Source organism: Paenibacillus sp. FSL P2-0089, from assembly GCF_038595095.1.
Classification (GTDB): domain Bacteria; phylum Bacillota; class Bacilli; order Paenibacillales; family Paenibacillaceae; genus Paenibacillus_AQ; species Paenibacillus_AQ silagei.
Map to the genome: position 1 here is coordinate 1,498,181 of NZ_CP152006.1, position 115,343 is coordinate 1,613,523.

At 54.0% G+C, this 115,343-nt stretch carries 91 protein-coding genes, 1 pseudogene and 1 riboswitch (2 of these 93 running past the window's edge); of the genes and pseudogenes, 70 read left to right on the forward strand and 22 right to left on the reverse strand.

What is annotated here, in order from left to right:
- Together NST69_RS06075 and NST69_RS06080 are read left to right on the forward strand one after the other, a co-directional pair.
- Positions 1-445: the 3' end of an ATP-binding protein gene (locus NST69_RS06075; RefSeq protein WP_339254611.1), read on the forward strand. It extends 785 nt beyond the left edge of the window; the window shows 445 of its 1,230 coding nt (coding positions 786-1,230); the start codon falls outside the window, past its left edge; the stop codon is at positions 443-445.
- Between the two features lie 4 nt (positions 446-449).
- Positions 450-6,158, forward strand: coding sequence for a HAMP domain-containing protein (locus NST69_RS06080; protein WP_342548756.1), 5,709 nt, complete (start codon positions 450-452; stop codon positions 6,156-6,158).
- Positions 6,159-6,286: 128 nt separating this feature from the next.
- Here NST69_RS06080 and NST69_RS06085 read toward each other — a convergent pair whose 3' ends face one another.
- Positions 6,287-7,324 carry a LacI family DNA-binding transcriptional regulator gene (locus NST69_RS06085; RefSeq protein ID WP_342550089.1) on the reverse strand — a complete coding sequence of 346 codons (1,038 nt, stop codon included), beginning with the start codon at positions 7,322-7,324 and terminating at the stop codon, positions 6,287-6,289.
- Between the two features lie 317 nt (positions 7,325-7,641).
- On the opposite strand from NST69_RS06085, the gene NST69_RS06090 reads away from it, so the two are divergent.
- The 4 genes from NST69_RS06090 (at position 7,642) to NST69_RS06105 (ending at position 12,730) form a co-directional block, all read left to right on the forward strand.
- The gene (locus NST69_RS06090) at positions 7,642-9,174 is read left to right on the forward strand and encodes a DUF5605 domain-containing protein (protein ID WP_342548757.1); all 1,533 of its coding nucleotides are present in this window, start codon (positions 7,642-7,644) and stop codon (positions 9,172-9,174) included.
- A 1-nt stretch (position 9,175) separates the two neighbouring features.
- Complete coding sequence (locus NST69_RS06095; RefSeq protein ID WP_342548759.1) at positions 9,176-10,213, forward strand: Gfo/Idh/MocA family oxidoreductase; 1,038 nt, start codon at positions 9,176-9,178, stop codon at positions 10,211-10,213.
- Positions 10,214-10,393: 180 nt separating this feature from the next.
- The gene (locus NST69_RS06100; protein ID WP_342548760.1) at positions 10,394-11,059 is read left to right on the forward strand and encodes a serine/threonine protein kinase; all 666 of its coding nucleotides are present in this window, start codon (positions 10,394-10,396) and stop codon (positions 11,057-11,059) included.
- Between the two features lie 147 nt (positions 11,060-11,206).
- Positions 11,207-12,730 (forward strand): glycoside hydrolase family 43 protein, encoded by a 1,524-nt coding sequence (locus tag NST69_RS06105; RefSeq protein WP_342548761.1) that lies wholly within the window; start codon positions 11,207-11,209, stop codon positions 12,728-12,730.
- A 75-nt stretch (positions 12,731-12,805) separates the two neighbouring features.
- Here NST69_RS06105 and NST69_RS06110 read toward each other — a convergent pair whose 3' ends face one another.
- Entirely contained in the window at positions 12,806-13,666 is an 861-nt protein-coding gene (locus NST69_RS06110; protein WP_209875047.1) for a helix-turn-helix domain-containing protein, read from the reverse strand.
- A 129-nt stretch (positions 13,667-13,795) separates the two neighbouring features.
- Here NST69_RS06110 and NST69_RS06115 point away from each other — a divergent pair, with 129 nt between their 5' ends.
- Positions 13,796-15,511, forward strand: a complete 1,716-nt coding sequence (locus NST69_RS06115) for an ABC transporter substrate-binding protein (protein WP_342548762.1) — start codon at positions 13,796-13,798, stop codon at positions 15,509-15,511.
- A gap of 105 nt (positions 15,512-15,616) precedes the next feature.
- Here NST69_RS06115 and NST69_RS06120 read toward each other — a convergent pair whose 3' ends face one another.
- Positions 15,617-16,513 carry an AraC family transcriptional regulator gene (locus NST69_RS06120; RefSeq protein ID WP_342548763.1) on the reverse strand — a complete coding sequence of 299 codons (897 nt, stop codon included), beginning with the start codon at positions 16,511-16,513 and terminating at the stop codon, positions 15,617-15,619.
- Positions 16,514-16,863: 350 nt separating this feature from the next.
- Here NST69_RS06120 and NST69_RS06125 point away from each other — a divergent pair, with 350 nt between their 5' ends.
- The 15 genes and pseudogenes from NST69_RS06125 to NST69_RS06195 all read left to right on the forward strand — a co-directional run bounded on the left by NST69_RS06125 (position 16,864) and on the right by NST69_RS06195 (position 35,456).
- The gene (locus tag NST69_RS06125; protein ID WP_342550090.1) at positions 16,864-20,208 is read left to right on the forward strand and encodes a DUF5107 domain-containing protein; all 3,345 of its coding nucleotides are present in this window, start codon (positions 16,864-16,866) and stop codon (positions 20,206-20,208) included.
- 60 nt (positions 20,209-20,268) lie between these two features.
- The gene (locus NST69_RS06130) at positions 20,269-21,555 is read left to right on the forward strand and encodes a cellulase-like family protein (protein WP_342550092.1); all 1,287 of its coding nucleotides are present in this window, start codon (positions 20,269-20,271) and stop codon (positions 21,553-21,555) included.
- Between the two features lie 271 nt (positions 21,556-21,826).
- Positions 21,827-22,397: pseudogene (locus NST69_RS06135) on the forward strand (Rpn family recombination-promoting nuclease/putative transposase).
- Between the two features lie 111 nt (positions 22,398-22,508).
- The gene (locus tag NST69_RS06140; RefSeq protein WP_342548764.1) at positions 22,509-22,994 is read left to right on the forward strand and encodes a molybdenum cofactor biosynthesis protein MoaE; all 486 of its coding nucleotides are present in this window, start codon (positions 22,509-22,511) and stop codon (positions 22,992-22,994) included.
- A 19-nt stretch (positions 22,995-23,013) separates the two neighbouring features.
- Positions 23,014-23,721 carry a DNA alkylation repair protein gene (locus tag NST69_RS06145; RefSeq protein ID WP_342548765.1) on the forward strand — a complete coding sequence of 236 codons (708 nt, stop codon included), beginning with the start codon at positions 23,014-23,016 and terminating at the stop codon, positions 23,719-23,721.
- Between the two features lie 107 nt (positions 23,722-23,828).
- Positions 23,829-24,320, forward strand: a complete 492-nt coding sequence (locus NST69_RS06150; RefSeq protein WP_342548766.1) for a pyridoxamine 5'-phosphate oxidase family protein — start codon at positions 23,829-23,831, stop codon at positions 24,318-24,320.
- Positions 24,321-24,493: 173 nt separating this feature from the next.
- Positions 24,494-25,051 (forward strand): RNA polymerase sigma factor, encoded by a 558-nt coding sequence (locus NST69_RS06155; RefSeq protein ID WP_342548767.1) that lies wholly within the window; start codon positions 24,494-24,496, stop codon positions 25,049-25,051.
- A complete protein-coding gene (locus tag NST69_RS06160; protein ID WP_342548768.1) occupies positions 25,033-26,217 on the forward strand; it encodes a DUF4367 domain-containing protein in 1,185 nt (394 codons plus the stop codon). The genes NST69_RS06155 and NST69_RS06160 overlap by 19 nt, the downstream gene beginning before the upstream one ends.
- A 201-nt stretch (positions 26,218-26,418) precedes the next feature.
- Entirely contained in the window at positions 26,419-27,768 is a 1,350-nt protein-coding gene (locus NST69_RS06165) for an extracellular solute-binding protein (RefSeq protein ID WP_342548770.1), read from the forward strand.
- 200 nt (positions 27,769-27,968) lie between these two features.
- Positions 27,969-28,931 (forward strand): sugar ABC transporter permease, encoded by a 963-nt coding sequence (locus NST69_RS06170; RefSeq protein WP_342548773.1) that lies wholly within the window; start codon positions 27,969-27,971, stop codon positions 28,929-28,931.
- A complete protein-coding gene (locus tag NST69_RS06175) occupies positions 28,928-29,773 on the forward strand; it encodes a carbohydrate ABC transporter permease (RefSeq protein WP_036725825.1) in 846 nt (281 codons plus the stop codon). The genes NST69_RS06170 and NST69_RS06175 overlap by 4 nt, the downstream gene beginning before the upstream one ends.
- Before the next feature lie 101 nt (positions 29,774-29,874).
- Positions 29,875-31,638, forward strand: coding sequence for a sensor histidine kinase (locus NST69_RS06180; protein ID WP_342548775.1), 1,764 nt, complete (start codon positions 29,875-29,877; stop codon positions 31,636-31,638).
- A gap of 42 nt (positions 31,639-31,680) precedes the next feature.
- Positions 31,681-33,285, forward strand: coding sequence for a response regulator transcription factor (locus NST69_RS06185; protein ID WP_341170399.1), 1,605 nt, complete (start codon positions 31,681-31,683; stop codon positions 33,283-33,285).
- Positions 33,286-33,396: 111 nt separating this feature from the next.
- Entirely contained in the window at positions 33,397-34,479 is a 1,083-nt protein-coding gene (locus tag NST69_RS06190) for a Gfo/Idh/MocA family oxidoreductase (RefSeq protein WP_342548777.1), read from the forward strand.
- 296 nt (positions 34,480-34,775) lie between these two features.
- Complete coding sequence (locus NST69_RS06195; protein WP_342548779.1) at positions 34,776-35,456, forward strand: RAP domain-containing protein; 681 nt, start codon at positions 34,776-34,778, stop codon at positions 35,454-35,456.
- Positions 35,457-36,066: 610 nt separating this feature from the next.
- Here the strand turns inward: NST69_RS06195 and NST69_RS06200 are convergent.
- Positions 36,067-37,110, reverse strand: coding sequence for a HAMP domain-containing sensor histidine kinase (locus NST69_RS06200; protein ID WP_051478049.1), 1,044 nt, complete (start codon positions 37,108-37,110; stop codon positions 36,067-36,069).
- Complete coding sequence (locus tag NST69_RS06205) at positions 37,107-37,781, reverse strand: response regulator transcription factor (protein ID WP_036725816.1); 675 nt, start codon at positions 37,779-37,781, stop codon at positions 37,107-37,109. Before NST69_RS06205 ends, NST69_RS06200 begins: the two co-directional genes overlap by 4 nt.
- 215 nt (positions 37,782-37,996) lie before the next feature.
- Here NST69_RS06205 and NST69_RS06210 point away from each other — a divergent pair, with 215 nt between their 5' ends.
- Complete coding sequence (locus NST69_RS06210; RefSeq protein WP_036725814.1) at positions 37,997-40,375, forward strand: ABC transporter ATP-binding protein/permease; 2,379 nt, start codon at positions 37,997-37,999, stop codon at positions 40,373-40,375.
- Positions 40,376-40,570: 195 nt separating this feature from the next.
- Positions 40,571-40,912, forward strand: a complete 342-nt coding sequence (locus tag NST69_RS06215) for a hypothetical protein (RefSeq protein ID WP_342548783.1) — start codon at positions 40,571-40,573, stop codon at positions 40,910-40,912.
- A gap of 44 nt (positions 40,913-40,956) precedes the next feature.
- On the opposite strand, the gene NST69_RS06220 is transcribed toward NST69_RS06215, so the two are convergent.
- On the reverse strand, positions 40,957-41,247 hold the full coding sequence (locus NST69_RS06220; protein ID WP_036725809.1) for a hypothetical protein: 291 nt from the start codon (positions 41,245-41,247) through the stop codon (positions 40,957-40,959).
- Between the two features lie 160 nt (positions 41,248-41,407).
- The gene (locus tag NST69_RS06225; protein ID WP_342550093.1) at positions 41,408-42,838 is read right to left on the reverse strand and encodes a DHA2 family efflux MFS transporter permease subunit; all 1,431 of its coding nucleotides are present in this window, start codon (positions 42,836-42,838) and stop codon (positions 41,408-41,410) included.
- A 298-nt stretch (positions 42,839-43,136) separates the two neighbouring features.
- Between NST69_RS06225 and NST69_RS06230 the strand changes: the two genes are divergently transcribed.
- The 4 genes from NST69_RS06230 to NST69_RS06245 all read left to right on the forward strand — a co-directional run bounded on the left by NST69_RS06230 (position 43,137) and on the right by NST69_RS06245 (position 46,014).
- Positions 43,137-43,718, forward strand: coding sequence for a TetR/AcrR family transcriptional regulator C-terminal domain-containing protein (locus tag NST69_RS06230; protein WP_342548784.1), 582 nt, complete (start codon positions 43,137-43,139; stop codon positions 43,716-43,718).
- 120 nt (positions 43,719-43,838) lie between these two features.
- A complete protein-coding gene (locus NST69_RS06235; protein ID WP_342548785.1) occupies positions 43,839-44,666 on the forward strand; it encodes a metallophosphoesterase in 828 nt (275 codons plus the stop codon).
- A 139-nt stretch (positions 44,667-44,805) separates the two neighbouring features.
- Positions 44,806-45,282: a VOC family protein gene (locus NST69_RS06240; protein WP_342548786.1), complete on the forward strand. Its 477-nt coding sequence runs from the start codon at positions 44,806-44,808 to the stop codon at positions 45,280-45,282.
- Between the two features lie 33 nt (positions 45,283-45,315).
- Positions 45,316-46,014 (forward strand): SDR family NAD(P)-dependent oxidoreductase, encoded by a 699-nt coding sequence (locus NST69_RS06245; protein ID WP_342548787.1) that lies wholly within the window; start codon positions 45,316-45,318, stop codon positions 46,012-46,014.
- A 24-nt stretch (positions 46,015-46,038) separates the two neighbouring features.
- Here the strand turns inward: NST69_RS06245 and NST69_RS06250 are convergent, their stop codons facing one another.
- Positions 46,039-47,250, reverse strand: a complete 1,212-nt coding sequence (locus NST69_RS06250; RefSeq protein WP_342548789.1) for a sugar efflux transporter — start codon at positions 47,248-47,250, stop codon at positions 46,039-46,041.
- A gap of 255 nt (positions 47,251-47,505) precedes the next feature.
- Here NST69_RS06250 and NST69_RS06255 point away from each other — a divergent pair, with 255 nt between their 5' ends.
- Positions 47,506-50,349, forward strand: a complete 2,844-nt coding sequence (locus NST69_RS06255; RefSeq protein ID WP_342548790.1) for a glycoside hydrolase family 3 C-terminal domain-containing protein — start codon at positions 47,506-47,508, stop codon at positions 50,347-50,349.
- Between the two features lie 77 nt (positions 50,350-50,426).
- Here NST69_RS06255 and NST69_RS06260 read toward each other — a convergent pair whose 3' ends face one another.
- Both NST69_RS06260 and NST69_RS06265 read right to left on the reverse strand, forming a co-directional pair.
- Positions 50,427-50,816, reverse strand: a complete 390-nt coding sequence (locus NST69_RS06260) for a hypothetical protein (RefSeq protein WP_342548791.1) — start codon at positions 50,814-50,816, stop codon at positions 50,427-50,429.
- Positions 50,817-50,843: 27 nt separating this feature from the next.
- Positions 50,844-51,755 carry an AraC family transcriptional regulator gene (locus NST69_RS06265; RefSeq protein ID WP_342548792.1) on the reverse strand — a complete coding sequence of 304 codons (912 nt, stop codon included), beginning with the start codon at positions 51,753-51,755 and terminating at the stop codon, positions 50,844-50,846.
- 182 nt (positions 51,756-51,937) lie between these two features.
- Between NST69_RS06265 and NST69_RS06270 the strand changes: the two genes are divergently transcribed.
- Complete coding sequence (locus NST69_RS06270; protein ID WP_342548793.1) at positions 51,938-55,075, forward strand: alpha-mannosidase; 3,138 nt, start codon at positions 51,938-51,940, stop codon at positions 55,073-55,075.
- 16 nt (positions 55,076-55,091) lie between these two features.
- Entirely contained in the window at positions 55,092-56,231 is a 1,140-nt protein-coding gene (locus NST69_RS06275) for a glycoside hydrolase family 88 protein (protein WP_342548794.1), read from the forward strand.
- A gap of 481 nt (positions 56,232-56,712) precedes the next feature.
- Here NST69_RS06275 and NST69_RS06280 read toward each other — a convergent pair whose 3' ends face one another.
- The 9 genes from NST69_RS06280 to NST69_RS06320 all read right to left on the reverse strand — a co-directional run bounded on the left by NST69_RS06280 (position 56,713) and on the right by NST69_RS06320 (position 63,332).
- Positions 56,713-57,087, reverse strand: a complete 375-nt coding sequence (locus NST69_RS06280) for a hypothetical protein (RefSeq protein ID WP_342548795.1) — start codon at positions 57,085-57,087, stop codon at positions 56,713-56,715.
- Entirely contained in the window at positions 57,068-57,997 is a 930-nt protein-coding gene (locus NST69_RS06285) for a phosphotransferase (protein ID WP_342548796.1), read from the reverse strand. Before NST69_RS06285 ends, NST69_RS06280 begins: the two co-directional genes overlap by 20 nt.
- A gap of 75 nt (positions 57,998-58,072) precedes the next feature.
- Positions 58,073-58,525 carry a GNAT family N-acetyltransferase gene (locus NST69_RS06290; RefSeq protein ID WP_342548797.1) on the reverse strand — a complete coding sequence of 151 codons (453 nt, stop codon included), beginning with the start codon at positions 58,523-58,525 and terminating at the stop codon, positions 58,073-58,075.
- 91 nt (positions 58,526-58,616) lie between these two features.
- Complete coding sequence (locus NST69_RS06295; RefSeq protein ID WP_342548798.1) at positions 58,617-59,072, reverse strand: DinB family protein; 456 nt, start codon at positions 59,070-59,072, stop codon at positions 58,617-58,619.
- Between the two features lie 59 nt (positions 59,073-59,131).
- On the reverse strand, positions 59,132-59,710 hold the full coding sequence (locus NST69_RS06300; RefSeq protein WP_342548800.1) for a hypothetical protein: 579 nt from the start codon (positions 59,708-59,710) through the stop codon (positions 59,132-59,134).
- Positions 59,711-59,714: 4 nt separating this feature from the next.
- Positions 59,715-60,239, reverse strand: a complete 525-nt coding sequence (locus tag NST69_RS06305) for a GrpB family protein (protein ID WP_342548801.1) — start codon at positions 60,237-60,239, stop codon at positions 59,715-59,717.
- Between the two features lie 479 nt (positions 60,240-60,718).
- Positions 60,719-61,150, reverse strand: coding sequence for a GNAT family N-acetyltransferase (locus tag NST69_RS06310; RefSeq protein WP_342548802.1), 432 nt, complete (start codon positions 61,148-61,150; stop codon positions 60,719-60,721).
- A 146-nt stretch (positions 61,151-61,296) separates the two neighbouring features.
- On the reverse strand, positions 61,297-62,286 hold the full coding sequence (locus NST69_RS06315; protein ID WP_342548803.1) for an alpha/beta fold hydrolase: 990 nt from the start codon (positions 62,284-62,286) through the stop codon (positions 61,297-61,299).
- Positions 62,287-62,345: 59 nt separating this feature from the next.
- Entirely contained in the window at positions 62,346-63,332 is a 987-nt protein-coding gene (locus NST69_RS06320; RefSeq protein WP_342548804.1) for an alpha/beta hydrolase, read from the reverse strand.
- 207 nt (positions 63,333-63,539) lie between these two features.
- Between NST69_RS06320 and iolG the strand changes: the two genes are divergently transcribed.
- The 18 genes from iolG to NST69_RS06410 all read left to right on the forward strand — a co-directional run bounded on the left by iolG (position 63,540) and on the right by NST69_RS06410 (position 90,044).
- Positions 63,540-64,589, forward strand: a complete 1,050-nt coding sequence (gene iolG, locus NST69_RS06325; protein ID WP_342548805.1) for an inositol 2-dehydrogenase — start codon at positions 63,540-63,542, stop codon at positions 64,587-64,589.
- A 39-nt stretch (positions 64,590-64,628) separates the two neighbouring features.
- Positions 64,629-65,462 (forward strand): 5-deoxy-glucuronate isomerase, encoded by an 834-nt coding sequence (gene iolB, locus NST69_RS06330; RefSeq protein ID WP_342548806.1) that lies wholly within the window; start codon positions 64,629-64,631, stop codon positions 65,460-65,462.
- A 197-nt stretch (positions 65,463-65,659) separates the two neighbouring features.
- On the forward strand, positions 65,660-66,670 hold the full coding sequence (locus tag NST69_RS06335; RefSeq protein ID WP_339254691.1) for a LacI family DNA-binding transcriptional regulator: 1,011 nt from the start codon (positions 65,660-65,662) through the stop codon (positions 66,668-66,670).
- Positions 66,671-67,981: 1,311 nt separating this feature from the next.
- Entirely contained in the window at positions 67,982-68,992 is a 1,011-nt protein-coding gene (iolC, locus tag NST69_RS06340) for a 5-dehydro-2-deoxygluconokinase (protein ID WP_339313191.1), read from the forward strand.
- Positions 68,993-69,039: 47 nt separating this feature from the next.
- Positions 69,040-70,500: a CoA-acylating methylmalonate-semialdehyde dehydrogenase gene (locus NST69_RS06345; protein ID WP_036725762.1), complete on the forward strand. Its 1,461-nt coding sequence runs from the start codon at positions 69,040-69,042 to the stop codon at positions 70,498-70,500.
- Positions 70,501-70,523: 23 nt separating this feature from the next.
- Positions 70,524-72,470, forward strand: coding sequence for a 3D-(3,5/4)-trihydroxycyclohexane-1,2-dione acylhydrolase (decyclizing) (gene iolD, locus NST69_RS06350; protein WP_339313192.1), 1,947 nt, complete (start codon positions 70,524-70,526; stop codon positions 72,468-72,470).
- A gap of 94 nt (positions 72,471-72,564) precedes the next feature.
- Positions 72,565-73,461, forward strand: a complete 897-nt coding sequence (iolE, locus tag NST69_RS06355) for a myo-inosose-2 dehydratase (RefSeq protein WP_339314801.1) — start codon at positions 72,565-72,567, stop codon at positions 73,459-73,461.
- 916 nt (positions 73,462-74,377) lie between these two features.
- Positions 74,378-76,645, forward strand: a complete 2,268-nt coding sequence (locus NST69_RS06360) for a helix-turn-helix domain-containing protein (RefSeq protein WP_339313193.1) — start codon at positions 74,378-74,380, stop codon at positions 76,643-76,645.
- 412 nt (positions 76,646-77,057) lie between these two features.
- Complete coding sequence (locus NST69_RS06365; protein ID WP_339313194.1) at positions 77,058-78,671, forward strand: extracellular solute-binding protein; 1,614 nt, start codon at positions 77,058-77,060, stop codon at positions 78,669-78,671.
- A 137-nt stretch (positions 78,672-78,808) separates the two neighbouring features.
- A complete protein-coding gene (locus NST69_RS06370) occupies positions 78,809-79,648 on the forward strand; it encodes an ABC transporter permease subunit (protein ID WP_235191891.1) in 840 nt (279 codons plus the stop codon).
- Between the two features lie 25 nt (positions 79,649-79,673).
- Positions 79,674-80,546: a carbohydrate ABC transporter permease gene (locus NST69_RS06375; RefSeq protein WP_339313195.1), complete on the forward strand. Its 873-nt coding sequence runs from the start codon at positions 79,674-79,676 to the stop codon at positions 80,544-80,546.
- Positions 80,547-80,625: 79 nt separating this feature from the next.
- Positions 80,626-81,528, forward strand: a complete 903-nt coding sequence (locus NST69_RS06380) for a TIM barrel protein (RefSeq protein WP_342550095.1) — start codon at positions 80,626-80,628, stop codon at positions 81,526-81,528.
- Between the two features lie 70 nt (positions 81,529-81,598).
- Positions 81,599-83,377 (forward strand): hypothetical protein, encoded by a 1,779-nt coding sequence (locus tag NST69_RS06385; RefSeq protein ID WP_339313196.1) that lies wholly within the window; start codon positions 81,599-81,601, stop codon positions 83,375-83,377.
- A gap of 359 nt (positions 83,378-83,736) precedes the next feature.
- The gene (locus tag NST69_RS06390) at positions 83,737-85,119 is read left to right on the forward strand and encodes a radical SAM protein (RefSeq protein WP_342548807.1); all 1,383 of its coding nucleotides are present in this window, start codon (positions 83,737-83,739) and stop codon (positions 85,117-85,119) included.
- A gap of 69 nt (positions 85,120-85,188) precedes the next feature.
- Positions 85,189-85,323, forward strand: a complete 135-nt coding sequence (locus NST69_RS06395) for a hypothetical protein (protein WP_281068293.1) — start codon at positions 85,189-85,191, stop codon at positions 85,321-85,323.
- A gap of 77 nt (positions 85,324-85,400) precedes the next feature.
- Positions 85,401-86,771 (forward strand): radical SAM protein, encoded by a 1,371-nt coding sequence (locus tag NST69_RS06400; RefSeq protein WP_209879930.1) that lies wholly within the window; start codon positions 85,401-85,403, stop codon positions 86,769-86,771.
- A 28-nt stretch (positions 86,772-86,799) separates the two neighbouring features.
- The gene (locus NST69_RS06405; RefSeq protein WP_342548808.1) at positions 86,800-88,755 is read left to right on the forward strand and encodes a radical SAM protein; all 1,956 of its coding nucleotides are present in this window, start codon (positions 86,800-86,802) and stop codon (positions 88,753-88,755) included.
- Positions 88,756-88,796: 41 nt separating this feature from the next.
- On the forward strand, positions 88,797-90,044 hold the full coding sequence (locus NST69_RS06410; protein WP_342550096.1) for an MFS transporter: 1,248 nt from the start codon (positions 88,797-88,799) through the stop codon (positions 90,042-90,044).
- Positions 90,045-90,301: 257 nt separating this feature from the next.
- Here NST69_RS06410 and NST69_RS06415 read toward each other — a convergent pair whose 3' ends face one another.
- Together NST69_RS06415 and NST69_RS06420 are read right to left on the reverse strand one after the other, a co-directional pair.
- Entirely contained in the window at positions 90,302-90,697 is a 396-nt protein-coding gene (locus tag NST69_RS06415) for a hypothetical protein (protein ID WP_342548809.1), read from the reverse strand.
- Positions 90,698-90,837: 140 nt separating this feature from the next.
- Positions 90,838-92,094 carry a helix-turn-helix domain-containing protein gene (locus NST69_RS06420; RefSeq protein WP_342548810.1) on the reverse strand — a complete coding sequence of 419 codons (1,257 nt, stop codon included), beginning with the start codon at positions 92,092-92,094 and terminating at the stop codon, positions 90,838-90,840.
- A 116-nt stretch (positions 92,095-92,210) separates the two neighbouring features.
- Here NST69_RS06420 and NST69_RS06425 point away from each other — a divergent pair, with 116 nt between their 5' ends.
- The 8 genes from NST69_RS06425 to NST69_RS06460 all read left to right on the forward strand — a co-directional run bounded on the left by NST69_RS06425 (position 92,211) and on the right by NST69_RS06460 (position 101,993).
- Entirely contained in the window at positions 92,211-94,490 is a 2,280-nt protein-coding gene (locus tag NST69_RS06425) for a glycoside hydrolase family 3 C-terminal domain-containing protein (protein ID WP_342548811.1), read from the forward strand.
- 62 nt (positions 94,491-94,552) lie between these two features.
- Positions 94,553-94,664: riboswitch (guanidine-I (ykkC/yxkD leader) on the forward strand.
- A 58-nt stretch (positions 94,665-94,722) separates the two neighbouring features.
- Positions 94,723-95,082, forward strand: coding sequence for a multidrug efflux SMR transporter (locus tag NST69_RS06430; protein ID WP_339313202.1), 360 nt, complete (start codon positions 94,723-94,725; stop codon positions 95,080-95,082).
- A gap of 1 nt (position 95,083) precedes the next feature.
- The gene (locus NST69_RS06435; protein ID WP_209879950.1) at positions 95,084-95,398 is read left to right on the forward strand and encodes a multidrug efflux SMR transporter; all 315 of its coding nucleotides are present in this window, start codon (positions 95,084-95,086) and stop codon (positions 95,396-95,398) included.
- Between the two features lie 111 nt (positions 95,399-95,509).
- Entirely contained in the window at positions 95,510-96,373 is an 864-nt protein-coding gene (locus NST69_RS06440) for an aldo/keto reductase (RefSeq protein ID WP_342548812.1), read from the forward strand.
- A 409-nt stretch (positions 96,374-96,782) separates the two neighbouring features.
- Positions 96,783-98,222 (forward strand): PTS mannitol transporter subunit IICBA, encoded by a 1,440-nt coding sequence (locus NST69_RS06445; RefSeq protein ID WP_342548813.1) that lies wholly within the window; start codon positions 96,783-96,785, stop codon positions 98,220-98,222.
- A gap of 108 nt (positions 98,223-98,330) precedes the next feature.
- Entirely contained in the window at positions 98,331-100,397 is a 2,067-nt protein-coding gene (locus tag NST69_RS06450; RefSeq protein WP_342548814.1) for a BglG family transcription antiterminator, read from the forward strand.
- Between the two features lie 16 nt (positions 100,398-100,413).
- Positions 100,414-100,848, forward strand: a complete 435-nt coding sequence (locus NST69_RS06455; RefSeq protein WP_076079725.1) for a PTS sugar transporter subunit IIA — start codon at positions 100,414-100,416, stop codon at positions 100,846-100,848.
- Positions 100,848-101,993, forward strand: a complete 1,146-nt coding sequence (locus NST69_RS06460) for a mannitol-1-phosphate 5-dehydrogenase (RefSeq protein WP_339313206.1) — start codon at positions 100,848-100,850, stop codon at positions 101,991-101,993. The genes NST69_RS06455 and NST69_RS06460 overlap by 1 nt, the downstream gene beginning before the upstream one ends.
- Before the next feature lie 114 nt (positions 101,994-102,107).
- On the opposite strand, the gene NST69_RS06465 is transcribed toward NST69_RS06460, so the two are convergent.
- Positions 102,108-103,181 carry a M42 family metallopeptidase gene (locus NST69_RS06465; protein ID WP_342548815.1) on the reverse strand — a complete coding sequence of 358 codons (1,074 nt, stop codon included), beginning with the start codon at positions 103,179-103,181 and terminating at the stop codon, positions 102,108-102,110.
- Between the two features lie 148 nt (positions 103,182-103,329).
- Here NST69_RS06465 and NST69_RS06470 point away from each other — a divergent pair, with 148 nt between their 5' ends.
- The 13 genes from NST69_RS06470 to NST69_RS06530 form a co-directional block, all read left to right on the forward strand.
- On the forward strand, positions 103,330-103,506 hold the full coding sequence (locus NST69_RS06470; protein ID WP_209878112.1) for a hypothetical protein: 177 nt from the start codon (positions 103,330-103,332) through the stop codon (positions 103,504-103,506).
- Between the two features lie 134 nt (positions 103,507-103,640).
- Positions 103,641-104,138 (forward strand): stage V sporulation protein AC, encoded by a 498-nt coding sequence (gene spoVAC / locus NST69_RS06475; RefSeq protein ID WP_076079722.1) that lies wholly within the window; start codon positions 103,641-103,643, stop codon positions 104,136-104,138.
- A gap of 3 nt (positions 104,139-104,141) precedes the next feature.
- The gene (gene spoVAD / locus NST69_RS06480; RefSeq protein WP_339254734.1) at positions 104,142-105,176 is read left to right on the forward strand and encodes a stage V sporulation protein AD; all 1,035 of its coding nucleotides are present in this window, start codon (positions 104,142-104,144) and stop codon (positions 105,174-105,176) included.
- Positions 105,173-105,523, forward strand: a complete 351-nt coding sequence (spoVAE, locus tag NST69_RS06485) for a stage V sporulation protein AE (RefSeq protein ID WP_036697920.1) — start codon at positions 105,173-105,175, stop codon at positions 105,521-105,523. The genes spoVAD and spoVAE overlap by 4 nt, the downstream gene beginning before the upstream one ends.
- Positions 105,524-105,754: 231 nt before the next feature.
- Complete coding sequence (locus NST69_RS06490; protein ID WP_342548817.1) at positions 105,755-107,455, forward strand: HAMP domain-containing methyl-accepting chemotaxis protein; 1,701 nt, start codon at positions 105,755-105,757, stop codon at positions 107,453-107,455.
- A 164-nt stretch (positions 107,456-107,619) separates the two neighbouring features.
- On the forward strand, positions 107,620-108,576 hold the full coding sequence (locus tag NST69_RS06495; RefSeq protein WP_076079719.1) for a MoxR family ATPase: 957 nt from the start codon (positions 107,620-107,622) through the stop codon (positions 108,574-108,576).
- A gap of 1 nt (position 108,577) precedes the next feature.
- Positions 108,578-109,828 carry a DUF58 domain-containing protein gene (locus tag NST69_RS06500; RefSeq protein ID WP_342548819.1) on the forward strand — a complete coding sequence of 417 codons (1,251 nt, stop codon included), beginning with the start codon at positions 108,578-108,580 and terminating at the stop codon, positions 109,826-109,828.
- On the forward strand, positions 109,825-112,068 hold the full coding sequence (locus tag NST69_RS06505) for a transglutaminase domain-containing protein (RefSeq protein ID WP_342548821.1): 2,244 nt from the start codon (positions 109,825-109,827) through the stop codon (positions 112,066-112,068). Before NST69_RS06500 ends, NST69_RS06505 begins: the two co-directional genes overlap by 4 nt.
- A gap of 95 nt (positions 112,069-112,163) precedes the next feature.
- Complete coding sequence (locus NST69_RS06510) at positions 112,164-112,688, forward strand: YqeG family HAD IIIA-type phosphatase (RefSeq protein ID WP_036697929.1); 525 nt, start codon at positions 112,164-112,166, stop codon at positions 112,686-112,688.
- Between the two features lie 8 nt (positions 112,689-112,696).
- Positions 112,697-113,818 carry a ribosome biogenesis GTPase YqeH gene (gene yqeH, locus NST69_RS06515; RefSeq protein WP_209878215.1) on the forward strand — a complete coding sequence of 374 codons (1,122 nt, stop codon included), beginning with the start codon at positions 112,697-112,699 and terminating at the stop codon, positions 113,816-113,818.
- A 20-nt stretch (positions 113,819-113,838) separates the two neighbouring features.
- Positions 113,839-114,717, forward strand: coding sequence for a shikimate dehydrogenase (gene aroE / locus NST69_RS06520; RefSeq protein ID WP_342548822.1), 879 nt, complete (start codon positions 113,839-113,841; stop codon positions 114,715-114,717).
- Between the two features lie 51 nt (positions 114,718-114,768).
- Positions 114,769-115,062, forward strand: a complete 294-nt coding sequence (gene yhbY / locus NST69_RS06525) for a ribosome assembly RNA-binding protein YhbY (RefSeq protein ID WP_036697934.1) — start codon at positions 114,769-114,771, stop codon at positions 115,060-115,062.
- Between the two features lie 12 nt (positions 115,063-115,074).
- Positions 115,075-115,343, forward strand: the beginning of a protein-coding gene (locus NST69_RS06530; RefSeq protein ID WP_209878117.1) for a nicotinate-nucleotide adenylyltransferase. It continues 322 nt past the right edge of the window; the window shows 269 of its 591 coding nt (coding positions 1-269); the start codon lies at positions 115,075-115,077; its stop codon lies off the right edge, out of view.

Genomic DNA, 115,343 nt, shown 5'->3' on the forward strand with positions numbered 1-115,343 from the left:
CGATATGGTGGTGGAGATTGATCCTGCTGTGCCGCCTGATCTGGTGGGAGATGTGAACCGCCTCCGCCAGGTGCTGAATAATCTCGTAGGCAATGCCGTGAAGTTCACCCATGCAGGCAGTGTATACATAATGGTTAACAAGCTGGAGGGACTGGCAGAGAAACTTACACTTGAATTCACAATCAGAGACACAGGAATCGGGATTCCCCCGGATAAAATCGGCGAGCTGTTCCAGCCCTTCTCCCAGCTCGATGCCTCTACCACACGCAGGTTCGAAGGCACGGGGCTTGGTTTATCGATCAGCAAAGCTCTGGTGGAGCTGATGGGCGGAAGCATCCGGGTAGAGCCATCGGAGGAGCCCGGGGCTACGTTTGTTTTTACAATTGTCGTTCGTGAGCATCTTGGATTGGAGCAAAAATACGTGCTGAATAAGGGGCAGGGTTGATACTATGAGCGATGACAACCAAATCAAAGAAAACCAGGGCGATGGAATAGACGCCGGTGAACTGCTGAGCGCCTTGATGGCGATGAAGAAGGGCAATTTCTCCCACCGGATGCCTTATGACCGGACGGGGCTCGCTGGTAAGGTAGCCGATACGTTCAACGAGATTATGGAGATTCAGGAGAGCCTGGTGAACGAGGTTCAGACGGTGGCCAGAGTGGTCGGCAAGGAAGGGAACCTGTCCAGACGGTTCGTGCAGAAGAATCTGGGCGGGTCCTGGGAGACAGTGACCGATTCCTTGAACGGCCTGGTGATTGACCTGATTCAGCCGACCAGCGAGATGGTCCGGGTGATTAACGCCGTAGCCAAGGGCGATCTGTCCCAGCAGGTGGAGCTGGCGATTGAAGGACGGCCGCTTACGGGCGAGTTCCAGCGAACGGCAAGCAATATCAATATGATGGTCAATCAGCTCAGCACGTTCGCCTCCGAGGTTACACGTGTAGCGCGTGAGGTCGGTACCGAAGGTATTTTGGGCGGACAGGCTGATGTGAAGGGGGTCTCCGGGACCTGGAAGGATCTGACGGACAGCGTCAATTATATGGCGACGAATCTTACGGATCAGGTGCGCAACATCGCAGCGGTGACAACGGCGGTAGCAAACGGCGATCTGTCGAAGCAGATTACGGTCAATGCGCGCGGCGAAATCATGGAGCTGAAGAATACGATCAACACGATGGTGGATCAGCTCTCCATGTTCGCCTCTGAGGTGACCCGGGTGGCGCGTGAGGTCGGGACTGAAGGCAAGCTTGGCGGACAGGCTGATGTGAAGGATGTCTCCGGCACCTGGCGGGATTTGACCGAGAGCGTCAACTACATGGCGTCCAACCTGACGAACCAGGTGCGGAACATCGCGGTGGTGACCACGGCGGTGGCCAACGGCGATCTGTCGAAGAAGATTACGGCCGATGTACAGGGTGAAATTCTGGAGCTGAAGAACACGATCAATATCATGGTGGATCAGTTATCGACCTTTGCTTCCGAGGTGACCCGGATGGCGCGTGAGGTGGGTACGGAAGGTATTCTTGGCGGGCAGGCTGATGTTAAGGGCGTGTCCGGCACCTGGCGGGATTTGACCGAAAGCGTCAACTATATGGCGTCCAACTTAACGAATCAGGTGCGCAATATCGCGGAAGTGACCACGGCTGTAGCCAAGGGCGACCTGTCGAAGACGATTACCGTCGATGCGAAGGGCGAGATTCTGGAGCTGAAAAGCACCATTAACATCATGGTGGACCAGCTCAGCAATTTCGCCTCCGAGGTGACGCGTGTGGCGCGCGAGGTATCTACAGAAGGAATTCTCGGCGGACAGGCCGATGTGAAGGGAGTCTCAGGAACCTGGAAGGATCTGACCGACAGCGTGAACTTCATGGCTGGTACGCTGACGGATCAGGTGCGCAATATCGCTGAAGTGACGACTGCCGTGGCGAAGGGGGATCTGTCCAAGCAGATTACGGTGAATGCGACCGGCGAGATTCTGGAGCTGAAGAACACCATTAACACCATGGTGGAGCAGCTGTCGATCTTCGCCTCCGAAGTGACGCGCGTGGCGCGTGAGGTCGGCACTGAAGGCATGCTGGGCGGACAGGCGCAGGTGAAGGGCGTAGCCGGAACCTGGCGCGATTTGACCGAGAGCGTGAACTATATGGCGTCCAACCTGACGAATCAGGTGCGCAACATCGCGGTCGTAACGACAGCGGTGGCGAACGGGGACCTGTCCAAGAAAATCACTGCGGATGTGCAAGGCGAAATTCTGGAGCTGAAGAATACGATCAATACGATGGTGGACCAGCTCTCCATGTTCTCCTCCGAGGTGACGCGTGTAGCGCGGGAGGTCGGTACAGACGGCAAGCTCGGCGGCCAGGCGCAGGTAAAGGGAGTCGGCGGCACCTGGAAGGACTTGACCGAAGGCGTAAATAACATGGCCCGCAATCTGACGGACCAGGTGCGTAATATTGCAGATGTGACCACGGCGGTCGCCAAGGGCGACCTGTCCAAGAAGATCACCGTAGACGTCAAGGGCGAGATTCTGGAGCTGAAAAATACGATCAACACGATGGTGGACCAGCTGTCGATCTTCGCCTCCGAGGTGACGCGTGTTGCGCGCGAGGTGGGTACGGACGGCAAGCTGGGCGCGCAGGCCGAGGTGAAGGATGTGTCCGGCACCTGGAAGGATCTGACCGATACCGTCAACTTCATGGCGAGCAACCTGACGATTCAGATGCGCAATATCGCCGGTGTAACCACGGCGGTAGCGAACGGGGATCTGTCCAAGAAGATTACGGTGGATGTCAAAGGCGAATTGCTTGAGCTGAAGAACACGATCAATACGATGGTGGATCAGCTGAATTCGTTCGCCTCTGAGGTAACGCGTGTAGCGAGCGAGGTCGGCACGGACGGGAAGCTGGGCGGACAAGCCCAGGTGCGCGGTGTCGGGGGCATCTGGAAGGATCTGACCGACAACGTGAATATTATGGCTACCAATCTGACCGATCAGGTGCGGGGAATCGCCAAGGTCGTGACGGCAGTGGCGAACGGTAACCTGAAGCAGAAGCTGACGGTGGAGGCCAAGGGCGAGATTGCCGAGCTGACGGATACGATCAATAACATGATCGAGACGCTGGCCACCTTCGCCGATCAGGTCACTACCGTGGCCCGCGAGGTTGGAGCCGAAGGGAAGTTGGGCGGTCAGGCCAGTGTGCCGGGGGCTGCGGGTACCTGGCGTGATCTGACGGACAACGTCAATTACATGGCGAGTACGTTGACCACACAGGTGCGGGCCATCACCAATGTGGCTACCGCTGTGACTAACGGCGATCTGTCACGGGCGATTGATGTGTCCGCCTCCGGGGAGGTTGCCACGCTCAAGGATAACATTAACGAGATGATCCGTAATCTGAAGGAGACGACCCGGATCAACACCGAGCAGGACTGGCTGAAGACCAATCTGGCCAAGTTCTCGCGGATGCTCCAGGGGCAGCGCGATCTGTATGCAGTCAGCCGGATGATCCTGTCCGAGCTGGCTCCGCTGGTATCGATGCAGCATGGCGTCTTCTACATTAATGAACCCTCGGGCGGGGAAGCGGTGCTGAAGCTGTTCGCCAGCTATGCCTATCAGAACCGAAAGCATCTGGCGAATGAATTCCGGGCGGGGCAGGGGCTGGTCGGCCAGTGCCTGATTGAGAAGCAACGGATTCTGCTGACCAATGTTCCGGGCGACTATGTGATGATCTCGTCCGCGCTGGGCGAAGCAACGCCGCTTAATATCATTCTGCTGCCGATCATCTTCGAGGATCAGGTGCTGGCGATTCTGGAGCTGGCGACCTTCCGGCCTTATAGCGATATCGACATCGCCTTCCTGGATCAGCTTACGGAATCCATCGGCAGTGTAATCAACACGATGCAGGCGAACCAGCGTACGGAGGAGCTGCTGATCCAGTCCCAGTCGCTCACCGAGGAGCTGCAGAAGCAGCAGCTGGAGCTGCGGAGCACGAATGACGAGCTGGAGGATAAGGCGAAGCTGCTCGTACTCCAGAAGGCGGAGGTGGAGAGCAAGAACCATGAGGTGGAGGTGGCCAAGCGTTACCTGGAGGAGAAGGCGGAGCAGCTTGCCCTTACCTCCAAGTACAAATCCGAATTCCTGGCTAACATGTCCCATGAGCTGCGCACGCCGCTCAATTCCTTGCTGCTTCTGGCAGAACAGCTGGCCGAGAATCCGGATGAGAATCTGCATGAGCTGCAGGTGAAGTTCGCCAAGACGATTCAGGATTCCGGGCTTGAACTGCTGAACCTGATTAATGATATCCTCGATCTGTCCAAAATCGAATCCGGCACGATCACGCCGGATTTCAGCGAAGTTTCGCTGGCGGAGCTGACGGACGGTCTGGACCGTTCTTTCCGCCATATGGTGGATGCCAAGAAGCTCGACTACCGGATCAAGATTGATCCCGGTGTACCGGCCAGCATCGCTACGGATTCCAAGCGTCTGCTGCAAATCCTAAAGAACCTGCTGTCGAACGCCTTCAAATTCACCGAGCAGGGGCAGATTATGCTGCAGATCCGCAAAGCGGCTGACGGGTGGCACCCGGATAAGGAGTCGCTTGAGCGGGCCACCACCGTAATCTGCTTCTCGGTAAGTGATACGGGAATCGGCATTCCGGCGGAGAAGCAGCAGATTATCTTCGAAGCGTTCCAGCAGGCGGACGGCAGTACGAACCGGGAATACGGCGGAACGGGTCTCGGGCTTGCCATCTCCCGCGAGATCGCCGAGATGCTCGGCGGAGAGATTAGCCTGTACAGCGAAGTGGGCAAGGGAAGCGTATTTAACCTGTACCTGCCGACAGATGCGGAATTCACTGAACCGGAGCCTCCGAAGGCTCATGTTCCGGAGGTCATTGACATTACCCCGGCCAAACGCAGAAGCAGCCTTGTCAAGCCGGAAGAGGAGCCCTTCGCGGATGACCGCGATGGGATTGAACTGGGAGACCGGGTGTTCCTGATCGTTGAGGATGACCAGAAGTTCAACGAGATCATTCTGGGGATGCTCCACAAAAAAGGAATCAAAGCGGTTATCGCCACCAGCGGCTGGGATGTCCTGGAGCTGGTTCAGAAATACCAGCCGTCGGCCATCACGCTGGATCTGCATCTTGGCGGAGATACGGACGGCTGGCTGGTGCTTCAGCAGCTCAAAAACGATATCGGGGTGCGGCATATTCCGGTCTGCGTAATGACCGTGGATGAAGACGAGGTGCAGCTGCTGCAGAAGGGGGCTTACGACTACTTCCGCAAGCCCGTGACCAATGAGGAGCTGGAGAATGCGCTGGACCGGCTGAACCGGTTCGCGGATCACACCACGGTTAATCTGCTGGTCGCCGTCCAGGATGAACAGGAGCGCAAGCATATAGCCGAGCTGCTGGACAATCCTGATCTTACAATCACCGCCGTAGAGACCGGGCGCAAAGCCCTGAACCAGTTGAACAGCAAGACGTTCGATGCGATCGTGCTGGACAGCAGCCTGGCAGACATGAATCTGATCCGCTTCCTCCGGGAGATGTACAAGAACGCCAGGAACAAAAGAATCCCCGTGCTGGTGCAGATGAACCGGAAGCTGACGCCGGAGGAAGAAACCGAATGGGATGAGCTGGCCAAGATGGCGGTGCTCAAAGAGGTGAAATCGGATGCCCAGCTGATTGATGAATCCACCCTCGCCCTGCACCGCAAGGCAGAGGATCTGCCGCCGCTCTCCAGAGACAAGCTGGTGAAGCTGTATCAATCGGATGAGATGATCGAGTATAAAAAGGTGCTTGTCGTGGATGATGATATCCGCAACATCTTTGCGCTTACCTCTATTCTAGAGCGTCATCAGATGAAGGTGATTCCTGCGGAGAACGGCCAGGATGCGATCACGCTGCTGGAGCAGACGCCGGATATCGGAATTGTCCTGATGGACATCATGATGCCGGGAATGGACGGCTACGAGACCACCCGGGCGATCCGGGAGAAGCCGGAGTGGAGGGACCTCCCGATTCTTGCGCTTACTGCCAAGGCGATGAAAGGGGACCGGGAGCTGTGCCTGGAAGCAGGCTGCTCGGATTATATTACCAAGCCGGTGAACAGCGGACAGCTGTTATCGATGATGCGTAGCTGGCTGGACGAATAGAGCAAGACGAATAGGACAGGACCCTAGAATAGGGCCATGGAACAGGAACAGGAGCCCACCCCTTAGCCGCGATGATGCGGTTAGGGCTGGCTCCTGTTTTTTTGCAAATAGGCTGTGAATGTAGCTTATTAATCCGCAGAGGGTTCGAGCCGCCGGCAGGAAGCTCTCTCGATCAAGAGGGTGTCGACTTTGACCTTGGTGCTGACTGCGGACTGCCGGTGAAGAGAAGCGGTGAACAGATCCACTGCCCATGCGGCCATCCGTTCTTTCTCTACATGTACCGTGGTCAGCTCCGGGGCTACAATCTGTGATTCATTGATATTATCGAAGCCGATGACGGATACATCCTCCGGGACGGAGAAGCCCAACTCGCTGAGCGCCTTGATCGCGCTAATGGCGATGTAGTCACATTCACAGAAGAAGGCGGTGGGAAAAGGCTGTCCGCTGTCCCTGAGGTGCTGCAGCTTGTCCCTTAACGGCCCCTGGGAGGAAAATAAAGTCGGCGGCACCGCCAGCATATTGCTCCGGGGAATCTCCACCTGCGCCTCCGCCATGGCGTCCATGAACCCGCGCTGCCGTTCCCCGAAGTTATGAATCCGCTCCTCGGATGCGATATAACCGATCCTCCGGTGCCCGTGGCCGGTCAGATAGGTCCCTGCCTGATAAGCCCCCATATAATTGTTGATCTCGACAAAATGGACAGGCAGCGCATCGAAGCAGGTGTCCAGCACGATCAAGCCGGGCAGCTTGTCCGCAATATCGGCTATTCTGGCCGCATCCAGGCTGGTCCCGAGCAGAATCACGCCGCTGGTGGGCTCCTCCATCACTGATTGAATGCCCTGCTCATAGTTCTTCTCTTCAAGCGCGGAGAACATCAGACTGTAGCCCCCCATCCGGCAGCGTTCCTCGATATGATGAATCAGCTCCCGGAAGAAGGGCTGCTGATAATACTCCTCATGAACCAGTCCGGCATTGGTGAACACCAGGAACCGCAGGGTGGTGGCGTTCGCTTCGGCGGCCGCTGCTCTTCCCCTGCCGGTGTATCCGTAGGTCTCCGCCAGGCGCAGGATTCGCCCGCGTGTCTCCGGCCCGACCCCCGGCTTTCCGTTCAGCGCCAGCGAGACGGCCCCTTTGGAGACCCCGGCCAGCCGGGCAAGCTCCTCCATATTCAATGACAAGACCTCCATTCAGCATCGTAGCTTAAGTATGTTTAGTGTAAGGGAAGGCGCTAATTTTAGCAATGAAGCGTAATTTGTATTTTTGTTTAGTTGTGTTTAGTGAATTTGTCATATCATCGAGGTTAATATAATAGTTGAATAAGCTGTTTTTTAGCTTGAATAAGAACGTTGACGATGGCGTGAAGGTGTTGTAGGATTGCTTTATAATAAATTTATAGTTAGTGATATTAGTTTTGTTTAGTTATTGTTTAGTTTGATGTTGCTATTTGTATATCTTAGGATTCATACAGAAGGGAGCAGGACTTATGGCTAATCCGAAGGAAGCAGGGCAGGCTGAAGCATTCCAGGGGAGGGTCTCCGTATCGGTTCCGGACAAGACTTCCCAGTGGGGTGTATGTGAAATTGTACTGCATGGAGGCCCTGCCGGGGGCAATCCGTTTACGGAGGTAGCGCTGCAGGCGGAATTTTCGATGGGAGAACGTTCGGTTCTGGCTCTGGGCTTCTATGATGGGGAAGGGGTATACCGGATCCGCTTCATGCCGGAGCATCAGGGGAAGTGGGCGTTCCGGACCAGCAGCAATGCGCCTGCGCTGCATGAGCTTGAAGGGGAACTGGAATGCACGGCTGCGGCAGGCGGGAATCACGGTCCGGTCCGGGTGCGGAATACCTTTCATTTTGCCTATGCGGACGGAACGCCCTATCTTCCTGTCGGCACGACCTGCTACGCCTGGACCCATCAGGGGGATGAGATGGAGCGCCAGACGCTGGACACGCTGAAAGCGTCTTCTTTTAACAAAATAAGAATGTGCGTGTTCCCGAAATCCTACTCCTATAACGAGAATGAACCGGAGTACTATCCCTATGAAGGCTCGGCCCGAGCAGGCTGGGATTACAGCCGGTTCAACCCGGCGTTCTTCCGGCATCTGGAGGAGCGGATTACAGATCTTGGGGAGCTGGGCATCGAGTCCGACCTGATCCTGTTCCATCCGTATGACCGCTGGGGCTTCGCGGATATGGGCAAGGAGGCGGATGACCGCTATCTCCGGTACCTTGTAGCCAGGCTCTCGGCGTACCGCCATATCTGGTGGTCGCTGGCCAATGAATATGATTTTATGAGAAACAAGGTGCTGGCTGATTGGGAGCGGTATGCCCACATTGTAACGTCGTATGATCCTTACGGGCACCTGATCTCTAATCATAATGGTATTGACTTCTATGACTTCAACCAGCCCTGGGTTACGCATTGCAGCATTCAGCGTGTGGATGCGTACAAGACCTCGGAGAATACAGATGAATGGAGACGGCGCTGGAATAAGCCTGTCGTGATCGATGAATGTGCATACGAGGGTAATGTCGAGCATGGCTGGGGAAATATTACCGGGGAAGAGATGGTCCGCCGTTTCTGGGAAGGCGCGGTCCGTGGAGGGTATGTCGGACATGGGGAAACCTATCTGCACCCGGAAGATAAGCTCTGGTGGGCCAAGGGCGGCCGGCTGTATGGCACGAGCCCTGAGCGGATTGCTTTTCTGCGCCGCGTGCTGGAAGAAGGACCTTCTGAGGGGCTGAACCCGCTGCCTTCGGAGTGGGATCTGCCCAGAGCCGGGGTGGAGGATGAATATGTTCTCTATTATTTCGGATTCAACCGGCCGAAGTTCCGCCAGTTCACGATGAACCCGGAGTTCCGCTATAAGGTGGAGCTGCTGGATACCTGGAACATGACGGTGGATGAGCTTGCGGGCAGCTATCAGGGAACCTTCAGGGTCGATCTGCCGGGACGGACATATATGGCGGTGAGAATGACGCGCCTGCACGATGAGCATGACTTGGAGGTTAAATAGGATGTGGAAGGTTGGTGTTGTGGGCGCAGGGTATTGGTCGGACAAGCATTTGCAGGCATGGCAGCGTATCCCCGGCGTTCAGATTCAAGGCCTGTGCGACCTGGATTCGGTTAAGCTGCACAGTAAGGGGGAGGCATACGGGATTCCCCGGGACATGCTGTACTCCACGCTGGAAGACATGCTGTCTTCTGCGGAGCTGGATATTATAGATATTGTTACCGCGCCGGATACACATCCTGAGCTGGTCGGACTGGCTGCACGGGCCGGGAAGCATATCCTGTGCCAAAAGCCTTTTGCCCGCTCCATGGAGGAAGCCTGTGAGATGGTGGAAACGGCCCGTGCAGCGGGCGTCCGGCTGATGGTTACAGAGAACTGGCGCTGGCTGCAGCCGATTCAGGCCATCCGCAAGCTTCTGGATGAGGGAGTGGCAGGACAGCTCCAGATGATCCGCTATATCCACACGGATTATTATTCACCGCGGTTTGCCCCGGAGCATGAGCTTCCGCAGCCGTTCTTCCGGGAGATGCCGAAGCTGCTGTTCTATGAGATGGGGGTTCACTGGTATGATACGTGGCGCTTTCTGTTCGGGGAGCCTAAGCGGCTATATGCGGAGACCCGGAAGGTCAGTCCGTATATTGCCGGAGAGGACGCCGGGCTGATCACCCTTGGCTATGAGGATTATATGGGCCTTATGGATATGAGCTGGGCCACCCGGCAGAATCTGCCCGGCCCGCTAACCCTGCCGGTGCTGCCGGACCATAAAGAGCAGCTGATTATTGAAGGCGATCAGGCTACAATTAAGCTGTACAGCAGCGGCACACTCAGCCTGATTGATAACGACGGGCTGGAGACTACGATTTCGGAGGACAACGGCCTTGATTTTGAAGAGAGCCATTACCGGCTGCAGTCGCATTTCATTGAATGCCTGGACACTGGGGAGGAATTCCAGACGAGCGGCGAAGATAATCTGAAGACGCTGGAGCTTGTATTCGGAACCTACCGAAGTGCGGAGGAGCATGAGGTCATTCATTTGGCATAGCTCTAAGGGGGCGGGGTCCACTATGGGCGATTGTACCTGATACCGTTGATTATACGAAGAGCCGGAGAGCTGTTGTCCGGTTCTTCGCCATGCTTACCGGCAAGATTGGCTGATCGCCGGGGAATAGCGTACACTGGGTGGATAGAGTCATTACTGAACTTAAGCTGCGGGGTGAGAAGGATGGACAAGCTGCTGGAGCAGATCACGGGCGAGCTGCTGGGTCAGGTTAATATAGAGAGCGTGAATCCGCTGGAGCCGGTGAAGGTCAGCGGTGTACCAAAGCCCTGGAGTGTGCTCGGAACCGGAAATTATGCGGCTGTCTTCTGCCGGCAGGGAGCCGAGGAATTCGCAGTGAAGATCTACGCGCCGGGCAGGCCGGGCATTGAGGAAGAAGCAGAGGTGTACTGCCGCCTTGGACAGCATCCGGCCTTCTCGGAGTGCTATTATGCCGGAGCGGATTTTCTGGTCCTCAAAAGGCTGGGCGGAGTCACCTTCTACGATTCCATGCAACGCGGCATTCTCATTACCGGACAGGCTATTGAAGACATTGACAACGCGCTTCAATATGCAAGGTCCCGCGGGTTGCGTCCGCATGATATCCATGCCAAGAATGTGATGCTCCGGGACGGGCGGGGACTGATTGTAGATGTCTCGGATTTCCTGAAGGATGACGACTGCAGCATGTGGGAGGATTACAAGCGGCTGTATTACCGGTTGTACCAGCCGGTGGCTTCCCGCCGGGTATTTCCGGTTCCCCGTCTGATTCTGGAGACGGTCCGCAGAGGGTACCGGTTATGGCGTCGGCGGAAGCAGAGGCGGAGCGGCTTCAATCATTTGAAAAGGTAACTATATAACATCTGTACGGAACTAAGCGCGGCCATGTCTGGATTTTGCTATTCCCGTGACTTGAAAGTGAAGGTTTGGCCGAGCGATTCCAGATATAATCGATATAGAACCTAGAATTCAATTGAAAATGGACAGGAGCGCGGCTTCATGCACTATACCAATCCCATCATATCCGGTTTCCATCCCGATCCCAGCATCTGCAGGGTAGGGGATGATTATTATCTGGTGACCAGCACATTTGAATATTATCCGGGCGTCCCTGTCTTTCACAGCAGGGATCTTGTCCACTGGCGTCAGATCGGCCATTGCCTTACAACACCCAGCCAGTTGCCGCTGGAGAATTCGTGGAGCTCAGGCGGAATATTCGCGCCGACCCTCCGTTACCATAACGGCTGGTTCTATATGGTGACCACGAATGTAAGCGGGATGGGCAATTTCTTCGTCAAAACACAGCATCCGGAAGGCCCCTGGTCGGAGCCCTATCTGGTTGCGCAGAGCGGAATTGATCCTTCCCTGTACTTCGATGAGGACGGGCGCGTATATTTCCAGTCCGCCATGGACGGCGGACAGGGGAACGGGATCTACCAGTGCGAGATTGATATCGGGACCGGGGAAATGCTGACCGGGAGCGTGCTGATCTGGACAGGAACGGGCGGCGCTCATCCCGAGGCTCCGCATCTGTACCGGAAGAACGGCTGGTATTATCTGATGATCGCCGAAGGCGGAACGGAGTATGGGCATATGGAGACCATCGCCAGAAGCCGCCAGCCTTACGGCCCGTATGCTGCTTGTCCCCATAATCCGATTCTGTCCAACCGCAGTACGGCAATCAGCATACAAGCCACAGGCCATGCCGATCTGGTTGAGGCACAGGACGGGAGCTGGTGGGCGGTGTGCTTAGGCATCCGTCCGGTCTCCTATCCGATGGGCCATCATCTGGGCAGAGAGAGCTTCCTGGCTCCCGTGACCTGGACATCCGAGGGTTGGCCGGTTATCGGGAACGGCGGCCACATCGAGCCGGTTATGGACTCGCCGCTGTTGCCGGAAGTCCGCTGGCCGGCGAAGCCCGTAAGAGACCATTTCGATGATACCCGGCTGGGGCTGGACTGGACTTTTCTGCGTAATCCGGCAGAAGGAAGCTGGTCGCTTGAAGAACGGCCGGGCCATCTCGTTCTGCATGGCCACGAGGCTACGCTGAATGAAGCCGCCGCACCTGCCTTTGCGGGCCGCCGCCTCAGCCACTTCACGGCCAATATAGCAGCAGAGCTGGATTATGAGCCGCAGCATGAAAGGGAAGAAGCCGGAATTGCAGTGTACAAGAACGAGAAGCATCATTATGAGCTGGTGATCCGCTCTGTCAGCGGGCGGAGAGCCGCCGTGTTCCGGCGGACGGTCGGTTCACTCCGGGTGGAGCATGTGGAGGAGTGTCCTGACGGGCCGGTCATCCTGAGAATCAAGGCGCTGCCCGGCAGCATAGAAGCCTCGGTTGAGTCACCGGATTCCGGGGTGATCGAGCTGGGGGCTGGAGAGACACATTATCTCAGCACCGAAATCTCAGGAGGGTTCACCGGGGTATTCGTTGCCATGTATGCAACGTCCGTGACGGGACAGGGCGCTCCGGCAGCGTATGACTGGTTCGATTATGAGCCGCTGGATCAGCCGGCGGTATAAGTTGTGAGCAGCAGTTCCTTGGGACATGCTGCTTTTTTTTGCGTTAAACGACGTATGGACCTGGCTGCTGCACAACTACTGCTGATTGCGGTAGGCCTTCGGGGACTTGCCGTACGTTTTTTTGAAGAGACGGGCGAAGTAGTTACTGTCATTAAATCCGCACCTATAGGAGATGTCTGTAATAGGGTGTCTGGTTTGCTTGAGCAGTGAGCATGCATGTTCCAGCCGGAGACGCTGAATATAAGCAATCGGTGTAGTCAGATAATACGCCTGGAATATCCTGTTCAAATGACGGACGGAAATATCCGATTTGGCGGCAATGGCATCAAGAGTAACCGGTTCATGATAGTGATCCTCAATATAGGAGATCGCACTGGCGAGGTGCATCAGGCTGTTGTCCACGCCCTTCTCCTGAATGTCATAATGTCTGGACAGATACACGACCAGCTCCATGAATTTGGAGGCGAGCATGGTCTGATAGCCGTGCTGCTTCTGTTCATATTCGGTAATCATGCCTGCCACAAGCGATGAGACAGCCTCCAGGCTGACGATGGGGAGGTTCATTTTGCTTTTATAGGCGTTAATGCTGCGGTAAAAGGGTTCTAAGACAAACAGCGCCTGATAGCCGTTCAGCGTTCTTAAGTCCGGTCCGGCCAGCTTAAGCATGCCTGATTTGTACATAATGTTGCAAATTCTGAAATCATAAGGGTCCTTATAGGCATGGGGAGTGCCGCCGTTAATCACGAATACATTGCCTTTCTTGATAAAAGCCTCTTCGTCGTTGACGATATGCGCAGCATGTCCGTTCAGCACAATGACAAGCTCGGAGAAGTCTGCATGCTGATGGAGGGAGGTGTCTTCTTCGTGCCCGCCATATTGGATAAAGAAAGGGAAATGCTCGTCAGTCGTGAACCAGTTCAAATATACATTGCTCACAAAGCTCCCACCTCAGAAATACGTATTTGTCTATATAATGCTAGTCTGCGACTTGAAAATCAAGGTTATCCGCCAAAGGTGACGCTAAAATATAACTGTAAACGCATTCAACCAAAGGGGATGAGACGGATGAAAAAACAAATGCCAAGAAGTTTAGGGATGGGTCTGCTGGCAAGTATGCTGCTCATTTCGGCAGGCTGCAGCAACAGCGGCAGTGCCGGAAATAACACAAAGAATATAACGAACGGAAATAACAGCGCAAATGATACAGCTCCCGTAACGTTTACCTTCTTTGGCGCCGATGCCAGTCCGAATTGGAACAGGATGGAGGATGATATCGGCAAGGAGATTGTTGCCAAAACAGGTGTTACCCTGAACGCGGAATATGATGTGGGCAGCGGAGGGGGACAGGACAAAATCTCAATGATGGCAGCCAGCGGAGAGTATCCTGATATGATCTATGCCAAGGGAGAGCTGGGCAAGCTGGTGGATGCCGAAGCCATTATCGACCTGACCGAGCTGATTGATAAATATGCTCCGAATATAAAGAAAGTCATGGATGGGAACATGAACCGGATGAAATACAGCAAGGATAATCAGGCGATCTATTCGATCCCGACGAATGTCGGCATTGATCAACAGAGCTTCGATGCGACGAACGGATTTCAGATTCAGCACCGCGTATTGAAAGAGCTTGGATATCCCGAAGTCCGGACGGTGAAGGATTTCGAGAATGTCCTCAAGGCGTATGTGGCTAAGCATCCAACGACGGACGGGCAGCCGACCATACCGCTGACCGTCAATGCTGACGGCTGGAAGATCATGATTACGGTGACCAACCAGGGCGATATCACCACCGGAGGAACCAATGACGGCGAATATTATGTGAACCCTGAGACGTACGAGACGATGCTGCATTATAAGAAGCCTGAAGAGAAGGAGTACTTCCGCTGGCTGAACCATATGTACAATGAAGGGCTGCTCGACAAGGAATCCTTTGTTCAAAAGGATGACCAGTACAAATCCAAAATCTCCAGCGGCCGGGTGCTGGGGCTTACCTCAGTGGAATGGGAGTATCAGGATGCGGAGAACGCCCTGAAGGCTGCGGGCAAAGACGAATATACGTACGCCCACTTCCCGGTTACGCTGAGTGAGGAGTACAAGGATCACGCCATGCAGTCTGTCGGAGTGGACGGCTACGGGATCAGTATCACCACGGCTTGTAAAGATCCGGTCCGCGCAATTAAATTCCTGGACTGGCTCTCCTCGGAAGAAGGCCAGGTGCTGAGAAACTGGGGGATCGAAGGCAAGCATTATAATGTGGAGAACGGGAAGCGCGTCATCCCAGCCGACATTCTCGATCAGAAGGTCAACGATGCAGCAAGTTTCACCAAGGCGACAGGGGTGGGATTGTATTCCACGCTGGGAGTCCGCTACGGGGACGGTGTGAAGGATTCTACAGGCAATTACTATACTACGAACTTCCCGGAACAGATTCTGGCCGAATATTCGGATGCGGAGAAGGCGAGTCTGGCTGCGTATAACGCAACAACCTGGAAAGACCTGTTCCCGGCGGAGGATGAATTCCCGGTCAAGGAATGGGGCGCGCTGTACAATATGCCGGTGCCGACAGATGGGGATTATCAGGTAATCTATCAAAAGACGCAGGATATCGTCCATAAAAGGATTCCCGAAGCCATCCTCTCCCGCACAGCTGATTTCGATAAAATCTACGACGATTTCATTGCGGAGCTGAATAAAGCGGGTGCAGAGAAAATGGAGAAGGAATATACGGAGCTGGTTAAAGCGAGAGTCTCGCTGTTTACCGGGAAGGAGATTGAATAGCAGAGCCGCTTAGCTTACGCGGCAGAGATATTCAGAGATATTCAAAAAAGGCATTTCTGCGGCTAAGAAATTAGCCTGGAAAGCCCTTTTCGTTCGAGTACAGATTCAGCCCTTCGGGATCTTCCGGTAGCTTGAAGGAGAGAACCCCGAAATCTTCTTGAACAGCCTGGAGAAGTAATAAGGGTCGTTGATCCCTATTGCGGAGCCGACCTCCTTAATGCTGAGCTCGGTGAGATCGAGCAGATGGCCTGCCCGCTGGATTTTGAGCCGCAGGAAATACCCGATCGGGGAGACCCCGGTCTCGGCGTTGAAGATATAGATCAGATGCTGCTTCGACACGCCGACCTGCTTAGCCAGCTCAGGCAGAGTGAGGTTGCTGCCCAGCCGTCCGTTCATATACTGGATCGCCTGTTCCAGATACGTCCCGCGTTTCTTCTCCTGCGCGGACGGGCCTGCCGTAATGCCGATGCCGGAGAGCAGCTGTCTGGCCGTCTGGGCGATGTGCACATGGGTAGCCAGGGCGTAGGTCCGCTCAGCCAGCAGCTCATAGGCAGGAACGAACCATTCGATGAGCCGGGCCTTGCCGCTCGGGGCCAGGGCGAGGGGAGCGCCCGACAATCCGAACAGCTTCACCAGCCGGTCGGCATGGCTTCCTTGGAAATGGAACCAGTAAATGCTCCATGGCTCTTCCTGCATGGCCCCGTACCGGTGCGGGGTGTGTGGAGGAATAATCACCATGTCCCCCGGCTGCATGGTCATCTGCTCCCCATGATTCAGCTCCACCCAGCCCTCCCCCGCTTCACACAAGATCAAGATATGCGACGGGCTGCCTTCCAGGCGTTCCCTGAAATGATAACGGGCATTCGGGAAATACCCAATGTCCGTAATGAACAAGGAGGCGGTCAGCTCCTCCTGTTCCAATTCCTTCATCCAGTACTCCGGCAGCACATACAGCTTCTCCTCCACAAACCCTTCCGGCTTGCGGATATGACCGTGATTCATGCCGCTTCCCCCTAACAGATAGTAGTTTAACAAGCTTACACAGAATAAGAATATAATCCATCACTTCCCGCATTTCGTCAATTGGAAACTCCCCGGCCAGCGGCTAGAGTAGAAGCATCAAGTCAAGGGAGGCAGTGAAGGGCATGAAGCGAGCAGCTAGTGGTTATACACCGGAGCTGGCCGGGAGTAACGCGAACAACAAGTACAGCGCAGACAGCGCAGACAACGCAGACAACGCAGACAACGCGAACAACACGCACAACACTGACTACGGTGGCAATGGGGACAATGCGGATAATGTGGACAACACGCACAACGCAGACCGGGTACAGGTACGGGAGACTAGTGTGATGATACCAACCTATGAAGCAGGCGCCGCTGATCCGAATCCCATGTTTCTGGAGAAAAGAGTCTATCAGGGAAGCTCAGGGCGTGTATATCCGCATCCCGTGATTGAGAGCATCTCGGATGTGAAGCAGGATAGGACGTACAAGCTGATTATTCTGGAGAACAAATATCTGCGGATAGAGATCATGCCGGAGCTTGGAGGGCGGATCTACCGGGCGCTCGACAAGACGAATAACTATGATTTTGTCTATTATAACCGCGTAATCAAGCCTGCTCTGGTCGGCCTTGCGGGTCCCTGGATCTCCGGGGGCATTGAGTTCAACTGGCCGCAGCATCACCGCCCGAATACGTTCGGACCCGTTGAATATAAGCTTGAGGCTGCTGCGGATGGAAGCGCTATCGTATGGGTGAGCGAGATTGACCGGATGTACGGGACGAAGGTTACGGCTGCATTCAGGCTCTATCCGGGTACCGCCTATCTGGAGGTCCATGCCCAGTGTTATAACCGGACGCCGCAGCCGCAGACCTTCCTCTGGTGGGCCAACCCGGCGGTTGCGGTGAATGATCAGACGCAGTCTGTTTTTCCACCTGATGTCACAGCCGTCTTCGATCATGGCAAAAGGGATGTATCGCGGTTCCCTATTGCTACCGGTACCTACTACAAACAGGATTATTCGGAAGGCGTGGACATCTCCCGCTATAAGAATATTCCGGTTCCGACCTCCTATATGGCCTATAAGTCGGATTATAATTTCGTCGGCGGATATGATCACGGCGTCCAGGCGGGGCTGCTGCATGTGGCTGATCATCATATCTCACCGGGGAAGAAGCAATGGACCTGGGGGAACGGGGAGTTCGGCCAGGCCTGGGACCGCCAGCTGACCGATGAAGACGGACCTTATATTGAACTCATGACAGGCGTGTACACCGATAATCAGCCTGACTTCACCTGGCTGCAGCCGTATGAGGAGAAGAGCTTCACCCAGTATTTCATGCCGTATAAGGGCATCGGTCTGGTGAAAAATGCCTCAGTAGACGCTGCGGTCAATCTGGAGGTTGATGCGGCATTGGCTCAGGCGGTGGTGAAGGTATACGTGACTTCACGGTTTGAACAGGCCATTATCCGGTTAAGCGGAGCCGCAGGCGAATATCTGCGGGAGACTGCAGATCTGTCTCCCGCAGAGGCTATAGAGCGTACGGTTATGCTGAACCATGGAGAGCAGGAGCATGACCTCAAGCTGACGGTTCATAGCGGGGAGGGCAGGCTGCTGGTCGCCTATCAGCCGAAGCGGCCGGAGATTGAGCGCATCCCTGGAGCGGCGAAGCCGCTGGCAGTGCCGGAAGAGCTGCGCTCAGCAGAGGAGCTGTACCTGGCAGGCCTGCATCTGGAGCAGTACCGGCATGCCACCTTTGAGCCGGAGGCCTATTATATGGAAGGGCTTAAGCGGGACAGCGGGGATATCCGGCTGAATGTAGCATATGGAACGCTGCTGCTCCGCCGCGGGCAATACGCGCAGAGTGAGCCGTTGTTCCGCCGCGCCATTGAACGTCTAACCTCGCATAATCCTAACCCGTATGACAGCGAAGCCTATTATCAGCTGGGGGTTGCTCTGCGCGGCCAGAACCGCTTGGATGAGGCTTTTGCCGCTTATTACAAAGCGGTATGGTCGGCAGCCTGGCAGGCTGCGGGGTATTTCTCGCTCGCTCAGATAGCCTGCCAGCAAGGCCGTTATGCCGAAGCGCTGGAGCTGGCGGAGCGTTCGCTGACCCGCAATACGCGTAATTATAAGGCAAGGAATCTCCAGTCTGCTCTGCTGCGCAGGCTTGGCCGGCTGCAGCAGGGGAGGAGATTCGCCAGTGAGACTGTGCAGCTTGATCCTGCTGATTTTGGCGCATACAACGAACTGGCCCTGGCCCTTGCAGCACTGGAGGACCCTGCTGCGGCAGAAGAGGCGCTGACAGAATTAGAACGTCTTATGCGTGGTGACGCACACAACTACCTTAATCTTATGGCGGATTATATGGACTGCGGGCTGTATGCGGAAGCTCTTGCTGTAGGGCGGAGGGCAGTCAAATGCGGAACACCCGAATCTGAAATCGACACCGACTCCGACTCCGTCTATCCGATGCTGCATTATGCCCTTGGCGAATGTTATGAGTGTACGGGACAAGATGAGCAGGCACGGGAGGCCCGCCGCCAGGGGCAAGCAGCCTCCCCGCTGCACTGCTTCCCGAACTCCCTGTCCGAGCTTGAATGGCTGTTAAGCGCCGTCCGGGCGAATCCCCTGTATGATAAGGCCTATTACTATCTCGGCAATCTCTATTATGACAAGAAGCGGCCGCAGGAAGCGGCGGCAAGCTGGGAACGTTCACGTGAACTGAGAGGGGATTTCGCCATCGTTCACCGCAATCTGGCCCTGGCCTATTACAACAAGCAGAACAATCCTGAGGCGGCGCTCGCTTCACTGGAGCAGGCCTTCGCCTATGCGCCGCAGGATGCGCGGATTCTGTATGAGCTGGACCAACTGCGCAAGAAGCTCGTGTGGTCCGCCGGGGAACGGCTGGAACATCTTGAAGCACAGCGCAGCCTGGTGGAGCAGCGGGATGATCTGTATATCGAATATGTAACGATGCTTAACCAGCTTGAGCGCTATGACGAAGCGGTTAGGGCATTAAGCTCGCGTACCTTCCATCCCTGGGAGGGCGGAGAGGGGAAGGTGACCGGGCAATACCAATTCGCCCACAGCGGGCTTGGCAGACTGGCACTGGAGAACGGGCAGTATGAAGCGGCGCTTGAGCATTTCCGGCTGGCGCTGGCCTATCCGCATAATCTGGGCGAGGGCAGGCTGGAAGGAGCGCAGGAGAACAATATCTATTATGCTCTGGGCCGGGTATACGAAGGACTTCAGCAGGACGAAGAGGCTGAGCGCTGCTACAGGGCGGCTTCACAAGGTCTGGCGGAGCCGGCAAGTGCGGTGTTCTACAATGACCAGCCGCCGGAGATGATTTTCTACCAGGGGCTGGCCTGGCTGAGGCTCCAGCAGCCGAAGGAGGCCAAGCGCCGCTTCAATCTCTTGATCGATTATGCCGAGCGTCATCTTTTCGATGATATCAAGCTGGACTATTTCGCCGTATCGCTGCCGGATTTCCTGGTGTTTGAGGATGACCTCAACCGGCGTAATGTCATACATTGCCGCTACATGCGGGGGCTCGGGCTTCTCGGGCTGGGCTGGTATGAAGCTGCGGCAGCGGAGCTTGATTCAGCTCTTGCCCTGGACCCTAATCATCAAGGAGCCGGGGTTCACAGACGGATGGCCGATAGTGCCCTGAACCGGGGACAACTCTAAACAGAAGGAGGACAACAGATTATGCATACAACAGGACGGCATAGGATTAGCATGGACAGTATGGATGCAGTGCTGAACAGATTGCCCCGCAAGCTTACTCTTACCATGTGGGATTTCTCCTGGTACACCATGACCTTGCGGGGCGAGCCTTATCATGATCTGGCGGCAAGATGCAAGGAGGCAGCCGACAGAGGATACAACACCATCCGGATCTGCGCCATGCCGTTCCTGTTATTCACAGCGGAAGGCAAACGCCCCGGACCGCTGCACTTCGGCAGTCTGGGGGAAGTGGGCCAGCGTACCCGCTGGTACAACTGCCGCGGCGGTGCCGAGCTGGACGGGCATGCGCATCTGCTGGAGCTGTTCAGGCAGGCCAAGGCGCACGGACTCTATATTATGCTGTCTTCCTGGGAATATCAGCAGAGCCCCAGCTTCCTGGCCTATCCCGCACTGCGTGATGAGCTGGCTGCAATTGCTCCCGCAGAGCGGTTCATGACCCTGGCCCGGTCGATGGACCAGCTCATCCGGTATATCAAGGCGGAAGGCTTCGCTGATCGAATTGTTTATGCCGAGCTGCATAATGAAGTGGAATTCGGGCAGCTTACCGCCGTGGGTACCGTGCAGGGAATCGGCGCAACCGATACGCCCAGGCTGGTGAAGGCCATGCAGCCTTATATCGAGGAAGCGGTAGAGTATCTCCGGGAACAGCATCCCGATGTTCTGATCACGGCCAGCTATACGCTGAACGAAGCTTATCCGAAGGCATATGTAGCCCGTAATCTGCAGGTGGCTCACTATCATCTCTATATCAAAGGCGTGCTGAATGAGCTTATGGACGCAGCGGGGTTGAATGATGAGGGGGTACCTTTTCCGAATACCTTTGTCTGGTCTATGCTGAGGGAAGATGCCCCGCCCTTCGGGGAATGGAACCTGCCCGCAGGGCAGGAGTGGCGGATGGAGGGCAATCCGGTCGGGATGAAGCTGATCTATCTGCATGATTGGGCCGACCCTGATCTATGGGATCTCTACCTGTATGACCGCTATGGAGCCCATAAGCTGGCGATGCTGCAAAAAGCGGACCAGCGGCTGGAAGAAGCGCAGGAATGGGCGGTACATTCGGGTCTGCCGGTGGTGATCGGCGAAGGCTATGTCGGCTATACCCCGCTGCTTGCAGGCTTCGAGGAAGGCCCGGTCGGGAAATTCATTGCCGAGTATGCGCTGCGTAAGGGAATGGCCCTGGGCTTCTGGGGCATGACGCTATGCTCCAACTGTGCGCCGCATCATCCGTTCTGGCAGGATGTGGCCTGGCAGCAGCGGTGGAACCGGTACATTCTTGAAGCAGAGTAGCGGAGCAGTGAAGCGGCGTAGTCAGCGCGGCAGACCGGCAGCTTGTCATGCCGCGTCCCTCCGGGGCGGACAGCCGTTCCGAAGTAACACGAGAGAGCGCATTGTCTTGGCTGTATGTTTTATAGAGCTTTGGGGACAGAATAGCAGTATATAGGGCCCAAAAGACTGGCTTTGTCTACAACGAGTAGTTCTGCCATGATATAATCAATGTATAAGAACGGCTGAGGGCAAACGGATCAACATCGAAATGCAGCTATTCAATCCATACAATATGGAGAAGCGGACGCTTTTCTACTGGAGTGAGATGTATTACCACCAAATTCAAAAAGGCGACGATGATCAATATACTGAACTACTCCTGTCTGCCGAATGACCGTCATCATAATGTGTTTCATCTTCGGGAAGATCACACTGGAATTTCTCTTAATAACGATCTTGAGATTCATGTGATGGAATTAACGAAGCTCGAGGAGCAGGCCGTTCCATTAACTGGTGGTCTGATCAACTGGTTATTATTCCTGAAGGGTGTTGAACAACCAAACTGGGAGGTGCTGACCATGCATGAGCCGATGCTAAAAAAAGCAATGGATACGCTGGAGTTCCTGAGTCAGGATGCCGCTACACGTATGGAATATGATGCCCGGATGAAGTATTTACGTGATGAGGCGTCACGAATGAATGGTGCTAAGGCTGAAGGGATTGCGGAGGGGATTGCTCAGGGTGCAATTCGAGAAAAAAGAGAAACTGCTCGAAAGCTCTTGGCGATGGGACATGATTTTGATTTTATAGTTAAACTCACCGAGCTTTCAGAACAGGAAGTTCAGAACCTGCGGAAGAATTAACACTCCATGGATAAACCGGTGAAACTCATATTTTTCAAAAGACTGCTCCAACTTGGGGCAGTTTTTTTGAAATATGAAATGTATATGTTTCACTCGAAAGGAAGTGAGCGAATGGGCCATTCGTTATTTGAAATTACAGAGTCCGCGATTATACCCGCTGAGGTATCCGATAAAGTTCTGCGCAGAGAGGCCGGGGCGATTACCCTATTCATTGGGACGGTGCGTGAGTTCACACAGGGGAAGAAAACCTTGTATCTTGAATATGAAGCATACCCGTCCATGGCTGTAACGCAGCTGAAGCGCATCGGGCAGGAAGTGCTGGAGCGCTGGCCGGATACGAAGGTTGCAGTCACCCACCGGATCGGCAGGCTGGAGATTACCGATATTGCCGTGGTTATCGCAGTCTCCTCGCCCCACCGTAAGGCTGCCTATGAAGCGAATGAATACGTGATTGAGCGGATCAAGCAAATCGTCCCCATCTGGAAAAAAGAAACCGGCGAGGACGGCAAAGCGTGGATTGGCGACCAGCTGAATCAGAATGCCTACCCTGAGGGCCGTCCGCTGCTGCCGGATATTCCGGTGGAAGAAGAGAGGTAGCTAAAAGGAGGAACGTTCAATGAATGCAGAACAAGTGATGCAGGAGCTTGAAGCGCTTGGCAAGGAACGGACCAAGAGGATGTATACCGCAAACGGCGCACGGGAGCCGCTCTTTGGTGTGGCTACCGGTGCAATGAAGCCGATCTTCAAGCAAACCAAGATCGATCAGGCACTGGCTGAGGAGCTGTATGCTACAGGTAATTATGATGCAATGTATTTTGCCGGGATCATTGCCGACCCGAACGGGATGACGGAAGCGGATTACAACCGGTGGATGGACGGGGCTTATTTCTATATGCTGTCTGATTTCGTGGTGGCTGTAACCTTGGCTGAAGCAGATATTGCCCAGCAGGTGGCGGATGAGTGGATCAGGAGCGGAGAGGATCTCCGGATGTCGGCAGGCTGGAGCTGTTACTGCTGGCTGCTGGGAAGCCGCCCGGATCAGGAGTTCCAGTGCGACAAGCTGGCCGGGATGCTGGAGCTTGTGGGTAAGACCATTCATGACTCCCCGGAGCGTACCCGGTACTCTATGAACAATTTTATGTATACCGTAGCCGTGTCCTATTTACCGCTGCATGATCTGGCATGTGAGACGGCGGAGCAGGTGGGTCCGGTCGAGGTGGACGAGGACAAGCCGAAGAGCAAGCTCATCAGCGCTTACGATAATATTATGAAGGCTGTCGGCAAAGGACGGACCGGCTTCAAACGCAAACATGTGAGATGTTAGTCCACAAGGATTGGTGAACATCCGGTAATGCTTCGACGCTTCTGGTTAATAAATGCTATGCATTTGGATAACCTATTCCCTATCCTGGAAGAAAAGAGGCGGTAAAGATGTCAACTACACACCATAGTCACGAGGAAGCCGTGGAGACGGTCCGCAAGCTGATCAAAGGTATTGATATGGCTATGCTTACCACGATCTCGGAGGAAGGGCTGGTCTCCCGGCCTATGAAGACACAGGAGGTTGAATTCGACGGAGACTTGTGGTTCCTGACCAAGAAGGATACCAGCAAGTTCGGGGAGATTCTGTATGACCCGCGCGTGAATGTCGTGTATGCCGATAAGTCCTATGTCTCCATCCGTGGAACGGCTGAGATTGTAACCGATGTGAACAAGAAGAAAGAGCTCTGGAGTGCAGGGTACGATACGTTCCTGAAGACCAGCTATGACGACCCGGCTGTGATTCTGATCAAGGTCCATGCCGAAGCCGCCGAATACTGGAAGAGCGGCAACCTGGCCGAGAAGGCAGTATACATGTTCAAACGGATGACGGGACAGGACACTGACGGGCTGAATCTGAATCAGACTGTCGAGCTGGAATAAAGTAGACAGACAGACGGTTTTGGAAGCTTACAGGTTCATAGGTTCTGCAACGGAGAGATCAACAGAATTCATCTGGGGGTCTCTTTTTTTGGTGTGGAGCCGGAAAAAGATAATTGTCACATTACATACGGCTCATGTGTTATATCTATATGATTTGCAGAAAGGAGATTATCGTGGACCCTATCGAAGAGAAGATTAGAAGGATACAAGACGGGGAAGGAGGCTTGTACTCGGACGTGATCAGGCTATACCAGCAGCGGATTTACCTCTATTGCTATCGCTTGCTGAATAACAAGGAAGAGGCGGAAGACGCGGTACAGGACATCCTGATCAAGGCCTACCAGAATATCGGGCAGTACAAGCCTCAGGCAGATTTTACCTCATGGCTCTACAAGATTGCTTATCATCATTGCCTGAATCAGCTGCGGCGGCAGAAATACCAGCAGCAGTTGCGGAAGCTGCTCGGGCAGAAGGTTACGGAGAAGAGCGCCGAAGAAATGGCCCAGAACCGCCTGTTCAGCGAGCCGGTCTCGGCTGCTCTGAGGAAGCTGGATGTGGAGGACCGGAACTTGTTGATCCTGCGGATTTTTGAAGATAAATCATTTGCGGAAATCAGTGAAATTCTGGGTGTGAGTACGGCTACCGTACGCAAAAGATATGAACGGACCAGGGAAAAACTTAAAAAAGCGATTGAGAGAAAGGAGAAACAATTATGGGCAAGCGTGAATTAACTCCAGTGGAGCAGTTTCTGAAGGAGGGAGACCGTTCAGCACATTGGAACACCGTTGATGTTCATGAACCAGTAATGAAGGCGCTCGGGCTTGAGGGGGCATTGACTGCTGAAGAAGACGAGACCCTGCTTCAGACCCTTCCGCCAAGCGGAGAGGCACCTAAAGTAATGTGCAGAATGGAAACAAGAACCGGACGGAGACAGAAGCGGATGCCGGTGAAGGGCTGGGCGGCGGCGGTCCTGGCACTGGTCTTGCTGGGCGGCGGCTATACCCAATTCTCCGGCAAACTCCAGCAAGGAGCTGAAGCCCAGAGTTCGGGTGAAGTCCGGCAAGGGGCCGGAGCCCAGTATAAGGTGCTTCCTTATCAGCCGCTTCCGGCGACGGCTTCCGGCGGAACGCTGATTGAGAAGGCGAAAGAACCCTTGAAGCCTTATATTCCAGAAGCACAGCCGGGTATAGAGTATGAAGCCAACCAGAAGCTAAGTATTCTCTATAACCAGAAGTATTCAAAAGGGGCAGAGCTTATGAAGGAACTGTTGCTCCCTGGAGAGTATGCCACCTATGTAATTACGCGTGAAGACGAGGAGGGAGAGGGGAGTATGAACATGTATCGCCCGCCCCTCACGTTCAAAGACTATACCGCGTATAAGACTAGTGTAGAGGAGCACAACGCTCCTGTCCTGGAGCAGCCGGCGTATCTGCCGGAAGGGTATGCCCTGGACGAGGCAATCATCAAGCCTTCTTTCTTAAAAGTTCCGGATGTGCAGGAGCTGGAAGGCGGAGACGAGAGAGACCTGGGAGATAACTTCCAGTTGTCCTGGAGAGTGGAGAAGGCGGAGAATATTGACTACCCGTATTCCTCACTGGTATACAAGAAGGGAGAGATTCGGGTGAGAATAGGTGTGTCGCGTGTGGATGACAACCAAAACCCGGCTGATCCGCTCTCGTGGAGTGAACATACAAAGATGGAAAATATAGAGATCAAAGGCAGACAGGCCATTTTTTCGGATGATTCCGACAACAAGGAGCTTGACTTGGGGTATAAGTATAAACTGGTCTGGTCTGCCCCCGAAGCGCAGATCATCTATTCCGTGGCGGTTGGCCAGGAGAATTCGGAGTTGACCAAGGATGAGCTTATCGCCATTGCCGCCAGTATGATGAAATAAGTAACGCAGAGTTGACACTCAGGGCTGTTTCGCTATCTTAGGATAGCGGAGCAGCCTTTGAACGTTTTTTGCAGATCTGCAGGATGGCATATTCGTAAGATTTTATAAGAATTCGTGCATTGCTCTCCTATGAACTTCAATTCCATATTGTTACTATAGCAATGTAGCAAGAGAATACAGATGCATACAGGAGGGTTAAAGATGTTGAAATGGAAGCGTTCTCTTTCGGTCCTGGCGATGACAGCGATATTAGGTACACTGGCTGCCTGCGGCGGCGGAGGGAATAAAGTAAACAATGCAGGAGGGGCTACAGAAGCACCTGCCAGCACCAATGCTGCTGCGACGGCTGCTGCAACTGATGCACCAAGCACCAATGAGCCGGTTAAGCTGCGGATTATGTGGTGGGGCTCCCAGCCGCGTCACGAAGCTACCCTGGCGGCCCTGGAATTGTACACGAAGAATAATCCGAACGTAACCTTCGAGCCGGAGTATTCCGGTATGGACGGTTATCTGGACAAATTATCCACGCAGGCTGCGGCCAACAACGCACCTGATGTTGTTCAGCTTGACCCGGGCTGGATGCCGGACTGGATGGCCCGCCAGCAACTGGCCGACCTGGCTCCTGAGGTGGATGTAAGCAAATTCGACGCGAAGCTGCTGTCAGGCGGCCAATTGGACGGCAAGCAGTATGCCGTTCCGCTCGGCTCGGTGGCCTTCGGTATGGTATATGATAAAGCCGCTATGGATAAGCTGGGCATTGCGAATCCGGCTAACGGCTGGACCTGGGATGAGTTCTTCGCCCTGGCGAAGGAATCCAAGTCCAAGCTGCCGAAGGGACAGTATTTCACCCTCGACTATGCAGGTAACTATTTCATGTACTCGGCGTATCAGTATGCCAAAGGCAAAGGGCAGGTTATCACGAATGAGGGTCATTTCAACGTGGATGAAGCCACGTATCTGGACTGGACCCGTAAATTCGAAGAGCTGCGTAAGGAAGGGCTGGTTCCTCCGGCGGATGTGAATGCCTCCGATAAGGAAAATGATCCGCAAATGGATCTGCTCGCAGCAGGCAAGGTGCTGTTCCGTTACAGCTTCTCCAACAATCTGGGAACCTGGGACAGCATTAAGCCGGGAGCCTACGCACTTGTAACCATGCCGCGTGCCGAAGAGGCCGGAGGCTGGCTGAAGCCGTCGATGTACATGGCGGTCTCCAAGAACTCCAAGCATGCTGAAGAAGCCAAGAAATTCATCAACTGGTTCGTGAATGATGCTGAAGCGGCCAATATTACCCAAACCTTCCGCGGTCTGCCGGCCAACAAGGATAATGCGGCCCTGCTGGAAGCGAACATGAGCGATCTGGATAAGGTAGGCTTGGCTCTGCTCCGTGCTACGGAGCCGGATGGCCAGACCTGGTCGGCCGGAGCCGGCGGCTGGACGAACTTCATCGACAAGGACTGGGTACTTGTCCGCGACCAGCTCAGTTTCGGCAAGTCTACACCAGAAGAGGCGTTCAAGCAGCTGAAGGAAGCCTCGCTATCCTACGAGAAATAATTTATGTACAGAAGCCCGGGACAGCAATGTTCCGGGCTTTATCTTTTTGAAATATCGTTTCCACTTGGAACGCGGTTATACTCGTGTTTTCGAATTAATCGTTATATTTTGAAAGAATTCGAGCATTGCCCTCCTTTAGCCGGAGTGTGGCCCAATACTATACTTAAGCTATACAAATTGACCACAAGAGGTGACCACAGATGAACCGCTCCACAACCACTTTAGCCGAAGCCTCGCCAGCGCCGAAAAAAAGCTCCTATTTCAAAAGCCGGTGGAACGCTCCGCTTGCAGGCTATTTGTTTATTTCGCCCTGGCTGATCGGGTTCCTGGTACTGACGGCGTATCCGTTGTTCTTATCCCTGTACTATTCGTTTACCGACTACACCCTGATGCAGCCGATGAAATGGATCGGGTCCCGCAATTACGAACGGATTTTCACCGCAGACCCCAAATTCATTCAATCCGCCAAAGTCACGGTCATGTACGTGCTGGCCTCTGTGCCCCTTAAGCTGATTGCAGCCTTGCTGGTGGCCATGGTACTCAGCAGAGCGGTCAGAGGGATCAGCGTCTACCGCACAGCGATCTATTTCCCTTCTCTTATCGGAGGGAGTATCGGGGTATCGCTGCTCTGGCGCAACATCTTCGGGGTAGACGGGATTTTTAACAAGCTGATTGCCGTCTTCGGCATCGAAGGGAAAAGCTGGATCACCAACCCGGACACCGCGCTTGGCACACTGATTCTGCTGACCGTCTGGCAATTCGGCTCCACCATGGTTATCTTCCTGGCAGGGCTGAAGCAGATTCCCAATGACTTGTATGAAGCTTCCTCGGTAGACGGGGCGAACAGGTTCATTCAATTCTTCCGCATTACACTGCCTATGCTGTCGCCGATTCTCTACTTCAACCTGATTATGGCCGTGATCAACGCTTTCCAGATGTTCACCTCGGCCTTCGTGATTACGAATGGCGGACCGATGAACGCTACATATGTATATGCCATGTATTTGTACGAACGGGCCTTCAGCCGGTACGAGCTGGGCTACGCTTCTGCATTGGCCTGGATTATGCTGGTCGCCATAGTGGCCGCAACACTTCTGATCTCCTACACCTCGAAGTACTGGGTATTCTATGAGACTGACACTGGAGGGAAAAAACGCAAATGACAACTTTGAATTGGAAGCCTGCACTCCGGCATGTGTTCATGATTCTCTTCAGCTTCCTCATGGTCTATCCGATTGTATGGTGGATCGGAGCCTCGCTGAAGGACAGCACCGAGCTGAGTTCACCGGGAATCTTCCCGTCCGTCCCGCAGTGGGAGAACTTCACCAAAGGCTGGAACTCAGTTCCCGGACATACGTTCACTGATTTCTACCTCAACACCTTCTGGCTGGAAATTATGGTGCTGATCGCAACGCTGTTATCCTGTACGCTGGTTGCCTTCGGGTTCGCCAGACTGGATTTTCCGCTGAAGAAATTCTGGTTCTCGATTCTGATGCTGACGCTGATGATGCCTGGTCAGGTGCTGATCATTCCCCAGTACGCCTTGTTCCATCAGCTGGGCTGGGTGAACACGTATTTGCCGTTTGTCGTTCCCCATCTGCTGGCGGGCGGGGCCGGCGGAAGCTTCTTCGTCTTCCTGCTGATCCAGTTCATCCGCGGCGTGCCCAAGGAGCTGGACGAATCGGCCAAAATCGACGGCTGCTCCTGGTTCGGAATTTTCTGGAGAGTGGTCATGCCGCTGGCCTTCCCGGCGGTCGTTACGGTGACGATCTTCTGCTTCCTGTGGAACTGGGATGACTTCCTGGGACACCTCCTGTACATCAACACGGTAGACAAATACACGGTGGGCCTTGCGCTGCGTATGATTAATGACTCCCAGTCTGCAGCCGAGTGGGGCCAGCTTCTGGCCATGTCGCTTGTCTCTATTGTTCCGGCAACGCTTGTGTTCACCTTCCTGCAAAAGTATTTCGTGGACGGGATTGCGACAACAGGCATAAAGGGATAAGATGTAAAAAAACATCCGTCCGATAACGGTAAAGCGCCTGAGCCTTATTCGACGCTTTACCGTTTATTTCTTGTGAGCCGGAGGCGAAGGAAGGGGATCACTTGACCAATCCTTTTAAAAAGTACAGGATCGACCGTCTGTTTTTTCACAGCTTTGCCATTATAATTATTCTGGTGATAGCGGTTACGGCTTGGACCAGCTACAGCAATTCCTCCAAAGCCCTTGTGCAGACCACCTCCCACTATCAGCAACGGCTGCTGGATGAGTTGAACAATGAGATTACCACCCGGCTGGATATGATTGAGCAGATCTCACTGTCCACCTCACGGGACAACGAGCTGACGACCTTTCTCTTGAACAGGCAGGATGATTTCGAACGGTACCGCAAGCGTATAAGCGTTGAGAGTGCGCTCGGCAATCTAACCTATGCCATTCCGTTAATTCAAGGGATTGACCTCTATATGGATCAACCGATGCCGAGCAGCGGGCAGAGCTATATTCAATTCCGCAATATTCGCGATCTGGATAAGCAGTCCTGGGCCAGGAATCTGGTGAAAAGCGATTTCGCCTGGTCGGGGGAACATTCCATTCCCAGTGTGCAGGGAGACATTCCGGTGCTTAGCTTCGCCCGGAAAATCATGAACGAGAACGACTATCTTGGTGTGCTTGTCGTTCATATTAAAGCCAGGGAAATCCGTGCGCTGCTGACCGGCAATTCCTCCGGGTCGAACCGGATCATGGCGGACAGCGCCGGCAAGCAGATTCTGAGCATCGGGGAGACGCTGGAGCAGAGCGAGTGGTCGAAATGGATCGACCTCAAGAGCAACAAATCCGGCTATGTCCACATTCCCGGCGATAAGGATACCGGCAATACGCTGCTGGTCTACTCCAGAATGGATAATTCCATCTGGACGCTGATTGAGTTCACCTCCTGGAAGCAGATTACGGCAAGCAGTCTGGAGCTGGCGGAATGGATCGGGCTGATCGGGATTGGAGCGATTCTGCTGGTCCTGCTATTGACGCATTATCTGAGCAGGCAATTCTCCAAGCCGATTAAGCAGCTTGTAAGCGCTATGAGAATATATTCAGTCGGCGGGCACAAGGAGGAGCTGCCAAGCGACTACGAGAATGAATTCGGTTATTTATTCTCCGGCTACCGCAAGCAGACCGAGCGTATCGAGGAGCTGTACCTGTCGCTGGAGCGGCGGTATGAGCAGCAGCGCAAAGCGGAGATTGAGGCCTTGCAGGCCAATATCAATCCCCATTTTCTCTACAATATGCTGGACCAGCTCAACTGGATGGCCATTGAGGCCGGGCAGGATGAGCTGAGCCGGATTCTGGAGCTGATGGGCCAGATGTTCAGGATCGGCTTATCCAACGGGGCGAGCTTCATCATGGTATCGGAGGAATTACAGCACATCCAGTGTTATCTCGAAATCCAGCAGCTCCGCTGGGGCGACGGTCTGGAGTACACCATCGAGGTGGAACCGGGGCTTCAGGAGGCTTATCTTCCCAAGCTCACCCTGCAGCCGTTCGTGGAGAATTCCATTGTGCACGGCTTCAATAAGCAGCGCAGCGGCCATGTCTCGATCTCCTTAACTAAGGTAGAGGAGACGCTGCAGATTATAATTGATGATAACGGGGCAGGCCTGAAGCAGCCGGAGGCGCGGCCGCACAGGCGGCATACCGGCGGCTATGGCATACGGAATGTGCGAGAGCGGATTGCCGGATATTTCGGAAATGACTATGGGGTTACGCTGAAGGAACGTGAAGAGGGAGGGACCCGGGTAGAGATTGTTCTGCCGCTGCTCACAGAGGCTCCGGCACAGATACTGACTGCTTCTCTCGCTGCGAAGGAAGGCTGATAAGGCTGCTGCGGGCCAGAGAAGCTTAAGGAGGCAGACATGATGTGGAAGATCGCTATTATTGACGATGAGCGCCAGGTACTTCAGGGGATGAAACGGGCGATTCCATGGGAGGAGCTGGGTGCGGAATGGGCAGGTGAGGCACTTAACGGGGAAGACGGCCTGGCGATGATCCGGGCAACCACCCCGGACATTGTAATCACGGATATCTATATGCCGGTAATGAGCGGCCTGGAGATGATGGAGCAATTAAGGAACGAGGGCTTCAAGGGCAAAATCATTATTCTGAGCGGTTATTCAGACTTCGAGCATGCCAGACAAGCCCTCCGGCTTCAGGTCAGTGACTATGTCTCCAAGCCGATCAGTCTGCCTACGCTTAGAACGATCCTTCACAAGGTTATTGCAGAGCTGCTCAGAGAGCAGGAGAAGGTGATCAGACAAGGCGAGCTGGAGCTGAAAATGATGCTGTATGAGCCTTTTGTCGAGAAGGAATGGGTCCGGTCCGCCGCGGTCGGTACCCTGGAGCCTTCGTACCGGAACAATTCCCATCTTCCGCCCTCGTATCATTACTGGCTGGAAGGCAGGCATGCAAGCATCGGGATCGAGCTGATCCGTGATGACCGGGCCAGCTCCTTCTCGGTCTCGGACTGGAATCTGCTGCGCTTCGCAGTCAGTAACATTGCCTGTGAGGTTACGCGCAAGCATTACGCTAATATGGAATACACCGAGCTGAACAGCTACCGGGCCTTGCTGATTATTCACCCCGAGGCAGAATGCACACAGCAGCTGGAGGAGCTGGGGACCCGGCTGGTCGACAGCATCCATTCATATCTCAGGCTGGTAGTCCGCATAGGGATTGGAGGACTGAAGGATACCTGGACGAAGATTCCAGAATCGACGGAGGAGGCGTTCCGCGCCATGGATCACGGGGCCTTACGGATCAGTCCGGCCTATGAGGTGTACTGCTACCGGGAGAGCCACAGCAGCGGGCAGGACCGTGGGGTGCTCTTCCCGGTGAAGTTCTCCTACAAGCTGGCCGCCGCGATGAAGGCTTCACAGGAGGCGGAGGCGCAGCAGCTTGTATACGGATACATTACCGAGCTGCAAGCGCAGCAAGGGGTCTCCGCTAGCTATGTGCAGATGCTCGGCAGCGAGCTATGGGGCATTATCACCTACTCCCTGTATGAGTCCGGATTCGTGCTTGATGATCTGTTCACCAATGACCAGATTGCCCAGGAGATCGGCAACCTGGCCATACCCGACCAGCTGGCAAGCTGGTTGTCCGCCAAAATCACAGCCATCTGTGCCAGCCGCCAATGGAAGGGCAGCAGCAAGCACCGGCAGGTCGTTGATTTCATGACGAACTACATTCATGAGCATTATGCCGAGGAGCTTACGCTGGCTGATCTGTCGGATAAGGTGTTCATCTCCCGGAATCATTTGTCGATTATTTTCAAGAACATTACCGGGGAGACCTTCAACAACTATCTGACCCGGGTAAGGATTGAGAAGGCCAGGGAGCTGCTCATGGAACGCAATATGCTGGTCTACGAAGTGGCGGAGCGGGTTGGCTACAAGAACATTCCTTATTTCAGTACTCTATTCAAGAAGATCACCGGCATGAATCCCACGGAGCTGATCAAATGATGACACATATAATCCGCTAGAGACAAGTATGATGATAGAAGCCGCGATGACAGAGCAGGGACTTGCGGCTGAGCTGCATCAACATCAATGTGTCATCAAGGAGGACAGGGTATGCCCGTTAACTTCAGCATTATCGGCGGAGGAGGATTCCGCGCACAGTATTATTTACGAATTGCCCGGGTCTTGCCGGACCTGTTTCAGATCGGCGGCCTTGTAGTCAGGGACCGGGCCCAGGGACAGGAGATAGAAGCCGCGTGGGGTGTTCAGACATACCGTACCCTTGACGAGCTGCTGCGGAATGAGGACCCGGATTTCGCAGTAGTCTCTGTCAGCGGCGGGGCGGCAATGAACTATTTGTACCGGCTGGCCGAGATTGGCCTTCCGGCACTGACAGAGACGCCACCTGCCTCCAGTCTGGAAGAGCTGGAGCAGCTGCACAAGGAGCTAACCGTGCACGGGGCTTGGATACAGGTCGCAGAGCAGTACCCGTACCATCCGATCCAGGAGGCGCGGCTGTCATTGATCCGCTCCGGCAGGCTGGGCAGAATCACCGAGACGACGGTCTCGGTATCCCATCTGTATCATGGCGCAGCCCTGATGCGCAGGATGCTCGGCATCGGGTTCGAGGAGGCGGTCATCCGGGGGATGCGGTTCGACTCCAGCTGGGTTGGCGGACCAACCCGCAGCGGCCCTCCGGTTGAAGACAAGCTGATTCCGCTGCAGAGGGAGCTGGCCTGGCTGGATTTTGGAGACCGGCTGGGCCTTTACGATTTCACCAAGGACCAGCACCGCTCCTGGACGCGCTCGAATCATCTTAGCGTGCGCGGAGAGCGCGGGGAGATCTTCGACAACCGGGTGCTGATCCAACAGGAGAATCTGGTGCCTCTGCAAATGGAGCTGAAGCGCATCAACCGTGGAGAACAGGAGAATGCCGAAGGCTATTACCTCCAGGGAATTATTTGCGGAGAGCAATGGCTGTATAACAATCCCTTCGCCCCGGCTCGGCTGTACGATGACGAGCTCGCCATTGCGTCCTGTCTGGACAAGATGGCCCTCTATGCGGCTGGCGGCCCCGGATTCTACGGACTGGAGGAAGCCTCGCAGGATGTATATCTCGGCAAGTTGATTGAGAAGGCCATTGAGTCCGGCGAAACCGTAAGAGCAGAGCGGATGTGCTGGGCGGAGGGGAAGTAGGGTTGCGGCGGGAGTGTAGCTGCTGGTTATGCTGCTCACATTCTGGCCCGGCTTGAGCTATTGCTGTGGCTGAATGTGTGGAGTATGTTATTGACGGGGGGAGCAAGCCGGTACTATAATCTGAAAAACGGATGAAGCACATCCCGCACCCTGATTGATTGGGTGCGGGATTTTTTGTGCGTGAATATGCCTGTAACTTTAGGTTCTGACGCCCCCGGAAGTGAGTGGAGACAGGTGGGATGATCAAGCTCAGTTTGCGGGGGGGAGAGTTGATTTTATAGAGGAGGAAAAGAGAAATGGGATTTGCTGAAGAGCATCAGAGATGGCTGGAATATCATAAGAAACGCAGGACGGGGGAACGTCTGGACCGGCTGGACCGGGGCCACCGGCATGGGGAGCAGATGTTTGTGGAGCGGGTATGGTGGCCGATTTTCGGGAAGTTGGATGATCTTCATCCGGAGTACGAGGTTGCCGATTGGCGGGGCAGGCCGTATTTTGTGGATTTTGTGTGGAAGCCTGGACAGGTAAAGTTTGCTATTGAGATCAAGGGATATGGGCCGCATGTTCAGAACACGGACCGGACCAGATACCGCCAAGAGCTGAACCGGGAGACGTATCTGCAGATTGCCGGATACCGCGTCATCGCCATCCCGTACGATGATCTGGAGTCTGCACCGGAGCAGACCATCTCCCTGCTGAAAGCTTTGCTAACCCCAAGTTTGTTGAAAACCAGTTCGGAAGGGAGCAGTCAATTTACGAGGATAGAGCGTGACATCTTGCGGATGGCGAGCCGGATGAATGGTTTCCTGCGGCCGGTGGATGTGGTTAATGGGCTTGGTATTGATCCGCGAACGGTGAAGAAAAACTTGAATAGTTTGTGTGACAAAGGCAAGCTCGCTCCAGTGTTGCTGCAAGGAAGTAATAGAATCTGCAGGTATGAGCTTGTTCCATCTGTTATGGATAATGAGCTATGGTAGATAGTAACGTCTGATTCCTCCGATAGTGGGCGTGGGGAGGAAACGAGAGGGATAAACCCCTCTGATCGCGCCAAAAGTGGGCGTGGGGAGGAAATGGGAGGGATAAATCCCTCTGATCATGCCAAAAGTGGGCGTGGGGAGGAAACGGGATAAATCCCTCTGATCGTGCCAAAAGTGGGCGTGGGGAGGAAACGAGAGGGATAAATCCCTCTGATCGTGCCAAAAGTGGGCGTGGGGAGGAAACGAGAGGGATAAATTCCTCTGATCGTGCCAAAAGTGGGCGTGGGGAGGAAACGAGAGGGATAAATCCCTCTGATCGTGCCAAAAGTGGGCGTGGGGAGGAAACGAGAGGGATAAATCCCTCTGATCGTGCCAAAAGTGGGCGTGGGGAGGAAACGAGAGGGATAAATCCCTCTGATTCCGCCGAAAGTGGGCGTAGGGAGGAAATGGGAGGGATAAATCCCTCTGATTCCGCCGAAAGTGGGCGTAGGGAGGAAATGGGAGGGATAAATCCCTCTGATTCCGCCAAAAGTGGGCGTGGGGAGGGAATGAGAGGGATAAATCCCCCTCATCCCCGCAAGCGGCCGCAAACAGCCCCACGGCTAATGCCTCAAGCCCCGCCCACCGGCAGCTTGATCGTGAACGCCGAGCCTTGGCCCGGCTCGCTGCGCACCTCAATGGTGCCTTTGCTCAGGCTGATGATGCGCGCGGCGAGCGGCAGGCCGAGGCCGTTGCCCCCGGCGGCGCGGGCGGGGTCGCCCTGGTAGAACTTCTCGAAGATGTGCTTGCGCACCTTCGGGGTCATGCCGATGCCGGTGTCCGCGATGACCACCGAGATCCAGGCCCCGTCCGAGTGGAGCGCGACCGAGATCGTTCCGCCCTCCGGCGTGAACTTGATCGCATTGCCGAGCACATTAAGCCACACCTGCATCATCAGCTCCTCGTTGCCATAATACCGCTGCTCATCCAGCTCAATATCCAGATTGAGCTGCTTGGCGGACCAGAGGGATTCCAGCAGCAGCAGGGCCTGGCGGAGCTGCTCGTCCAGCGGATATTCGGCCAGCTCGGAGAGCATCTCCTGGTTCTCCAGCTTGGATATCTTGAGGATGTTACCGGACAGGTTGGAGAGCTGCCGTGAGCTCTCAATGATCATTCCGGTGTATTCGTTATGCTCCTCCTTGCTCAGATTCTCTTCCTGCAGCAGCATGGCGTACCCTTCGATTGCTGCAATGGGTGTCTTGAATTCGTGAGACACATTCACGACGAAGTCATTGCGGAGGGTCTCGATGCTGCGAAGCTCCTGAACCATAAGGTTGAAATGATGTGCCACCTCACTGATCTCATTAATCCGGTGGGACTCATTCAGATAGATATTGAAGTTGCCGTCTGCAATCTCTTTGGCTGCCCTGCTGAAGTCTGTAATCGGGGCCAGGATCTTCTTGCCCACCATAATAGTGATCGTGGTCCCGACGACCAGGCTGAACAGCATCATCGTCAGAACGGGCGGAAACGGATTGCCGTGCTCCCTGGTATGATTGCCCAGCCGGTAATACAGGAAGGCTATGACTCCCAGGATGAAGACAAAGAACAGAATGATCACGAACACCATTGAGACGAAATACCACCATAGCCCCCTGTCTCTTCCCCGAATCATCCCTGCTTCACCGCCTTATAGCCAAGCCCTCTGACCGTGACGATTTCAAAATCCGGATTGTCCCTGAAACGCTCCCGCAGCCGGTTAATGTGAACCACCACCGTATGCTCATCCGACTCGGAGTCCATCCCCCAGATTTCATCCATGAGCTGCTGCTTGGTGAAAATTTTATTCGGATAAGAGATCATTTTATAGAGGAGATAGAATTCCTTTTGCGGCAGCACGGTGCGTTCAGGCCCCTGAATCACGGTTAACGCATCATAGTCCAGCACCGTTTCTCCCCATTCGATTTTGCGTTCGCTGATGATTTTGGCCCGGCGCAGCAGCGCCCCGACACGCAGGAGCATCTCATTCACATTGACCGGCTTGACCATATAATCATCAATGCCAACGAGGAAGCCCTGCTGCTTATCGGCAAAATTCTCCCGCGCCGTTACCATCAGGACCGGAAGCTGACTGTTGTTGTCCCGGATCATCCGTGTCAGCTCGAAGCCGTCCATCACGGGCATCATAATATCGCAGATCATCAGATCGATATATTCCTTATCCAGCATCGCCAGCGCATCCTCGCCATTCACAGCCGGAACCGTGCGGTAGCCGTGTCTGGTCAGTACAGTACAGAAGAGCTGCCGCAGCTTGGCGTCATCCTCAACTACAAGAATAGTAAACATAGGTTCTCCTCCTGGAAAGGTTCCATGTTATAGAACGTATAGCCTGTATATATGTTCTGTGGTTTTTTTTAAGTATACCTCATCAAGATCAACTTAATCTCAACCGGGAGTTTAGGTTTAGTTTATATTGGACGATTATACTGGGGAACAGCAGGACAGGAAGCACGAAGCACATACAGAGAATAAGAGTATAGGAATGGAAAGGGAGACTGACCATGCTGCAATTAAAAAACATCACCAAGAGCTATAAGACCGGCGAATTCACTCAAGTGGCACTGGATAAAGTAAATCTCAATTTCAGAGAGAGTGAGTTCGTTGCGATTCTGGGCCAGAGCGGCTCGGGCAAGACCACGCTGCTTAATATCGTCGGCGGACTGGATCAGTATGACAGCGGAGAGCTGATCATTAACGGCCAATCGACGGAGCGCTTCAAGGACAGCGAGTGGGATGCGTACCGCAATAACAGTGTCGGCTTTATTTTTCAGAGTTATAATCTGATCTCGCACTTAAGCATCACAGACAACGTGGAGATGGGGATGACACTCAGCGGGGTATCTTCAGCCGAGAAGCACCGCAAGGCGCTGGAGGTACTGGAGAAGGTCGGACTTAAGGATCATGTGCACAAAAAGCCGAACCAGCTCTCAGGCGGACAGATGCAGCGTGTGGCGATTGCCCGTGCGCTCGCGAACAATCCGGATATTATCCTGGCCGATGAGCCTACCGGAGCCTTGGATTCGGAGACCAGTGAGCAGATCATGGAGCTGATCAAGTCGATTGCCGAGGATAAGCTCGTCATCATGGTTACCCATAATCCTGAGCTGGCAGAGAACTATGCAGACCGCGTGATCCGCTTCTCGGATGGTCATGCGATCTCGGACAGCAATCCGCTGCCTACACAGAAGACCTCAAGTGCGTATAAGCTGAAGCAGACAAGCATGAGCTTTTTCACAGCCCTCAAATTATCCGGCAAAAACATTGCCACCAAGAAATGGCGCACGGGGTTGACCGCTTTTGCCTCCAGTATCGGAATTATCGGTATTGCCCTGATCCTGTCCCTGTCCAATGGCTTCGACAAACAGATCAGCTCCTATGAAACCGGGGCCTTATCCAACTTCCCGATCTCCATCAACCAGACGGCAATGAACTTGCAGAATGCAGGTCCTCCAGGCCAGGAAACAACGGAGCTCCCCTCCTATCCGGCTGAGAAAAAGCTGTATCCATACGACCCTACGGTGAATTCAGCCATCCACACGAACGTGCTGACCAAGGAGTATATCGAGTACCTTGACGGAATCGATCCCAAGCTGATTGACGGCGTCTCTTACACCCGTACCGTGAATATGAACTGGCTGGTGAAGAATGGGGACAAGGCATCGGTTCTGGATAAAAGCAAGATCACAGTAGCACCGTATCCAAGCAAACAGGGCAGTGCCTCGGGCAGCTATCTGGAGCAATACTATGATCTGCTGGAGGGGAAATTCCCGACAGAGAAGACGGATCTTGTGCTGATCGTGGATCAGTACAACCGTCTGACCGATGGAGCAGTGAATGCGCTCGGACTGGATTATAAAGCAAAGAGTATCAATCTGAGTGATCTGGTCGGAACTCCGCTCAAGCTGGTCATGAACAATGATTATTATAAGCAAAATGGTGAACAGTTTGTAGTCAATGCAACCGGAGGAAATCTGAATGACCTCTACAACAGCCCTAAGGCAGTAACACTTAATATTGTCGGTGTGCTGCGCGCACAGGAGGGGTCGACAATCTCAACGCTGTCGCCCGGCCTAGTCTACTCCGATGAATTGGCAGCCTCCTTCATTGCAGATGCACAGAAATCGGAAATTGTACTCGCACAAGAGAAATCCGATATCAATGTATTGACGGGGCAAGCCCTGTCGGAGGGGGTCGCAGGCGGAGGCTCCGGTACCGGAATGGGCGAGATGCCGCTAGTGAACGCCGGGATGGCAGCGGCAGCCAGCATGTCGTCCATGACGAAGGAGAATGCCCTTGCAGCGCTGGGGGCCACGGATATTCCAAGCGCAGTCTCGCTGTATCCGATTGATTTCAGCGCCAAGGAATCTGTAACGGCTTATCTCGATAAGTGGAATGAAGGGAAGGCTGCCGAAGCTCAGGTACAGTACACCGACCTCGCAGCTATTGTCACCAACATTTCCGGCGGAATTATGGACGGGATTACGATGGTGCTGATTGCTTTTGCGGCGATTTCCCTGGTGGTCTCCCTGATCATGATTGCGATCATTACTTATATCTCCGTGATGGAACGTACGAAGGAGATCGGCGTACTGCGTGCACTGGGTGCCCGTAAGAAGGATATCACGCGGGTGTTCAATGCCGAGACCTTCATTATCGGAGCATGCTCGGGGATTCTGGGCATCGGCATCACTTATCTGCTGACCATCCCTGTCAATGCAGTCCTCTACAACCTGACGGAGCTGAAAAATGTCGCCCAGCTGAATCCGCTCCACGCGCTCGTTCTTGGTGTCATCAGCGTCCTGCTCACTATGCTGGGCGGAGCTATTCCGGCCAAGATGGCGGCGAAGAAGGACCCGGTGACTGCCCTGCGCAGTGAATAACCAGCCGTAGTCCAGATCAGCCAGACTGAAATAACGAAATGATGAAATGACGAAGAACCAAGGGAATCCGTTCCTTTGGTTCTTTCTGCATTTAATTTCCGCATGATAAATTGTCATAGATCACAGACATACAGGGATATTGTGGGATAAAATAACAGGAAATAGAGATTTAATCATGTATCCAGGAGGGATTAAATGAAGACCAGAGGCAAGTTACAGGTCATTGCAGGTTTTCTTATGCTGGCGGCTATTATTACCTTGCACGATGTGCTGGAGAATCAGACTCTGAGAATCGTATTATCGATCACTGTAGCGGTAGCCGCTGCTTATTTTCTTTCCAAAATCAGTTCTCCAAAGCAGGTATCCGGCAGAACGATGACGGTAGCGTTAGTATCACTGCTGATATTCACTTGCGCATACCATATTCTTTTGTCCCTAGTTCTGAAGCAGAGTATATTCGCTAATGGCTTTTGGATGTTCTTATGCGTCATTTATTTGTTAATCTGGATGCGTGCCCGGCTAAGCCCCTCAAGATAAAAGCAGCCGCTTGCATTGGAAGTAGCCGGAACAGCAGTCTGGGATTACTCCGCAGAAGGCAGCTGGGCGCGCAGTGTTTTCTTTTTGTTAATCTCCTTGGACAGCTCTAACTGCTGCTGGGAGATTTTTTTGAGCTCAGCCTGCAGCTTGGTGATACGGCTCATTTTACTGCTGAGGGAGCTTGGGGATGAGCTTAGCTTGCAGTCTTTTTCCAGCTGGTTGATCTTGAGCTTGGTCTTGCGGGTCTTCTTCTGCAGCTCTGTAATACCGGCTTCCATCTCTGCGATCTCCTGGTTTAAACGATCCAGCACCGGTTTTGTGAAATTAATAGCCATTCGGGCACCTCTTACTTTTATTAATATAATAAGCAGTCAGGATATCATTGTACTATAAGCGCTATGTATATGCGAGATGTAGAAGAAGACCCGTGGAGTGCGCTCCGCGGGTCTTCTTCTGTATGCAACCTAGGAAAAAGCAAAGCATCAGATGCTCACCTTAGACTTCTTCGGCGATAACGGCTTGCTGCTTCAGGGCCGGTTCCTTGGCTTGACCCACCTGCTTAATGAAGAAGGAGAGTAAGAGCCCGATAATGCCGATGCCCACAATAACCAGATAGGAATCGTTGATGCCCTGGATGGAAGCCTCCATTACCATATGCTTCTGAGTCTCGCCGGCAGTTCCGCCGCTGGCTGCGAGTTCCTGGAAGTGAGTGGCGGTACGGCTGGTCATCACGGTGACCAGCAGAGAAGTGCCTACTGCGCCGGCAACCTGCCTTACGGTATTGGAGATCGCTGTACCATGTGAATTCAGCCTGGAGGGCAGCTGATTCAGCCCGAGGGTCTGAATTGGCATCAGCAGCAAGGCCATGCCGATCCGGCGGCCGGTGGACATCAGCATCAAATAACCGTAGCTTGTCGAGTCTGTAAGATTCACGAAGCTGAGTGTAGTCAGAATCGTGATCGTCAGGCCGATAATGGCGAGCCATTTCGCTCCAAAGCGGTCGAACAGCTTGCCGGTGACCGGCATCAGCGCCCCCATAATCACCGCGCCGGGCAGCAGCAGCAGGCCGGATTCCATAGCGGTGAAGCCGCGGGCATTCTGCAGATAGAGCGGCAGCAGCATCATATCCGCATACATCACAATCGTAACCGCCACACTGATGACCGTGGTCAAGGAGAACATATTATATTGGAAGGTGCGCAGATCCAGCAGCGGGCTCTCGGAAGTGAGCTGCTTCCATATGAATAATCCAAGCGATATAGCGCCTGCGGCCAGCGACAATAACACCTCTGCACTGGACCAGCCAGCACTGGCTGCCCGGCTGAAGCCATAGAGCAGGGTGCCGAATCCGATGGTGGACAGGATCACGCTGGTAATATCGATTTTGGGAAAAGATCGCTCGGCCACATTTCTCAGATAAATAAAACCGCATACGATGACCATAACCGTGAGTGGAAGCATGCCGTAGAACATCATCTCCCACGAATAACGTTCCATAATATATCCGGCCAGCGTAGGGCCGATAGCCGGGGCAAAGATAATGGCCAGCCCGACCATCCCCATGGCGGCTCCTCTTTTCTCACGCGGGAAGAGGGTCAAAATAACCTGGGTGAGCAGCGGCATGATAATGCCGGCACCGGCAGCCTGAATCATCCGTCCGGTAAGCAGCACCGGGAAGCTTCCCGCGAGCGCTGATACAAGGGTACCCGCAAAGAAAATAAACATCGAGGCCTGGAAAAGCTCCCGTGTAGTGAATCGCTGCATCAGATAGGCCGTAATGGGAATCAGCACACCGTTAACCAGCATATAGCCGGTAGTGAGCCACTGGGCCGTGGCCGCCGTAATATTGAAGTCATGCATCAGCTCCGGTGTAGCAACACTCATGATGGTCTGATTTAGTGTAGCCAGAAAGGCACCCAGAATCATTACGAAAAGAATAGGTCCCTTGGAAATGGATTGGGCTTCTTTGCTTGCTGTCTTGTTACTCACTATTCTTCATCCTTTCAAACCGCCAACTCATGGACTAAATTTACAATGTGTTGTATAGTTTACAATGTATAAAGTAAATTATAAATGAAAATATCATGTAATCAAGCAACGATTTTCGGGAAAATGTAAATTAGTTTACACTTTGAGGATATGTGTAGTGTATATAGTTGAAAAACGACACTTTTGACTGAAAATGTAGCCTGCTCTTGGGCAGCACAGATTGGAGAGAACAGAAATGACGAATCCCGCCGAGCGGACAGATCCGCGTGTCCTTCGTACACGCCAATTTCTTAAAGAGGCTCTAATAGAGCTGATGGAAGAGATGAGTATTGAGAAAATTACCGTCAACCGCCTTGCGCAGCGGGCCCAAATTAACCGTGTGACCTTCTATCTGCATTACCGGGATATCCCGGATATGCTGGAGAAAATGGCGGATGATATGGCTGAGGAGGTTCTGGAAGTGGTGAGAGAGGATACGGACTTTATGGAAGCCGCACAACAAGAGAAGTGGCCGATGCTGGAGCACCTGCTTGTGCATATTGCCGAGAACGCCAAATTCTACAAAATCGTACTTACGTCGCGGAAGAGCACGATCTTCACCGACCGGCTGTTTAAACTGATGGCAGACATTATTTCTGCACGGGTGGAGAGCAGGGTAACCGCGTATGACGCTTCTGAAGTAACGGTACAGAAGGACATTGCTGTGTGGTATGGCTCGGCGGCCCTCATTGGTACCATCATCGCCTGGCTCCGGGAGGATATGCCGTATACGCCGCAGTATCTGGCCAAGCAGATCACTTCGCTACGGGCGAATTGATTGCCGGAGGCAGATCAGGAAGGCTCCACAGGTCCAAGAGCAGCCAATTCCTCCCGCATATAAATAGTAGAGACTACCATGTATTCTGAAGCTATTTTTGATGAGGTGGGGTGGTGCGAGATGAAGAGACGGGCAAGACCGGCACGGAAGCGGGTGCTTCGCGCCAAGCGGCAGGCTGTACCCGGAGTGAAGCGCAGAATCAAGGTGCAGACAGTTGAATTTGCGGTGTTTGGTGACAGTCACGTGGGATATGGGAACAGCTTGAGCATCTTTAAGAGTCTTTTGCCTAAGGCAGTGGGCAGCGGGAACAAACGGTTTATCATCTTCGGGGGAGATAACACCCAGGCGGGGGCGGATCACGGGAATAACGCCGGGACGTACTATAAGGAATTCAAGGACACCGTTACCAGTACGCTGGGAAGCATCCCTTACAAGGCGTCGATCGGGAATTGGGAGGCCAGCACACGGTCGTTGTTCACCCAGTATTTAGGGGCGGTGGCCGGACAGATGAATTTCCCGGGAACGCAGGGCAAGGTGAGATATGTATGGCTGGATTGCGCACTGGGGCAATTCACGCCGGCCAGCCTCAATCTGCTGCGTAATCTGGATGACAGGTATTTCTATATTATTGATTTCCACTGGCCGCTCCGGGTACAGGGCATTACGGTGGATTCCAGCCATGTGCTCAGCGCGGCCGAGACCTCCAAATTCTTCACAGCCATTCCGGCAAAAGCCAGAGAGAAGGTGCTGGCGATCTTCACACATCATGGTCACAAATTCTACCGGAAGCTGAATAACATCTATCCGGGGTACACGAAGACCAAATTCTTCGTCACCGGCTGCTCCGGGGACTACAAATGCAAGCCCGGCGGGAATATGGGCTATTATAACGCCACATTAACCAACAGCGGATCAGGCTATAAAGTCGAGGCTTTTATTGCCCACTAAGCTTATTAGACGGAGCATAACTGAGGAGGATGTCTTCAAGGACATTCTCTTTTGTCTTTTGCTGCCTTATGAGAACTTGACAGCCCTTTCACAGGTTGGGTATGGTTGTCTGGTCAGCAGATAAAGGAGGCAGAACAGAATGTCAGGATTACTTGGAAATCACTTCATGACACAGATTGGGATTCTGGTTCACGATATCGAGAAGGTGAGTCAGGCGTATGCAGACTTTTTCGGACTGGACAAGCCTCAGATCAGCATCACGGACACGGCAGACATTGCCCGGACGGAGTATAACGGCGGAGGGACAGGGTCGAGGGCGAAGCTGGCTTTTTTCGACATGGGTTCTCTGCAACTGGAACTGATTGAACCGGACCATCAGCCGAGCACCTGGCGGGATTACCTGAATGAGCACGGGGAAGGGGTTCACCATATTGCGTTCGTGGTCGAAGGCATGAAGGACAAGATCATGCTGCTCGAAGGCAAGGGATTCCCGCTCCAGCAGAAGGGCGAGTATACCGGCGGACGGTATGCTTACATGGATACGTTCAAGGAATTGAAGGTAGTGCTGGAATTGCTGGAGAATGACAACGATAACAGTAATAATAAGGATCAGTAATATAAATAGAATTCAGACGGGAGGAATTATACAATGAATATTCTGATTACAGGGGCGGGACGCGGACTGGGCCTTGAGCTGGCGGCGGCTGCGCTGGAGCGTGGACATGCTGTTATTGCCGGGGTGCGGGATCTGACGCGCGGGCAGGCAGCCTTAGCTGATCTGGCGGCAGTACACGGGGATAAGCTGACTCTAGTGACGCTTGATGTGACGGACGAGGCCGGAATAGCAGCACTTGCCGCCAGCCTGACAGAGCAGGCCCGGACACTCGGCGTCATCATCAATAATGCCGCAGTGCTGAATGCCACGGACACCCCGCTTGAAGAGCTGGATATGGAAGAGATGCAGCATGCCATGGACATCAATCTGTACGGGCCGATGCGGGTGGTCAAGCACCTTCTGCCTCTGCTGACAGGGCCGGATGCTTCGATCATCAATATCTCATCAGAGGCAGGCAGTATCACCAATGCTTACCCGGGCAGCTATCCGTATACGATCTCCAAGACCGCGCTCAATATGTTCACGCAGAAGCTCCATGTCACGCTGAAGGACCGCGGCATCCATGTGCTCAGCGTCCATCCCGGCTGGATGCCTACCGATATGGGGGGAGCTAAGGCACCGCTTAACCCGCGCACCAGTGCCGAAGGCATTCTGGACCTGATCGGGCAGAGAGCCGAGCCGTCCGGCCATTTCAGATTCGTGGATTACACGGGTAAGGATATGGATATCTAGCTAGTATGCACAGCACTTCACCTGTTAAGAGACGAGTGGAGTTGTAATGTTCTCGTCCGGAGAGCGGCGGGGCCAGAGGAGCAGTCCCAGGGAGCAGACTACCAGAACTACGCAGAGCAGGTAGGAATGGCGGTATCCTAACCACTGGGCTGCGGCTCCTCCCGCCAGGCTTCCGGCCAGTCTGCCGATGGTTGTAGCATTGGTGTACAGTGTGGAGGCATAGCCGGGATGGTCCGGCAGCAGATCCTGAATATAGCTGATGCCAATTGCAGAGATCACAGCGACAAAAAAAGCCAGCAGCACCTGTCCGGCGATGAGCTGCCACAGCTCACCTACTCCGATCACCAGCGCATAATAGATTCCTCCCATTACCATGCCCCAGCCCAGCAGCACCTTGCTGTCGTATTTGGCTGACAGCAGCCCCAGCACCAGCATGAACGGAATTTCCATTAACGCACAGATACTGGCCACCGAAGCTACATTCTGTGTAGTGCCTCCCAGCGTATTGACAATGAACAAGGAGATATTCAGATTATTGGCCCAGTGTCCGGTATAGAGCAGGGTCAGGATGAGAAAAGGAACCAGTACCCTGGCATTCCTTTGCACCCCGGCGGGCTGCCGGACACGCTGTTGAGGCTGCTGCTTAGCGGCTGAAGGCCGTACGAAGCTGAACACCAGAAGAGCATTGAGCAGGAAGATCAGAGTGGTCGACGAGAAGATCCCCTGAAATCCGAAGCGGCTCAGGAGGGCGGCTCCTACCAGCGGACCGCTGATGAAGCCAAGAGAGAACATCGAGCGCAGGGCCGAGTTAGCCAAGGCATGATCAGGAGAGCTGCTGGCGCTCACAGCTTCTCTGGCACTGGCGAATAATTGCGGCATCGCCGGGGCGCCGGCTGCGGTGAATATGGTCATATAGGCCAGCAGCGGGTAGAAGTCATGGATGAATATGTATCCGGCAAAAGCAACCGCGTTGAACATCATACAGATCACCATCAGCCTGCGGCGGTTCAGCCCGGCGTCGGAGCGTTTGGCAATGAACATGCTTAAGGCTACTCCGCTAAGCAGCGTCACCGCTGTAAATATTCCGAAGGTTCCGGCGGATACGCCGAGTTCTTCTGTGAAGTAGACCGCCAGGAATGGAGCGCTGATCGAGATGGCCATTCCCTGGAACAGCATGCAGAGCAGGAATATAGGATAGGTTGGAATGAGGAGCAGAGCATAGGTTCTTTTGAGCATAGAGTGTGTGAACTTCCTTTCAGCATTGTTTAGTCTTAACTTCGATTTATCTATAGTATAACGTCAATAGTATGTGATGTATCTGATTAACGTCTTTACAGTACGGAATCCCTAATAATGAACTGATTTTTGGGCCAATTGTTCAGGTGTTATTGTCAGGAAGGATCTTTTAAGATGGAGGAGGATAGGACAGCCGGGCTGTGCGGAGGAAAGAGGACGCTGGTTTGGCTGGAGATGAAACCGTTATCATGAAGAATGAAGGAGAGATTACATTTGGACGCTGCTGCATATCCCTTTAGACAAACGGAATTGCCATTAGATGAACGTGTTCAGGATCTGCTCTCCCGGCTGACGCTTGCGGAGAAGGTCAGTCTGATGCCGCAATATCAGGCTGCCATTGAACGGCTGGGTGTAGGCGGTTACAAGCATGGAACGGAGGGAGCGCACGGGATTTCATGGCTGGGCAAAGCCACCTCTTACCCGCAGCCAAGCGGCCTCGCCTGTACCTGGAACCCGGCGCTGCTGCAGAGAATCGGCTCGGCGATCGGGGATGAGGCCAGAGCCTTTTACCGCAAGAATCCCACTATTAACGGCTTGACTCTCTGGGCACCGACTGTGGATATGGAACGGGACCCGCGCTGGGGGAGAACAGAGGAGGCCTACGGGGAAGACCCTGAGCTGACAGGCCGGCTGAGTACAGCGCTCGTCCAGGGAATTCAGGGGGATCATCCGGTGTATCTGAAAGCGGTAGCGACCCTGAAGCATTTCCTCGGGAACAATAATGAGATCGACCGGGGCGTGGCTTCGTCCAGCATTGACCCGCGCAATATGCGCGAATATTATCTGGAAGCGTTCAAGCCTGCCTTCAAGGAAGGCGGCGCACAATCCATGATGACCGCCTACAATTCGGTGAACGGCGTGCCGGTTATCCTCCATCCGGCGGTGATGGAGATTGTGAAGGGCGAATGGGAGATGGACGGCTTCATTGTCAGCGATGCCGGAGACCTGTTCGGGATTGTGAAGGACCATAAGTATTATGATTCCTTCGCAGAGTCCATGGCGGAATCCATTAAGAATGGCATTGACAGTGTAACCGAAGAGACAGAGGAGACCATTAAGGTTATTCACGAGGCGCTCCGTGAAGGACTGCTGACCGAGACGGATCTGGACCGCGCGCTGGCGAACACCTTCCGCGTCCGCTTCCGGCTCGGTGAGTTCGATCCGGAGGAAGGTAATCCGTATACGAAGATAGACGACTCGGCCATTCTCAGCAAAGCGCATGGCGAGCTGTCACTCGAAGCTGCGAAGGAATCCATAGTGCTGCTGAAGAACGCCGATAACGCTGCCCTTCCGCTGAATCCAGCCTCGTTGTCCAAGGTCGCTGTGATCGGCACGCTGGGGGACGAAGCGTTCAGAGACTGGTATTCCGGTACGCTGCCATATGCGGTGACCCCTTTGCAGGGAATCATCAAGAAGCTGGCAGGTAAGCAGGTCACCTTCGAGAGCGGAGATGACCGGATCATTCTGACCTCCGCTGCCAGCGGACAAGCAGTGGGCATCACGGGCGAGGACGGACGGCTCGCAGTGCTGCATGATCAGCCGGAGCGGGGAGAGCTGTTCCGCCATACGGCGTGGGGCTGGACCGCTCATACCCTTGAATCTGCCAGCAGGGGACAATATGTTACCCTGACAGATGCCGGTACACTGACCGCTTCCGCTGATGAAATCTATGGCTGGTATGTGAAGGAATCGCTGAATCTGGTCCCGGAGGGGGAAGGCACCGTCAGCTTGCGGACCTGGAACAATCAGCCGCTCGTTATCAGTGCTGAAGACGGAACCATTCGCGCTGCTGAAGAAGAAACGTCTGCCGAAGCAGCCCAATTCCATAAGAAAGTTGTCGTGAACGGCGTAGAAGCAGCGGCCGAAGCGGCCCGGGCCGCTGAGGTTGCCGTTGTATTCGTCGGTAACCATCCGCTCTTGAACGGTAAGGAGGAGATTGACCGGCCGGATATCGTACTGCCCGCAGAGCAGGAGAATCTGGTCAAGGCCGTTTATGCCGCCAACCCGAACACCGTCGTGGTGATCGTCGGCAGCTATCCGATTTCCTCCACCTGGATCGACGAGCATATTCCGGCCGTGCTGTACACCTCGCACAGCGGACAGGAGCTGGGCCATGCGGTAGCCGATGTCCTGTTCGGCGATTACAGCCCGTCCGGCAAGCTGAATATGACCTGGTACCGCAGCGTCAGCCAGCTGCCTGAATTCATGGACTACGATATTATCCGGGGCAAGAGAACCTACATGTACTTCGACGGTGAGCCGCTCTATCCGTTCGGTCACGGTCTGAGCTATGCGCAGGTGAATTATAACAAGCTATCACTGGCAGCGGAGGAAGTACAGCAGGATGGTATTATCAGTCTGAACGTAGAGCTTGAGAACAGCGGGAGTGTAGACGGTGACGAGGTAGTTCAGCTGTATGTCCAGTGCATGTCTAGCCGGATCAGGCGTCCGCTTAAGCAATTGAAGAGGTTTGACAAAATCCGGCTGGCTGCCGGACAGAAGCAGACGGTCACATTCACCTTACCGGCCGCTGAACTTTCCTTCTGGGACGTCAGCCGCGAACAGTACTGTGTGGAGGATGGGGAATACATGCTGATGGCAGGCCGTTCCTCGGGAGATATCCGGCTGTCAGCCACAATCAGGTTGCATGGCGAGACCGTTCCGCCGCGTGATCTGTATACGCCGGTTAAGGCTGAGAATTACGATGATTTCGAAGCGGTTTTCCTTGATGAATGCAAGGCTGGCGGCGCTGCGGTGCATCCGGTGAAGGAAGGGGCATGGATCGCCTTCCATAATGTAAGGTTTGCAGAGGGTGCAGCGGGCGTCGAGATGCTTGTATCCTCCGTTCAGGGAGGCGTAGTTGAAGTCCGGACCGGCAGTCCGTCCGGCAAGCTGGCGGCTACACTTACAGTTCCGTCCGGCGGCGTTCAGCAGTGGCACAGCGAGTCCGCTATAGCGGATGTGGATGCCGGAGCCACAGATGTATACCTTGTCTTAAGGGGTGAGGTTCTGCTCAGCCGCGTGCAGTTTACGGTGTAGCAAGAAGCTAACAGAGCAGCGTTTCTCCTGTAACGGGAGAAGCGCTGCTCTGCTGTGTATCCGGTCCCCGGATAAGTCTAGCTTAATTGATCCGTCACATCTGACCAGGTGGAATAAGCAGGCAGCTTCTGCAAGCCCCAATAATCCAGCAGCATACGGATCACGCTGTCCCTGTCAGTCATCTCCCGGGAGAAATGCCTGAAGGATCCGTCTGGATAGCCGAGGCGCAATTCAACGACGATGCTGCGGGGAGTATGGCGGACAGGGGCGGCCTGCATATACAGACTTCCCTCTACCGGCTTACTGGGATCAATGACGATGAAATCATCCGGATCTTCGGCGAAGCCGTTAACGATATCGGTGATAAGCGAGGCTTCAATCACGTAGTTTGCATAGGTTTCATATTGGGTGCTGATTGTATACGTGACACCGCTGCTGTTATCTTTGCTGGAGTTTAGCGTTTCCATGTTCCAATTTCCTCCTCGATATTTATTTCAGTACGAACTCAAGGACGAAGCCCCGCCAGATAACCCCTGCGCCTTGCGGAACGCGGAGGGAGACATGCCGCTCTGCTTATTGAAGATACGGTTGAACTGGGAGAAGCTGTTGAAGCCGCATTGTCCGGCGATGTCGGAGATCTTGTGCCGGGTATGGAGCAGGAGCTGCTGTGCTTTGCGGACGCGGGTCATCTGGATGTACTCGGTCAAGGTGAAGCCGGTGACGGTTCTGAACTGGTGCGATAAATAATAAGGGCTGATATAGAATTCCTTGGAGATGGAGTCCAGGGACAGCTCGCTGCCGTAATGGCTGTGAATGTGGGCGGTGATTGAATAGATTTTTTGCATCATGGCATTGCCGATCTCTTCCAGCACGTACGCATTCTTGTCATTCTGCTGGGACAGACTGCACAGAAACTGCTGGAAAAGACTGTGAATCAGCACCGGATTCAGCGGTGAAGCGCTGCGGGAACAGTTGAAAATACCATTGAGCGGCTCGAACACGGCACTGCGCGGGCCTCCGGTGAACCGGTAGATCGGAACCTCCTCGGAGAACGGCTGCAGCATTGTATTGTAAGCGATCTCAAATCCGGGTATATTCCTGGGCAGGTTGAAGTTGATAATCAGCCGCTTATGCGGCGGGCCTGCGGGATACTGGGTCATATGCAGCCGGTACGGGGCAAGCAGAACAATGTCATATTGCTGCAGGGCATGTACATTACCTTCAATAATATGAGTAGCGCTGGAATCCAGCAGAATATGAATCTCATAAAAGTCATGATCGTGCTGAAACTCCATATTGATGTCGTGAGAGCGCTGATCGTAGTCAAAATAGTAAAAGAGCGGATCAGCCGGAGTATTGATACGTATGCTATATCCTTGGTCATATAACAGGTCGCTGTCAAGCATAGCCTCTCTCCTCACCGTTGCCGTTTACTATAGAAGTCCAAGCCGTTTCCACCTGTATATTATAGGCTCAAAAAAGCAAAATATGCAATGAATCGGTCGGAATACAGCAAGAGTTGGGTAGTTTTTGGAGTGAAAGGTTTGCTATAGTGACCATATGAAAGCGGATACAGGGAGTGATAGAGATGTTATTCACAGAAGAAAAGCTGATCAAACGCCAGGCCGAAGTGGAAAAGTATAGATATCTTAAGGTTCAGGAGCTTACTGAGTTCGCGTTCGCTGAGGATGAGGAAGGGGCTAACGGTGTGTACCCGGAGTCGGTGTCCTTTGATGGCATCATCAGGCTTCAGGAGCATTGGCGCGGGCGGGACCGTTATATCTGGCTGCGCACAGAGATCGTGCTGCCGCCTAGTCAGGCAGGCTTCAAAATTGCCGGCAGATTTGATTTTGGCAAAACAGGGGACTTCAATAACTCCGGCTTCGAATCGCTGCTGTTCGTGAACGGATCGCCTTATCAGGGCGTAGATAATAACCATAGAGAGGTAATTTTCGGCGATGAATGGGGCGGACAGACGATAGAGCTGGCCTTCCGGCTATGGTCGGGGCTTGAGGGCGGCGGGCTGCCCAGAATTCAGGAGCACCGGCTCAGCGAAGCGTTCATCGGCTATTTGGACGAGGGCATTGATGATCTGTTCTATATGTCGAAGGCGGCGCTCGACACCTTCCGTTACCTTGGTAGAGACCAGCCGGAGAAGCAGTGGCTGCTTAGAGCGCTGAATGAGGCCTTCCGTCTGATCGACTGGTCGGAGCCGGGTTCACCGGAGCATACCTCTTCGCTGTATCAGGCAGGCGCAATTCTGAATCAGGCGATAGAGGCGATGCCGCAGACTTTTGACGTAACGCTTACGGCTGTCGGTCATACCCATATTGATGTTGCCTGGCTGTGGAGGCTGAAGCATACCCGTGAAAAGACAGCCCGTTCCTTCTCCACCGTACTGCGGCTGATGGAGGAGTTCCCTGAGTACCAGTTCCTTCAGACACAGCCTCAACTGTACGCTTATCTGGAGCAGGATTATCCGGAGCTGTTCGGGCGGATCACCGAGAAAGTGAAGGAAGGACGCTGGGAAGCAGAGGGAGCCATGTGGCTGGAGTCGGATTGTAATATCCCGTCCGGTGAGTCGCTGGTCCGCCAGATTATGCTGGGCAAACGCTATCTCCGTGAACAATTCGGCGTAGAGAGCAAGTACCTGTGGCTGCCGGATGTCTTCGGGTACAGCTGGGCGCTGCCGCAGATTCTGCGCAAATCGGGTATCGACACGTTCATGACGACCAAAATCAGCTGGAACCAGTTCAACCGGATGCCGCATGACACCTTCTGGTGGCGGGGGATGGACGGCTCAGAGGTGCTGACACATTTCATCACGACCTCCGAGAAGGATGGAGCTGAATACACCTATAACGGACGGATGACGGCAGGGCTGCTGCGCGGAATCTGGAATTCCTATCAGGATAAGGAGATCAACGATCACCTGATGTTTGCATACGGCTGGGGTGACGGAGGCGGCGGGCCGACGCGGGAGATGCTGGAGCTTCGCCGGCGCTTCGACAAGCTTCCGGGCATTCCGAAGATTGAGATGGGCAGTGCCGGGGAGTATTTCACCGGACTGCATGAACGGATCGGGAAGACGGAGGCGTTCGTACACACCTGGAACGGTGAGCTGTATTTCGAATGCCACCGGGGCACGTACACCTCGCAAGCCCGCAACAAGAAATATAACCGCCGCCTGGAGCTGCTGCTGCGCGATGCCGAGTGGCTGCATACGCTGATGGGTGTAAGACAGGGGAATCTTGAAACCGCTTATCCTGCGGCTGAACTGACCGGGATCTGGGAGATTCTGCTGCGCAACCAGTTCCATGACATCATTCCCGGTTCGTCGATCGCTGAGGTCTATGAGGACAGTGATGCTGAATATGCAGAAGGCGAAGCCCGCTCACTAGCTCTGATTAACGGAGTGGCCCAAGAAGAAGAGGCTGACAGCAGGTTCACTCTGATGAACAGCTCGAACTGGAACCGTCCGCGTTATGCGCTGCTTGCTGTAGGTGCCGCAGATTCTGCACAGGTTCATGACGCTGACGGGAACCGGCTATGGCAGCAGCGGACGGCAGATGGGGAAGTATTGGTCTATGTTCCGTCTGTACCTGCACTGGGCACGGCGGTGCTGAAGGTAGTACACGGACAAGCAGGCGAAGCCACCCAGGAGGCACAGATTCCGCCGCTTGCAGCCGTATCCGGCAACACGCTGAGCACACCGCTTGTGGAAGTGGTGTGGAATGAGCAGGGGCACTTCACTTCAATAATCGACCGGAAGAGCGGCCGTGAGCTGCTGGCGCCAGGACAGCGCGGGAATGTACTTCAGGTGTTCGAGGATAAGCCGCTGGATTTTGAAGCGTGGGATATCGATATTTTCTACCAGGAAAAGATGACCGAGATCTCGCAGCTGACCGGATATGAGCTGACCGAGAACGGCCCGCTGCGGGCGGTGCTGCGCATGACCTGGACTTATCACCGCACAGCGGTTACCCAGGATATCATCTTCTACCGGGATACCGCGCGGATTGACTTCCGCACAGAGATGGACTGGCACGGGCATAACCAGCTGCTGAAGGTGGCTTTCCCGGTGGATATTCATGCGCTGGAGGCTACTTATGACATTCAGTTCGGTAACGTGAAGCGTCCTACACACTGGAATACGAGCTGGGATTACGCCCGCTTCGAAACGGTGGGCCATCAGTGGGCGGATATCAGCGAGAAGGGCTATGGGATAGCGCTGCTCAACGACTGCAAATACGGCTATGACATCAAGGACAGCGTGCTAAGGTTGACGCTGCTGAAATCGGCGGTTCATCCCGATCCGCAGCAGGATCAGGGGCATCATGAATTTACGTATGCCCTGTACCCGCATACCGGTGATTTCGTCGAAGGCAGGGTGGTCCAGGAGGCGTGGGAGCTGAATAATCCGCTTCGCAGTGTGGCAGGTGAGCTGGAAGGGCCCCCGCTGCTCTATATTGATGGCGCACATGTGACAGTGGATGCTATCAAACGTTCGGAGGACGGCAAGTATGTGGTGCTGCGGCTGCATGAGTACGCCGGTTCCCGGACACAGATTACTGTAGATAGCGCCTATTCTATGGCTTCCTGGCAGGAATGCAATCTGATGGAGGAGCCGCTGGGAGACTGGCAGGAAGCAGAGGAGCTGAGCTTCCAGGTGAAGCCGTATGAGATCAGGACGTTCAGAATCAAGCTGCGCGGGGCGCAGAGCTGAGAGGAGAGAGGCTAGGATGGGAGCAGGAGAGAAGCAAGTGGTGCCGGTTAGCTGTGTGAGCAAGGAAGAGGTTATGCAGAAGCTGGACCTGGTCACGAATAAGCTGCTGAAGCTGGGCCGGCCGGATAATGAAGCGGAATTGCAGAACCTGGGGGAAGACGCGGGACGCCGGGGGTATTTTGCCAGGGACTTCGGGATGGAAGAGTGGGATTGGCCGCAGGGAGTGGGGCTGTATGGCCTACAAAAGCTTGACCGGCATTTCGGGGACGGCCGTTATGCGGCATACACCAAGCCATGGATGGCCCGGCAGCTTACGAAGGGACTACCCAGCCGGAATATTAATACGACTGCCCCGCTGCTCTCGCTGATGGAGCTGGAAGAGGCCGGAGAGCTGAGTCTCGAATGGATAGAATGGCTAATGCACGGCCTGCCCCGGACGCTGGAGCAAGGCTATCAGCATGTGACTACGGGGACTCAGAAGCATGAGGTCTCGCTCCATGAGAACGAGATCTGGATTGATACGCTGTTCATGGCGATTCTGTTCACTGCCAAAATGGGTGTGAAGTACGACAACCCGCAGTGGCGCGAGACCTCGCTGCATCAGCTGCTGCTGCATATTAAATATCTGTATGATGTGAGAACCGGCTTCTTCTTCCATGGCTGGCATTTTGCAGAGCGCCACAACTTCAGCGAAGCCTTCTGGTGCCGCGGCAACGGCTGGTTCGCCCTCGGTCTGCCGGAATATCTGGAGCTGATGCGGCCCTATCTGGCAGACGGAGTCTTCAGCTATCTCCAGCAGACCTTACAGGCCCAGGCGGAAGCCTTGCTCGCTTGTCAGAGCGGGGACGGATTATGGCATACCCTGCTGGATGATCCCGGCAGCTATACCGAGACTTCGGGTTCGGCTGCGATTGCCGCAGGTATCCTGAACGGTGTGCGCCGGGGACTGCTCCCGGAGGCCTATAGCGAACCGGCTCTGCGGGCAATCCGCGCCATCCTGGACAGAATTGACGGCGAAGGCACAGTGCTCGGCGTGTCCGGCGGTACTCCCATCGGCGCAGCCAAGGAGGACTACAAAGGGATCATCATTGCCCCGATGGCCTATGGCCAGGCGATGGCGCTGGTCGCGCTGGGCGAAGCGCTGCATTACTGCTGAGGCGGAAACTCTGCTTAGGCGAGAAGAGTCGGAACAGGAAGTGGGCAGGTGACAGAAGCCAGCGGATCAGACAAGCGGCGGCCAAGGACGAATCGTCCTCGGCTGCCTCTTTTTTTTGCATAGGAAACTATCGTTTCCTCCTGCAGTGGATAAGGTGTGTGTAAATTTGTGGATAAGAGTTCTTAGAGTGATTCGTAGGGTAACTGTGTTGCTGAAGGTATGCGAAAAACCGAATGCAATCGGCTGGTACAGCAGCGCCGCATAGCCCGAATGTATGTGGAAAACAGCATACGTTGTGCTCACATACCGGCGCATGGCCCGAATGTATGTGGAAAACAGCATACATTGTGCTCACATGCAGGCGTATGTCCTGAATGTATGCGAAAAACAGCATACATTGTGTTCGCAAGCAGGCATATGGCCCGAATGTATGCGAAAAACAGCATACATTGTGCAGGTACAGAGAATAGGTCTGATTTCATCAAGTATCCAAACCGTGGTCCTCATCAATGCACCAGCCGAATTCGTCGGCAATGGCCATCGCCAGACCGGTTATGGCATGTTCGAGCTGCTCATCCATCATCGCCGGCAGAATGACCTCGACCAGATTCACCTCTTCAATCCCTTCCATGGTGTAGTAAGCAAAACTGCCATCCGAATTTGTGGAGATTCCCTTTACCCCGATATGCGCTCCATGGATCGCCTTGGAGAAAGATAGAGGAGCGATTTTTTCAAACCTCATCGTACTAATAAAAAACCGCTCCAGTACCTCCGTCCTTACGGTCTTGGCGTAGTCCACAGAATGAATACTGATATAGTCATACACTTCACTAACCTCACGTATGCATATACTCAATCTTGCTTCTGTACAGATTCAGAATTCGCACCTGCTCCTCGCTGAGCTCCTCGAAGTTCCAATACATATGCATCAGGTTGTACTCAAACAGCTCTTTCAGTCTCAGGAACAGCGGCAGCTGTCTGGACATCTCGGCGGAGAGGGGATGCTCTTCCTTATATCCGTCCGTGATTGCTTTGGTAATCGCGCGTTTATAATCTATGAGGTTTTGCCCGCCCGCGAACGAGAATTCTAGTGCAGAATAGATGGGCACCGCCAGATCATAGACGTAATAATGCCGCTCGCAATCCTGCCAGTCAATCATCGTCAGCGCAGAGTCACTGTCCACAAGCGTATTGTTCAACCACAGGTCGCCGTGGATGATGCCGTAGTTCGCCTCATCTTTGGGCAGCATGCGGACCTGCTTGAGCACATCCTTCGCAATATCCCGTATGGCCTGCTCTTCTGCAGGAATAGACTTGAGAAAATCATATTCATCGTTATCATACCAATGCGGAATCGGCTGGGCAGCTTCAGACTGCTGATATTCTTTGCTCACCTGATGCATTCTGCCCATCTGTTGTCCGAGGGTTCTGAATATGGTTTTATCCCATTTGGCCCGGGGCAGATGAATTCCGGCTGCCGCCTGGAACAAGACTACGCACTTCTCTTCTTCATTCATCAGCAGGGTGCTGACAAGCGAATCCTGTATTGTAGGTATAACCTCAGGCACCCGTACGCCCCGATTGAACAGATATGTAGTCCAGTTCACTTCAGCTAATTGTTCTTCATAGGTCTTATAATTCGTGATTCGGGCGAAGAATGTCCCCTTATCCGAGTGACAACGGTACATTTCGTTGGTGACCGCCTCCACACTGGAGAGTTGAACCGGATAGGTGGTATTAAGGAATTGCAATATCTGTGTTTCCATAAGATGCGCTAACCTCCCGCAGTAATTTCTGCACTGCATTAACATTGGTGAAGCTGTTCCGTATCTGAGAATGACTTACAGATCTTGAGACAGGCGGATCATATCCACCACCTGCATGCCGTTCTCATAGATTTCTTCACTATAATGTCTGATGAAAAAATCCCTGTCTATCCCGGTGATCCGGAAGCCGCATTTCTGATACAACGCAAGCTGGCCGATACTAGAGTTGCCTGTGCCGATCTCCAGCGTTTTGAAGCCGAGCCGCCTGGCCTCCTGGATTGCGTGATTCACCAGTTGCTTCCCGATTCCCTGCCCCTGGAACTCCTCATTCACTGCAATATTGACCAGCTCGGCGGTCTCCGGTCTTGTAGGCAGTAACACATAGACTCCGACCACTTGTTGATCCGCCTCAGCAACGAAGCATTGCCCTCTTGCCACATAATCTTCAACAAGCTTCGGGGAAGGGTCCGCCAATAAAAGCAATTCGGTTGGGGGCGGTTCACCCGTATGTAATGCTCTGATCTCCATTTTTGGTATTCGCTCCTTGTTCATTAACAAGTCAGATGTAACCAGTCCACGATATGAAAGCTACCCGTGGCATTACATTCGTGAAGCCCTGTTACAGTCGCGCGAAGGTGATGTAATCAACGGGGGCAGGCTCTGCCGATTCCATCCGAAGGGCCCGGTTGATCTGTCCCCGGTGATATTGCCCATGTAACAGCACCTGCAGCAGGATGTCCCCGATGGAGGTCTGGAACGAACGTCCATTCTGGCTGTTGTAGCTGATCATCTGATCCAGCGCAGATTCTTCCAGCTTGCCGGTATAGCTGCGGTATTCCTTAGCGTTAGCTTCGAACATTCGCCGAATCTCCGGCAGGTTTTCTGCTTCCTCCCATAACCAATATTGTACGTTGCCCTTTCCCTGCAAGCGCGACAGCCAGACCTGCTCCGCCACCGCCACATGCCGCACCAGCTTCAGAAGCTCCGCGTCCTTCGTGTGACTCGCTTCAAGTGCATCCAAAATTCGTCCATCCGCCCAGTACAGGTGGTCCATCATGCGCAGGATTGTCTTCATTGGAGTTCCTCCTTAGAGTTTTTTAGCTTATTTCCACTCATTCAGCCTATACAGAAAAGCTATTTAGGTAAGCTCCATGAATGAATTAGGGTCCCGTTCTTTTCCAATTGGCTGTACCGTATGGCATTCCTGTTCTTGAGTTCATGAAACAACTGATAATAGTCCCGTTCCAAAGCTTCCCAATCGCTATAATGTCCATTCCCCGCCGATTCTCCGCTTGGACAGCTGACATTGGTCTCATTGTATAGGATGCCATGGGAAGTTTGCCATTCAGGCAGGATGTCCTTCCATTCTCCATATACATGCCCCCGCCACTGCTCCCCTAAAGCCGACCGTAACAGATTCTTATTCACAGGATCAACTCCCCTGAACATCTCCAGTCCGGCAGGACCAAGATCCATGAAGAGGTTCCCGCAATTGGAGCACTGGTAAGCGGATTTGAACAGTCTAGTGATTAAGGATCTAATCCTCATAGCAGCTTCTTCCTTATCCCGCGGCGTCGGACCCGATTTCTCAATAGCATCGTCAATCTCATTCATAAGATCATCCTGATCCTGGTCCGCAAGGAAGTATCCTTTATAGGGCAAATAATCCGTATTGTCGTGGATTCGGTGTCCGCATTCACATCTGAAATTCATCGGCTCACCTCGCATCAGAACGCAGGCTTGCGTACCAGGAAAGCGCCCGTTGTTCCATAGTACTCACAAATGATTTTTTGGCCCGGCCGTACTGGTTGGTATCCTCGAAGCGATCCGCTAATTCTTGTTTGAACTGACTGTATCTTGCCGCTTCCGACGGATGGGCTCTTAAATAATCTCTGAACACGAGATGCCGTTCAATCTGAGGGTTGTCTGCCTGATAACAATGAATATGATGCGTCCTTGCCTCTCCGCCTTTGCGGAATAGCCTTCTGCCGGGAATTCCCCATTCTCCACCTGCATCATATCCGAGCAGTGTCATTTTATCGTTGTACGAGTCGATTTTGCCTATGTCTTTTACAATACACATCATATCAATGACGGGTTTAGCTTTTAAACCGGGCACTGAGGTGCTGCCAAAATGCTCAAAACGTACGATTTCATCCGCAAATATTGTAGTTAAAAACGAAGCTTCCTCTTGGTAACGGTTAACCCAGTCCGGATTATAATCGCTTAGTCTAACTTTCATGAAAAACCCTCCTACGATACAGTTACTACAGGATCACCCTCTGAATTGATTGGAACAACGGTTTCGCTAGGCTGTAATGCTACATTTCGAGACACAGCACCCTTATGAAAATACTCCCGCGTTATCCTACTCATCGAGTATAGTGGCTAGAGTGACCGCCAGGATTATTGGAATTAACATTGCAATTGTGCTGATTATTATAGCGATTAAGGATTTCTTTCTATCAGCCTTCATTTGTTGCAAACTTAAAGCTATACTAATGATTCCAAAGACAACACCAATCAGCGACGAGATGAACATGCCTCCAGTTAAGGCAATGAAACTAAGAATAAGTGCTATATTCCTATTAGCTTTCATAAGTAATCTATCCTTCTCTTAGATGCTTCCGGAAACACCTTTAATTTCCAATCTGCTTTTCCCAATTGAATAGACGTATGCTTGCCTAGGGGGGGGCGGTAGTCTAAGCGCTGGCTAACGAATTAACTGTTTTGAGAGAGTTCTTTTTTCAAATAATAATGAGTATGGCTGCCGGCATTATGTATCGTTCCGAACACTTCAAACCCTTGCTTTAAGTAAAAGTCCAATGCCTGAAAGCTTAGGGTATCTAATTTGATAAAATCACATTTTTTTTCTTTAGCCATTTTTTCGGCTTCGAGCAGCAGTTTCTTTCCATATCCGAATTTCCTGTAGTCCTCGTCAACGTATAGATACTGTACCTCTAACCAGTTCCAGCATATTTCACCAGTTAGTCCGCCGTATACATTTCCATCGCTATCCTTCAAAAGAAGGTTGACGGCTTGATATCTGCCCTTCAATTCGTCAGGGAAATGCTTGAGATTGAATTCAATCAATTTGTTTGTAACATAAGATGTATCGTTTGTGCCGGGCACCTTCACTATTTGTAATTGCATTTGGAACACTCCTTCTAGCAAGAGTTATGATAGCTTAAGTGTATCATTGAGTACCCGTTATTTAGCTGTAAAGAACATTTAAAATTAAGCAATACTGTCCCTGTAACTAATCTAAGAGGGTCCGTCATGTGCAGGGTGTCTTCGTGCTAAGTTCCTACAGGTTCACCCTCTGCGTTGATGGGAACGACGGTTTCTCCAGGCTGTAAAGCGAAATTTCGGCCCGACTCACCCTTACAAAAGACCGCCTCCATGAATGCGGTTGCAGCTTCTGCGGTAACGGCATGAACGGGAACTGCGTGTTGATCACCGTAATGAAGCGGAATATCCGAAAACGACATGTGCTGAGCCCCTTTTACCCGATAGAAATGGGCATTGTTCAGAGAGTTGAAGGCATAGCGCTGCCCATCGATGTAATCGTATGCAATGGTCTCATTCATAGATGCTGCCATCTCCCGGTACGCCGAAGCTTCTTGCCGCAGCAGCAGAACTGGAACAGAAGAGGGTACGTCTTCGCGGCGTATGAGGTGAAAACTGGGATCGAGCAGGACAGCCGCCTTGATCCGGTGATCCTGCTTGGCGGCCTCCAGGGAGGCGGCACCTCCGAGCGAATGTCCCATGACAGCAACCTTATCCAGGTCGAACAGCCCGGCGAGCTCAGCATCATCGGAGCAGTTAAGCGTCTCAAGAACGTCCATAACTGCGTTTATATATTGAACCCGGTTGAGGAGCAGACGGGACCAACTGGTGTAGTCGCTGCTTGCCAGCTCCGCCATTTCTGGTGCCTGCTTGAGATAGCTGCCGTCTGGAAATACGGTGAACACGGACTCATGCGGAGCGCTGATCGTAACTACCACGTAGTTTTTGGAGACTAGCTTGGAGATCAATCCAAGATACATATCGCGTTCTACACCGAAACCAGGGGAGAAGAGGACGACGGGATACCCTTCTTTTCTGGGAGCTAATGCTCCGTTGGTTGTTACACTGGCAATATTCAAGTTGTCCAGATCCACGCCCATCTCTGTCAAAAGCTTAGCTGCCTCTGCCTGGTAAGGGGCGTACAGGTCGATACCCTTCACCGGTTCTCCCCCGATGGCTGGATGAAAAATACTAATAACGAGTCTGAAACTTCCTTCCACAACCCTTGTGAATCTCCCAATCATGCTAGCTCACCTTTCTTAATGGATATATATTCCTACTAAATAGACGCCTGCTTGTCTGTTTGGTTGCGGTGATTATCTCTTAATAGACTCAGTACCGAATCTACGACAGCTTGCGGTTTATACAGTTGAATAGAATGCCAGCTATCCTCAATTACGATCTGCCGGGTTTTTGCGGTTAACTGGAGGAGCTTCTTCTGTGCTTGTTGCCAGTCCTCATTCTGCCTTCCGGCAGATAATACGATAATTGGTAATTCCGGAGCTAAAGGCTCTGACTCTATTAATTGGAGGGCACTTTCTATAGTGCAGAGAGATTCCAGATATGCCGCTTTATACGCATTATTTCGATATCCGAGTGTATTCACTGTATGTTGAACTGGTGGGGGCAGCCGTTTGGCACCAATAGGTTGTTTTAATAGTCGGGGCAACCCAATAGGGGATAAAAGATAACCCATTCTTAGCCGTCTCAGGTGCCGCAGCCGCTCTTCATATCTGATTTGATTAAAAGTGGATTCTATGAATCTTTGCTCATGCGTGGAGTCCACAAGAATAATCCCGGAGACCTCTTCAGGATACTTAGAAGCAAACAGCCGCATGATCATTCCGCCATAGGAGTGCCCTACAAGAATGTATGGGGGTTCTAATTCAAGCTGTGTCAATAATTCCCGCAAATCACGAACATAGCCTTCGCAAGTCGGCTCACTGATAGGTGTAGTGCTCCAACCGAAACCGGCCCGGTCATAGGAGAGGACCTTGGTATGCTTGGCTAATGCGGGCTGAACCAATGACCAATCCAGAGCACAACCGCCCATTCCTGCTTCTAATAGAATCGTCGGAAGATTACTTGTGTTGCTGCCAGTAACCATCGCATGGAGATGATGTGAGCCAACTGAAATCTTTTCTCCTGGGGCTTTATATTTATACAGAAGGTATCTGGAAAGAGCCGCTTGAATCCCTGTGAATGGAAGTCCGGTCAGAGAAATAATGACACGAAGCAGGCTTTCGGTAAAATTAATTTTGCTCATAAGTCACCTCATTTGCTGTTCTAGCTTAGATAATATAGGAATTCATGGGGTGTTAAAGAGAAATCTTACTGTATCTATTTCCTATTTTATTTCGGCCTACGCTTATCTGATCTTTTTGAGAAAAGATTTGCTTGAAGCTTTCCCGGGCATGAAGTATACTGTTCTCGGGAAGGTTAAGCGCTTACCCTTCGAGGAGGATAAGCGAACATGGTTAAACCGATTGTAGTTGGCATTATCGGCGCGGGAAGAATCGGCCGCCTCCACGCAGACAATCTGCGTGCGATGCCGTCGTTCAAGCTGAAGTCCATAGCTGAAGCTATGATGAGTGAGGAATTGCTGGCCTGGGCAGAGAGCAGGGGGCTTGGCTCTGTTTTTGCTGCGGGTGAAGATATACTGAATGATCCTGAGATTGAAGCGGTGTTCATCTGCACGCCGACCGATTCGCATGCGTCCTGGATTGAGCGGGCTGCGCACGCGGGCAAACATATCTTCTGTGAGAAGCCGATTAGCCTCTCCTCGGAAGAGACCCAGCGGGCTTTGCAGGCGGCAGAGGACGCTGGCGTGCTGCTGCAAGTCGGCTTCAACCGCCGGATGGACCCCAGCTTCCGCAAGCTGAAGCGGCTGGTTCAGTCCGGAGAGCTGGGGAATCCTCATATTGTGAAGATTACCTCGCGTGACCCGCAGCCTCCCGGTGAAGCTTATGTACGTTCCTCCGGTGGGATGTTCATGGATATGACGATTCATGATTTCGATATGGCCCGTTATCTGGTAGGCAGTGAAGTGGCTGAGGTCTATACCCGGGGGGCGAACCTGATTGATCCGATGTTCGGCCGTTGCGGGGATGTGGACACCGCCGTCATTACACTGACGTTCGTGAACGGGGCGATCTGCGTGATCGACAACAGCCGGCAGGCCGTATATGGCTATGATCAGCGGGTCGAGGTCTTCGGGACGCTGGGTTCGGCAACGGCCGACAACTGCCGCCCGACAACAGTGGAGGTATCCACCGCGACTTCGGTTACCCGCGATCAGCCGGAGCATTTCTTCCTGGAGCGCTATAACCAGGCATTTATGGAGGAGATTGTTGCGTTTGCCCGTTCAGTAAGGCTACAGGAGCCGGTGATCTGCAGCGGCCGTGACGGCGAAGCCGCACAGCTCATTGCTGAAGCAGCCAGAGAATCGTATCTGAGCGGACTTCCCGTCAAGCTGTCTGTAACTGCTGCGGAAGCAGGATTTTCTGAACTGCAGACCTTGTAAGCGGATACAGATTCTGAAGACAGAGGAGGATGAACGAGGATGTCTGATCTACTGATTAAAGCCGGAGCGCCGGATAAGGATGGCTGTATCGCTGCGGTCAGCCCCGAGAGTGCCGGATGGAAGTATGTCGGGTTCGAGGTGTACCAATTGCAGGCCGGGGCTACCCTTACGCGTGATAGCGGGGGGAACGAGATCTGTCTGGTGCTGTTGGCAGGGAAGGCTGATATTCAAGTGGATGGCGAACGGTTCGCAGGTATCGGCGGACGCATGTCGGTCTTTGAAGATATTGCTCCTTATGCTGTTTATGTTCCGGCTGGAGCGCATTATGAGGTTACTGCACTGACAGAGCTGGAGCTTGGAGTCTGTCTTGCTCCGGGAAGCGGCAAATATCCGGCACGGCTGATTACCCCGCCAGATGCGGCAATCGAGGATCGCGGCTATGGCAGCATGACACGCAAAGTCGTTAATATCCTGCCGGAACACAGCGTAGCCGAGAGCCTGCTGGTGGTCGAGGTGCGCACGGGCGGCGGCAATTGGTCCAGCTATCCGCCGCACAAGCATGACCAGGATAACCTGCCGGCCGAATCCTATCTGGAGGAGACGTACTATCACCGGGTCAATCCCGCCCACGGCTTCGTGGTGCAGCGGGTCTATAATGATGACCGCAGCCTCGACGAGACTATTGCTGTACCGGATAAGAGCATTGTGCTTGTGCCGGAGGGCTATCACCCTGTCTCAGCACCGCCGGGATATGATTCGTATTATCTTAACGTGATGGCCGGACCGGTGCGCACATGGGTGTTCCACAATGATCCCGATCATGAGTGGCTGTTCAAGCCGGGACAGAGCGGGTCTGCGGCAGCGGCAGAGTAAATAGAGCTGCAGAGTGTAGAAAGTTATGCAGCTTGGCAGTAAGCGAATGGATTATTATGGGGCTTCCGCGCAGCGGGAGCCTTTTTGAACTAGCTGTTCTGTAAAAGACACACATACCCGATAGATAGACAGCGTGGGAGGACTTCCTTATAATCGAAGGATAAGAAGGCATGAACGCAAAGGCGGGCTTAATAACAATGAAACCTACGATCTATGATGTGGCACGGGAAGCAGGCGTCTCTATCGCTACGGTGTCCAAGGTATTGAATAAAAGCGGCCGGATCAGCGACAAGACGCGGGAAAAGGTAGGGCGGGTCATGGAGGAGCTGAACTACCAGCCCAGTCTGGTAGCTTCTGCGTTGACCAGCCGCCGGACGGGTACCATCGGGCTGATGATCCCCGATATTGCCAATCCTTTTTTTGCGGAGACGGCCCGCGGCATCGAGGATTACGCCCAGGAGCAGGGCAGCGACTTAATCGTGTGCAGTACGGACCGCAGCGATGAGAAGGCGGCCCGGTACATCTCGCTGCTGCTGCGCAAACGGGTGGATGGCCTGATTATTGCCTCTCATACGGGGAATCCTGAGCTGATTCGCGGAATGGTGGCTGATCATGTGCCGCTTGTGCTGTTCTCAGCCGATATCCGTATGCTGGAGGGCAACAGTGTCACCGTCGATGATTACAAAGGCGGCTATCAGGCCACGGAATATTTGCTGTCCCTCGGTCACCGCAGGCTGGGAGTGATCTCTGACAATCTGCCGGGGAGCAGGCTGCGTGTGGAGGGATTCCTGGATGCGCTGAAGGCGGCGGGGGTTTCTTTTGACAATCCGGCGAATATGATTCACACCTCGGCTACGTTGGAGAACGGGCGCACCGCAGCGGCAGAGATGCTGAACCAGGCAGAGGACGTACGCCCGACTGCCATCTTTGCCTGCAACGATCTATTGGCGATCGGGGTGCTCAAGGAGGCGCGCAGTGCCGGCCTGTCCATTCCCCGCGACCTGTCCGTAGTAGGCTTCGACAATACGATGCTGGCCGAAATCTGCCATCCCTCGCTGACCAGTATCGCCCAGCCTCTGCGCGAGATGACCGAGCAGGCGATGCTTCTGCTGAATGAATCAATCAGTAACCCCACCAGCCCCAAGCGCAAAATCATGCTGATGCCCGAACTTGTCATCCGCCATTCGACGGGTCCGGTTCCGCACTAACCACACACTATCTATTCAAGACCTGTTCCGGCTGCGGCTGGGAGCGGGTCTTTTTTTGCGTGCTGTAGTGGGGGAAGAGCGCGAGTGTGTGGAGGGACGTGGCCGGATGTATGTAGAAAACCAAATACATTGGGCGGGGCGAGTGTGCGTGGGCGAGATGTAAACGAAAAACCGAACATAATGGATATTGCGGAGGCGCGTGGGCGGAATGTAAGCGAAAAACAGGCATGACAAGACAGAGGCCTTGTCACCCCCAGGAATGAAAATAAGTCGGGTGCATCAGTCGCATCCCGACTTTTATTTTCGTATTAAACCGAACACAATGCACCGCCGCGAGGGGACACAGCCGAATGTAGGCGAAAAACCGAACACAATGCACCGCCGCGAGGGGACACAGCCGAATGTAGGCGAAAAACCGAACACAATGCACCGCCGCGAGGGGACACAGCCGAATGTAGGCGAAAAACCGAACACAATGCACCGCCGCGAGGGAACACGGCCGAATGTAGGCGAAAAACCGAACACAATGGGCGCTGTGGAGGCGTGTGGGCGAGATGTAAGCGAAAAACCGAACACAATGTGCCAGTTAGCAAGCGAGCGGACCGAATGTATGCCACAAACCGAAGACAATGGGCTAGCCGACTCTCCCCGCTAGGCAACAACGTGTGCTAAGTCGGAGAACAAGTGGATTTACTACAACTACTGAGGAACGATTGCCCGCCGGAGGAGCAGTAGTTGGAAAAAGGGCACTTAAATAATCCCGACACCCCCCGTGGAGGAAAAATCAATCACAGGAGTTGCTTTTTTTCCACTTGCTTGCTCCTAAGTATCAAAAAACGCGGAATTAAGCTGCGGTTTTCCACCTGTTTTTCCGGGGGGGGATATCCCCCTTCATCTCCTTCCACCCGATTATTGATATCGCTTTCAAATTGAGGATTGCCAAAAGCTCGCTTCTAAACTATACTAAAGTAGAAAATTAGGTTAAGCGCTTACCCTTCCCCCGAAAAGAAATGAAACATTCTGTGCCGAAGGAAACGATTAAATGTTGAAATGCTCAATCCACACGCCAAGCGACTCTTACAGCAGTATCAAAATAATCTTACGCGTATGCGATTTATAGCTGCACTGTACGATCTACAACTTCACCATGCGAGCTACCTACAGCTTCACGGTACGAATTACAGCTTCACTGTATGAAATACAGCTTCATTGCTCAATTCACATCTTCATTGTCCAATTCATGACGTTTTACAGCCATTCGTGTTACCGAATGAACTACCTTTTCCCTAGCTTGATCAAGGAGGCATCACTATGAACGGTTTACAGTTCGACCCTGACCGGCGGCTGGATGTAGTTGCTGTTGGCCGGTTGTGTATTGATTTGAACGCTAATGAGACCGGGCGGCCGATGGAAGAGACGATGACCTTCACCAAATATGTCGGCGGCTCTCCGGCGAATATTATCATTGGTGCAGCGCGGCTCGGCATGCGTACCGGCTTCATCGGCAAGCTGGCCGACGACCAGATGGGCAGGTTCATCCGCAGCTATCTGCGCAAGGATGGCATTGACGACAGCCAGGTGTGCGTGGACCGGACGGGTGCGGTGACGGGGCTGGCTTTTACAGAAATCAAGAGCCCGCAGGAATGCAGCATTCTAATGTACCGCGACCATGTGGCTGATCTGCTGCTGAACACGGAGGAGATCTCGGAGGAGTACATCGCCAGCTCCAAGGCGCTGCTCATCTCCGGTACGGCGCTGGCGCAGAGCCCTTCCCGCGAAGCGGTGTTCCTGGCACTGGAATTTGCCCGCAAGCATAATGTGACCGTGTTCTTCGATCTCGATTACCGCCCTTATACCTGGACATCAGCCGCTGAAACGGCGGTCTACTATAACCTTGCTGCTGAGAAAAGCCACTGCATCATCGGCACGCGCGAAGAATTCGACATGATGGAGAATCTGTATAATCTGGCTGGCGCCGATGATCAGGCCACGGCAGCCCGCTGGTTCTCGCATCAGGCAGAGCTGGTAGTCATCAAGCACGGCGGCAGCGGCTCAATTGGCTATACAGCGGATGGACAGAGCCACCGGAGCGGGATTTTCCCGGCAAAAGTACTCAAGACGTTCGGTGCAGGTGATTCCTATGCGTCAGCCTTTATCCACAGTCTGATGAGCGGGCACAGTGTCAGCGAGGCGATGCGGCGCGGCAGTGCTTCAGCATCCATTGTCATCTCCCGCCACAGCTGCTCCGATGCTATGCCAACCCTGGAGGAGCTGGAGGAATTCCTGCGAACCAACGAGGAGATTACAGCAGGGGCGCAATAAGTAAGGTTAGTCAGCAGACTTTATATAGAACAGAAGGAGTGGACAGAATGACAGAGCAAACGGCACAAGTACTCAAAAATTATATCAACGGGCAATGGGTAACAGCCGATACGGAGCAGACGGAGCCGGTAGTGAATCCGGCCACAGGTGAGCTGCTGGGCAGAACGCCTCTATCCGGCAGAGCCGATGTAGACCGGGCGGTGGCGGCGGCTAAGGCAGCTTTTGCAGGCTGGTCTGCAACACCGGTGCCGCGCAGAGCACGGATTCTGTTCAAATATCAGCAGCTGCTAGTAGAGAATTGGGAGCCGCTGGCTAAGATCATCACCCTGGAGAACGGCAAAAGCTTCAAAGAAGCCTACGGCGAGGTCCAACGCGGCATTGAATGCGTAGAATTCGCAGCAGGTGCTCCGACACTGATGATGGGCCGGCAGCTGCCGGATATTGCGACTGGCATCGAGTCAGGCATGTACCGCTATCCGATTGGAGTGGTTGGCGGGATTACCCCGTTCAATTTCCCGATGATGGTGCCTTGCTGGATGTTCCCGCTGGCGATTGCCTGCGGCAACACCTTTGTGCTGAAGCCATCGGAGCGTACACCGCTGCTGGCGGCCCGCCTTGCGGAGCTGCTGGAGGAAGCCGGATTGCCTAACGGTGTGCTGAATGTGGTGAACGGCGCGCATGAGGTGGTGAACGGGTTGCTGGAGCACCCGGATGTGAAGGCGATTTCTTTTGTCGGATCGCAGCCGGTGGCGGAATATGTATACAAAAAAGGAACGGACCATCTCAAGCGCGTTCAGGCGCTGGCCGGAGCGAAGAACCACTCCATCGTACTGGCGGACGCGAACCTGGAGGCTTCGGCCTCCCAGATTGTGAATGCGGCCTTCGGCTCTGCCGGGGAACGCTGCATGGCCTGCTCGGTGGTAACGGTGCAGGAGGAAGTTGCTGATGAGCTGATCTCGATTCTGCTGCGGGAGTGCAACAGCATGACCATCGGGAATGGACTGGAGGAGGATACGTTCCTGGGGCCGGTGATCCGTCAAGGCCATAAAGAGCGGACAGTTAGCTACATTGAACAGGGGATCGCCGAAGGCGCGAAGCTGCTCAGGGATGGCCGTGAGGATGCGGCGGTACAGGGAGACGGTTATTTCATCGGACCTACGCTGTTCGACGGGGTGACAGAGGAGATGAAGATCTGGCAGGAGGAGATTTTTGCGCCGGTGCTGTCGGTGATCCGGGTGAAGGATGTAGCCCAGGCGGTGGAGATTGCGAATCGCTCGCGGTTTGCGAACGGAGCTTGTATCTTCACGAATGATGGCGGGAAAGTCCGTTACTTCCGCGAACATATCGAGTCCGGCATGCTGGGAGTCAATGTTGGAGTGCCTGCACCGATGGCCTTCTTCCCGTTCTCAGGCTGGAAGGATTCCTTCTACGGCGATCTTCATGCGAACGGAAGCGACGGGGTGGAATTCTATACGCGCAAAAAAGTCGTCACTGCCCGCTGGCAGTAGACAAGGCGAAGGGAGGACATGAAGTGGAACGTATCCGATTAACGACAGCGCAGGCGCTGGTTAAATTTCTGAATCAGCAGTATGTGGATTACGGCGGCGGGCCGGAACGCTTCGTGCACGGGGTATTCACCGTGTTCGGGCATGGCAATGTACTTGGATTGGGGCAGGCGCTGCAGGAGGCACCGGGAGAGCTGACGGTGTATCAGGGACGCAATGAGCAAGGGATGGTTCACGCGGCAACCGCGTTCGCCAAGCAGAGCCGCAGACGGAAGATTATGGCCTGTACGGCTTCAGTAGGGCCGGGGGCTGCTAATATGCTGACGGCTGCTGCAACAGCAACGGCGAATCAGATTCCTGTGCTGCTGCTGCCGGGAGATACCTTCGCTACCCGCCAGCCGGACCCGGTGCTCCAGCAGATGGAGCATACGTATAATCTGTCGATCACGGTCAATGACGCCTTCAAGGCGGTCAGCAAATACTGGGACCGGGTCACCCGGCCGGAGCAGCTGATGTCGGCAATGCTGAACGCGATGCGGGTGCTGACTGATCCGGGAGATACCGGGGCGGTTACGATTGCGCTGCCGCAGGATGTGCAGGGCGAAGCCTGGGAGTATCCGGCTGATTTCTTCCGCAAGCGGATTCACCGGGTCATCGCCCGGCTGCCTCATCCGCAGGAGATTGCGGCTGCGGCTGAGCTGATCGCCAGCAAGCAGCGGCCGCTGCTGGTCTGCGGCGGGGGTGTCCGGTATGGGGATGCCGGAGCGGCGCTGCGCGCTTTTGCCGAGAAATTCGCCATTCCGTTCGGAGAGACCCAGGCCGGCAAAAGCGCCGTAGCCAGCAGCTTCGAGTACAACCTCGGCGGCATCGGCGTCACCGGCAACGGCTGCGCGAATGCGCTGGCCCCGGAGGCCGATCTGGTGATCGGCGTCGGCACCCGGTTCACGGACTTCACCACCGCCTCGAAGAGTCTGTTCAGTCATCCTGAGGTGGAATTCCTGACGCTGAACGCCTCGCCATATCATGCGGCCAAGCTGGATGCGCTGGCTGTGGTCTGCGATGCTGCCGAAGGCTTGAACGCCTTAGCCGCAGCGCTGGAAGAGCGGGGATACCGCTCTGCGTATACGGATGAGATCACCCAGGCGAAGAAATCGTGGGCTGCGGAGAGGGAACGCCTGGCTGGTGTGGAGTATCCGGTGAACACCGGCAACACAGGTGCGTTCACCCCGGAGGTAGCCGGTCATCTCGATGAGAAGCTCCCGGAATATGCAGAGGTGCTAGGCACCTCGCTGACCCAGACGCAGGTGCTGGGGATCATTAATGAAGCGATTCCGCAGGATGCGATTGTCATTGGAGCGGCGGGTAGTCTGCCGGGAGATATGCAGCGGATGTGGAACTCGGAGATACCGGATACCTACCATATGGAATACGGCTTCTCGTGTATGGGCTATGAGATTGCCGGGGCGCTGGGCATCAAGCTGGCTGAGCCGGGGCGTGAAGTCTACGCGCTGGTCGGGGACGGCAGCTACCAGATGCTGCATTCCGAGCTGGTAACCAGCCTGCAGGAGAACCGGAAGATCAACGTCCTTCTGCTGGATAATGCAGGCTTCGGCTGTATTAATAATCTGCAGATGGAGCAGGGAATGGACAGCATAGCCACAGAATTCCGCCACCGGGGTACGGACGGCCAGCTCAGCGGTGAGCTGATGCGGATCGACTATGCGGCGAGTGCGGCCGGTTATGGGGTGCAGACCTTCCGCGCGTCTACAGCCCAGGAGCTTAGCACGGCCCTGGCGGCGGCCCGCCAATCGGAACGCTCCACGCTGATCGACATCAAAGTGCTGCCGAAGACGATGACCCACGGCTATGGAGCCTGGTGGAATGTCGGGGTTGCGGAAGTGTCCGGCAAGGAAGCGGTGCAGGAAGCCTATGACCGGAATCGCAGCGGACTCAAGACAGCCCGGAGCTACTAAGCGGGCGCTGCATGTGCGCGAACCAAGGCAGACGGCGCACAGTGGATCAAGGATTCTGCCATACTTGGGATTGTGGAAGGGGTAGAACATGAGCATGTTCAGAGACAATGCCGTCCGGCTGGCGATCGCTCCGATTGCCTGGACGAATGATGATATGCCTGAGCTGGGTGGAGGCAATACGTTCGAGCAATGCATCAGCGAGATGGCACTTGCCGGATATGAGGGCAGCGAGGTGGGCAACAAGTATCCGCGTTCCCCGGAGCTTTTGCACAAGGCACTGGAACTGCGCGGTCTGAGTATCGCCAGTGCCTGGTTCAGCGCCTTCCTGACGGTGCGTCCGTATGAGGAGACAGCGGAAGCATTCCGTGCGCACCGGGATTTCCTGCATGAGATGGGCGCCAAGGTCATTGTCGTATCCGAGCAGGGCGGGAGCATTCAGGGGCAGATGGATACGCCGCTGTTCGCTGACAAGCCGGTATTTACCGAAGCGGATTGGGCTGCGCTTGCGGCAGGTCTTAGCGGGCTGGGACGGCTGGCGGCTGAGAAGGGCATGACGCTGGTCTATCACCATCACATGGGCACCGGGGTGCAGACTGCAGCGGAGATTGCCCGGCTGATGGAGCTTACAGATCCTAATGAAGTATCGCTGCTATACGATACGGGACATCTGGCCTTCTCCGGCGAGAATCCTCTGGAGGTGCTGCGTGAGCATCTGCCACGGATTAAGCATGTGCATCTGAAGGACATCCGGCCTGAGGTGGTCCAGCGCGTGAAGACGGAGAACCTTAGCTTCCTTCAGGCGGTAAAAGCGGGAGCCTTCACCGTACCGGGCGATGGCTGTATCGCATTCGGGGAGATTTTTGCCGAACTGGCTGCCTCGCCCTACACGGGATGGTTCGTTGTTGAAGCGGAGCAGGACCCGGCGCTGGCCGATCCGCTGGAATATGCGATCAAGGCGCGGCGGTATATCCGGGAGCATAGCGGTTTGTAGCCTGCGGGTTTAGGGCGAGCCGCCTCGGGATAGATGATGTATGGGATAGTATATGGTTTGAACATTTCACCCTTCGGGGTGATTTTGTTATTGTACGGGCTGGTAGCTAATTAAGGAAACAAGGGGCATTAGTGCACCTGAATTCGGCAAGTTTGAGCGAAATGAGGAAATGAAGAGCATTAGTGCACCTGAATTCGGCAGATGTGGGCGAAATGAGGAAATGAAGAGCATTAGTGCACCTGAATTCAGCAGATGTGGGCGAAATGAGGAAATGAAGAGCATTAGTGCACCTGAATTCGGCAAGTTTGAGCGAAATGAGGAAATGAAGAGCATTAGTGCACCTGAATTCAGCAGATAAGGGTGAGTGCGGAAGTCCTGCATAAATTGCAACAATGTTGCTCAACAGGAGCGGCCTGTGCGGAAATCCTGCACGAAAAGCAACAATGCCAGCCCTAATTTACTTTATACACTAGGATTCCTGCAAATGCTGCAACAATACGCCACAGCCAGTAACTAATTTAGATAATTCCTGCTCAAAGTGCAGCAATGCTGCTTAATTGGAAGTGGTGAGTTCGGCCCATCACAGTTCATCTAATTAGCCGGTCCCAGACAGAAGTTAGTCCACAGCCAGCAGCTAATCTCCACATTTACCCACTCCAGCCCGTTATTCCCAAGCGGGCATTGGCACAGGTGCGCGGGGAGGGAGGGGCTGCGGGTAGAATGACTTTATCTGGTTAGCTGGAGGGGAAGCGCATGTGCTATAATGGCAGGAATTCGAACGGCGGTCAGTATGGCCGGTTGCCGCAGATGAAATAGATCTGAAGTCCATAGCCGCCCCAGAGCCGCCTTGGACGATATGTATATGAAGCGGCCGGATGCGGCCGGGTATTCTGATGGTTGTGGAGGAGGTTGTCGAATGTCCCGTTCCTGGTATCGCCGGTTGCTGCTGTCTTATTTCCCTATATTTTTGCTGACGGTGACGATTCTGATCTTTGCCTCATTTGTGTTTATTAATGATATCTCCCGGACGGAGACGAAGAAGGCAGACCGCATCTCCGCCAGCTATCTCAGGGATAGTGTGGACCGGACGATCAAGGAAGCCGAGCTGTCGGTGCTTGATGCGGTAGAGCGGAGCGAGGTCTACAAACGTTATTTCAATACGCAGAGCCAGCCGGACCAGGCGACGATCTATGCGGTTGCCCAGAGTCTGCGCAATCTGATACAGGAATCCTCATATATCCAGTCGGTGTATTTGTATGACCGGGTGCGTGGAAGCGTTCTAACCGATACGGGGCTGAAGGAGCTGGAGGGATTCGCCGATGAGGACTGGATCAGGGCCATGACTTCGACTCCGGCAGTACCGGAAGGCTGGCAACCGGTCAGGGATTATCATTCGGGTCTGTCCCAGCGTACAGAAATTCGTGTGCTGACAACCAATAAAGCAATGCCGCTTCCCTTCGGCTCCGGGGGGATACTGGTCATTAACATCAAAGTGAGTGCCCTGGAGCAGCTCATCGACAGCATGGTTAACCAGCAGCTCTCGTTCATGACTATTCTGGACGGCAATGGCAACACCGTGTACCAGGCCCATTCCGATACGGAAGGTGCGGCTGACGGCAAGCTGCTGAACACACTTAAGCTGGAGAGAACCGGCTGGACGTTCGAGAGCGGAATCAAGGCGGGGAATCTGTTCAGTTGGGTCTCTGTGATCTCTTATCTCTGGGTAGCGATAGCGGTGGGGACCGTGGTCTGTGCGGTATTGTATCTGATCTATGTCACCCGGCGCAATTATAAGCCGATCCAGGTGATTATGAACCGGATTGAAGGCCATCAGATCCGCACGATGGATCAGTCTACCGACAGGCCGGACGAGATGATGCTGATTGACGGCGTGCTGGAGAATCTGATTAACCACATGACCGATTATGATACCAAAACCAGGGAGAACCTGCTGCTGCAGCGCAGCAAGCTGTTCACCGATCTGCTGCACAGCGAGCGGCTGGAGCAGGTGACCCGGCGGCTGGAGGAGCTGTCTCCGCTTACCGGTGCGAATGCTTCCTCGCGCTTCATCGTTGTGCTTGGGGAGATTAACCGCTATGAGCAGGTATTCGAGGACCGGTATACCCGGGGGGATCAGAATACGCTGAAGTTTGCCCTGATGAATGTATTTCAGGAATTGGCACGGAATGCGGAGCTGCAGGGATGGGCAGAATGGGTGGGAACCGAACGCGCAGCGATTCTGTTCCTGGCGACTGGCAGCGATCAGGAGATGGAGGCCAAGCTCCGGGTCTTCGCGGAGGATTGCCGCTCCTGGGTTGAGCAGAATCTGCGGATCTCGCTCAGCTTCGGTATCGGCTCCGCTGCCGCCGGGCCGGGGATGATCCGGGAGTCTTATGCGGCAGCCGAATATGTGATGCAGCACAAGCTGCTGATTCATGAGGATATCGTCTTGGCAGGCAGCGGCGAAGCGCGCCAGCCGCTGCTTGAGACGTATAAATATCTGCAGATGATTGCTGAATTCGTGAAGTATTTCCGCATGTCGAGCGGCCAGTGGCGGGAGCAGCTGGAACGGATCTTCGAGTCGTTTGAACAGGATTTCCTGAAGGACGAGGATATCCGTTCCCTGATCCAGGCTATGCTGCAGATGCTGAGCCGGGAAGTGGCGGTGATGTCTGAACAGCTGCAGGACGAGCTGTCGGCAGAGAATGCTGAGGTCCGGCTGAAGCAATTGGAGGAGGCCGAGGCGCTCTATGAAGTGAAAACCATTCTATTCGAATATGTCACCGATCTATTCCGCACCTATGTCTCTGCCAGCGAAACGAAGAGCTACCGGGCCATGGTCAATGAGATGAAGGATTATATCGAAGAGAATTTCACGAATCCCGATCTCTCGCTGAAGCATCTGAGTGACCGGTTCCAGGTCTCCGGCAAATATGCCAGCTATCTGTTCAAGACCGAATTCAAAATGAAGTTCGTGGATTTCCTCACCGAGCTGCGGATGAAGGAAGCGGAGCAGCTGCTGATAGATACGGATTGTTCCCTCCAGGACATCGCACTTCAAGTAGGGTATGCGAATGCCATTTCGTTCGGAAGAGTCTTCAAGCGGATTGCCGGCATCACGCCGGGCGATTACCGCTCCTCCAGACGCCGCGAAGCAGCCTCCAGATTGGAGCCGCAGGACTAGCGTAAGCTGGGGAAATGAAGGAATTCCGTTTGATGGTGAAGCATGGGATTCATCTGCCGCATTCGTGTAAGGTCCAGGCCGCATTTCTCTTACGCCAACCTCTGAACAAGGGGGGGCGAATAGCGATGCGGCCTGTGTTTTTGCTGATATGAAAGCGGTTTATTGTACGAAAATCGTTGGTCTGATAAACCGGATGTCCGAATTCAGGCGCTTTATCGCATCCGAAACAGGTTTATTGTCAGACCTCCGAAAGTTATGGAATACTGTGGTCATCCCGCAGCAGCAAGCAGCCTTGAAACACTGAGGCCGGCCTACATGAACGGGATGAACGAATAAGACATACGGGCATCATCAAGCTCGGGGGTATCATGAAGTCACCATTATAGCCTGCTAAGGCGAGGGAGATGGAACAATGACAGTGAACGTAAACCAAAGAGTTCTGAAGAAGGCAATCGGCATCGGCTTGACCGCAGTAATGGGAGCTACTCTGCTTGCAGGCTGTTCCTCAGACGGTAAATCGAATTCGGCAGCCGGAGGTACAGACGCACCCGGGAAGAGTGCGGAACGCGTAACCTTGAAGGTGGAGATCTTCGACCGCGGTAAAACGCCGAAGCAATACACCATTACCAACAACTTCGTGTCCCAGATGATTCAGAAAAATTTCGGTGATCCTAATAATATCAATGTAGAATTTGTCCCGGTGCAGCGTTCTGAAGAAGTGACCAAGTTGAACGTATTGATGGCCAGTAATACGGATGTGCCGGATATTGTCTTCACTTATGATTCCAGTGTCTTCTACCGTTACGCCCAGCAGGGCGGGTTGACCGACGTAGGTTCCTTATTAGAGGAGCACGGCCAGACGCTGAAGAAATTCATTGGTGACGAGACGATGGCCTTCGGCCAGCTCGACGGCAAGCAGTTCGCTATCCCTGGTAAACGGGCGATTACAGGCCGCTACGCTTCATACATCCGCCAGGACTGGCTGGATAAGCTGGGGCTGCCGGTACCGAAGAACACCGATGAGCTATACACTACTTTGAAAGCGTTTAAAGAGAAGGACCCGGGCGGTCTTGGCAGCAAAACCATTCCGATGGGCATGTCCCTCGGCTCGGCTCAGCTGGAGACCCTGATCTACTCCTTCATCAAGCCGATCAGCGGCGACCTTACTTACAGCCAGCGCTACGAGCTGCCGCTGCATGAGGGCTTCAAGGATGCGGCACAGTTCCTCAACAAGCTCTACAATGAAGGGCTGGTCAGCAAGGACTTCAGTCTGGATGAAGACAAAGCCCAGGTATCCAAGGATATTCAGAACGGCAACGTCGGCTTCTGGTCGGAGGATGTGGATAGTATGTTTTATGCCGATGGCACTCTTGATAATCTCTACAAGAATGTGCCGGGCAGCAAGGTGCTGCCGGCGGATATCCTCACCAATGCCAAGGTGGACAATAAATATATCAAATCCCGCTATGCCTCGAACGGCATGTACATCATGATCCCTAAGAGCAGCAAGCGTGCGGTGGAAGCGGTGAAATATCTCGATTGGATGGCGACTGGCAACAACCTGATTGACATTTACAACGGTGTTGAAGGCGAGAACTATGATATGGTGGACGGCATCCCGGTCGTTAAGGCTGATGTTTCCCAGGAATTCCAAGACCGTCTGTTCACTTCCGGGGACACCGCGATTATCTCCAACGGTAAGAACCTCGGCGATCAGGCTACCAATGAGAAAGCCTGGGTTCTGGGCTTCCCTGCCAACAATCAGGAGGTGCTGAAGCAGTCCATTGACATTGCCAACACAGATACTGTGGGTCCTATCGTCTTCGGCAAGCCGATTGAATCGGAATCGAAATACGGCACTACGCTCAGCGACAAGCTTAACGTGATTATCGTGAAGACTGCGATGGCGAAGCCGGATCAATTCGATACTATTTTCGAACAGGAAATGAAGGACTACATGTCTCTGGGCGGAGACAAGCTGAAAGCGGAGCTGGAGCAGGCGCTTACAGAGATTTCAGCCAAATAAACTAAAAAAAGTGAAAACCGGGGGGAGCTGGCATGCTGCTCTGCCCGGTTTTTTCTCCATAGGAGGAGAGGAACTTGAGCAAAGCGTCTTACATCAGAAGGTATTGGCAACTATACGCGCTGCTTTCACTGCCCATTATGTATTTCCTGATTTTCCGCTACGGCCCGATGTACGGGGTGCAGATTGCCTTTAAGGATTTCAACCTGTTCCAAGGCATCAACGGCAGTGAGTGGATCGGCTTCGATGCGTTCCGCGAAGTGTTTGGCATGAAGGAGTTTTACAGCAGTCTGCGCAATACGTTTATGCTGAATTTTCTCGATTTGATAGTGTCTTTCCCGGCCCCGATTATTCTGGCTATTATGCTGTATGAAGTGAAGTCGGTATGGTTCAAAAAAATATCACAGACCCTCCTCTACATTCCCCATTTCATTTCCTGGGTGATTATCGGGGGTATCGTCTATCAATTGTTCGGCAACCAATCCGGTATGGTGAACGGTGTACTGGAGAGCATGGGGCTGAATCCTATTCCTTTTTTGACCGAAAAAAATCCATGGCTGATTACCTACCTGTTCACGGGTGTCTGGCAAAGTGCCGGCTGGGGGACCATCCTGTATCTGGCGGCGCTTACCGGTGTCAACCGCGAGCTGTTCGAGGCTGCTGAAGTGGATGGGGCTACCCGGATGAAGAAGATCTTCTACATTACGTTGCCCAGTATCAAACCAACCATTATTACCCTGCTCATTCTCAACCTGGGGAAAATGGTCAGCATCGGCTTCGATCGTCCTTACATCATCGGGAATACGGCAGTGCGCGAATACTCCGATGTGCTTAGTACCTTCGTCTACCGGATTGGTCTGGAATCGGGCCAATATACGCTGGCAACTGTAGTTGGATTGTTCCAGGCGGTGGTTGGACTGGTGTTCATCCTTGGTTCCAATTATATATCGAAAAAAGTGACCGGCGACGGCATTCTATGATTATACAGAAAGGAGGCGGAGTACGATGAGTGAACGTACCTCTAACCGGATATTCGATATCGTTAACGTTACCTTTATTGCGCTGTTCGTGCTGTTCTGCCTGGCTCCGTTTATACACGTTATTGCGGTGTCCCTCAGCTCCACGCGGGCCATTACTTCCGGGGAAGTTACGATTTTCCCGATTGAGCTGAACTGGAAGGCGTATGTGCAGGTCTTCACCGACAATGCGATGATCCGCTCGCTGATCTTCACCATTATTTTGACGATTGCGACTACGGTATTATGTATGCTTTTCACCGTTGCAGCTGCTTACCCGCTGACCAAAAGCAAGCTGAAGGGCCGTACGATGTTCATGTACCTGATCATCATCACCATGTTCTTCAGCGGCGGTATTATTCCTGAGTACCTGCTGATCCGTGATCTGCATATGATCGATTCTGTCTGGTCGCTGATTCTGCCCGGTCTGGTCAGCCCGTTCAACCTGATTATCCTGATCTCCTTCTTCCGCAGCATTCCGCCGAGTCTGGAAGAATCGGCCGAGATTGACGGCAGCTCGCATATCCGCACCCTGCTCAAAATCGTTCTGCCGTTATCCATGCCGGTTATGGCAACACTCGCGCTCTTCTATGCGGTGGGACGCTGGAACGGATTCCAAGATTCCCTGATGTATATCAATAATCCCGATCTCTATCCGCTTCAGCTGAAGCTCTTCCAGATGGTTCAGAACAACATGATCACTGAGCTGACGAACCTGGAGGGGGCGGCCCGCACTAAGCTGCCGCCGGAGAGCCTCAAGGCCGCTACTGTCGTCTTCGCCACGGTACCGATTCTGGTCGTCTATCCTTGGCTGCAGAAATATTTCGTCAGTGGTGTTATGCTGGGAGCTGTGAAGGGCTGATTGATATTACTTAGGCGTTGCGAGAGGAGAGACGGTCGTGGAGGATAAGGGAGAATTCTCCTTCTCCACCTGCTGGAATATGAGACGTCATTCTACAGGTGATGGATTACTTAATGAGATCCGGGAGCTGGGGTTCCGCAGGGTGGAGCTGAATTATAATGTGACGGAGGAAATGCTGGTTACCATCGAGCCGATGATTGAACGCGGGGAGATCGGTATATCGAGCGTTCATAATACGTTCCCCCATGTCCCGGACCCTGACTACGGCACGGATTCGGTCCTGCTGGGCTTCGAGGACAAGGAGAAACGGAAGCGGGCGATAGACCTGCTGGTTCGCTCGGCAGAGTACGCTCAGCGTTACGGCGGCGAAGCCGTGGTAGTGCATCCGGGCGAGGTACCGTTCCCGTATGATATCTCCGGGGAGCTGGAGCAGATCTACGAGGGGCAGGGCAGGGATTCGGCAGCTTACCGCAGCAAATGGGCGGAGCTGATGGAGCGGCGTGAAGCGTATAGTACAGGCTATGTGCAGACCATTATCGAGAGTCTGGACGAGGTGTGTAACCGCGCGGTGTCCAAGGGGCTGAATATCCGCTTCGGCATCGAGACCCGCTCCAAGGCGCAGCAGATTCCGACACTGGCGGAAGCGAAGACGATCATCCATGCCTTAAAGGGAGCGCCTGTCGGCATCTGGTACGACACGGGTCACGCTATTCTGATGGACCGTCTGGGCCTGTATGACAGTATAGGGGAAATGGAAGGGCTGATGGATGATATCGTCGGTGTCCATATTCATGAGACGATCGGCCTTGCCGACCACTGGTGCCCTTATGTGAACAGCGGAGATCCGGATTTCTACGATGCCTATCTGCCGATGATTGAACGAGCGCAGGTCAAGGTGTATGAGCTGAAGGCGGCCTGCCGCCCGGAAGAGATACATGAGAGCCACCGTCTGCTTACAGCTAAGCTGGCGCGCAGGGGATAGGCAGAAGGCGGATGGGAATCAGAGAAATCAGAGAAATTAGCCAGAGAGCTTCCCGCAAGGAGGAACCCTAATGTATAAGCAATTGGTAGAGAGTAATGACAGAGCAGTAGAACAGGGAATCCCCCGGCAGGTGCTGGATCAGAGCAACCTGTATTATGGAGGAACTCTTGATCCCCATACGGGGATTGCCTGGGTGAATCACACCACTGGTACCCCGACGGATATGTGTTACTGGGGTGCGGCGCTGGTGAACCCGGATTCGAAGTATTACCGGGATGAGGAGCTGCTGGAACGGCTGAAGCTGGCGACGGAGTTCGTGCTGCGCTTCCAGCATCAGGACGGCTCTATCTCCCCGGGCTGGACGAATTATCATTCGCCGCCGGATACGGCCTTCGTTGTGGTCGGCTACGCGCAGTTATATCAGCTGCTGGCGAAGCAGGAGTGGCCGCCGCTTCAGCCGGTGCTGGACAACATGCTCCTGTTCCTGGAGCAGTCCCTCCCCGTAATGCTTACGGGCGGGGTCCATACTCCGAATCACCGCTGGGTGATGTGCGCGGCGTTAGGGTTTCTCTATGAGCTGTTCGGCAAAGAAGAGGCCCGGCAGCGGGCGGATGAATGGCTGGCAGAAGGAATGGACATCACGCCGGACGGGGAATGGACCGAGCGGAGCAACGGCATCTACAGCGCCGTAAGTGATATTATGCTGATTCATGCAGCCCGGCTGCTGGATAAGCCGGAGCTACTGGAACCGGTGCGCCGGAACTTGCACATGATGGTCTACCTTGTTCACCCGTCCGGCGAAGTCGTGACCGATTATTCCGGGCGGCAGGATCTGGGGGTGCTCCATGATCTGTCTCCTTATTATCTGCCGTATGCGATCCTTGCCCGTTCGGACAAGGATGCCGTGCTGGCCGGTATGGCGGAATGGGCCGGACGCTCCTTGTCCAATCCAGGCGTCTGCTCGGTGAACGCCCTGGTACGTATGCTGCTGGAGCCGGAGCTGCAGCAGCCGCCGGAGGCTACAGCAGAGCTGCCTGTGCAGTATGAGCAAATCCTGAACGGTGATTTCCTGCGGGAGCGCTATCTGCAAAGAATGGAGTCGGCGGGTCACCAGGGACGGATCTACCACAGCCGGCTGCATACCGACTTCGGGGCGCCTGTGGCCCGGCTCAGAGACGGGGCGACCAGCGTGACGCTGATTACGGAGACGCCTTCGTTCTTCGCGATGCGTCACGGTGCTGTAAGGCTGCTGGCCGTGCAGCTGAATACCAGCTTCTACCCCGGATTCGTGCCGATGCAGGAGATGACCCGGCTGCCAGAGGGCTACCTGCTGAAGGGCGTGCAGAAGAAGGGCTACTACGGTCCGGTGGAGAGTGCGCTTCTCCCGCCGGAAGCGGGTACGGCTGTCAGTCCGTGGTATCTTTTGCCGCATCAGAGCCGTCCGCTGACCCATGAACAGACGTTGTCTGTGGAGACTGAGGTACACCGTACGGAGACGGGCTGGACTATCCGGCTGCACTGCGCGGAGCCTGCCCAGGTCCTGGCTCAGTTGTCCTTCAAATTCGGCTGGGAAGGTAACTTCGCTTCAAGCGAGCTTCCGCCAGCGGCTCAGGACAACTTCACCCTGGGAGAATTGCAGGCAGTGGACGAGGATAACTTCCTGTGGAGCGGCGGACAGATTCGGTATACTTCTGGCGGAGAGTGGATCGACCTGACGGGCGGCGAAATGGCCCATCTGGGCAGAACATCCCCGGAACCCGGCCCGCCGAAGAGCTACAAAACCGTGCAGGTTAACCTGGTGACCCCGTTTGATAAGACATTTACGCTTACACTGTCTCCTGCGCAGTAGAGTTGGCAGGGTTTGAGATAGGATTGAGTGGGCGCTGACATGTTCACTTGGACATGCGCAAAGACACCAGCATCTTCGGAGGCTGGTGTCTTTGGCGTGAGGATACGGTTGGCACAATGAGGTGCATTAGTGCACCTGATTTCGGGGAAAGTTGGCGGCAGGTGCGGACTGGAGTGGTTAACCGCTTCTATCTACTTATTGTAAGAGTAATTGGGAATTTCTATTTCCCTGTTTTTTTATCATTTAATAGATTATTTCCTATTTTATGACTTTTATCATAGTTGTCCATCAGGAAAAGTTTTACATTATTTACAAGTTAGTAAATGCAACTCTATCAGTCCTGAGGAGGATGAGGGCGTATGAGATTGTCTAAGTATAACTACAAACACAGATTAAGCGATGATGTTCTGCTGATCATGAATACATTAACCGGCGCTGTAGACTTGGTTGAGCCTAAGGTAGCCCGTGTTCTTTTTAATAGAAGCTCTGATACATCTGCATTAAACGATCTGGATCCGGAAACGCGTACCCTGCTTAAGAGCAGAGGGTATCTCACGGATATGAACGAAGAACATTATGTCCGTGAATCACTTGAAACCCACTACCGCTCTCATCCGGCCTTACAATTCACAATCTGCCCCACATACAAATGCAACCTCGCCTGCCCTTATTGCTTCCAATCGGACATTCACCAGGACTCGCCGACGCTTGACCTTGCACAGATTAATGAGATATTTCAGGCGATGGATCAGATGGTGCATCTGAAGCCTGAGGCGGCCGTCCAGTTCGAGCTTTTCGGGGGCGAGCCCTTCCTGGCCCGTAATCAATCTCAGGTGGAGTATATTTTACAGCAGGCTATTGAGCGGAGTTGGCCTATTCTCTCCATTACGAACGGTACCGAACTCGGTGCGTATTTCCCTTTTCTGCAGAAGCACTCGGCGCATTTCCTCCATATGCAAATCACACTGGACGGCCCGAAGGAGATCCACGACCAGCTGCGTAAATACAGGAACAACAGCGGCAGCTATGATCTTATCTGCTCGAACATTACTTTTCTCCTGGAGCACCATATACCCGTAACCGTCCGAATCAACACAGGCCGGGAGAATGTCCGGCATTTGCCGGAGATGTTCGCCGGGTTCGAGCGGCTTCAGTGGACAAGCTCACCTGATTTCTCCTGCCAGATTGCCCCGATCAATGATAATTTCAATACGGGGAAGGTTGCCGGCTTCCAGCCTGAATCTGATCTTCTGAAGCAGCTTCATTTACTCTTCCCGGATTGGGAAGCCACCCGGCGCAGGTATAAGGTCAGCCTGGGGTATTTCATGGAGAAGAAGCTGCGTATACTCCGCAAAGCTATGTTTGACACAGACGATGACCACTATTACTTCGATCTGTCCGGCTGCAGTGCTTCAAAGCGTCATAATCTCGTATTTGGTGCAGACGGGCGGCTGTATCCTTGTGTTGAAACCGTCGGATTCCCGGATTATTCGATTGGGAGCTACCTTCAAGGGCTGCATTTGGATGAAGAGAAGTGGCAGAGATGGCAACGGGATATCGTGGTGAATGACAAATGCAGACACTGTAATCTTGCGCCTCTCTGTGGGGGCGGCTGCGTACTGAAAGGAAGCAGAGACGGGGAATTACGGGATTTCGAATCGAACTGCAGCGATACAAGGCAATATCTGAAGACCTATCTCGATCTTCACCGGGACCGTCTGCTCGAAAGCTATTGCCAGTGAACTCCATTACCCTGATGTCAAGGTATTTACCTTGCCATATATATTCTTAGAGGAGAGGAGGTAATGTACATGAAATCACTGACGAAGAACAAGGATCTCTGGACGAATCTCTCAGCCAAAGACCTTGAAGAAATTACGGTTCCAATGGCATGTTGCCAGAAAGCATCCATTCAAATCAACAATCCTACCAAAAAAGCCATCTAACAGCATCCTTATATTTGGGAAATAGCGGGAAGCGCATCCTTATGCCTTCCCGCTGTTCATACCAGGGGGGATAGATATTGTATATTTCAGAATATATTCTTACGTATCGCTTAAGAAATGGCCGTCATCTTATCTTCAATTCCCTGTCAGGCGCAATGGATATTGTGGAAGAGCATATCAGCCAGTTCCTCCAGAAACAACAGCCTGTTGCCTATACTCTCACCGCTGATGAAGAACAGTTTCTGGCCGGCAGAGGTTATCTGTACAGGGAGCGTGAAGAGGAGCAAGCCCTGATCCGCCGGTACAAAGAATACCTGGATCAGCATGGCTCGGGTGACATTTCCTTTGTGTTCTGTCCTTCCATGACCTGTAATTTGAAATGTGTCTACTGCTTTGAGCCCCAAGAGATCCGCTCCAGCCATGAACAGATGACTGAAGATCAGGTGCAGGCTGCCTTCCTGGCCATGGATCAAATCATGCAGCAGCAGCAGTCCACCCGGCATCATTTTGTTATTTTTGGCGGAGAACCGCTCCTGCCCCTGAACCATTCTATCGTCGGACTTATTCTTGAGCAGGCCAAAGCTAGGGGAATTACAGGAACCGTCATATCCAATGGGGTGTTCCTGTCACACTATCAGGAATTGCTAGAGCCTTACAAGGATATGCTCAGAATCCAGTTAACCATAGACGGCCCCCAGGCGGTTCATGACCGGCGGCGGATCACCCGGGCCAATGAGGGAACCTTTATGAAAATAACCGCTCAGATTGACTCCTTCCTAGAGCATGATTTCGACATCGCTATTCGTGTCAATCTGGATGGTGAGAATATAGAGCATCTGAATGAACTCCTGGATTTCTTCCAGGAACGGCAATGGAATGCTTACCCTAACTTCTCGGTTTCACTGTCTCCCGTTGAGAATTATGCAGGGAATTCCGCCCCGGGCCTGCTGCCCAGCTATCAGCTCACGGAATTCATCAAAGTGCATGTGCCAAACGATAAACTAAAAAGGCTGAATGTCGTATTAAACAGTGATCTAACCAGACTCTCCCTGCCGTTCGAGCACGTGCTGGGAACAGGCCTCGCTAAAGATAACTATTTCCCTAACTATTATTTTTGTGAGGCGGCCGGAGGAAAAACATTCACCTTCTCGCCGGACCACCAGGTCTACCCTTGCACCAGTATTATAGGTAATCCCAAATGGAGTCTTGGAACGTATTACCCTCAGCTTAAGCTGGATGACCAGAAGCTGGCGCTCTGGAAGGAACGTCATGTCTTGAATCAGCCGGAGTGTAAAGGATGCAATATCGCTTTTCTATGCTCCGGGAATTGTCCGGTTCAAGCCGACCGAACCACCGGTTCGATCTTAGGCGCCTACTGCGGAAATGTGAAGCGTGACCTTGACAGCCATCTGGAGCTGCTGAATGCTTCGTTCACCGCCTTAAGTTAAATCTTCTCTTACGTGAGGTGACTGGGAAATGATTCAATTGATATGTCCGCCCTATAATGCAGCTGTGGATACCGTTGATCCTCCGCTCAACCTGCTTGTGCTAGGCGCTGCACTTCTTGAAGCGGGGTACGGGGTATGTCTCACTGATCTGGCATTACTCTATTCAGGCACCAGCCATTTCGATACAGCAGCCCTTGCCGGTATTGCCCAATTAATCATCGGCAAGCCATCCAGAGTTCTCGGATTCACGGCGATGTGCGGCAATTATTCGATCGCACTGAGAATTGCGGAGGAATGCAAACGGCTGGACCCGGACAGAATCATTATTCTTGGCGGACCCCATGCGAGCTTCGTAGCGGCTGAAACCTTAACCCATTTCCCAGCGATAGACTATATCGTTGCCGGAGAAGGCGAGCTGACGCTGCCGGAGCTGATTGCGGTCCTGGAGTCGGGCCATCCGCTCTCAGAGGTAGAAGGAATCTGCTTCCGTGAAGAGGGGACAATCCGCACCAATCCGCCGCGGCCGATTCTGAGGAATCTCGATGATACGCCCTTCCCTGCCTTTCATCTAATCGAGGATATTGAAGCTTATTTTACCACTCCGGAGAGCCGGTTTTTTCCGGTTGAGGCGGGACGCGGCTGTCCCTTTAATTGCAGCTTTTGCAGCACCTCGACCTTCTTTTCACGAAAATACAGAACTAAAAGTCCTGCACGGATCATCGCCGAGATGAGATACGTCAGGGATCGTTGGGGAATCACCCATTTCAGCTTAACGCATGATAATTTCACGGTTAATCAGAAGTTTGTCAGACAATTCTGCCGGGAGCTGCTGGATTGCAGCGAGCCCTTCACCTGGAGCTGCTCCTCCCGGACGGACCACGTCAATATAGAACTGTTTGAGGTGATGATGCAGGCTGGATGTAATGGCGTCTTCTTCGGGATTGAGAGCGGCAGCCAGCCCATCCAGCAGGTCATTGGCAAAAAGCTCGATCTGAACCAGGCTTATGAGCTGCTCCGCGAGCTTCATCGGCTGGGTCTGTCATGTACGGCTTCATTTATTACCGGATTTCCCGAAGAGACAACCGAAGACCTTAATCAGACGCTGGATATGATTGTCCGGCTGCTCTCCATAGGAATAGCGGATGTGCAGCTGCATCAACTGTCCCTTTTTCCCGGAACCCAATTGTTTGACGCAGCGAAGGGCAGCCTGGTGCTGGACGAGCAGTTCTGGAGCACGAACGATATGAACAGTGATTTCCAGCTATCCGGCATTGAAAAGAACTGGATTGCCAGCTACCCGCAAATTTTCAGCAACTATTACTCCTTGCGGTCTGTGGATACACACACTCTGCACAGGATCAGAAAGCTCTACTACCCGCTGGCCCGTTCGTTCTTCCGCACCTTGTATTATCTCAATCATCTGGCGGCTGTTCCATACACCCGTACAATCGAATATGTCTCTGCCAGGCTGGATATGCATGAGGCAACACCGCCGGAAGCGGAGCTGGCCCTCATTCTTGATGAGCTGGTGCAGGGTCTTGTGCCGGAAACCGGGCGGGTCCTTAAGGACTTCCTGTCTTATGAGCGTGCGGTGATGGAACTGATGCAGCAGGATACAGCACCGCAGGACACAACTGCTATGAAGCCTGTCAAAGTGATGCAGCCGCACTATTCCATCCCTGCGCTGAAGCTGCACAGTCCCCTTCCTGCAGAGCTTGAGCTTGCGGAAGGGCATGAAGATTGGATTCTGCTGGTGCTGGAGAGCGCACCGGCTCTTGAAGGGCGCAGGCGCTACGTCCGGGTGATGAGCATGGACCCTTTAAGCATTGCTATTATTCAACAGATGGAGGACGGGAGCGACTTCCGGACGGTTGTACACAACCTGGCGTTAGAGAATCCTTTTGCTGCCAGCGAACAGGATCGGCAGGAATGGATCAGCCGGGTGTACGACCATTTCTATACGCATGAATTGCTGACTTCCTAGGGTGACAATACCGAAAGAGAGGGGGCCTTTCCTTGTGGAGTATGCTGAAGAACGGAGTGTTCCGCCGGTTATGGTGCACGCAGACCTTATCATCTGTAGGAGATGAGATCAGGAACTGGGCCATCCTGTTCTGGGTATTTGCGGAAGCGGATCAAGCTGTCTTTTACCGGACAGCTCTTTTGTTTGCCCAGATGCTCCCGGTCTTTATCATGGCTCCTCTTGCCGGAACATGGGTTGACCGCAGGAAACCAAAGAAGGTGCTGCAGGCGACACTGGTGATCCGGGCTGCGATGTCTTTTGTACTGGCCGGATTGATCTGGATGGAGCAGGTTCCGCTTTTGCTGGTCATGCTGGCCTTTGCGTGTACGGTTCAGCAATTTTTTCAGCCTGCCATCAGTAAATTAACGGTCACAGCCGTGGACAACGAGGATTACGGTACCGCCAGTTCCTCTGTAAAGACGGTAGATACGCTGATCAGTCTTGCCGGGCCTGCAATCGGAGCCTTTGTCTACCAATGGTGGGGGGCGTCAACTTCTTTAATTGTGGACGGCTTTTGTTTCATCGCAGGCAGCCTGTTCATTCTGAGTCTTAAGGTGAGCCCGGCCCCCCTGGCAGCACCCTCCGATTCCGGTCCGGCAACCTCCTTTTGGGTGGATGTCCTGGAAGGCTTCCGCTATATCTTCGCTTCTGCGCTCACCAAACGCTTATTTATCATGTTGGCGGTAATGGGGGCGTGCACAGGGGCGATTAATCTGTTAAATATATATTTCGTAGTGAAAGAGCTGCATTTAGACCAGAATTACTTAGCCTGGGCAAGCACCGCCGGGGGCATCGGTATGTTCGCGGGGGCGCTCGGTCTGAACCTGCTTGGGGCAAAATTCAAAAATTATGTGCGAATCAACATTTGGGGAGCAGCGGTCATGACTCTGGGGCTGTTGCTGCTCACGCTCTCCTTCGGCTCTTGGTCCATGCTGCTCAGCCGTGTCATTATCGGGATTGGCATATCCCTGCTGAGCATTACGCTGTCGACTCTGTTAATGACCTATGTTCCTGAGAACCTGCTCGGACGCGTCGGTTCCGTGTTTGAAGGCGGTCCGCTGGCGACCAATATGCTGTCTTATCTATTCTTCGGATGGTTGTATGTGTACACTGGCGCCAGATTGATCTTCGGCATCTCTACTATACTGTTCTTCATGGCGTTTCTGCTGGCCCTTAGCCTTCAGTCTATACTCTCCCCGGCCCGGAGAGTCCGTGCCGAACAGCAGGAGTTCATCAGCCCGTCCCAGTAACAGCCTAACCCGGGATGCACCGGCGGTATGACAAATGAGGGGCATAGGTGCACCTGATTTCGGAGAATGTTGGCGGAATGAGCGAATGAAGGGCATAAGTGCACCTGATTTCGTGGAAAAGTAGGCGGAATGAGCAAATGAAGGGCACTAGTGCACCTGATTTCGGGAGAAGTAGGCGATATGAGCGAATGAGGGGCATAAGTGCACCTGATTTCGGGAGAAGTAGGCGGAATGAGCGAATGAGGTGAAAACTATCGCTACATGAGATGAGCCCCCAGGCTGCTGAACTGCATCAGCCTGGGGGCTCTAATGTCAATTGTATCAGTCTCCCCCACCGCCACCAGAATCACCGCCACCAGAATCTCCACCACCGCCGGAATCACCGCCTCCATGGCTGCTGTGACCGCCGCTGTCCCAGCCTCCGTGGCTGCCGTGATGGTTGCCGCTGCCATGGTTATGGTTATGATCATGTGAATGATTCCCGTGGTGATGACCATGATGATGGCTGGCACCGCTGTGCCCGTCCGTGCCTGGATGGATTTTATGTGGGCTGTTTTCGTTGTAGCTGCCCGCATCGGCCCCGGTACCTGTGATGAAATAATGATCTCCCGCGTGAGAGCGGGTTCTATTTCCGTAATTTTTGTACCGCGCATTACGATTACTGCGATTAATAAACATCACCGCAACGAATATGACTGCTACTGCGAATAGTAAGCTTCCCATCATGCAGAACCTCTCCTTTATCCAAATGTAGGATTGCCCTCATAGCAGAATCATACCATAATTCTGGAATCTACCTGGAATGCTGCTTGAATTGTCCCGGGGTGAGGCCGGTATACTTCTTGAATACCTTAGTAAAATAGCTCTGGTCGTTAAAATGCAGACGGGTAGCGATATCCGACAGCGTGATCCCGGGCAGCTGAATCAGCTGCTTGGCTTCTTCGACCCGCTGCTGCTGGATGTAGTCGCTGATGGCGGTGCCGGTTTCTTTTTTGAACAGCTGGGACAGGTAACTTGCGCTCATTCCGGCGTATTCAGCCAGCCTGCCGAGCGGAAGCTCCTCATACAGATGGTTGTATATGAAATTCCGGCACCGGTCGGAGACGCGGGAGTGTCTTGCGCTGCTGCTGCCCTCTACCTGATCGGCGAAGTCGCATAGAGCGGCCAGCATGGCGCTGTCCACCGCCGGAATATCGCGGAGCTCCTCAATATACTGGATATGGAAGTCGCTTAGCGTATAGGCAATCTCCCAGAACAACCCGCCTTCAATCGCTGCGCGGGTGGCCAGCGTGATGGAGGAGACAGCCAGATTTTTTTTGCTGCGCAGCTGGCTTTTGCGGGACAACCTTCCGTAGCTCTCTTCGGCAAAAGAAGCATGGGTCCGCAGCAGCCCCTCCTTGTCCCCATTGGTAATATAGCGGAACATCTCGCGCTCCTGCATCGGGTCATGGTGCAGCCATGTATGCTCGCGGCGGTAGGACAAGTCCAGATCCGGGCTGTCGTCCGCCGGATGCAGCGGTTCCGCCAGCGGACCCGCCGCCAGCAGCAGCTCCGTTACGGATAATGCCTGCCTGGTGACAAGCGTGTAGAGCAGCAGCGCCGCATGATACCAGCGCTTCCGGCTAATTACAGGCAGGTTGCCGTAATACTCCAGCCAGCTTGCCTGCTGCCCGGGCGGGATGTTGTGGTCGCGCAGCAGGCTGGCTGCATTATCACCGGTAACAGGTGCGTTCAGCGCCGGACCGGTGACGATGGCACCGTCAGCGCTGGGAAGCTGGAGAATAATGAAATTCTCCAGGAAGCCAGTCGCGTACAGACGCGGTAACGCGGCTGCGGCCGCCTCCGCGCTGGGGTTCTCACGTACTAGCTCCATCACCTCAACCGGCAGGCCGCCCGTTCCCTGAACGGAAGGGCGGTTTAGTGCAGCCGGTCCCAGGGCTAGACGGGGCGCAGCCGCTTCATCCAGCCACAAGACCGGGACCCGGTAAGCTTCGTAGATCAGTTTGCAGATGTATTGTATACCTTCGTCATTCCCGATTTCCTTCGCCATAGGCCGCCCCCTCTTTTGTCTACTTAGAATACCAAAAATCGAATTAGAGTACCATAATTGGCCGGGACAGTCGTATAGAATGAAGTCAAGAAACCGTATTCATAGGAGGCTATATAATGGCAAAGGACGTAACAGAGCTTCAAAAGCTCATTTCGCAAATGACACTGGAAGAGAAGGCCGGACTCTGCTCCGGGCTGGATTTCTGGAACACCAAAGGCATTGAACGTCTGGGTATCCCCTCAGTGATGGTAACAGACGGTCCCCACGGTCTCCGCAAGCAGCAGGGTGACGCAGACCATCTTGGATTGAATAACAGTGTACCGGCAACCTGTTTTCCGTCAGCAGCCGGACTTGCCTCCTCGTGGGACCGTGATCTGATCTTCCGGGTGGGCGAGGCGCTGGGAACGGAATGCCAGGTGGAGAATGTCGCCGTTCTGCTCGGACCAGGCAATAATATCAAGCGTTCTCCGCTGAATGGGCGGAACTTTGAATATTTCTCGGAGGACCCGTTCCTGGCCTCAGAGATGGCTGCAAATCATGTGAAGGGTGTGCAGAGCCAGGGAGTGGGGACGTCGCTAAAGCATTATGCTGCCAATAACCAGGAACACCGCCGCATGTCAGTGGATGCAGTTATTGATGAGCGGACGCTCCGCGAGATTTATCTAGCCAGCTTCGAAGGCACCGTGAAGCAGAGCCAGCCGTGGAGTGTGATGTGCTCGTATAATCAGGTGAACGGAGAGTATGCTTCCGAGAGCTATGAGCTGCTGACCAAGGTGCTGCGTGATGAATGGGGCTTCGAAGGCTTCGTTGTGTCGGACTGGGGAGCGGTCAATGAGCGGGTGAAGGCACTGGCAGCAGGGCTGGAGCTGGAAATGCCGTCAAGTGCTGGAATCGGAGACGCCAAGATTGTAGCGGCTGTGAAGAGCGGTGAATTGGCTATGGAGACGCTGGATCTCGCTGTAGAGCGGATGCTGGCCTTTATCTTCAAAAGTGTCGAAAACCGCAACCCGCACGCTGTCTTCGATGCAGATAAGCATCATCAGCTTGCACGCGAAGTGGCCCGGGAGAGTATGGTGCTGCTGAAGAACGAAGGCGGGATTCTGCCCCTCGTGAAGAGCGGCCGGATCGCCGTGATCGGTGAATTCGCCAAGCAGCCGCGGTATCAGGGCGGGGGCAGCTCGCATGTGAATCCATCCCGGATGGATGATGCCTTCGTCGAATTGCAGGCTGTTGCCGGGGATGCGGCCAGCTTCCTGTACGCACAGGGCTATGAGCTGGAGAGCGATGACATCAATGCTGATCTGCTGCGCGAAGCCTGTGATACAGCAGCTAAGGCGGATGCAGCTGTGCTGTTCCTTGGTCTGCCTGACCGCTACGAATCGGAGGGCTATGACCGTAGCCATCTGCTGCTTCCTGCGAGCCATAAGGCGCTGATTGAAGCGGTGGCCGAGGTCCAGAGCGAAATTATTGTAGTGCTGAGCAACGGCGCGCCGGTCGAGATGCCTTGGCTGCATAGGGCGAAGGCGGTGCTTGAAGGCTATCTGGGCGGTCAGGCTTTTGGCGGGGCGGTTGCGGATCTGTTGTTCGGCGAAGTGAGCCCGAGCGGTAAGCTGGCGGAGACCTTCCCTATGAAGCTGAGCGACAATCCGTCATTCCTGAACTTCCCCGGTGAAGGCGATACGGTGGAGTACAAGGAAGGCTTGTTCGTAGGCTACCGTTATTATGACAAAAAAGAAATCGAGCCGCTGTTCCCCTTCGGCTACGGCCTCAGCTACACGGAATTCGAGTACAGCCGCCTGCTGCTGGATCAGACCCGCATTCAGGACACAGATACCGTTCAGGTATCGGTCACTGTCAAGAACACCGGCAGCAGAGCGGGCAAGGAAGTCGTACAGCTCTATGTCAGTGATGTGGAGAGCCGTGTGATCCGTCCGCTGCAGGAGCTGAAGGGCTTCGGCAAGATTGAGCTGCAGCCTGGGGAAGAACGCAGCGTAACCTTCACTTTGGATAAACGTTCCTTCGCTTATTATAATGTGCAGTTAGGCGACTGGCATGTGGAGAGCGGGAGGTTCAAGATCGCTGTAGGTTCTTCCTCGCGCGATATCCGCCTGAGCACGGAGCTTGAGGTGGAATCCACCGTGAAGCTGACCACCCGGTTCCACCGCAACACCACAGTCGGTGACCTGCTTGCCAATCCGCTGACGGAGGAGAAGGCGAAGAGCTTCAGCAGCGTGTTCGGGCTGGAGGATGCACTTGGCGACAATCCGGAGATGCTGCTGGCCATGATGAAATACATGCCGCTGCGCGCCATGATCGGCTTTGGTCAGGGCAAGTATACCGAGGCGGATCTGGAAGCGGATCTACAGGAGCTGAACAGGCTGGCCGGACAGGAGTAAGAGATACAGGGGTTGCATTCCGTAGCATGATTTGCTAACATACGTTGTAAGTTCATAAGCAGTTAATAGTTCTCTAGGGTTCCGCAGCAGGTACACACCGCTGGCCTGGTCCGAGGGAGAACACACGGATGAAGCTAATCCGTGTATACACGGAGGGACAAAAGCCCGGGAGGTATCGTCAATAATGACGATAACCTTCCGGGCTTATTTTATGACACAGGAGGCAAGGGAAATGAAGAAAAGCACTAAGAGCTGGATCATGATTGCAGGCGCTGCCTGCTTTGAAGTGATATGGGTCATCGGGCTGAAGCATGCCTCCGCTCCATGGGAATGGGCGGTTACGGTAGCGGCCATACTGATCAGCTTCTACGCCCTCATCTGGGCTAGCGGCAGGCTGCCGGTCGGGACGGTCTATGCTGTATTTGTCGGACTTGGAACCGCGGGTACCGTTCTGGCGGGTGGAGTTCTGTTCGGTGAACCGCTGCGGCCGTTGAAGCTGCTGTTGATCGGCCTGCTGCTGGCCGGGGTCGTCGGACTGAAGCTGGTTACCCCGGCTCAGGCTGAATCTGAACAGACAAAGGAGCTGAACTGATATGGCATGGGTGATGCTGATTGCCGCTGGTATATGTGAAATGTTCGGGGTCGCCATGATTGGCAAGCTGCACAAGGACCGCAACTGGCAGTCTGTCTGCCTGCTGATCCTAGGCTTCGGGGCAAGCTTCCTGCTGCTGTCTCTGGCGATGGAGAGTCTGCCGATGGGGATTGCATATGCGATCTGGACAGGGATTGGAGCGTCCGGGGCAGCGATTATGGGCATGTTGTTCTACGGTGAAGCAAGGGATGTGAAGCGGATTGCCTGTATTGTAGTGATTTTGGGAGCCGTAGCCGGCCTGAAGCTGATCGGCTGAGAATTCCCGCTGAAACGTTACTGAGTTGGACACTTAACGGATGTTTCGTTGCCCTGGATATGGTAAGTATAGTAAGTAAGAACATTATTCTTATAAGGAGACTTATCACATATGAGCAGACCTGTATCTGAGAATATCCGCCTGAACGACGGAGCCGTGCTGCCCAGACTGGGGCAGGGAACGTGGCGGATTGGCGACCAGCCGGGGAAGCGGGCAGAAGAGATTGCTGCGCTTCGCCAGGGTGTAGAGCTGGGGATGAATCTGATTGATACGGCTGAGATGTACGGGGACGGCCGCTCCGAGGAGCTGGTTGGTGAAGCGCTGCGGGGAATCCGCGACAGCGTATTTCTGGTCTCCAAGGTCTATCCGCATAATGCGGGCGGGACTAAGCTGATTAGCAGCTGCGAAGCCAGCCTCAAGCGGCTCGGGACGGACCATCTGGACCTGTACCTGCTGCATTGGCGCGGCAACATTCCTCTGGAAGAGACCGTGGAGGGGATGGAGGCACTGGTTGCTTCCGGCAAAATCGCCCGCTGGGGCGTATCCAATCTGGATACGGCAGATATGCAGGAGCTGCTGAGTATTCCCGGCGGCAATCACTGTGCAGTTAATCAAGTGCTCTATCATCTGGGCTCGAGAGGGATTGAGCATGAGCTGCTGCCTTGGCTGAGAGGACATAAGATTCCTGTCATGGCCTATTCTCCGCTGGCCCAGGCAGGCACACTGAGAAAAGGGCTGACTGAGAATGAAGCTGTGCAGCAGATTGCCCGGAATCATGAGGTCACTCCGCTGCAGGTTCTGCTGGCCTGGACCATCCGGGACGGGGAGGTCATCGCTATTCCCAAGGCTGCCACCCGTGAGCATGTGAATGAGAATGCGGCTGCCGCGAGGCTTGTGCTTACAGACGACGAGCTGTGGCAGCTCGACGATGCTTTTCCCCAACCGTTGTGGAAGGTTCCGCTGGACATGATTTAATCATAGCTTAACCGCTGTTGCATGGCATAGCTGTCTCCGTTGAGGGGGCGGCTTTTTTTGTCTGCCCCGACAGCGGGCAAATATAGCCGTATGAGCTACAGCCCTAAGTTCTTACATTATCCATCCGCAGGTTGATTCTGTTCTTTACACTACCTAAGCCCTAAATGATATTATACGTGAAATTGTGCATCCTATGAGGAAGCTTGTAGGCCGTTGGAAGCAAGGAGAATACTGGACTTAAGCCCCTTGGCAGGAACTCTTAAATGTTGTCAACAATGTTCATGCCGAAACCGTGTTTTCAATTTGGTGACAAAGAAAGCGCTTTGATTTACGATGTGTTCAAAGGGAAAACACCTTTCAGCATGCGGTGCGGAAGGTTCCCGTTCATTACAATAAGGGGGCATCTCAAATGGCCACAACGGCAACGAAACAAGCTTCATCCGGCGGTGCAAGGGTGAAGGTTCAACAATTCGGACGTATGCTCAGCGGTATGGTTATGCCGAATATCGGCGCTTTTATCGCATGGGGATTGATTACAGCATTATTCATTCCAACGGGCTGGTATCCCAATGAGAGCCTTGCAGCTCTAGTAGGCCCAATCATTAACTACCTGCTTCCTCTCTTGATCGGGTACACCGGCGGACAGATGGTTCACGGCAAACGCGGTGCTGTCATCGGCGCGCTGGTGACCATGGGGGTTATCGTCGGCTCGACGATTCCAATGTTCCTGGGTGCGATGATTGTCGGTCCGCTGGCTGCCTGGGTGCTGAAGCAGTTCGACAGAGCTGTGGACGGCAAAATCAGGGCCGGGTTCGAAATGCTGGTCAACAACTTCTCGCTGGGTATCATCGGCGGCGCTTTGACGCTTGGAGCCTTAAAGGGCGTTGGACCGCTGGTACAAGGCTTGACCAATATCCTCTCGAATGGCGTGGAGTTCCTGGTGAACCATAACCTGCTGCCGCTCATCAATATCATCATTGAGCCGGCCAAGGTATTGTTCCTGAACAATGCAATTAACCACGGGGTACTGGGACCGATTGCGCTTGAAGAGTCCCAGAGAATCGGCAAATCCATCCTGTTCATGCTTGAATCGAATCCGGGTCCTGGTCTGGGTATCCTGCTTGCATACTGGCTGGCGGGCAAAGGTTCTGCCAAATCCTCTGCACCGGGCGCTATTATCATTCACTTCCTGGGCGGGATTCATGAGATCTACTTCCCTTACATCCTGATGAACCCTCGTCTGATTCTGGCGGTCATCGGTGGCGGAATGTCCGGTACATTCACCTTCCAGATGCTGGGCGCCGGTCTGGTAGCTTCTCCTTCACCAGGCAGTATCTTTGCCTATTTCGCAATGACGCCTAAGGGCGGATATCTTCCGATGATTGCCGGGGTTGTCGTGGCTACCATCGTATCGTTCCTGATTGCAGCTGTGCTTCTGAGATCTTCCAAGAGTAATGATGAAGAGGAGATGGATCTGGAAGCGGCAGAAGCCAGAATGAGAGACATGAAATCGGCCGGTACAGCAGCACAGACCGCCGCAACTACAGCTGTAGCTTCCAATGTCCGCAGCAAAGCCAATGTGAACAAAATCGTCTTCGCTTGTGATGCAGGGATGGGTTCCAGTGCCATGGGGGCCTCGGTGCTGAGAAAGAAACTGCAGAACGCAGGGGTCAACATTACGGTGACGAACTCTGCTGTTAGTGAAATTCCTGCTGACGCGGATATCGTAGTTACCCAGAAGACGCTTACCGACCGGGCGATTGCCAGCAATCCGCAGGCAGAGCATATCTCGATCGATAACTTCCTGAAGAGTCCGAAATATGATGAGCTCGTAGAACGTTTGAAGTAAGCGGCACAAGTGTAAAATCTAAGTATATAGTTCTCGCTGAAACGGATGCCGTCCCTTATAGGACGGCATATCCGTTTGTACTTGATGCAAGGCGGAGGGTTAGCGGAAATGACGAAAATTACCGCCAGACAGCGCCAGATCCTGTGGCTTCTGCTTGAAGCAAGCGGAGAGATTACCGCTGTAAAAATTGCCGAGGCTACCGGGGTAAGCGTAAGAACCGTACACCGGGAGATGGAGGATATAGAGTCCGCGCTTGAGGACTTTGGTCTTGATCTGATCAAAAAATCAGGCAAAGGCATCCAGTTGAGCGGCCCGGAGGCCGGTCTTGCGGAGCTGCGCCTATTCCTGCGGGAAGAGAAGCCGGCGGATTATTCCGGCGAAGACCGCAAGGTATTCGAGCTCTGCGTGCTGCTGGAGGCAGAGGAGCCGGTGAAGCTGTTCACACTTGCGCATTCCCTCAAGGTTACAGTTGCTTCTATTAGCTACGATCTGGATGAACTGGAGCAATGGGTCCGTAAGTTCGGCCTGGAGCTGGTTCGTAGACGAGGCTACGGCGTAGAAATCACCGGCAGCGAGATCGACAAGCGCCGGGCGATTGGCCGGTTAGCCGCAGAGCATCTGGATTTGTCCGATCTGGTCGGCCATGGTTCTCTGGCTGAGAGCAATCCGGCTTTTCGTATGCTGTTGACTACAGTCGGTCAGTCCAACCTCATGGAAGTAGAGAACACGCTGTGGGATATGGAATGGAAATGGACGGCGGAGCTGCCCGAAATTGTCTATATGGAAATGCTCTTGGCCCTTGCTGTCACTACCAGGAGGATTGAGCTTAGCCGAAGCATTGACAGCGGGGCGGAAGCGGGTTATTCCAGGGTGTCCGATCACCGGAACATTGCCGGAGCCGAGCGATTTGTGGGGCAGCTCGCTGAGGTTCTTAAGCTGAAAATCCCCCGGGTAGAGATTCTGTATATCGCCGGGCTGTTCGACCGGGTCCAGGATTCCTTCTCCTCGTCGGGCTACGCCTATGGCGATATTGAATTAATGGAGATTGTCTATAAGCTGACGGAGAGTGTGGTCAAGCGGACAGGGCTGCCCTTCCAGAGTGACCGTACTCTGCGCGAGGGGCTGCTGGAGCATATTGATCCGGCGCTGAAGCGGATCCGGGAAGGCACACGTATCCGTAACCCGCTGCTCGGCCCGATCCGCAGGGATTACGAATATCTGTTCAACATCATCCGCGCAGCGGTGGAGGATATGCAGCTGGAGCTTGCGATCCCGGATGAAGAGATCGGATTTCTGGTCATGCATTTCGGAGCTTCCGCAGAGCGGCTGAACCAGCTAAGGCGCAACGTAAGAGCCATTCTGGTCTGTGCCAGCGGCCTTAGCTCCTCCCGGCTGCTAGCCACCCGGCTGACCAAGGAAATGCCGCAGATTGAGATTCTCGGCAACATCTCCTGGTATGAAGCGGCACGCCTGCCGGATGAAGATTATGATCTGATTATATCTACCATTGATCTGCCGATTGATAAGGAGCGTTACATCAAGATCAGCCCCCTGCTCACAGCGGAGGAGATCGAGAAGCTGCTGAATTACATCCAGAATACTACGCTGCGGGAACGGGAGAAGGGGATGCCCAGTGAACCGGACCAGGCGGTGCGGGAGGAAGCCTCGCTTGAACGGCTCAGGAGCTACAAGGGCGTTCTGGATGAGATCGTCAGCCTGCTGGAGCGGTTCAGGTTCCATCCGATTGACAACAAGGGAATGGATCTGTCAGCGACGATAGTGGAGATGCTGGAGACACTGAATGGAAACGGCGTGGTTGGGGATGCCGGTATTGTGCTGGAGCGTCTGCTCGAACGGGAGCGGATGACCAGCCAGGTGATCCCCGATACCGCATTGGCGTTGTTCCATACCAGAAGCAGCCATATTCACCTGTCATCGCTGACCCTGTACCGGCTTGATCAGCCCGTAATTCTGGAGGGGGATACAGAGGTCAGAGTCATTCTGCTCATGCTGGCTCCGCGCAGACTCTCCAAGGAGAGCCTGGAGGTGCTCAGCGAGATCAGCGCACTGCTGCTGAATTCCGAGCTGGTTCAATTGCTGGAAGAACGTTCAGAGTCTGAGATCCGGGGGTATTTGTCCTCGGAGCTGCTTCATTTTTTCCAAAATAAAAGTTGAAAGCGGGAGAAACCATATGAGTATACTGTCAGAAAATAAAGTGATTATGCACGGTGCGGCAAACGATAAATACGAAGCCATCAAGATGGCGGGCAAGCTGCTGGTCGATGCAGGGCATGTAACGGAGGAATATGTTCCCAAGATGCTGGAACGTGAGGAAGTAGTGTCCACTTATATGGGCGGCGGATTGGCTATTCCGCATGGTACCAAAGAAGCGCGGCCTTTTATTAAGTCAACTGGGTTGTCTATCATCCGCTTTCCGGACGGGGTGGATTTCGGCGGCGATGAGCCGGCGTTTGTAGTCATCGGCATTGCAGCCGCAGGTGACGGGCATATGGAGGTTCTGACGAACGTGGCGATGATTTTCACCGAGGATGATGCTATTGACCGCGTCATGAACGCCCCTACGGCTGCTGATGTTATTGCAATCTTCGAAGGGGGACTGGAGTAATGAAGGCGGTCCATTTCGGCGCGGGCAATATCGGCAGGGGCTTCATCGGGCTGCTGCTGTCGCAGGCGGGCTATGAAGTTACTTTTGTGGATGTGAATGAGGCCTTTGTTACCCAGCTCAAGGAACGCGGCGAATATCCGGTCACGCTGGCCAGCGACGGTCAGGAAACGGTCATCGTGAAGAATGTAACGGCTCTTAGCAGTGTCACGCATGCGGATGAAGTGGCGGCCGCCATTGCTGAAGCCGATTTGGTTACAACCGCGGTCGGCGTGTCAATTCTGAAGCACATTGCGGGAACGGTGGCGGACGGCATCCGCCGGAGAGTAGCTGTCTCCTCCGCACCGCTGCATGTCATTGCCTGCGAGAATGCGATTGGCGGCAGTGCACAGCTCAAGGAGCTGGTATACGCGAAGCTCGATGAAGCTGCACGTGAGAAGGCTGAATCTTCGGTTGCTTTTCCTAACGCGGCAGTGGACCGGATCGTTCCGCTCCAGCAGCATGAGGATATTCTGAAGGTGGTCGTTGAGCCGTTCTATGAATGGGTGGTGGACGCCTCGCAGATGATCCCGGGCTATACGCCGGTTGAAGGTGTGCATTATGTAGAGAATCTGGAGCCGTATATTGAACGCAAGCTCTTCACTGTGAACACGGGGCACTGCTCTGCGGCGTACCTGGGCTATCTGCAGGGCTACGAGACCATACAGCAGGCTATGGCGGATGAGGCGTTAACGGCGAAGGTTCGTGAGGTACTTGAGGAGACCGGCGCAGTGCTGGTCCAGAAGCATGGCTTCGATGAAGTAGAGCACAGTAAGTATATCGATAAAATCCTGGAGCGCTTCCGCAATCCGGCGCTGACCGATGAGGTGTCCCGTGTAGGCCGTTCGCCGCTGCGCAAGCTGTCGCCAAATGATCGTCTGGTATCCCCTGCAACGCAGGCGTATGACAGAGGGCTGAGTTACACCGCGTTGACACGTTCCATGGCCGGTGCGCTGCTGTTCAAGGCGGGGGATGACCCGGAAGCGGTGGAGCTGCAAGCCGCAATCGCGGAGCTTGGAGCAGAAGCAGCGCTGACGAAGTATACGGGTCTTGCTGCTGACCATCCGATCCATCAGTCTGCGATGGAGCAATACGCGAAGCTGAGCTAAGGACATATGAGCTAACAACATAAAAATACAGCCGCAGGGAAAGCCTATAAGCTTATCCCTGCGGCTGTTTGCGTTAGTCTGTGAGAGCTAAAGCCCCACTTTGTGTAGAGGCTATTAGCTGTTCTCCAGAATCGTCTGCAGTGTCGTGCGGTCCAATCCTTGTACCAGCTTAATCAGCAGCTCTTTGGCTGCCGCATAATCATCACTGTGGATGATCGAGGTTGCCGTGTGGATGTAACGGGAGCAGATCCCGATCACCGCTGAAGGAATACCGATTCCGCTGAGATGCACCTGGCCCGCATCCGTTCCCCCCTGGGAGACGAAATACTGGTATTTGATCTTATGGGTGTCAGCCGTATCCTGCACATATTCAATCAGTCCCCGGTGGGTAATCATCGTCGGGTCAAAAATACGCAGCAGCGCGCCCTGGCCCAGATGGCCGAAGGCCTGGCGGTCGCCGGTCATATCGGCAGCGGCGCTGGCGTCCAGCCCGAAGAAAATATCCGGCTGCAGCAGATTGGCAGCCGTCCTTGCACCGCGCAGCCCGACCTCTTCCTGAACGGTAGCGCCGCAGTAGAGCGTATTCGGCAAGGCTTGTCCGTGCAGTTCCTTCATTAATTCAATAGCCAGGCCGACACCGTAGCGGTTGTCCCAGGCCTTGGCCATAATCTTCTTCGGATTGGCCAGCGGTGTGAACGGGCAGACCGGCACGACCTGCTGTCCCGGAGCTACACCGAAGCTCTGCGCCTCTTCCCGGCTGTCTGCGCCGATATCGATGTACATCTTGCTGATCTCCCCGGCCTTGCCGCGTTCATCCGCGCTCAGCAGATGGATAGGTGTACTGCCGACCACGCCATTCAGCGTACCTTTCGGTGTAATGATCTGCAGGCGCTGTGAGGCCACGGCCGAAGCCAGCCATCCGCCCAGCGGTGTGAAGCGGATCATCCCGTTGTCTGTAATGCCGGTAACCATGAAGCCTACCTCATCGAAATGGCCGGCCACCATAATTTTGGGACCGTTAGCTTCACCGCGCATCACGCCGAACAGGCTGCCCAGTCGGTCCTGTACAAATTCGTCCGTATAAGGCGTCATTGCCTCTTTGACATAAGCGCGCAGTTCGCGCTCGAAGCCGGGGGCTGAGGGGAATTCAGTCAATGTCTTAAATAATTCAAGTGTGTCTGTATTCATACATATATCGCTCCTTTATGTCATTTAGTATGAACATTGTTGCGCCTCTTGTCCATGCTGGAAGGGCAAATGAACACAGAGGCTCATTGTGCGAATACTATACGGTAAGGGCTCTGCAGGCAGGGGCCGGAGAAAGGAAGCGAGGAGAATGTGGCTCTCGGGGAGCGTAGCCCAGGCAGGCAGCCGGAGCGGTTTCCGGAAAGTGCCGGTCCGCAGGCAGGGCTTGCCCAGGCGGTACCGCCGCCGGTACGGGCGGGAGAATGAGGCAGTGCTGATTCTGGTGCTGTTTCTGCTGCTGATTGTTGTGCTGTTTTATTTTTCCTGAGCAGGAGGGACATAACGGGGCCGCCTGAAGTGAACAATAAGGAAAACTTAATTCTGCATAGCACGAAGGAACGGGACTACAGCTTACCCGCTGCCCGTTCCCTTTCGTATCCAACAGTTCAGGGGGTGTCTGCATTGCCGGCAAAAACAAAAAAGTCAGGCGTCAAGCTGAACCTTGACGGTCTGACCCCGAAGGCTTATCAGGAATTGGCCAAGCCTTACGTGCCTTCTCGTCCTGTATTCAAGAATTGTATACGCGCCTTCCTCTCCGGGGGACTCATCTGTGTGCTGGGACAAGGCATCCAGGAAGCATTCATGGCGATATTCGATATGACCTCAAGAGAGGCGGCAAGCCCGACCGTGGCCATTCTGATTCTGCTCTCCGTCATACTGACCAGCTTCGGGGTGTATGACAAGCTCGCTCAGTGGTGCGGTGCAGGCACAGCAGTGCCCGTCACAGGATTCGCCAACAGCATGTGCTCTGCCGCACTGGAGCACAGGGCTGAAGGGCTGGTACTGGGCGTGGGCGGGAACATGTTCAAGCTGGCCGGGTCGGTTATTGTGTTCGGTGTCGTTGCCGCTTTTATCGTGGGTGTAGTGTATGCCGTTATGGGCTGGGGAGGTGCGCATTAAACGATGAAGCAGCTCGGCAGTCAGACCTGGGAATTTACGAACCGTCCGGTGATCCTTGGGACATCCGCTGTGGTGGGGCCTGAAGAGGGAGAAGGGCCGCTGGCCTCAAGCTTCGACTTCGTCTATGATTCGCTGGAGATGGGCGAGAAGACATGGGAGAAGGCAGAACGCGCCCTGTTCGAAAAAGCCGCCAAGCTCGCCCTGATGAATGCGAATCTGGAGCAGGAGAAGCTGGAGTTCTTCGTCGGCGGGGATCTGATGAATCAGATCATCAGCAGCTCCTTCGCCGCGCGGAAGCTCGGCGTGCCTTACTTGGGAGTGTTCGGTGCCTGCTCCACCTCAATGGAGAGCCTCGCCATCGCCTCCATGATTGTGGATTCCGGCGGCGGCAAGTACGCGCTGGCCGGCACATCCAGCCATAACTGTACAGTTGAGAAGCAGTTCCGCTACCCGACAGAGTATGGCTCGCAGAAGCCGCCCACCGCCCAATATACCGTTACAGGCTCCGGCTGCGCAGTGGTAGGAGTGAACGATGGGACGGTTCAAGGCCCGCATGTGGTGTACGCAACTCTTGGGCGCATCATGGACCTGGGGCTGAAAGATCCGTTCAATATGGGAACGGCCATGGCCCCGGCAGCCGCCGATACCATCACGGCACATTTCCGCGATACGGGGCTGTCGCCTGGTCACTATGATCTGATTGTTACGGGCGATCTGGCTTCCGTCGGCTTGCCGATTGCCAAGGATCTGCTGGCCAAGGAAGGCATCCCAATGGAGCAGACGGTCTTCAATGACTGCGGCCTCATGATGTACGACCTGGACAAGCAGAAGTATGTCATTGCCGGGGGAAGCGGTGCGGGCTGCTCGGCCACAGTAACCTACGGTCATATTATCGGCCGGATGAAGAAGGGTGAGTTGAAACGGGTATTGATCGTGGCGACTGGAGCGCTGCTCTCGCCGCTGTCTTATCAGCAAGGGGAGAGTATTCCGTGTGTAGCCCATGCGGTAGCCCTGGAGATCGGAGGTGAGGGAGCATGATTTATTTATGGGCTTTTCTGGTCGGAGGAGCGATATGCGTGATCGGCCAGCTGATGTTCGATGTGCTGAAGCTGACTCCGGCCCATACCATGAGTACGCTGGTGGTGCTTGGAGCGGCTGCCGATGCTTTTGGCATCTACGATCCGCTCGTGAAATTCGCCGGAGCCGGGGCTAGCGTACCCATTACCAGCTTCGGGAATTCCCTGGTCCATGGCGCGCTGACTGAGCTGGAGCGCGATGGCTGGGTCGGTGTCGTCACCGGGATCTTCGATGTGACCAGCGCCGGGATTTCCTCGGCGATTGTCTTCTCTTTCCTGGCGGCGCTGGTGGTCCGGCCGAAGGGGTAGCGCAGCATAGATAAGTATATTCGGGACCGCTCCAACTTCTGGCGGTCTTTTATAAACGGATGTCGTCCTTATAAGGGAGGCATCCGTTTATGCTTGTTTTTGGGTCTTAACAGGAATTTGAATAAATAAAAAATATATAATCGAAATATTAACGAAATGTCAGCTTTTGTCGATATAGATGTATGCTTGTGCAATCAAGAGAATACATAAGTTAACGGGGGAAGCGTTGAGATGAAATTAAATATACGATTGAAGATGCTGCTTGCTTTTTTTGTTGTCGTAGCACTGCTGTTTGTCAGTAGCACTGCTTCTCTGCTCAGCCTGAACAAGCTTGGAGATACAGCGAAAGACATCGACTCACACTGGATGCCCAGTGTCACGATTCTTGGTACGCTAAATGGAGATGTCTCGGATGTTGAACGCCTTGCGCTGAATCTGGTGCTGGAGCAGAATACTGCGCAAAGAGACAAGGTTCAAGCCGATTATAATGCTGTGCTTAAGAAGGTGGACGACGGACTTAAGGTCTATGAAGCCCTGATCAGCTCCGATGAGGAGAGGGAAATCTACAAGGGCTTTACTGAACAATATGCGTCCTATCTGGCCAAGCTGCCGGAGATTATTAGTGCCGGAGAGGCCAAGGACTATGGCAAGGCCAATATGCTGCACAAAGAATCCTATGGGCTGTGGTATAACGCAAATAACACCATTATGAAGCTGATTGAACTTAATAACAGCGGAGCCGCCTTGATGAACGATGAAGCGGTGGCGAATTACGTTTCAGGACAGCGGATGATCATTGTCTTCAGCGCTGCCGCGATCCTGGTTGCGATTGTGATCTCGATCCTGCTGTCGAACTCCATCTCGCGTCCGGTGCTGAGAATCAGCCGTGCTGCGGAACGTATCGCTGGCGGGGACCTGACCGGTGAACCGGTAACCGTGAAGAGCAGGGACGAGATGCATACACTCTCGCTTGCTTTCAATGCAATGGTACAGAATCTCCGGAGCCTCATTCAGGCTGTAAACGCGACGACAGAGCTTGTAGTTACCTCCTCCGAAGAGCTGACAGCAAGTGCAGAGCAGAGCAGCCAGGCGTCTATGCAGATTACAGAGACAATGCAGGAAGTAGCCAGCGGGGCTGCACTTCAGGTGGATATGGTTGGGAAATCTACGCAGGCTATTGAAGAGATGTCCGTTGGTGTAGAACAGATTGCTGTACGCGCCCAGTCTGTCTTCGCATCTGCGCAAGGAGCAGCCCAGAGGTCTGCCGAAGGGAATCAGCGGATTCAGGAAGCAGTGACACAGATGAACGCTGTGAACCAGTCGGTTACAGAGCTCGGCGGCATGATGTCGGCGCTCGGAGAACGTTCCAATGAAATCGGCAAAATCGTTAGTGTCATTACCGGCATCGCGGGACAGACCAACCTTCTGGCGCTCAATGCTGCCATTGAAGCTGCGCGTGCCGGAGAACAGGGACGGGGCTTTGCTGTGGTTGCAGGAGAAGTCCGCAAGCTTGCAGAGCAGTCCGCCGGCTCAGCCCAGCAGATTACCGAACTGGTAGAAGCCATCCAATCCGACACTGTCACAGCGATTGAAGCGGTAACGTTGAACGGACAGGATGTCGCTGCTGGTCTGGAAGCCGTCCGCAGCGCCGGTAATTCCTTCGAGCATATTCTGAATACTGTCAATCAGGTTACCGGAGAGATTGAGGAAGTATCGGCCGGATCAGAGCAGCTGTCAGCAGGAACGGATGAAGTAGTCAACTTCATCAAGCAGATATCTGTCGCAGCCGAGAATGGAGCGGCGGGAACACAGCATGTATCGGCTGCTACCGAGGAGCAGCTGGCTTCAATGGAAGGCATCTCGGCTTCGGCCACTTCATTGTCCACTATCGCTGAAGAGCTTCAGGAGCAGATCGGCAAATTCAAGGTTTAATGTCAAGTACGACAGGCACTGCAGCACAATTCCCTTATCCGGGATTTGTGTTGTTTGTTTTGGCATTTACAGTGATATCACCAGCCTAACATGTACTTTCGGTACTCCTATCATGTAAAATGTATATATTACTGCTTATTCTGATATAGGAGGGTTTAATATACATGCCCGTACGTCAAGAATCCACGCAAATTATGAACGCTGTCCGCACTAATCTGGAATCCTGTATTCTTGGTAAAAGCTTTGAAATAGAACTGCTGCTGACTGCACTGTTAGCAGGCGGACATGTCCTGATTGAGGATGTTCCGGGGACTGGCAAAACCCAGCTTATCCGCGCGCTCTCCCGGTCGATGTCCGGCGAATACCGGCGCATCCAGTGTAACCCGGATATTCTTCCGAGTGATATTACCGGCGTATCCGTCTATCATCCGCGTGATGAGATGTTCCACTTCCGTCCGGGTCCGGTGATGACCAATATCCTGCTGGCCGATGAGATCAACCGGGCGACCACCAAGACCCAGTCCGCACTGCTTGAGGTAATGGAAGAACGAAATGTTACGGTCGATGGAGAGACCTATCCTCTTCCGCATCCGTTCATGCTCTGTGCGACCCAGAATCCGATAGATTTCGAGGGAACCTATACCCTTCCCGAAGCTCAGCTGGACCGCTTCATGCTGCGGATCAGCCTGGGCTACCCCGATGCCGATACCGAGAAGAACCTGCTGCTAACCCATCAGCAGGGCCAACCGGTGGACAGGCTGGCTCCCGTAACCAGCATGGAGACGATTGCTGCCATTCAGGAGGAGATCCGCGATGTGTTCATCAGCGAGCCGGTGCTGAACTACCTGCTGGATGTGGTCCGCCAGACGCGGGTGCATCCGCTGGTGCTGCTCGGCGCAAGCCCCCGGGCATCCTTATCATTCATGATGGCCTGCAAGGCCTACGCTTTTCTCCAGGGACGGGATTATGTGCTGCCTGATGATGTGAAGACCCTGACCCCGTATACACTGGGACACCGGATCCTGCTGCGGCCGGAATCACGCCTGGACAACGTCAGCATGGACTCCCTTCTGCAGAAGCTGCTTCAGAGCATTAACGTGCCTGTAACCATGAGGCAATAAGATGAGGGCCTTACTTACGCGGGCTGCCGCTGCGGTTCAGCTGAGGAAGTTCACGGGCGTTCTGGCGATTTGGGTCATTACACTCTTCTACGTGCTGTTTCAGGGCGGCAAAACCTCGTTCATGCTGTTCATCATGGTCTCTGTTCTTTTTCTGTATCTGTTCATTGGCGGTCTTGAAGGGGTCCGGCGGGCCAGAGGCGCACGCAGCTTCTATTCCGAACAGGATAAGCCGGATCTGCTCTATGCCGGGGGTTTTTTAAAGGTGAAGCTGGAAGTGACCATTCCGGGATTTCTGCCTTTGCCCTACGTGGTGGTAAGAGAAATTTTGAAGCGCCATAACGGAGAGTCCTGGGTGTTCGAGGAGAGCCTGATTCCGAACATGGGCGGACGGGGCGAGCTGCTGTTCCAGACGCCGCTGCTGGAGCGGGGCCGTTATACTTTTGAGAATACGGATATTCTCAGCGAGGATATCTTCGGTCTGATGGAGCATAAGGGGACTTTCAAGGCAGAAGGCCAATTCCGTGTGATGCCCCGGGCCGTCGTAGTGCCGCGCTGGCAGCTGTATGAGCGCAAGGCGCGGCTGTCGGGGCCGCAGGTATCGCTGCTTCAGTCCAGGCGCGAGACCACGCAGATCAACGGTGTCCGTGATTATGTCTACGGGGACCGGCTGACGCGCATTCACTGGAATGCAACGGCGAAGACCGGCGAGTGGAAGTCGAAGGAATTCGAGCATGAATCCGTTCCCAGAACCATTCTGGTGCTGGACGGAACCTCCAGCGGCTATTACAACTCCGCACAATTCGAGCTGGCAGTCTCGGTCACGGCTTCTCTCCTCGGCTTCGGCATCCGGGAGCGGATCGGCATCGGCCTGTGCTGTCTGGATAAGCATAATAAGGTGTTCAGTCCGGCGGAAGGCAATGCCGAGCGGCAAAAGATGATTCAATATTTAATAGACATCAACGCAGAAGGCAAGGGGCCGCTGATTGACAGGCTGGAGAGTGTCCAGCGGATGTTCCCCAAGGGATCGTATTTCGTACTGATCAGTCCGCAGAGCGGCAGAGCGATACTGGATACGCTGCGCTGGGCGGAGAACCGGGGGATGACCCCTTCCCACATTCATGTTCTTCATCCTTCCGGGAAATACCGGGCCGGAGAGTGGCAGAATATTCTGCACTCGCATGGCGTTACCGGACATAGCATCAGCACACTTCAGGAGCTTCCTGCGGTACTTGGAGGTGATTCTGTCCGATGAAGCAATGGTTCCAGGCGATACGTTCCTCATGGCATCACGGGCTGACGCTGCTATGGCTGAGCATTATCGCTATGCAGTGGGTGTCCTATACGGTGCCCTTCTGGCTGCAGGAGACCACCGTTTCGGTGGCGCTAACCCTGCTGGCCGTTACAGCTATTGAAATCATTTTTCCGTTCAAAAGAGTGTACCGCATTGTGCTGGAAGGCGCAGCAGTGGTATTTATTGTATACAACGTGATTATCAGCTACGGGATTTACATTCCCGTTCCGCTGCTGCCGGCATTTCTTGACCGCCTGCCCGGGATAGCGGTATCGATGATTCCTTACATCTGGTTTGCGCTAGGGGCCTGGGCGCTGCTGCTTGTGTCCGCCTGGTGGGTGAACGGCAAGGCGCGGATTCTGATGTTCATCGCAGCGAATATCACGGCCTTCGCCGCGCTGGATTCATTCACGACAGCGGTAATGTGGCAGGAGGTAGCCTGGACGGTCTTTGCCGGTATGGGCTGGCTGGTCACCCGGCATCTGAGGAATTTCCAGCTGCATTATCCGCGCGGCTGGACCTATATGCTGAGGTATCCGATGAAGGTTGCCTTGAATATAGCGATTATTTTCTCACTGGTTATCCTTGCCGGGGTGAATATGCCGGGCGTGCGTCCCACCTTGACCGACCCTTATACCGCCTGGCAAAAGTGGAACGGTAACTCCGTCTCGTCCAGACCCTCCTCCGGGAGCGGGGATGCTGCAAGCGGCGGGTCAGCGGCGAACGGGACGACCTCGGGCTACAGCCTGAATGATGACAATCTGGGCGGGGGCTTCAACTTCGATTATTCGCCGGTCATGCAAGTGACCTCCGATCTGCGCACCTATATGCGCGGCGAGATCCGCAGTGTGTATTCGGGCAAAGGCTGGACAGATGATGATACCTCCGGCCGGGGACCGCATAACGAGGTGCAGGTGGGCGAGCCGCTGGAACGTGCTGCCGCCTCCAAGACGGAGACCCGTACGCTCAAGCAGACTGTCAAGCTGCTTGGGGGGAACAGCTATCCGGTTCTGTTCGGCGGCTATTCGATCTCGGGGGTAGACTCGGTGGATGGTCAGGAGCAGAGCAGCGGCTTATCCTGGAGGAGTAAAGACAGTGAACTGCTGTGGAATCCCGGAGGCAAAACAAGGGCTTATCCGCAGACCTATGTGGTCATCTCGGAGGTACCGATCGTTCCCCTTCAGGAGTTAAGCAAGCAGACCTTCGAGCAACTCTACGGGAACAGGGATATTGACCCGCAGTACCTTCAGCTCCCGGATAACTATCCCGAGCGGGTAAGCGCGCTGGCTGAGGAGATTACAGCGAGAGCGCAGACACCTTACGAGAAGACGATTCTGCTGCAGCAATATCTGCAAGCTTCCTTCCCTTATACGAATCAGCCGGATACCTCACGGGCCAGAAGCAAGGACATGGTCGAGAGCTTCCTGTTTGAGATTAAGGAGGGATACTGCGATTACTATTCCACGGCGCTTGTCACCATGGCGAGGGCACTGGATATACCGGCCCGCTGGGTGAAGGGATATGCTCCCGGGGAGCAGGCCGAGATTCCGGATAGCGTAATGCTTCAGCAGGGCGCTGCCGGTTATGTGAATAACAACTACACGATTACCAATGCGGACGCCCACTCCTGGGCTGAGATCTATTTCGGCGATTACGGTTGGGTTCCTGTAGAGGCAACGCCGGGCTTCGATGTTCCGGTGCTGACGCAGAGTGAGCAGGATAATCCGGATCAGCCTGAAGTAGAGGTTGAGGAGCCCGAGGAGCTTGAACCGGCGGCAGCGGGCCAGACGGACAAGTCTTCCGGATTCCATCCCGGCACCTGGGCCGTGGCTGGAGCAGCCGCTGTACTCCTGCTCTGGACCCTATTCCTGATCTGGCAGCGCCGGCTGAGCCTGCGCTTCCTGATTACCCGTATGCGTCTAGGTGGTCAGCCGAGTCCGGCGCAAAAAGTTGTCGCAGAAACGGAGCGCTGGGTAAGGTATATGCGCAGGAAGGGTATGCTGAAGAAAGAGCATGAAACCCTGCGCGAATCCGTGGCACGGTGGAGCGTGGAACGCCCGCAAGCTGCAGGCAGTCTTACTGCGCTGCTGAAGATGTTCGAGCGGGCGAATTACAGCCCTGAGGTTATTGAAGACAAAGACTGGCACAGCGTGTATACTGAAGCTTTGCGGCTGCGAAAAAGCATGAAGTCCGGCAAGTAATGCCCACTGGTGATGAAATGCTGCCGGACCCTGGGGTTTTTGCAGTCCTATAGAGCCGGGTTACAAGTTTCCTGTATGAAAATGAGGTGAATGTATTGTTTGAAAGATTAGTCCCCAAGCTCCGGGTAAACACGGTGTTTGATATCGCTCTGGAGGAGCTGTACCGCCAAGGCTACCGGGGAATTATTACGGATCTGGATAATACGCTGGTCGGCGCCAAGGCGCCGCTGGCTACTCCTGAGCTGCTGCTCTGGTTCGCCAAGGTGAAGGAGCTGGGCTTCAAGCTTGTGATCGTATCCAACAACAATATGGACCGGGTGTCGCGTTTTGCCACCCCGCTGAATATTGAATTTGTACATCAGGCCAAGAAGCCCAGCAATTCCCCGTTCCTGCGGGCCATGAAGCTGATGGAGCTGGGACCGGAGCAGACGATTGTAGTCGGCGACCAGATGCTGACCGATGTATACGGCGGCAACCGGCTGGGTCTGTTCACGGTACTCGTGCTGCCGATCTCCGTCAAGGATGAGGGAATAGGAACAAGAATTAACCGCAGAGTGGAGCAGATTGCCTTGACCCGTCTGCGGAAGCAAGGATTGTGGCAAGAGGAGGATAAATCTTAATGAATGCAATGAACGATGGAACAGCGCGGCCTGAGAAATGCAGCGGCTGCGGCATTAAGCTACAGAGCGTAGACAAGGAGCTCCCCGGCTATATCCCGGAGGTCGCCTTCGAACGGGAGCCGGTAATTTGCCAGCGCTGCTTCCGGATCAAGAATTACAATGAAGCCTCTTCCGTATCGGTGAATCAGGATGAATTCCTGAAGCTGTTAAGCGGAGTAGGCGAGAAGAATGCACTGGTGATCCATATTGTGGATCTGTTCGATTTCGAAGGCAGTCTGATTTCCGGGCTGCAGCGGTTTGTCGGCAATAATCAGGTCATTCTGGCGGTGAACAAGATCGATCTGCTGCCGAAGGTGACCAACTGGAATCGATTGCGCAACTGGATGCAGCAGCGCTGTAAGGAAGAGGGATTGCGCACGGCGGAGATTGTCCTGGTCAGCGCGAAGCGCAATCAGGGCTTCGACCGTCTGCTGGAGGCCGTTACCGAGCTGCGCGGCCAGCGTGATGTATACGTTGTCGGGGCTACCAATGTAGGCAAGTCCACCCTGATTAACCGGCTGATCTCCGATTACAGTGACTTGGAAGAGGAGCTGACGACCTCCCGTTATCCGGGCACCACCCTTGATATGGTCAAAATCCCGCTGGATGACGGCCATTCCATCATTGATACGCCGGGAATCGTGTACCCGTGGAGGTACAGCGAGCTGGTCGAGCGCAAGGATCTGGGCGCAGTGATGCCCGAGAATCCGCTCAAGCCGGCGGTTTATCAGCTGAATGAAGGCCAGTCGCTGTTCTTCGGCGGACTGGGTCGCTTCGACTTCATTCAGGGGGAACGCCAGTCCTTCACCTGCTTCATCAGCGGCACCCTCAAGATTCACCGCACGAAGCTGGAGCGTGCAGATTCCCTGTATCAAGACCACCGGGGCGAGCTGCTGTCTCCGCCGGGGACTGCCGACATAGACAAGCTGCCGCAGTGGCAGCGCCATGAATTCCGTATCGCCAGGAATAGTGAGACCGACCTGTTCATCTCTGGTCTGGGCTGGATCAAGGTGAACGGTACAGCCGGAGCAGTAGTAGCTGTCCATGTGCCGCGCGGCGTCAAGGTGCTTACCCGTCCTTCGCTGATCTAATTGTACAGGAGGAAGGCGACATGACTGAGACAAACAGGAACACGCAGAGTCACGGGGAGCTCCTGCTGGGCGTGATGGGCGACCCGATTGCCCAGTCCAAATCCCCGCTGATGCACGGGGCGGCACTCCAGGCGCTCGGTCTCTCCGGCGCTTATGTGCCGCTGCACATTACGCCGGACAAGCTGGGCGATGCGGTGCAGGCGATACGGACGCTTGGCTTCCGGGGCGTGAATGTAACGATCCCCCACAAGGTTGCCGTGATGGAGTATCTGGACCGGCTGGATTCAAGTGCGGTGGATGTCGGCGCAGTCAATACCATCGTCAACGACAATGGTATACTGACCGGCTTCAATACGGATGGCATCGGATATGTCCGCTCACTGAAGACAGAGGCTGCGCCGGATCTTACCGGCGCCCGCATCCTCGTGATTGGAGCCGGCGGTGCGGCCAGAGGGATTGTCTCGGCGCTGCTGAAGGAGCAGCCGGCAATGGTCCTGATTGTGAACCGAAATGAGGAACGGGCCCGTCAGCTGGCAGATAGCTTCAGCAGCCGGGGCAGCTTAACCGGAGCAGGGATGGATGCCGTTCCCCGCGTGCTTGGCAGCATGGATATTGTAATTAATACAACATCCGTAGGCATGTATCCGCATATGGAGGACATGCCGATCGATCCGGCCGGGCTGCACGAAGGGATGATCGTCAGCGATCTGATCTATAATCCGCTGCATACCCGGCTGCTTACAGAGAGTCTGAAGCGCGGCTGCACCGTTCACGGCGGGCTGGGCATGTTCGTCTACCAGGGAGCCTACGCCCTGGAGTATTGGACGGGGCTTGTGGCTCCCGCAGCGATTATGCGGCAGACTATTGCGGATTGCCTCGGCCAGGTGCCGGGCAAATGATTTTCACTGAACAGGGTAATAATATATGTTAATTAAGGAGTTTTCACATTTATGTTAACAGGCAAACAAAAACGTTATCTGCGCTCTTTGGCTCATCATCTGGATGCTGTATTTCAGGTTGGCAAAGGCGGCGTAAACGATCATCTGATCCGTCACATTGAAGAAGCTATTGAGAAACGCGAGCTGATGAAGATCAGTGTACTGAATAACAACGCTGATGATCCCAAGGAAATTGGTGCCGCGCTTGCCGAGCAGTCCGGTTCGGAGCTTGTTCAGGTTATCGGCAAGACTATCGTTCTGTACAAGGAATCACGCGACAACAAAACGATTGAGCTTCCAAGATAGGAGGTTGACCTCTTGAGAGTAGGCATAATGGGAGGGACCTTCGATCCTCTGCATATCGGCCATATGATGGCCGCTGAGACGGCGCGCGAGAGCTACAGTCTGCAGGAGGTCTGGTTCATGCCTTCGCATATTCCGCCTCATAAGCATGAGGCCGGGGCAACCGGTGAACAGCGGCTGGCTATGGTGGAGGGAGCGGTGAAGAATCACCCTTCCTTTGGCATTCTTGACTGGGAAATCGTGCGGGGCGGAGTATCCTATACGCTGGAGACGGTGATTAGTCT

What these genes read in the sequence shown, in the direction of transcription:
- NST69_RS06080 (WP_342548756.1), top strand. Translation starts at nt 450, where the DNA reads ATGAGCGATGACAACCAAATCAAAGAAAACCAGGGCGATGGAATAGAC.
- NST69_RS06085 (WP_342550089.1), bottom strand. Translation starts at nt 7,324, where the DNA reads ATGGAGGAGCTTGCCCGGCTGGCCGGGGTCTCCAAAGGGGCCGTCTCG.
- NST69_RS06090 (WP_342548757.1), top strand. Translation starts at nt 7,642, where the DNA reads ATGGCTAATCCGAAGGAAGCAGGGCAGGCTGAAGCATTCCAGGGGAGG.
- NST69_RS06095 (WP_342548759.1), top strand. Translation starts at nt 9,176, where the DNA reads ATGTGGAAGGTTGGTGTTGTGGGCGCAGGGTATTGGTCGGACAAGCAT.
- NST69_RS06100 (WP_342548760.1), top strand. Translation starts at nt 10,394, where the DNA reads ATGGACAAGCTGCTGGAGCAGATCACGGGCGAGCTGCTGGGTCAGGTT.
- NST69_RS06105 (WP_342548761.1), top strand. Translation starts at nt 11,207, where the DNA reads ATGCACTATACCAATCCCATCATATCCGGTTTCCATCCCGATCCCAGC.
- NST69_RS06115 (WP_342548762.1), top strand. Translation starts at nt 13,796, where the DNA reads ATGAAAAAACAAATGCCAAGAAGTTTAGGGATGGGTCTGCTGGCAAGT.
- NST69_RS06120 (WP_342548763.1), bottom strand. Translation starts at nt 16,513, where the DNA reads ATGAATCACGGTCATATCCGCAAGCCGGAAGGGTTTGTGGAGGAGAAG.
- NST69_RS06125 (WP_342550090.1), top strand. Translation starts at nt 16,864, where the DNA reads ATGATACCAACCTATGAAGCAGGCGCCGCTGATCCGAATCCCATGTTT.
- NST69_RS06130 (WP_342550092.1), top strand. Translation starts at nt 20,269, where the DNA reads ATGGATGCAGTGCTGAACAGATTGCCCCGCAAGCTTACTCTTACCATG.
- NST69_RS06140 (WP_342548764.1), top strand. Translation starts at nt 22,509, where the DNA reads ATGGGCCATTCGTTATTTGAAATTACAGAGTCCGCGATTATACCCGCT.
- NST69_RS06145 (WP_342548765.1), top strand. Translation starts at nt 23,014, where the DNA reads ATGAATGCAGAACAAGTGATGCAGGAGCTTGAAGCGCTTGGCAAGGAA.
- NST69_RS06150 (WP_342548766.1), top strand. Translation starts at nt 23,829, where the DNA reads ATGTCAACTACACACCATAGTCACGAGGAAGCCGTGGAGACGGTCCGC.
- NST69_RS06160 (WP_342548768.1), top strand. Translation starts at nt 25,033, where the DNA reads ATGGGCAAGCGTGAATTAACTCCAGTGGAGCAGTTTCTGAAGGAGGGA.
- NST69_RS06165 (WP_342548770.1), top strand. Translation starts at nt 26,419, where the DNA reads ATGTTGAAATGGAAGCGTTCTCTTTCGGTCCTGGCGATGACAGCGATA.
- NST69_RS06170 (WP_342548773.1), top strand. Translation starts at nt 27,969, where the DNA reads ATGAACCGCTCCACAACCACTTTAGCCGAAGCCTCGCCAGCGCCGAAA.
- NST69_RS06175 (WP_036725825.1), top strand. Translation starts at nt 28,928, where the DNA reads ATGACAACTTTGAATTGGAAGCCTGCACTCCGGCATGTGTTCATGATT.
- NST69_RS06185 (WP_341170399.1), top strand. Translation starts at nt 31,681, where the DNA reads ATGTGGAAGATCGCTATTATTGACGATGAGCGCCAGGTACTTCAGGGG.
- NST69_RS06190 (WP_342548777.1), top strand. Translation starts at nt 33,397, where the DNA reads ATGCCCGTTAACTTCAGCATTATCGGCGGAGGAGGATTCCGCGCACAG.
- NST69_RS06195 (WP_342548779.1), top strand. Translation starts at nt 34,776, where the DNA reads ATGGGATTTGCTGAAGAGCATCAGAGATGGCTGGAATATCATAAGAAA.
- NST69_RS06200 (WP_051478049.1), bottom strand. Translation starts at nt 37,110, where the DNA reads ATGATTCGGGGAAGAGACAGGGGGCTATGGTGGTATTTCGTCTCAATG.
- NST69_RS06205 (WP_036725816.1), bottom strand. Translation starts at nt 37,781, where the DNA reads ATGTTTACTATTCTTGTAGTTGAGGATGACGCCAAGCTGCGGCAGCTC.
- NST69_RS06210 (WP_036725814.1), top strand. Translation starts at nt 37,997, where the DNA reads ATGCTGCAATTAAAAAACATCACCAAGAGCTATAAGACCGGCGAATTC.
- NST69_RS06215 (WP_342548783.1), top strand. Translation starts at nt 40,571, where the DNA reads ATGAAGACCAGAGGCAAGTTACAGGTCATTGCAGGTTTTCTTATGCTG.
- NST69_RS06220 (WP_036725809.1), bottom strand. Translation starts at nt 41,247, where the DNA reads ATGGCTATTAATTTCACAAAACCGGTGCTGGATCGTTTAAACCAGGAG.
- NST69_RS06225 (WP_342550093.1), bottom strand. Translation starts at nt 42,838, where the DNA reads ATGATTCTGGGTGCCTTTCTGGCTACACTAAATCAGACCATCATGAGT.
- NST69_RS06230 (WP_342548784.1), top strand. Translation starts at nt 43,137, where the DNA reads ATGACGAATCCCGCCGAGCGGACAGATCCGCGTGTCCTTCGTACACGC.
- NST69_RS06235 (WP_342548785.1), top strand. Translation starts at nt 43,839, where the DNA reads ATGAAGAGACGGGCAAGACCGGCACGGAAGCGGGTGCTTCGCGCCAAG.
- NST69_RS06240 (WP_342548786.1), top strand. Translation starts at nt 44,806, where the DNA reads ATGTCAGGATTACTTGGAAATCACTTCATGACACAGATTGGGATTCTG.
- NST69_RS06245 (WP_342548787.1), top strand. Translation starts at nt 45,316, where the DNA reads ATGAATATTCTGATTACAGGGGCGGGACGCGGACTGGGCCTTGAGCTG.
- NST69_RS06250 (WP_342548789.1), bottom strand. Translation starts at nt 47,250, where the DNA reads ATGCTCAAAAGAACCTATGCTCTGCTCCTCATTCCAACCTATCCTATA.
- NST69_RS06255 (WP_342548790.1), top strand. Translation starts at nt 47,506, where the DNA reads ATGAAGGAGAGATTACATTTGGACGCTGCTGCATATCCCTTTAGACAA.
- NST69_RS06260 (WP_342548791.1), bottom strand. Translation starts at nt 50,816, where the DNA reads ATGGAAACGCTAAACTCCAGCAAAGATAACAGCAGCGGTGTCACGTAT.
- NST69_RS06265 (WP_342548792.1), bottom strand. Translation starts at nt 51,755, where the DNA reads ATGCTTGACAGCGACCTGTTATATGACCAAGGATATAGCATACGTATC.
- NST69_RS06270 (WP_342548793.1), top strand. Translation starts at nt 51,938, where the DNA reads ATGTTATTCACAGAAGAAAAGCTGATCAAACGCCAGGCCGAAGTGGAA.
- NST69_RS06275 (WP_342548794.1), top strand. Translation starts at nt 55,092, where the DNA reads ATGGGAGCAGGAGAGAAGCAAGTGGTGCCGGTTAGCTGTGTGAGCAAG.
- NST69_RS06285 (WP_342548796.1), bottom strand. Translation starts at nt 57,997, where the DNA reads ATGGAAACACAGATATTGCAATTCCTTAATACCACCTATCCGGTTCAA.
- NST69_RS06290 (WP_342548797.1), bottom strand. Translation starts at nt 58,525, where the DNA reads ATGGAGATCAGAGCATTACATACGGGTGAACCGCCCCCAACCGAATTG.
- NST69_RS06295 (WP_342548798.1), bottom strand. Translation starts at nt 59,072, where the DNA reads ATGAAGACAATCCTGCGCATGATGGACCACCTGTACTGGGCGGATGGA.
- NST69_RS06300 (WP_342548800.1), bottom strand. Translation starts at nt 59,710, where the DNA reads ATGAATTTCAGATGTGAATGCGGACACCGAATCCACGACAATACGGAT.
- NST69_RS06305 (WP_342548801.1), bottom strand. Translation starts at nt 60,239, where the DNA reads ATGAAAGTTAGACTAAGCGATTATAATCCGGACTGGGTTAACCGTTAC.
- NST69_RS06310 (WP_342548802.1), bottom strand. Translation starts at nt 61,150, where the DNA reads ATGCAATTACAAATAGTGAAGGTGCCCGGCACAAACGATACATCTTAT.
- NST69_RS06320 (WP_342548804.1), bottom strand. Translation starts at nt 63,332, where the DNA reads ATGAGCAAAATTAATTTTACCGAAAGCCTGCTTCGTGTCATTATTTCT.
- iolG (WP_342548805.1), top strand. Translation starts at nt 63,540, where the DNA reads ATGGTTAAACCGATTGTAGTTGGCATTATCGGCGCGGGAAGAATCGGC.
- iolB (WP_342548806.1), top strand. Translation starts at nt 64,629, where the DNA reads ATGTCTGATCTACTGATTAAAGCCGGAGCGCCGGATAAGGATGGCTGT.
- NST69_RS06335 (WP_339254691.1), top strand. Translation starts at nt 65,660, where the DNA reads ATGAAACCTACGATCTATGATGTGGCACGGGAAGCAGGCGTCTCTATC.
- iolC (WP_339313191.1), top strand. Translation starts at nt 67,982, where the DNA reads ATGAACGGTTTACAGTTCGACCCTGACCGGCGGCTGGATGTAGTTGCT.
- NST69_RS06345 (WP_036725762.1), top strand. Translation starts at nt 69,040, where the DNA reads ATGACAGAGCAAACGGCACAAGTACTCAAAAATTATATCAACGGGCAA.
- iolE (WP_339314801.1), top strand. Translation starts at nt 72,565, where the DNA reads ATGTTCAGAGACAATGCCGTCCGGCTGGCGATCGCTCCGATTGCCTGG.
- NST69_RS06360 (WP_339313193.1), top strand. Translation starts at nt 74,378, where the DNA reads ATGTCCCGTTCCTGGTATCGCCGGTTGCTGCTGTCTTATTTCCCTATA.
- NST69_RS06365 (WP_339313194.1), top strand. Translation starts at nt 77,058, where the DNA reads ATGACAGTGAACGTAAACCAAAGAGTTCTGAAGAAGGCAATCGGCATC.
- NST69_RS06370 (WP_235191891.1), top strand. Translation starts at nt 78,809, where the DNA reads ATGTATTTCCTGATTTTCCGCTACGGCCCGATGTACGGGGTGCAGATT.
- NST69_RS06375 (WP_339313195.1), top strand. Translation starts at nt 79,674, where the DNA reads ATGAGTGAACGTACCTCTAACCGGATATTCGATATCGTTAACGTTACC.
- NST69_RS06380 (WP_342550095.1), top strand. Translation starts at nt 80,626, where the DNA reads ATGAGACGTCATTCTACAGGTGATGGATTACTTAATGAGATCCGGGAG.
- NST69_RS06385 (WP_339313196.1), top strand. Translation starts at nt 81,599, where the DNA reads ATGTATAAGCAATTGGTAGAGAGTAATGACAGAGCAGTAGAACAGGGA.
- NST69_RS06390 (WP_342548807.1), top strand. Translation starts at nt 83,737, where the DNA reads ATGAGATTGTCTAAGTATAACTACAAACACAGATTAAGCGATGATGTT.
- NST69_RS06395 (WP_281068293.1), top strand. Translation starts at nt 85,189, where the DNA reads ATGAAATCACTGACGAAGAACAAGGATCTCTGGACGAATCTCTCAGCC.
- NST69_RS06405 (WP_342548808.1), top strand. Translation starts at nt 86,800, where the DNA reads ATGATTCAATTGATATGTCCGCCCTATAATGCAGCTGTGGATACCGTT.
- NST69_RS06410 (WP_342550096.1), top strand. Translation starts at nt 88,797, where the DNA reads ATGCTGAAGAACGGAGTGTTCCGCCGGTTATGGTGCACGCAGACCTTA.
- NST69_RS06415 (WP_342548809.1), bottom strand. Translation starts at nt 90,697, where the DNA reads ATGCGCGGTACAAAAATTACGGAAATAGAACCCGCTCTCACGCGGGAG.
- NST69_RS06420 (WP_342548810.1), bottom strand. Translation starts at nt 92,094, where the DNA reads ATGGCGAAGGAAATCGGGAATGACGAAGGTATACAATACATCTGCAAA.
- NST69_RS06425 (WP_342548811.1), top strand. Translation starts at nt 92,211, where the DNA reads ATGGCAAAGGACGTAACAGAGCTTCAAAAGCTCATTTCGCAAATGACA.
- NST69_RS06430 (WP_339313202.1), top strand. Translation starts at nt 94,723, where the DNA reads ATGAAGAAAAGCACTAAGAGCTGGATCATGATTGCAGGCGCTGCCTGC.
- NST69_RS06435 (WP_209879950.1), top strand. Translation starts at nt 95,084, where the DNA reads ATGGCATGGGTGATGCTGATTGCCGCTGGTATATGTGAAATGTTCGGG.
- NST69_RS06440 (WP_342548812.1), top strand. Translation starts at nt 95,510, where the DNA reads ATGAGCAGACCTGTATCTGAGAATATCCGCCTGAACGACGGAGCCGTG.
- NST69_RS06445 (WP_342548813.1), top strand. Translation starts at nt 96,783, where the DNA reads ATGGCCACAACGGCAACGAAACAAGCTTCATCCGGCGGTGCAAGGGTG.
- NST69_RS06450 (WP_342548814.1), top strand. Translation starts at nt 98,331, where the DNA reads ATGACGAAAATTACCGCCAGACAGCGCCAGATCCTGTGGCTTCTGCTT.
- NST69_RS06455 (WP_076079725.1), top strand. Translation starts at nt 100,414, where the DNA reads ATGAGTATACTGTCAGAAAATAAAGTGATTATGCACGGTGCGGCAAAC.
- NST69_RS06460 (WP_339313206.1), top strand. Translation starts at nt 100,848, where the DNA reads ATGAAGGCGGTCCATTTCGGCGCGGGCAATATCGGCAGGGGCTTCATC.
- NST69_RS06465 (WP_342548815.1), bottom strand. Translation starts at nt 103,181, where the DNA reads ATGAATACAGACACACTTGAATTATTTAAGACATTGACTGAATTCCCC.
- NST69_RS06470 (WP_209878112.1), top strand. Translation starts at nt 103,330, where the DNA reads ATGTGGCTCTCGGGGAGCGTAGCCCAGGCAGGCAGCCGGAGCGGTTTC.
- spoVAD (WP_339254734.1), top strand. Translation starts at nt 104,142, where the DNA reads ATGAAGCAGCTCGGCAGTCAGACCTGGGAATTTACGAACCGTCCGGTG.
- spoVAE (WP_036697920.1), top strand. Translation starts at nt 105,173, where the DNA reads ATGATTTATTTATGGGCTTTTCTGGTCGGAGGAGCGATATGCGTGATC.
- NST69_RS06490 (WP_342548817.1), top strand. Translation starts at nt 105,755, where the DNA reads ATGAAATTAAATATACGATTGAAGATGCTGCTTGCTTTTTTTGTTGTC.
- NST69_RS06495 (WP_076079719.1), top strand. Translation starts at nt 107,620, where the DNA reads ATGCCCGTACGTCAAGAATCCACGCAAATTATGAACGCTGTCCGCACT.
- NST69_RS06500 (WP_342548819.1), top strand. Translation starts at nt 108,578, where the DNA reads ATGAGGGCCTTACTTACGCGGGCTGCCGCTGCGGTTCAGCTGAGGAAG.
- NST69_RS06505 (WP_342548821.1), top strand. Translation starts at nt 109,825, where the DNA reads ATGAAGCAATGGTTCCAGGCGATACGTTCCTCATGGCATCACGGGCTG.
- yqeH (WP_209878215.1), top strand. Translation starts at nt 112,697, where the DNA reads ATGAACGATGGAACAGCGCGGCCTGAGAAATGCAGCGGCTGCGGCATT.
- aroE (WP_342548822.1), top strand. Translation starts at nt 113,839, where the DNA reads ATGACTGAGACAAACAGGAACACGCAGAGTCACGGGGAGCTCCTGCTG.
- yhbY (WP_036697934.1), top strand. Translation starts at nt 114,769, where the DNA reads ATGTTAACAGGCAAACAAAAACGTTATCTGCGCTCTTTGGCTCATCAT.